Genomic DNA, 106,230 nt, shown 5'->3' with positions numbered 1-106,230 from the left:
CGAAGCGCTTCAACGCCTGCGCACGGTCCGCCTCGGCGATGCCGGCGCCGCGATCCTCGACCTGGATCGCGATCTCATGCGTATGGACGACGAGGCGCAGCGTCAGCACCCCGCCGCTCGCCGCATGTTTCAGCGCATTGTCGATGAGGTTGGTGATCGCCTGGCTCAGCAGCTCGCGGTGCAGCGACATCGGCGGGGCGGAAGGATCGATCGCCAGCGTGAAGTCGAGCCCCGCCTCCTCGGCGACGGGCTCGTAGAGTTCGGCGATCTCCTCGACCAGATCGGCGGGTTCGACCAGGATGAAGCGGTCGCGCGATACCGATTCGGAGCGACTGATCTCGATCACCATGGTCAGCATCCGCATCACGAGATCTGTCTCGGCGAGCAGGCCGCCCAGTGCGGCCTCGCGCGCGTGCGGGTCGGCGATCAGCACCGCCTGCTCGGTCTTGGTGCGCAGCCGCGTCAGGGGCGAGCGCAGGTCGTGGGCGAGGCTGTCGGTGACGAGGCGCAGTTCGACCATGACGCGCTCGAGCTTGGCGAGCATCAGGTTGAGCTGGTCGGCGAGCCGGTCGAAGGCATCGCGGCGCGTCGGGGCGACCGGCACGCGGCGTGACAGGTCGCCCTCCCCCGCTGCGGCGATCACCGCCGCGATCCGGTTGAGCCGCACGCCGACATAGCGCGCCAGCACCAGGCCGGCGCCGATGCCGAGCACCAGCGACAGGAGGATGGCGACAGCCAGCGCGCCTTCGATCGCGTGCCGTTCCGCCTCGACCAGATCGAGCCGCCGCCCGGTGAGCAGCCAGTGGCTGCCGATCGGCCGCAGCGTGAAGCCGATGTCGCTGGTCGCCTCCGAACCATCGATATCGGCGATGCGGAACGGGCTGGGGGCAAGCGGCACGCCGAGCGCATCGGGCGCGAAGCCGGCGATGCGGCGTCCGCGCGCATCGAACACCGCGAGCAGCAGCGAGGTATCCCCCGCGGCGCGGGCATGGCCGATCGCCTCCACCACGTCGGGCAGGCCGCCGGCCTCGTAGATCTCGACCATCGCGTCGGCCTGTTCGATCGTCTCGCGGCGGACGGTGCCGATCACCGCGGCGTCGGTCCGCTTCCAGACGAAGCCGACCAGCACCAGGTTCGACACCAGCGCCAGGGCGATCGACAGCAGGGCGATACGGGCGGTGACGGACAGGCGCATGGCCCATCCTATCCCGTTCCCCCGGCCATGCGAACGGAATTGCGGCAGATCAGACCGGCTCGGCCGCGAGCCGATATCCCGCGCCGCGGACGGTGTGGAGGATCGGCGACGGGAAGCCATCCTCCAGCTTGCGACGAAGGCGGCCGATGTGGACGTCGACGACGTTGCTGCCGGGATCGAAATGGTAGTTCCAGATCTTTTCCAGCATCATCGTGCGGGTGACGACCTGGCCGGCATGGCGGGCGAGGAATTCCAGCAGGTTGAATTCGCGCGCGCCGAGCGGAATGGCGCGACCCGCGCGGGTGACGGCGCGGGCGAGCAGATCGATCTCCAGATCGCCGACCGACAGCTTGGTCTTGGCCGGCTCCGTCGCGGCGCGATCGGAGCGACGAACCAGTGCCTCGATCCGGGCGGAGAGTTCGGCGAAGGAAAAGGGCTTGCAGAGGTAATCGTCCGCCCCCGCCTTCAGCCCGTCGACGCGGTCGTCGACGGCGGCGAGCGCGGAGAGCACGAGGACCGGCGTGGCGATGCCCGCGGCGCGGATCGCGCTGACCATCGACAGGCCGTCGAGGCCGGGGAGCATGCGATCGGCGATCACGAGGTCGAAGATGCCCTCGCTCGCCAGGAACAGGCCGTCGCGGCCGTCGCGCGCCGATTCCACGGCATAGCCCGCTTCCGACAGGCCCTTGGCGAGATAGGCGGCGGTGGAACTGTCGTCCTCGACGATCAGGATCTTGCGGCTCACGATTCCTTCCTCACGGATCCCGCCATTACAGGAAAGGCCGGCGGAAAGCATCCCTTCCGCCGGCCCCTACGGCACCCCCGGGAGTGTCGGGTACCGATCTCGTCGAACCTGCCGACCCCATCGAGGTCGTGCATCGGTTCTACGTGAGGAGGAATAGCGGCGCGATGACCCGGACATGACAAACGCGTCATGGTTGTAACAGGTTATGCCGAAAGGATAATTCCTCCCCGGCACGGCAGGGCTATCGCATATGGGCTGTTTGATACGGGGGCGGCGTTCTTCAATCCTCCGTCATGCCGGACTTGGTCCGGCATCCACCGTGCCGCATACCCATACGCTATTGGTTTTGCGGCATGGTGGACCCCGGAACGAGTCCGGGGTGACGGGAAATATCGGGATGGGATGCCCCTTAACCCGAGCCCGGCAGCCGTCCCAGCCATATGCGATAGCTCTCCCTGGCACGGGGAGGTGACAGTGCGCGGCGCTGACGAAGGGCGCGTTCGGCAGGCGATGCCGCTCGTGGAGAGCCCCCTCCACCACCGGCTTCGCCGGCGGTCCCCCTCCCCGTCCCGGGGAGGATTTCGTCAGCCGTCGAGGATCTGGCCGATCGCCTGGCTGACGTGATCGATGTCGGCCATGCCGTTGACCTTCTGCACCAGCCCGCGGACCTGGTAGATCGGCAGAATCGGCGCGGTCTTGGCGCGATATTCGTTCATGCGGGTGCGCACGGTTTCCGCATTGTCGTCGGGCCGCCGCTTGAATTCGGTCGAGCCGCAGACGTCGCATACGCCGGGAACGGCGGGTTCCTTGAAGCGGTCGTGATAGCCCTCGCCGCACTTGGCGCAGGTGTAGCGGCCCTCGACGCGCTCGATTAGCGCCGCCTCGTCCACCTCCAGCTCGATCACATGATCGAGCGTAAGGCCGCGCGCCTCCAGCAGTTCGTCGAGCGAGGCGGCCTGCGCCGCGGTGCGCGGATAGCCGTCGAAGATCGCGCCGCCACCGATGCCCTGGTCGAGCCGCTCGCCGATCAGCGCCGAGACGATGGCGTCCGACACCAGCTCGCCGGCGTCCATCACCGCCTTCGCCTGCAGGCCGACGGGCGAGCCCGCCTTCACCGCCGCGCGCAGCATGTCGCCGGTCGACAGCTGCACCATGCCGCGCGTGGCCATCAGCCGCTGCGCCTGGGTACCCTTGCCCGCCCCCGGCGGTCCGAGAAGGATGATGTTCACCGGCGCACTCCCTTTACCGCGCGTGGATCAGCTTAACGCAGGCGCCCGCCCTTCAGCTTCGCCTTCTTGATGAGGTCGCCATATTGATGCGCCAGCAGGTGGCTCTGGATCTGCGTCACCGTGTCCATGGTCACGTTGACGACGATCAGCAGGCTGGTGCCGCCCAGGTAGAAGGGGATCGACAGCGCCGACACCAGATATTCGGGCAACAGGCAGATCACGGTCAGATAGGCCGCGCCGATCACGGTGATGCGGGTCAGCACGTAATCGAAATAGGTTTCGGTATTCTTGCCCGGACGGATGCCGGGGATGAACCCGCCATAACGCTTCAGGTTGTCCGCGGTCTCTTCCGGATTGAAGACGACGGCGGTGTAGAAGAACGAGAAGAAGATGATGCCGGCGGCGTAGAGCGCCATGTACACCGGCTGCCCGTGCGCCAGATACTGGTTGAGGGTGATGATGAAATCGCCCCACTTCGATTCGCCCGCGACGCGCTGGCCGGCGAACTGCGAGATGGTGAGCGGCATCAGCAGCAGCGACGAGGCGAAGATCGGCGGGATCACGCCCGCGGTGTTGATCTTGAGCGGCAGGTGGCTGCGATCCGCCTGCATGCCGCGCTGCGTCTGGCGCTTGGGGTACTGGATCAGGATGCGGCGCTGCGCCCGCTCCATGAAGCAGATGAACAGGATCAGCGCGACGACGGCGATGACGATACCGATCAGGCGCACCGCGTCGATCGATCCCGAGCGCCCGCCCTCCAGCAGGTTGACCAGCGTGGTCGGCAGATGCGCGACGATGCCCGCCATGATGATGAGCGACACGCCATTGCCGATGCCGCGGCTGGTGATCTGCTCACCCAGCCACATCAGGAACATGGTGCCGCCGATCAGGCTGATGACCGCGGCGATGCGGAAGGTCATGCCCGGCTCGATCACCGCCTGCACGCCGTTGGTCGCGGCCAGCGCCTCCAGCCCGACGGCGATGAAATAGCCCTGGATCGCGGTCAGCGCGACGGTGCCGTAGCGGGTATATTGGTTGAGCTTCTTGCGGCCCGATTCGCCTTCCTTCTTGATCGCGGCGAGCTGCGGGCTGAGCGAGGTCGCGAGCTGCACGACGATCGATGCCGTGATGTACGGCATCACGCCGAGCGCGATCAGCGACATGCGGCTCAAGGAACCGCCCGAGAAGGTGTTGAAGAAATCCAGCACGCCGCCCGTGGTGCGCTGCGACAGCAGGTTGAGCGCGGTCGGGTCGATGCCTGGCAGCGGCACGTAGCTGAGCAGGCGGAAGACGATCAGCGCGCCGATCGTGAACCACAGCCGCTTCTTGAGGTCGGTCGCCTGCGCGAATTTCGCGAGGCTGATGCTTTGCGCCATCTGGTCGGCTACGGATGCCATGCGTGTCGGTGTCCTGGAAACGGGTTCCCACGAAAGTCATACTTCCATGGGTGCGAAACAAAAACGGCGGGATGCGTTTTTACCGCCCCGCCGCTCATATAGGCGCTCAGCACGCCTTGTCTAATCGCGACGCACCTCGTGTCTCATCCCGACGTCACCCCGGACGTGTTCCGGGGCCCACGCGTCCTCTGGCGCCAGCGCCCGGGGATGAGTGGATGCCGGAACGCGTCCGGCATGACGGAAGATGATGGGAGAGCGGCTTACGCCTTGAACGACGCCTTCTTTTCCTGACGCGCCTTGTAGGCGACGCCCTTCTTGGCGGCGGCCTTTTCGGCGGCGGGAACGATCGTCGGGATATCGAGCGAGCCACCGGCCTTTTCGATCATCTCGCGCGCACCGGCCGAGACGCCGGCGACGTGGAAGCTCAGCTTCGCGGTCAGCTCGCCCTTGCCGAGCACGCGCACGCCGTCCTTGCCGCCGCGCACCAGGCCGGCCGCCTTCAGCGCCGCCTGGTCGATCGTGCCCTCTGCCGACAGCTTGCCCGAATCGATCGCCTTTTGGATCGCGCCCGTGTTCACCTCGGCATAATCCTTGGCGAAGATGTTGTTGAAGCCGCGCTTCGGCAGACGCATGTGGAGCGGCATCTGGCCGCCTTCGAAGCCGGCGATGCTGACGCCCTCGCGGCTCTTCTGGCCCTTGACGCCGCGGCCGCCGGTCTTGCCCTTGCCCGAGCCGATGCCGCGTCCGACGCGGATCTTGGACTTGCGGGCGCCCTGGTTGTCGCGGAGTTCGTTCAGTTTCATGGATTGCACTCGCTTTCGCTTTGGTCGCGCTGATGGATAGGAAGCGCGGGCGCATAGCGGCATCACCCGCCGATGTCACGCGCTTTTCCGTGCCGTCAGGACGCCGGCGCGCGTGGCAGCAGCCGCGGCAGCCACCGTTCGACCACCCAGGCGAGCGCCACGAGCAGCACCGCCGCAAGGCACAGGCCGGCAGGGCTTTGCGCCAGCCGCCAATCGACCAGCAACGGCATGTGCAGGACGTAGAGGCCGTAGGACACGCTGGCGATACCCGCCCACAGCCGCGGGGTTGCGGCGGCGACCCGCGACAGCATGTGCCCTAACGGCCCGAACAGGCACACCACCATGATCGCGGCGCTGGCGAAATGGCGCAGCGGCAGCATCGGATAGCGCCCGAAGCCGTCATAGCCGCGCCACGCCACCACCGCAGCCGCCGCCAGGCCCAACAGCAGCAGCCAGAGCAGCGGCACGGCGATGCCGCGCAGCCGGCGGGCGCCGTCCAGATAGGCCGCAGCGGCCATCGCCCCGCTCCACCAGACGAGAAAATAGGCGACGACGAGCGCGATATGGTTCGGCAGCACGGCGTAGACCCCATAGGCGAGACAGCAGGCGAGGCCGATCGCATGGTTCGCGCTGCGCGGCGCCGCGGTCCACCAGCGCAGCGCGAACGGGAAAATCAGGTAGAAGGCGATCTCATACGACAAGGACCAGAGCGGATCGTTGCCGAGATAGGGGTCGGCCCAGACGCCGGGCTTCAGCGCCGCGATATCCTGTACCGCGAGCAGCGTGCCCGCCAGCTGGCCGGCATCGAAGCGCTGAGAGAGATCGCCGTTGCTCCAGGCGACGAGGGTCGAGACGCCGAGCGCGGCGATCAGCGGCGGATAGATGCGCCGCGCCCGCCGCCAGCCGTAGCCAAGCGGATGGAGCGCCCTCCGCCGCTCGTTGGCGAAGATCACGAAGCCGCTGAGCAGGAAGAACACCAGCACCGCTTCCTGCCCGAAGCGCAGGGCGTAACCCGGCAGGTCGGCAAGCGCATGCGCCTTGGCGACGTGATGCGCGACGACATACAGCGCGGCGCAGGCACGGGCGGCATCGAGCAGCGCGCGGGCTGCCGGGCTCAGGCCTGCGTGCGGAGGGGTCGTGTTGGCGTCTGCGGGTTCTGCACCGATCCTCATCGCGCGGGCTTCTAGCAGCGTACCGGTAAACCGATCATGCTACGCGTGGAGGCGCATGGGGCGTTCATGCAACCCGCCGTTCACCGCCGTGGACGAGCCTGTGCGTATCGATGATCGAAGCGCTATTACCGCGCCCCCCTCCGTCACACCGGACGCGTTCCCAAATCCTCGGTTCGGCAGGAGCCCCAAGCCCCGTGACTCTGGCGCGGTGGCCCCCGGAACACGTCCGGGGTGACGGAGGATAAGAGGCAGGCGTTCGCCCGCCCCCGCTCTGGCCGATCGCCCGCACGAAAAAGGGGGCCGGCGAACCGACCCCCTTTCCTGTTTCAGCGAAATGCCGGGCGATCAGCCCTGCACTTCGACCATGTGCTGGACCTTGCGGATCATGCCGCGCACTTCGGGGCTGTCTTCCAGCTCCGACACCTTGTGCATCTTGTTGAGGCCAAGGCCGACCAGCGTCGCGCGCTGGTCCTTCGTGCGGCGGATCGGCGAACCGGTCTGCTTGATCTTGATCGTCGCCATGTCGCGTTACTCCGTGACGGCCGCAGCATCCGCCTCGGCGGTCTGCGAACCACCGCGGCCGAGCAGGTCGGCGATCTTCTTGCCACGACGCTGCGCCACCGCCTTCGGAGAGGTCTGGTCGCCCAGCGCTTCGAACGTGGCGCGGATCATGTTGTAGGGGTTGGACGTGCCGATCGACTTGGTCACCACGTCGGCGACGCCGAGCGATTCGAAGATCGCGCGCATCGGACCGCCGGCGATGATGCCGGTGCCCTGCGGCGCCGAACGCACGGTCACGCGACCGGCACCGAAGTGGCCGTTGCCGTCGTGATGCAGCGTGCGGCCGTCCTTCAGCGGAACGCGAACCATCGCCTTCTTGGCCGAAGCGGTCGCCTTCGAAATGGCTTCCGGCACTTCGCGTGCCTTGCCATGACCGAAGCCGACGCGGCCCTTCCCGTCGCCCACGACGACCAGCGCCGCGAAGCCGAAGCGCTTGCCGCCCTTCACCGTCTTCGAGACGCGGTTGATGTGGACCAGCTTCTCGATCAGCTCTTCGCCGCCATCGTCCTGACCGCCACGGCGATCGTCGCGACGGCCACCACGGCCGCCGTCACGGCCGCCGCGGTTGCCACCCGGACCGCCGGGACCACGGCCACCGCCGCCACCACGGCCGCCGCGCGGACCACCACGTCCACCGCCGAAGCCGCCCTGCTGGCCGCCCTGCGGCGCCGAAGCGTCCTGCGGTGCGCCCTCAGCCGCTGCCGGCTGCACGTTGTTCTCGTCAGCCATTCTTAGAACTCCAATCCGGCTTCACGCGCGGCTTCCGCCAGCGCCTTGACACGGCCGTGGAACAGGAAGCCGCCGCGATCGAACACGACCTGCGTCACGCCCGCCGCCTTGGCCGCTTCCGCCACGCGGGTGCCGACCGCGGTCGCTGCCGCGATGTTGGCGCCCGAGGTGCCGCGCACGTCCTTTTCCAGGGTCGATGCCGACGCGACGGTCCTGCCGGCGACGTCGTCGATGACCTGGGCATAGATGTGCTTGCCCGAACGATGCACCGACAGACGCGGGCGGGTGCCCGAACGCGCCTTCAGCGCGGTGCGATTGCGCCGACGGCGCTTCTGGAACAGAGAAAGACCCTTGGTCATTACTTCTTCTTCCCTTCCTTGCGGAAGATGAACTCGCCGTCGTACTTGATGCCCTTGCCCTTGTACGGCTCGGGCTTGCGCCACTGACGGATCTCGGCGGCCAGCTGACCGACCTTCTGCTTGTCGGAGCCGCTGATCTCGACCGTGGTCGCGTCAGGCGTCTTCACCTCGATGCCTTCCGGCACGTCGATGTTGACGTCGTGGCTGTAGCCGAGCTGCAGCTTCAGGGTCTTGCCCTGCGCGGCAGCACGATAGCCGACGCCGGTGATGAGCAGCTTCTTGGTGAAGCCCTCGGTCACGCCGGTGACCAGGTTCTGCACCATGGTGCGCTGCATGCCCCAGAAGGCGCGCGCGCGCTTGGTGTCGTTGGCCGGCTGCACCGAAATGCCGCCGTCTTCGACGGTGTAGCTGATTTCGTCGCGCATCGGCATGGTCAGGGTGCCCTTGGGGCCCTTCACGCTGATGACGCCGTTGCTGATCGTCGGGGTCACACCCGCCGGTACGGTGACCGGCTTCTTACCGATGCGGCTCATCAGAAGACCTCCGCGAGCACTTCGCCACCGACGTTCTGCTCACGCGCTTCCGCGTCGGAGAGAACGCCACGCGGCGTCGAGACGATGGTGATGCCGAGGCCGTTGCGGACGCGCGGCAATTCCTGCGAACCGGAATAGACGCGGCGGCCGGGCTTCGAAACGCGCGCGACGTGCTTGATCGCCGGCTGGCCCTCGAAATACTTCAGCTCGATGCGGACGCCGGCGGCCGGGCCCATCTGTTCGTCGCTGTAGCCACGGATATAGCCTTCGCGCTGCAGCACGTCGAGGACGCGGATGCGCAGCTTCGACGCGGGCGAGAGGACGCTGTCCTTCTTCGCGCGCTGGCCGTTGCGGATGCGGGTGAGCAGGTCACCCAGGGGATCGGTCACTGCCATTTTCGTGATCCTTACCAGCTCGACTTGGTGAGACCGGGGATCAGGCCCTTGTTGGCCAGATCGCGGAGCATCACGCGTGCGAGACGGAACTTGCGATAGTAAGCGCGCGGACGGCCGGTGATCTCGCAACGGTTGCGGATCCGGGTCGGGTTCGCGTTGCGCGGCAGCTCGGCCATCTTGAGACGGGCGATCAGGCGCTCGTTCTCGTCGAGGCTCTGGTCGTTCGCCTGCGCCTTCAGCTTCGCAAGCTTGGGAGCATATTGCTTCACGAGCTTCTTGCGACGCTCGTTCTTGTTGATGGAACTCAGTTTCGCCATGGACTTAAGCTCTCTTCCTTAGTTCAGGGAAGCAAGACCGCTCACGCGGCCTGCTTCTGCTGCTCAGCCTCGGGCTGAGGGAACGGGAAGCCGAACAGACGCAGCAGCTCGCGCGCCTCGTCGTCGGTCTTCGCCGTGGTGGTGACGATCACGTCCATCCCGCGCACCTTGTCGATGCGATCGTAGTTGATCTCCGGGAAGATGATCTGTTCCTTGATGCCGCAGGCATAGTTGCCGCGACCATCGAAGCTCTTGGGGTTCAGGCCACGGAAGTCGCGCACGCGGGGCAGCGCGATCGTGATGAAGCGGTCGAGGAACTCGTACATGCGCTCGCGACGCAGCGTCACCTTGACGCCGATCGGCATGCCTTCACGCAGTTTGAACTGCGCGATCGACTTCTTCGCCTTGGTGATGACCGGCTTCTGACCGGCGATCAGCTCCATTTCCGACGCGGCCTGATCGACGCGCTTCTTGTCCTGGGTCGCCTCGCCGACGCCCATGTTCAGCACGATCTTCTCGATCCGCGGGATCTCGTTGACGTTCTTGTAGCCGAACTTCTCGACCATCGCCTTGATGATCGTGTCTTCGTAGATGCCCTTCATCCGGGGCTTGTAGGCATCAGCCATCGATCTTCTCCCCGGACTTCACGGCCACGCGGACCTTCTTGCCGTCCTGCGTCTCGAAACGGACGCGGGTGGGCTTGCCGTCGGCGGTCACGTGCGCGACCTTCGAGATGTGCAGCGGCGCTTCGGTGCGCTCCAGGCCGCCCTGCGGGTTCGCCTGGGTCGGCTTGCGGTGACGGGTCGCGACGTTGACGCCCTCGACCACGACCTTGCCGTCCTTCGGCATGGCGATGGTGACGGTGCCGGTCTTGCCCTTGTCCTTGCCGGACAGGACGATGACGCGATCGCCCTTCTTGATCTTCGCGGCGGCCATTACAGCACCTCCGGCGCCAGAGAGATGATCTTCATGTGCTTCTTGCCACGCAGCTCGCGCACGACCGGGCCGAAGATACGGGTGCCGATCGGCTCCTCGTTCTTGTTGACCAGGACAGCAGCGTTGCCGTCGAAGCGGATGGTCGAACCATCGGCACGATGGATGTCCTTGGCGGTGCGAACGATGACGGCGCGATGCACGTCGCCCTTCTTCACCTTGCCGCGGGGCTGTGCTTCCTTGATGCTGACGACGATGATGTCGCCGACCGATGCCGTGCGACGCTTCGAGCCGCCCAGCACCTTGATGCACTGCACCCGCTTCGCGCCGCTGTTGTCAGCGACGTCGAGATTGGATTGCATCTGGATCATTGATCCATTTCCTTCTCGTCTATGGGGTGGATACCGACCCAACCCCGCCTAAAACAATGACCCCGGCGCAGCGAACTGCACCGGGGGAGCGGCCCTGTAACCACTCCGCTGGCAGGAGGCAAGCCCCCTGCCCTTCACCCGCCGGCCGCAGCCGGCGCGTGCTTATGCGTCGACGTCGACCCGCTCGGGCGTCGCATGGGTGTTTACCCGATCGACGACCTTCCAGGTCTTCAGCTTGGAGATCGGCGCAGTCTCTTCGATGCGCACGGTCTCGCCCTGCTTGTACTCGTTCGCCTCGTCATGGGCGTGGTACTTCTTCGAACGACGGATGATCTTGCCGTAGAGCGGGTGTTTGACCTTGCGCTCCACGTTCACGACCACCGTCTTGTCGCCCTTGTCGGACACGATCAGTCCGGTCAGCACGCGCTTCGGCATGAAACGTATCCTTACTTGGCAGCCGCGGCGCTGGTGCGCTGCGCCTGGAGGGTCTTGATCCGCGCGATGTCGCGACGGACTTCCTTCACGCGGCTCGACTTTTCGAGCTGGTTCGTCGCCGCCTGGAAGCGGAGGTTGAACTGCTCACGCTTCAGCTGGCCGAGGCTCTCGCTCAGCTGGTCGTCGCTCTGGCCGTTGAAATCGGTCGTCTGAGCCATGGTTACTCGCCTCCGAGGTGGCTGGTGTCGCCCAGGCGGGCAACGACCTTGGTCTTGATCGGGAGCTTCATCGCGGCGCGCTCGAACGCCTCCGCGGCGATCTTGCCCTCGACGCCGTCCAGCTCGAACAGGATCCGACCCGGCTTGACGCGGGCGGCCCAGAATTCGGGCGAACCCTTGCCCGAGCCCATGCGGACTTCGGCGGGCTTCGACGAAACCGGCACGTCCGGGAACACGCGGATCCACAACCGGCCCTGACGGCGGATGTGGCGGGTGATCGCGCGGCGGGCCGCCTCGATCTGGCGGGCGGTGATCCGCTCCGGCTCCATCGCCTTCAGGCCGTACGACCCGAAGTTGAGGCTGGTGCCACCCTTGGCATCGCCATGGATGCGGCCCTTGAAGGCCTTGCGGAATTTGGTGCGCTTTGGCTGCAGCATGTCGTGTCAGTCCTTAACGACGGTCGTCGCGGGCCGGACGGACGCCGGAGGTCTGAGCCTCCATCATCAGCCGGTCCTGCGCCATCGGGTCATGGCCGAGGATCTCGCCCTTGAAGACCCAGACCTTCACGCCGCACACGCCATAGGACGTGTGGGCTTCGGCCTCGGCATAGTCGATGTTCGCGCGCAGCGTGTGCAGCGGAACGCGACCTTCGCGATAGCTCTCGGAACGGGCGATCTCGGCGCCGCCCAGGCGGCCGCCGCAGGCGACGCGGATGCCGTCGGCACCCAGGCGCATCGCCGACTGCACCGCACGCTTCATGGCGCGGCGGAAGGCGATACGACGCTCCAGCTGGTCGGCGATACCCTGCGCGACGAGCTTGGCGTCGATCTCCGGCTTGCGGATCTCGACGATGTTCAGCGACACGTCCGACTTGGTCATCGTGCCGAGCGTCTTGCGCAGCTTCTCGATGTCCGAGCCCTTCTTGCCGATGATGACGCCGGGGCGCGCGGCGAAGATCGAGATGCGGCACAGCTTGGCCGGACGCTCGATCACCACCTTGGAGATCGCCGCCTGCGGCAGCGTCTTCACGATATACTGGCGGATCTTCAGATCCTCCAGCAGCAGCTGGCCATAGTCATGGCCCTCGGCGAACCAGCGGCTGTCCCAGGTCCGGTTGATCTGGAGCCGCATGCCGATCGGGTTGCTCTTGTGACCCATTATGCTTCTTCCTGCTCGCGCACGACGATGCGCAGACGGCTGAACGGCTTCAGGATGCGGGTGGACTTGCCACGGCCACGGGTCGCGAAGCGCTTCATGGTGATCGACTTGCCGACCGACGCCTCGGCGACGACGAGCGCGTCGACGTCGAGGTTGTGGTTGTTCTCGGCATTGGCGATGGCGGACGCCAGCACCTTGCGCGCGTCGACCGCCATCGCCTTCTTCGAGAAGGCGAGGATGTTCATCGCGTCACCGACCGGCTTGTTGCGGATCAGCGCCGCGACCAGGTTCAGCTTCTGCGCCGAGCCGCGGATCTGGGTGCCGACCGACAAGGCTTCCTTGTCGCCGACCTTGCGGGGGGATGCAGGCTTGCTCATCAGCGCTTGCCCTTCTTGTCGGCGGCGTGACCCGGGAAGTAGCGCGTCGGCGCGAACTCACCCAGCTTCATGCCGACCATGTCCTCATTGACCGACACCGGCACGAACTTGCGGCCGTTGTAGACGTTGAACGTAAGGCCGACGAACGACGGCAGGATGGTGGAGCGACGCGACCAGGTCTTGATCGGCGCGCGGCCACCGGCGTCCTGCGCGGTTTCCGCCTTCTTCAGAAGGCTCAGTTCGACGAACGGGCCCTTCCAGACTGAACGAGCCATGGCTTAGCCCTTCCTCTTGGTCGAATGACGCGACCGGATGATCATCTTGTCGGTCGACTTGTTGTGACGGGTGCGCGCACCCTTCGTCGGCTTGCCCCACGGCGTGACCGGATGACGGCCACCCGAGGTCCGGCCTTCACCACCGCCGTGCGGGTGGTCGACCGGGTTCTTGGCGACGCCGCGGGTCAGCGGACGCTTGCCCATCCAGCGCGAACGCCCGGCCTTGCCGAGGTTCTGGTTCTGGTTGTCCGGGTTCGACACCGCACCGACCGTCGCCATGCACTCGCCACGGATGTAGCGCTGCTCGCCCGAGTTCAGGCGAACGATCACCATGCCGCGATCACGGCCGACGACCTGCACATAGGTACCGGCCGAACGGGCGATCTGACCGCCCTTGCCCGGCTTCATCTCCACGTTGTGGACGATGGTGCCGACGGGGACCTGGCCGATCTCCATCGCGTTGCCCGGCTTGGTGTCGGTCTTCTTGGCCGCAAGGACCTTGTCGCCCGGCGCCAGACGCTGCGGCGCGATGATGTAGGCCAGCTCTTCGTCGGCATACTTCACCAGCGCGATGAACGCGGTGCGGTTGGGATCATATTCCAGCCGCTCGACGGTGCCCTCGACGTCCCACTTGCGACGCTTGAAGTCGACGTAGCGGTACTTCTGCTTGTGGCCACCCGCGATGCCGCGGCTGGTCACATGGCCCTTGTTGTTGCGGCCACCGGTCTTGCGCTTGCCTTCGGTCAGCGCCTTGACGGGCTTGCCCTTGTACAGCTGCGACTTGTCGACGAGGATCAGGCCGCGGCGGGCCGGGCTCGTCGGGTTATAATGCTTGAGTGCCACTTACTTGGCCCCCTCGGTTACGTCGATCGACTGGCCGTCCTTCAGGGTGACAATGGCCTTCTTCATGTCGGAGCGCTGGTAGGGAGCGCCCTTCCACTTCTTGGTCTTGCCCTTCTGGACGATCGTGTTCACGCCGGTCACGGTGACGTCGAAGATCGCTTCGACGGCAGCCTTGATCTGCGGCTTGGTCGCGTCGTTGGCGACCTTGAACACGACGGCGTTATGCTCGGAGAGCACGGTCGCCTTTTCGGTGATGTGCGGCGCGACGATCACGTCATAGTGACGGTTGTCGACGGCCTTCTGCTGCTTAGCCATTGAACCGAGCCTCCAGCTTCTCGACCGCCGCGCGGGTCAGCACCAGCGTGTCAGCCTTCAGGATGTCGTAGACGTTGGCACCGGCCGACGGCAGGACGTTGATGCCGTGCAGGTTGCCGGCAGCCAGCGCGAAGCTCGTCTCGACCGCATCGCCGTCGATGACCAGCGCCGACTTGCCGAAGCCCAGCTTGGCGAGGTCGCCGACCAGCGTCTTGGTCTTGTTGTTCTCGACCGCGATGCTGTCCATGACGATCAGCGAGCCGGCCTTGGCATGGCTGCTCAGCGCCATCTTGAGGCCCAGGGCGCGGATCTTCTTGTTCAGCGACGGATTGAAGTCGCGAACGCGGGCGCCGTGAGCCTTACCACCGCCGATGAAGACGGGGGCGCGGCGATCGCCGTGACGGGCGGTACCGCCGCCCTTCTGGCGACCGAACTTCTTGCCCGAGCGGGCGACATCGGCGCGCTCACGCGTGCCGCGAGCCGTCTCACGACGCTTCTCGAGCTGCCAGGTGACGACGCGGTGCAGGATGTCGGCGCGCGGATCGAGGCCGAAGACCTCGTCGTTGAGCTCGACGTCCGCGCCAGCGGCCCCGGCGAAGGATTGAACCTTGACCTTCACGTTCAGCCCTCCTGGCCGTCGGTCGCTTCCGGCGCGCTCGTCTCAGCGGGCGTGTCGGCGGCGGTGTTGCTATTGGCAGCCTGCTTCAGGCTGGCGGGATACGGGGCGTCGGCATGCGCCTTCACCTTCACGGCGTCCTTGACGAACAGCCAGCCGCCCTTCGAGCCGGGCACCGAGCCCTTGACGAAGATCAGGCCGCGCTCGACGTCGGTGCCGACGATCTCGAGGTTCTGCTGGGTGCGGTTCTTGTCGCCCATGTGGCCGGCCATCTTCTTGTTCTTGAAGACGCGACCCGGATCCTGGCGGTTACCGGTCGAACCGTGCGAACGGTGGCTGACCGACACGCCGTGCGTGGCGCGCAGACCGCCGAAGTTCCAGCGCTTCATCGCGCCGGCAAAACCCTTACCCTGGGTACGACCCTGGATATCGACCAGCTGGCCGGCGACATAGTGATCGGCCGACAGTTCGGCGCCGACGTCGAGGAGGTTGTCCTCGGTCACGCGGAATTCGGCGACCACCGCCTTGGGCTCGACCTCGGCCTTGCCGAAGTGGCCGCGCTGCGGCTTGGCGACATTCTTGGCCTTGGCGACGCCGGCACCAAGCTGGACGGCGGTATAGCCGTCCCGATCCATTTCGCGACGGGCGACGACCTGAACGCCTTCGAGCTGCAGGACGGTGACCGGCACGTGGCGGCCGTCGTCCTGGAACAGGCGGGTCATCCCCATTTTCTTCGCGATCACGCCAGTACGCATGATCCTGCACTCCTTTTACAGAGGCACGCCCGGGACCATTCCCGCACGTGCGTGCGACACCCCCGAAGGCGTGTCATCCAACCCGGATGTAACTGCGTCGGCCCCGTCCCGGGCTGGTTGCTCCCGTTGCCGGGAGCGTGACGGGAGACGCTGGCCCGGCTCGCAAGGAGCCGGCGGTATCTCGTGTCTGTCAGGGGCCCGCCAGGCGGGTTCCCAACCGGCTGTCGCCGCATAACGCGGAAAACAGCAAACCCGCGGGACTCACGTCAACCGCGGGGATGCGCGCCATTACGCCAGCTTGATCTCGACGTCAACGCCGGCGGCGAGGTCGAGCTTCATCAGCGCATCGACCGTCTGCGGGGTCGGCTGCACGATGTCGAGCATGCGCTTGTAGGTGCGCACCTCGAACTGCTCGCGCGACTTCTTGTCGATGTGCGGACCGCGGTTCACCGTGAACTTCTCGATGCGGGTCGGCAGCGGAATCGGGCCACGGATGAGCGCGCCGGTGCGGCGTGCGGTGTCGGCGATGTCGCCGGTCGCCTGGTCGAGCACGCGATGGTCGAATGCCTTGAGGCGAATACGGATGTTGCTGTCCATGATCCCTACCGATGCGAAGGAGCACGACCCCGGCCGTCTCCCCCGCCGTAGCGAAGGACTCGTGCCGCTGGTGCTGGACCGGCGGGATGAGATCGCGTCGCCCGTTCATTGGGCATCCGCGACGACGAGAAAGAGCCGCAACTCAGTAAAACTGGAGGGGCGCCCTTAAAGGAGCCCTCATAAAAAGGCAACGGCCCGACTCTCCTTTTTTGGAGAGCCGGGCCGCTGTTCCTGTGGTCGGCGCCGGAGGGCGCCGATCACGCGACTTACTTGTCGATCGCGCTCACGACGCCCGCGCCGACGGTACGACCGCCCTCACGGATGGTGAAGCGCTGGCCGACGTCCATGGCGATCGGCGCGATCAGCTTGATGCCGAGGGCGATGTTGTCGCCCGGCATCACCATCTCGGTGCCCTCGGGCAGCTCGACGGTGCCGGTCACGTCCGTGGTGCGGAAGTAGAACTGCGGACGATAGTTGGCGAAGAACGGCGTGTGACGGCCACCCTCTTCCTTCGACAGCACGTACACTTCCGACTTGAAGTCGGTGTGCGGCTTGATCGAGCCCGGCTTGCAGAGCACCTGGCCACGCTCGACTTCGTCGCGAGCGACGCCGCGGATCAGCGCACCGACGTTGTCGCCGGCCTGGCCCTGGTCGAGCAGCTTGCGGAACATCTCGACGCCGGTGACGGTGGTCTTGCGGACGGTCGGGTGGATACCGACGATCTCGACTTCCTCACCGACCTTGACGATGCCGGTCTCGACGCGGCCGGTCACCACGGTGCCACGGCCCGAGATCGAGAACACGTCTTCGATCGGCATCATGAACGGCTTGTCGAGCGGACGCTCGGGCTGCGGGATGTAGTCGTCGACCGCCTTCATCAGCTCCAGGACCGACTCCTGGCCGAGCTTGGTGTCGCTGCCGTCGAGCGCCTTGACCGCCGAACCCTTGATGATGGGGATGTCATCGCCCGGGAATTCGTACGAGCTCAGCAGCTCGCGGATTTCCAGCTCGACCAGCTCGAGGATTTCCTCGTCGTCGACCAGATCGACCTTGTTCATGAACACGACCATCGCCGGCACGCCGACCTGACGGGCGAGCAGGATGTGCTCGCGGGTCTGCGGCATCGGGCCGTCGGTGGCCGAGACGACCAGGATCGCGCCGTCCATCTGGGCGGCACCGGTGATCATGTTCTTGACGTAGTCGGCGTGGCCCGGGCAGTCGACGTGCGCATAGTGGCGGTTCGTCGTCTCATACTCGACGTGGGCGGTCGAGATGGTGATGCCGCGCTCGCGCTCTTCCGGAGCCTTGTCGATGTTCGCGAAGTCGACGGCGACGCCGCCCGAGGTCTCTGCGAGAACCTTGGTGATCGCTGCGGTCAGCGAGGTCTTGCCGTGGTCGACGTGACCGATGGTGCCGATGTTGAGGTGCGGCTTGGTCCGCTCGAATTTTGCCTTAGCCATTTTCCTACCTTCTGATTCGAATTCGGTGCCGCCGGGGCCACGCGAACGCGGCCCTGTAGCGGGAGTTTGTGGGTAATGCCAGCCCCTGTGCGGCGGGGCCGACTATGTCGCCCCGCCACGCAGGCCGGCCTTCGGCATCCCGGGGCTAAGTCGCCTTAGCCCCGTGCGCCTTAGGCGAGCTTCGCCTTCACTTCGTCCGCGACGTTCTGCGGCACTTCGTCATAGTGCGAGAACTGCATGCTGTACTGCGCGCGGCCCTGGGTGAACGAGCGGAGCGCGTTCACATAGCCGAACATGTTGGCCAGCGGGACCATCGCCTCGACGGTCTGCGCGTTGCCGCGGCTGTCCGTACCCTGGATCTGGCCGCGACGGCTGTTCATGTCGCCGATGACGTCGCCCAGGTAATCCTCCGGGGTGACGACCTCGACCTTCATCACCGGCTCGAGCAGCGTGATGCCCGACTTCTGGGCCGCTTCGCGCATCGCGCCGCGGGCACAGATCTCGAACGCCAGCGCCGACGAGTCGACGTCGTGGTACGCGCCGTCGTACAGGTTGACCTCGAAGTCGATGATCGGGAAGCCGACCAGCGAACCGGTTTCCGCCGTTTCGCGGAAGCCTTTTTCGATCGCGGGGATATATTCCTTCGGAATATTACCACCCTTCACCTCGTCCTTGAACACGAAGCCGCTGCCACGCTCGCCCGGCGTCAACTTCACCTTCACGCGGCCGAACTGGCCGGTACCACCCGACTGCTTCTTGTGCGTGTAGTCGATGTCGACCGGCTTCTTGAGGTATTCGCGATACGCCACCTGCGGCGCACCGACGTTCGCCTCGACCTTGAACTCGCGCTTCATGCGGTCGACCAGGATCTCGAGGTGGAGCTCGCCCATCCCCTTGATGATGGTCTGGCCCGATTCGGCGTCCGAGGTCACGCGGAACGAGGGATCCTCGCGGGCGAGGCGATTGAGCGCGACGCCCATCTTCTCCTGGTCCGCCTTGGTCTTCGGCTCCACCGACAGCTCGATCACGGGCTCGGGGAATTCCATCCGCTCGAGGATGATCGGGGCGTTCTGCGCGCAGAGCGTGTCGCCGGTGGTGGTGTCCTTGAGACCCGCCAGCGCGACGATGTCGCCGGCATAGGCTTCCTGGATGTCCTCACGGCTGTTCGCATGCATCAGCAGCATGCGACCGACCTTTTCCTTCTTGTCCTTGACCGAGTTCATCACCTGCGACGCGGTTTCCAGCTTGCCGGAATAGATGCGCGCGAAGGTCAGCGTGCCGACGAAGGGATCGTTCATGATCTTGAACGCCAGCGCCGCGAACGGCTCGGTGTCCGACGACGGACGCTCGTCCGGCGTTTCGCCGTCGAGCTTGACGCCCTTGATCGCCGGCACGTCGAGCGGGCTCGGCAGATAGTCGACCACCGCGTCGAGCAGCGGCTGCACGCCCTTGTTCTTGAACGCCGAGCCGCAGACGATCGGCACGAACGCCATTTCGAGCGTGCCCTTGCGGATCAGCATCTTGAGGTCGGCGACCGAGGGCTCGTTGCCTTCGAGATACGCTTCCATCAGCGCATCGTCCTGCTCAACGGCCATCTCGATCAGGTCGCTGCGATACTTCGCGGCCTTTTCCTTCAGGTCGTCGGGAATGTCCTGATATTCGAACTTCGCGCCCAGGCTCTCTTCCAGCCAGATGATCGCGCGGTTGTTCACCAGGTCGACGAGGCCCTTGAAGCCGCCCTCGATGCCGATCGGCAGATACAGCACGGCCGGACGCGCGCCGAGGCGCTCGATGATCGAATCGACGCAGAAGTAGAAGTCGGCACCGGTGCGATCGAGCTTGTTGACGAAGCACATGCGCGGCACGCCGTACTTGTCGGCCTGACGCCACACGGTTTCCGACTGCGGCTCAACGCCGGCGACGCCGTCGAAACAGGCAACCGCACCGTCGAGCACGCGCAGCGAACGCTCGACTTCGATGGTGAAGTCGACGTGGCCGGGGGTGTCGATGATGTTGATGCGATGCTCAGGGCCCTTGCCCTCGTCGGCGGACCAGAAGCAGGTCGTCGCAGCCGACGTGATCGTGATCCCGCGCTCCTGCTCCTGCTCCATCCAGTCCATCGTCGCGGTGCCTTCGTGCACTTCGCCGATCTTGTACGACTTGCCGGTGTAATAGAGGATGCGCTCGGTCGTGGTCGTCTTGCCGGCGTCGATGTGCGCCATGATGCCGATGTTGCGATAGCGCTCGAGCGGATGGCTGCGGGCCATGATCGTGGTTTCCTTAGAGATATGGGGAGCGCAGCTTCCGCCGGCTCCCCATGATATAGGTCAAAAGCGGAAAGCTTCCAAGCCTTACCAGCGGTAGTGCGAGAACGCCCGGTTGGCTTCGGCCATGCGGTGCGTGTCTTCCCGCTTCTTCACCGCGTTGCCGCGGTTGTTGGCGGCGTCCATCAGCTCGCCCGACAGGCGCGCCGACATCGTGTTCTCCGAGCGGGCGCGGGCCGCGGCGATCAGCCAGCGGATCGCGAGCGCCTGGGCACGCTCCGGACGCACCTCGACGGGGACCTGGTAGGTCGCACCGCCGACGCGGCGGCTGCGGACCTCGATGCCCGGCTTGATGTTGTTCAGCGCATCGTGGAACACGCCGATCGGCTCGCGCTTCGCGCGGGTCTCGACGGTTTCGAGCGCACCATAGACGATGAGTTCGGCGACGGACTTCTTGCCGTCCAGCATCACCGAATTCATGAACTTCGACAGAACCTCATCCCCGAACTTGGGATCAGGCAGGATGACCCGCTTTTCGGGACGACGACGACGTGCCATTTCAAAAACCTTTCAAACTTCAGCCTGATGGATGATCCCCACACGGGGACATCCGGCTTACTTCGGACGCTTGGCGCCGTACTTGGAGCGGGACTGGCGGCGATCCTTGACGCCCTGCGTGTCGAGCACGCCGCGCAGCACGTGGTAGCGCACGCCGGGAAGGTCGCGCACACGGCCGCCGCGGATCAGGACCACCGAGTGCTCCTGAAGGTTGTGGCCTTCGCCCGGGATGTAGCTGATGACTTCGCGGCTGTTGGTCAGGCGGACCTTGGCCACCTTGCGCAGCGCCGAGTTCGGCTTCTTCGGGGTCGTCGTGTAGACGCGGGTGCAGACGCCGCGCTTCTGCGGGTTCTGCTCCATCGCAGGGACCTTGGACTTGGCCTTCTGCGGGTCGCGGCCCTTGCGGACCAGCTGGTTGATCGTCGGCATGAAGCCTTCACCTCTGTAAAAGGGTTACTTTGCTGGAGCCATCACAGCACTTCGGAATACAAAAAGGGACACACAAGCGACGCGCACGTCACCAGGGGCCCCACACATTTGCATCCAGCAATGTTCAAGCTTGCCCGTCGGATCGCTCCGGCGAGCGCGCGGGCCTATACGCAGAGTCGGGCTTGCGGTCAACATCGCCGCCCTTAACCGGCTCGCAACCGCCGCGCGCGTACGGCACCGGCATGCCGGCCTCTTTCCCTGCCTTGCGGCTGAAGTCGCCCCCTGCCCTGCCTTCGACCTCGGTCGCGGCACTGGCGCTGATGGCGGCATTTGCGGCCGTGCTGCCGGGCGGCGGCTGGAGCGATGCGACGGCCTTGCTGGCGCTGGTCGCGGCTTTGGTCGCGGCGCATGACCGGCGGTACCGCGCCATGCTGGCGGCGGCCGGCCTCGCCGCAGGCCTGTCGTCGGCGGGGTTGCTGCTGGCGCCACTCCTTGTCGGTTGGCCGATCGCCCGCGGTGCAGCGCGCCACCTGCCCATCGCCGCCCTGACGGCGGCAGCGGCGTGGCTTGCGTCGCCGTGGCACGCGCCATCGGCCGACCTGCCGAACGTTGCGGCCATCCTCCTTCCGCACAGCGTCGCGCTGGTCGCCGCACTGGGCGCGGGCAGCGCGGCGTGGCTGGCCGCGCGCGCAGCCGCGTCGGCGCCGGCGGACCTGATGCGCGAAGCACGACTCGGTGCGCTCGTCCTCGCCGCCGTGCTGCCGCTACCGGCGGGAGCATTCGGCTTCGTCGCCGCACTGGCGCTGCTGCCGCTCGCCGCCGTGCCCGCGCGGATCGCCGCCAACGACAATCTGCCGGTGCGCCGCGTGACGATCCGCCTCGCCGCCTAGCGCCGCTGCGCCAGCGTCTGGAGCAACAGCTTTTCGAATCGGGCCGGATCCTCGACCTGCGGCGAATGGCCGAGCCCATCCAGTCGGACCAGCGCCGCGTTCGGCATCCGCTTCACCGCCTCGCCCGCGATCGCGGGGATCGCCTGCAGGAACTGCCGCAGGTCGGGCGGCATCTGCGCGCGGCCGAACGCCGTCTTGTCGAGCGTGCCGACGATCAGCGTGGTGGGCGGCTTGATGCGGTAAAGCTCGTGCGCGACCGGCTGCGTCTTGATCATCTCGCTGGTCTTGGCCTGCGCCAGAGCCACCGTGTCGCGCCCCTGCCCCGCGTACATGCCCGCCAGCATCCACACCCAGCGGTCATAGGCCGGCTTCCAGGTGCCGTGGTAGTAGTTCTGCTGCTGATACGCCTTGATGGTCGCGTAGCTGGTCTTGCGCTCGCCCGCCCACAATGTGTCGATATCGACGTACGGCAGCCCTTCCTCGGACCGGTCCTTCAACCCCAGCGGGTTCACCAGCACCAGCCGGTCGACCGCGTCGGGGTACATGATCGCAAAGCGCATCGCGAGCATGCCGCCCATCGAATGACCGACGATCGCCGCACGGGCGATGCCGCGCGACTGCATCAGCCGGCGGGTAAAGGCGGCCAGCATCTCGAAGCTATATTGCGCGCTGCGCGGCTTGGACGATTTGCAGAAGCCGATCTGATCGGGAACGAGCACGCGATAGCCCGCGCCGCTCAGCGCCCTTGCCGTACTTTCCCAGGTGGCGCCGCAGAAGTTCTTGCCATGCAACAGCACCACGCTCGCGCCGTTGGGCCGCGCCGGCGCGATGTCCATGAACGCCATGGTCGCAGGCTGGCCGATCACGTCCACCGTCATCGTCTGCACCGGCCAGGGATAGGTGAAGCGCTCCAGGTTGGCGCCGAAGTCCGGCGCCGCAGTCTGCTCCGCCCCGCCGGCAACCGGCATCATCGCCGCCACCATCGCCGTGCACGCCGCAAAAATCCTGGCCAAAACCCTGCGCTCCTTTCCGCGACACCGAGCGGCGCCTTATAAGGCGCCGGTTCGCGGCGTCATCCGCTCTGCGGCGAATCGTCACGGACGATGCAGGATCGGCTTGCCCTTTGGCCGCGATGGCGATAGGGCGCACCGCGCTGCAGGAGTGTAGCTCAGTTGGTAGAGCATCGGTCTCCAAAACCGAGGGCCCACGGTTCGAGTCCGTGCACTCCTGCCAGTCCTTCGCCGCGCGGCGAAGCAGTGGCCCACAGCCAATCCGTTGACGTAGATGATGAATTTTTTGTCATTTCGAACGGTGACGCCCGCGCCCGGCCTGCTATACCGCAGGCATGGATGAGGCGACGCGATATACCCTTGTACTGGTCATCATCGGCACGTTGCTGCTGATCGGCGTTCCGACGCTTGTCGTCTACTTGCGGAAACGCAAACGCGACAAGCTGCGCCGTCGCGGCATCAAGCGTTACGGCCACTGATCCCATCGTGCGGGGCGGCCGGCCTGCCTCCACGCTCGCTCTTGCGCTGACGCGCCCAGGGGGCTATCTGCGCAGGCCATCCGACAGCCAGGACGGGCCGCGCCGGTTTCCCATCAAGGGGAAAGCGGCGGAGCCGCCATGGCCGCAGCTGTCCGGATCATCGTGATTCCAGCGGGCTTCGAGAGACAAGAGTGGCGAAGACGACCCCCATCGAGTTCATCCGTCAGGTGCAGGCAGAGACCAAGAAGGTCGTCTGGCCGACCGGGCGCGAGACGATCATGACGGGCGTCATGGTCGTCATCATGACGACCATCCTCGCGCTGTTCTTCCTGGGCGTCGACACGTTCTTCAACGCGGTCGTCCAGGCGCTGCTCAAGCTCGCGAAGTAAGGGTTTCCATAATGGCGCGCTGGTACATCATTCACGCCTATTCGGGCTTCGAGGGCAAGGTCCGCGACGCGATCATGTCGGAGGCGACCCGCCTCGGCCTCGAACAACTGGTCGAGCAGATCGAGGTGCCGACCGAGACGGTGACGGAGGCACGCCGCGGCAAGAAGATCGCGGTCGAGCGCAAGTTCATGCCCGGCTACGTCCTCGCCAAGCTCAACATGAACGACGACGTCTACCATCTGGTCAAGAACACGCCCAAGGTGACCGGCTTCCTCGGATCGATGGGCAAGCCGCAGGCGATCAGCGAGGCCGAGGCCGCGCGGATGCTCAACAGCAAGGAAGAGGCCGCCGCCGCCCCCAAGACCAAGGTCAAGGTGGATTACGAGATCGGCGATGCGGTGAAGGTGCTGGAAGGCCCGTTCGCCAGCTTCAACGGCATCGTCGAGGAACTCGATTTCGACAAGTCCAAGGTCAAGGTCAGCGTCTCGATCTTCGGCCGCGCGACGCCGGTCGAGCTCGACTTCGAGCAGGTCGAACGCAGCAAGTAAGGCGCAGGCCGCGCGCCTGTGCGTGCGGCCGAGCCCGGCCGGCGGGTCGCACAGCGAACCCGTCCGACGACGCGGGATTCACTCCTGTGTCGGGTGAGGCAGCGCATCACGCGTTGGTCCGGCTCACCCCTTCCCGGCTAGAAACGCGGGCCGTGCCAGCAGCGCCCGCATCCTTCCCCAGCAGAAACCTTTTCTCACGATCCGTTCGCGCAACCAAGCGGCGCCTGCGCCATTGATAGGGTACGCCGCCACGGCGCAAGGTGTCACCGGCCAGCATGCGCCGGGACCCACAAGGAGAGAGCCGGTCATGACCTGTCTACGCTTCGTCGGCCTGGGTTTGGCAGCCGTTCTTGGTATCGCGGCGGCGCCCAATCCCGGTGACCCCATCGGCACCGATCACGCCGTTCGCATCGATCATCGCATCGGCCCCGTCGACGCCCGCTACCGTGGCGATCTGCGCGTCGATCACCGCCAGATCGGTGCCGTCGCGCCGGCCGGCCGCCCGTCGACCTTGCGCTGCCACTGGAACGCGCGGATCGACGTCTCCCGCCACGCCGTCACCCCCGGCGGCCACCGCCTGCACCGCAGCTTCGTCAGCGAACCGGTGGCGACCGGCAGCCGCAACGGCTGGTGCAGTGGCCAGCAGCAGGCGATCGCCCGCGACGTCGCGGCACAGGCCGGCGATCTCGACCGTCACCTCCAGGCTGTGGCGCGTGAAGACCATGAGGTGCTGCGCGACGAACTCGATCGGCTGCACGGCACGGTCAGCGTTGGATGAAGCCAGCACTATATGCCCTCGGCGCCGGAATCGCGTTGCTGGCCGGCCCGGCCGCGGCGCAGCTGAGCACCTCCGCCGGTGTCGAGGCGGCAAGTGACGAAAACCGCCGCGGCCTCAGCTGGAGCGACGGACGGGCGGTGGCATCGGCGGACGCCCGCATCGCCAGCGGCGCACTGGATGCTTCCGCGCGCATCGTCACTACGCGCGGCTCCGATCGCCATGCCGGGGCCGATGCCGTCGCCGATCTCACCGTCGGCTCAGGCTGGGACGTGGGCGCGGTACGGCTGCGCGCGCAGGCGACCGGCCACCTGTTCGCCGGTGCGCGCGGGCGGATGGACTATGTCGAGGTCGGCGGCTTTGCCGGCTATGGCTATGGACCTCTCTACCTGACCGGCGGCGCCAGCTATGCGCCGGCGCAGCGCGCGATCGGTGGCAGCAACCTCTATCTGTATGCCAACGCCAGCGCCGGTATCCCCGGTACGCCGCTGACCGTGCTCGCCGATCTCGGCCATTCCTCCGGCGCGGTGGACGATTCCGTCCGCGCCCAGCGGCTGCGCCCCGGCGGCGATTACACCGACTGGCGGCTGGGAGTGGAGCATCGCCGCGACCGGCTGACGTTCGGCCTGGATTACGTCGGCACCGACGTATCGCGCGCCGCCGCGTTCGGCCCGTTCGCCGATGCGCGCCATGCCGGCGATCGCATCGTCGGCCGGGCACGCCTGGATTTCTGACCTTTCTCCTCCCTCCCGACCCCGCTACGCCGCGCCGATGACCAGACTTGCCGTATTCGACTGCGACGGAACGCTCGTCGACAGCCAGGCCAATATCTGCCGGGCGATGGAGGAGGCATTCCTGCTCGCCGACATGCCGGCGCCGCCGCGTGCCGCGATCCGGCGGATCGTCGGCCTCAGCCTGGTGGAGGCGCTCGCCGCGCTGCTGCCGCAGGCCGATACCGCGCTGCACCGACGCATGGCGGCGGATTACAAGGACGCGTTCTTCCGCCTGCGCACCAGCGGCGCGATGGCGGAGGAGCCCTTGTTCGAGGGCATCGACATCGTCCTGCAAACGCTGACGGACGACGGCTGGCTGCTCGGCGTCGCGACCGGCAAGTCCGACCGCGGCCTGGCGCATATCCTCGGCCATCACGGCCTCGCCCACCGGTTCGTCACTCTACAGACCGCCGACCGCCACCCGTCCAAACCCGATCCGGCGATGCTGCTCGCCGCCATGGCGGAGGCAGGCGCGGCGCCCCATATGACTGCGATGATCGGTGACACCAGTTTCGACATGGCGATGGCCAAGGCGGCGGGCGCCCGCGCGATCGGCGTCGCCTGGGGCTATCACGACCTCCACGATCTGGTGGACGCCGGGGCCGACGTCGTCGCCGAGCGCGTCGCCGCCCTGCCGGGGCTGCTCGCATGAGCGGCGATACCGCGCGGCGGCGCTGGCTGGCCATGGTCGGCAGCCGGCTTGCCGGCAGCATCGGCGCGATCTTCGGCCTCGTCCTCGCGGCGCGTGCGCATGACTGGCCGACCAAGGCGCTGGGCGTTGCGATCACGCTGTCGGCGCTGGCGGTGATCGCGATCGTGCCGGCGAGCCTCGCACAGCGCTGGCGGACGCCGCCACAGCCATGAAGCGCTTCTGGACCGATGTGGCCATCGATGCCGACCGCGTGGTGACGCTGGACGGCAGGCCGGTGCGCACGCCCGGCCGCACGCCCCTGGCGCTGCCGACGCCCGCGCTGGCCGACGCGGTGGCGGCCGAATGGCGCGCCGTGCCCGACACGCTCGATCCGCGGACGATGCCGCTCACCGGCCTTGCCAACGCCGCCATCGACCGCATCGCGCCCGATCCCGCCGCCTTCGCCGCCGGCCTTGCCGCCTATGGCGAAAGCGACCTGCTCTATTACCGCGCCGATTCGCCCGACGATCTGGTCGCCCGCCAGCGCGACGCCTGGGATCCGTGGCTCACCTGGGCGCGTACCCGCTACGACGTGCATTTCGAGCCGACCTCCGGCGTCATGCATCGACCGCAGCCGGCGGCGACGCTGACCCGGCTGAGCGACGCCGTGAGCGCCCTCGATCCCTTCCACCTCGCCGGGCTGTCACCGATCGTGACGATCACCGGATCGCTGGTCTTGGCACTGGCGCTGCTGGAACACGCGGCCAATCCCGATACGGCGTGGATGGCCGCGCATGTCGACGAGGATTGGCAGGCGGACCTGTGGGGCACCGACGCCCTGGCCATTCAGGCGCGCGACAATCGCCGCCGCGACTACGATGCCGCCATCACCTTCCTGCACGCGCTGGATTGACGGGTGACGGCCCGTGGGACGGCACCGTGCAAAATCGCAAAGTTAGGATGGGCTCGCGCAGAGGCGCGGAGGTCTTGCGCCGGCAGTGTGTGCCGCTCCCATCACGCTATAGCGCCGCGCTTTAGACTCGAACCGTTTGCCCTGAGCCTGTCGAAGGGCAGCGCCGCAAGCGTATCGTCCGTTGCAGCCCGCCCTTCGACAAGCTCAGGGCAAACGGGATACAGGGTGAAGGGGGCTACCGCTCGATGCCCTGGATGATGATGGAAGAGCATTGAGCCGCGTCTCACCTACGCGCGAACCACCTCATCTTCGGCTTTACGCCGATCCCGCCACGCGGGTTAGCTTGCGGATGAAGCCGATCAGCCCGGTCTGCCGCGACCGCTTCAGCCGTTCGGCGGCGAGGATCGTCTTCACCCCCTTGAAACACTGCTCGACGTCGTCGTTGACCAGGACATAGTCATAGCCGTCCCAGTGGCTCACCTCATTGGCGGCCCGCGCCATGCGCGCCTCGATCACCTCGGCCGAATCGGTGTTGCGATTGGTGAGCCGGGCGCGCAGTTCCTCCATCGACGGCGGAAAGATGAACACACGGACCACGTCGCCGCCGGCGATCTGGAAGAGCTGCTGCGCGCCCTGCCAGTCGATATCGAACAGCACGTCCTTGCCCGCCGCCAGCATCGCCTCGACCTGCGCACGCGGCGTGCCGTAGCGCTGGCCGAAGACGTGCGCCCATTCCAGGAACTCGTCCTCCGCCACCATGCGGCGGAATTCCTCGAGATCGACGAAATGATAGTCCTTGCCGTCCACTTCGCCCGGCCGCATCGGCCGCGTCGTCGCCGACACCGACATGCCGAGTTCCGGCTCGTCCGCCAGCAGCTTGCGCGCGATCGTCGATTTGCCCGCGCCGGATGGCGATGACAGGACGAACAGGACGCCGCGGCGCTTGAAATGGTGCGGGTCGTGGGGCTGGGTCGTCGGCATGCGCGCTAGTGGCGTCTGCCCGCCCCGCGCGTCAAGCACCTGCTGCAAAAACGCAAAGGGTCAGGCCGCTCCCGTGAGGGAGCGGCCGCGACGTTCACAGCCCGCGCTTCGCCTCGCGTCGGCGATCATACGCCTTCTTCGCGACATAGCCGCCGCCGAGCAACAGCCCGAGCGGCCCCATGCGCCGCATCGCGCCGACCGAGAGCGCGCCGATCGCCGCGCCCTTGAGGCCCCCCGACCCATCGCGGCGGTCCATTTCGCGCCCGACGAGCGCACCGATAATCCTGCCGATCATGCTTCCACCTTTCCGAATACCGTGTCCTTCAGCTGCTCCGCACCGCGCAGCACCGCCCAGCCGACCGCATAGGTGACCGCCAGCGGCAGCACGACCTTCAGCACATTGGCCGTGACCGCGCCGATGATCGCGCCGTCCGCAACGCCGTCGTCGTCGCCGGAGAGCGAATCGATCGCCGCGCCGATCAGCGCGCCCGTTGTCGTGGTGCTCACCTGTCGTCCTTTGTTTGCCTGGCCCGATGAAGCGCGCGAACGATGCGCGAAGTTCCGTAACGGTCCCGTTCCGGCGTCATCGCCCGATCATCGTCTCCGGGCGGACCAGCCGATCGAACGTCGCCTCGTCGACCAGCCCCAGTTCCAGCCCCGCCTGCTTCAGCGTCTGGCCATGCTGGTGCGCGTGCTTGGCGATCTTGGCGGCATTGTCATAGCCGACCTCGGGCGCCAGCGCGGTGACCAGCATCAGCGATCGCTCGACCAGCTCGCCGATCCGCCCGGCATTTGCCTGTAGCCCGTCGACCGTCCGTTCGGCGAAGCTCGTCATGCCGACGCTGAGCAGCGCGATCGACCGCAGCACATTGGCGCCGATCAACGGCTTGAAGACGTTGAGTTCCAGATGCCCCTGCAATCCGCCGACGGTGACCGCGACATTGTTGCCCATCACCTGTGCGGCGACCATCGTCAGCATCTCGGCCTGCGTCGGGTTGACCTTGCCCGGCATGATCGAGCTGCCCGGTTCGTTGGCCGGCAGATCGAGCTCGCCGAGGCCCGACCGCGGACCCGATCCGAGCAGCCGGATGTCGTTGGCGATCTTGGTCAGCGCCACGGCCAGCACGTTGAGCGCGCCATGCAGGTCGACGAGGCCGTCGTTGCTCGCCAGCGCCTCGAACTTGTTGGGCGCGGTGACGAAGGGGAGATCGGTCAACGCCGCGATCTCCGCCGCCACGTCCTCGGCGAAACCAGCCGGCGCGTTGAGCCCGGTGCCGACCGCGGTTCCGCCCTGCGCCAGCGGCATGATGTTGCGGGCGAGCGTGCCCTCGATCCGGTCGCGCGCATTGACGAGCTGCTGGACGTAGCCCGAAAATTCCTGGCCTAACGTCAACGGCGTCGCGTCCTGCAAATGGGTCCGGCCGATCTTGACGAGGTCGTCCCATTCCGCCGCCCGCGCCGCCAGCGCATCGCGCAGCCGGTCAAGCGCCGGGTACAGCTGCCGCGTCACTGCCAGCGCCGCGGCGACGTGCAGCGCGGTTGGGAAACTGTCGTTGGACGATTGACCGCGGTTGACGTCGTCGTTGGGATGCACCGGCGTCTTGCCGCCACGCGTGCCGGTCAGCGCCTCGTTGGCGCGGCCGGCGATCACCTCGTTGACGTTCATGTTCGACTGGGTGCCGCTGCCCGTCTGCCAGATGACGAGCGGAAACTGGTCGTCCATCGCGCCATCCGCGATTCGCGCTGCGGCCGCCTCGATCGCATCCGCCTTTTCGGGCAGCAGCCCGTGCCGGCGGTTCACGCGCGCCGCCGCGCGCTTCACGATCGCGAGGGCATGGACGATCTCCACCGGCATCCGCTCGCGCGGGCCGAAGGGGAAATTCTCGAGGCTGCGCTCGGTCTGCGCGCCCCAATAGGCGTCGGCGGGGACCTCGATCGGGCCGATCGAATCGGTTTCGGTGCGGGTGGTCATGCGGTGGTGAACCGGCGGCGGCGATGATGGTTGCGGCGCAATGGCCTCGAACGTCGCGATCGTTGTCGCCGACGACGCCTGTTCCACCCTTCTCCTCCGTCATCACGACGTGCGCGGAATGACGATCGGGTGAGGCGTCAAGACACTCACCCACGCCCGTCACGGGAGTAAATCCCGTGACGTCGAAGCTCGGCTAAGCCGAGCCCGGCCGGGCGTTCGCGTCGCTTGCGCGACCGCTACACCGCTCGCTTCGCCTCACTTCTTGCGCTTGAAATCCACGCTGACGACGTTGGAGCCGTCCTCGGCCGGCGTCACGGTCGGGCCGTCGTTTTCCGCCTCGTCGTGCGGTTCCGGGCCGTCGCCCGGCCCTTCGGTCGCCTGGAAGCGCAGTTCGAAATTCACCGCCGGATCGTGGAAACCGGTGATCGCCGAATAGGGGATGACCAGCTTGGAGGGCACCTGGTTGAAGCTCAGCCCCACCGAAAACCGCCGCTCGTCCACCGTCAGGTCCCAATAGCGGTTCTGCAGCACGATCGTCATCTCGTCCGGAAAGCGCTCCATCAGGCGCTGCGGGATGTCGACGCCGGGCGCCTGCGTCTTGAAGGTGATGTAGAAATGATGCTCGCCGGGCAGCCCGCCCGATTCGGCCACCGAGCCGAGCACGCGGCCGACGACGGCGCGCAGCGCCTCCTGGACGATTTCATCATACGGGATAAGGCTATCGGGCAGGCCGTCGGTCATTCCCCTTGGGTAGCGCACTGGCGGGGCCGGTCAAGATTGTGTGTGCCGTAACACCCACGTATGGGGCGGGCCGACATGCGCACCGCGACCATCAACCGCTCCACCGCCGAGACGCGGATCGACGTCACCGTCAATCTCGACGGCACCGGCACCTATGCGATCAGGACGGGCATCGGCTTCCTCGACCATATGGTCGAGCAGCTCTCGCGCCACGGCCTGATCGACATCGAGCTGAAGGTGGACGGCGATCTGCATATCGACGGGCACCACACCGTCGAGGATTCGGCGCTGGCGCTCGGCCAGGCGGTGGCGCAGGCGCTGGGCGACAAGCGCGGCATCCGCCGCTACGGCGATGCGCTCTCGCCGATGGACGAGACGCTGACCCGCGTGGCGCTCGACATTTCCGGCCGGCCGTGGCTGGTGTGGAAATCGGGCTTCACCGTCGCGCGCCTCGGCGAACTCGACACCGAGCTGATCGAACACTGGTTCCACAGCTTCGCACAGACCGCCGGCATCACCCTGCACGTCGAGACGCTGTACGGCAGCAACAACCACCATATCGTCGAAAGCGCCTTCAAGGGGCTCGCCCGCGCCCTGCGCGCGGCCGTCGAGATCGACCCGCGCAAGGCGGACGCGATCCCCTCGACCAAAGGCGTATTGTGAGCGCGCTCGCCCTCATCGACTACGGCGCTGGTAACCTCCATTCGGTCGAGAATGCGTTGCGGGCAGCGGGTGCCACCGACCTCGCCGTCACCGCCGATCCCGACGTTGTGGCGAAGGCCGATCGCATCGTCCTGCCCGGCGTCGGCGCCTTCGGTGCCTGCGCGGCGGCGCTGCGCGCGGTGCCCGGCATGGTAGAGGCGATGGAACGGCGGGTCCGGCAGGACGGCACCCCCTTCCTCGGCGTCTGCGTCGGCATGCAGCTGATGGCGGACGTCGGCGAAGAGCTGGGGCAGCACCGCGGCCTTGGCTGGATGCGGGGCCGCGTGCGCCGGCTGGAGCCCGGCACCATGGACGCCAAGGTTCCGCACATGGGCTGGAACGACGTGGTGCCGTCGGGCGACCACCCGCTGGTGCCGGCGGGCGAGGCCTATTTCCTGCACAGCTACGCCTATGAGGGCGAAGACGTGATCGCGACCAGCGACCATGCCGGCCGGGTCACCGCCGCGATCGCCCGCGACACGATGCTCGGCGTGCAATTCCATCCCGAAAAGAGCCAGCGCTACGGCCTGGCGATGCTCGAAAGGTTTCTCGCATGGCGGCCGTAACGCCTTCTGATCCTCCCCAAGCTCGCTTGGGGAGGGGGACCGCCGACCGCAGGTCGGTGGTGGAGGGGGCCGCCGTGCAACGGCGGCTACGCCGCCGCCCCTCCACCATCGCGATGCGATGGTCCCCCTCCCCGAGCGAGGTCGGGGAGGAATGTGCGGCATGACCCTCATCGTCTTCCCCGCCATCGACCTCAAGCGCGGCCAGGTCGTCCGCCTTGCAGAGGGCGATATGGATCGTGCCACCGTTTATGGTGACGATCCCGCGGCGCAGGCGCTGCGCTTCGCCGACGCCGGCGCGCAGCACCTGCACGTCGTCGACCTCGACGGCGCCTTTGCCGGCGAATCGGTCAACGGCGAGGCGGTACGCGCCATCGTTTCCGCCTTTCCCGGCCACGTCCAGCTCGGCGGCGGCATCCGCAACCGTGCCAGCGTCGAACGCTGGTTCGACCTCGGCGTATCGCGCGTCGTGATCGGCACCGCGGCGCTGGAGGACCCCGATTTCGTCCGCGCCGCGGCGCGCGACTTCCCCGGCGGCATCGTCGTCGCGGTCGACGCCAGGGACGGCATGGTCGCCACCAAGGGCTGGGCGGATGTCTCGACCACCAGCGTCGTCGAACTCGCCCGCCGCTTTGAGGATGCCGGCGTCGCCGCGCTGCTGTTCACCGACGTGGGCCGCGACGGCCTGCTCAAGGGGTGCAACGTCGATGCGACCGTCGACCTCGCCCGTGCGGTGTCGATCCCGGTGATCGCCAGCGGCGGCGTCAAGGGCATCGACGACATCCACATGCTGTCGATCCACGCAGGCGACGGCATCGAAGGCGTCATCACCGGCCGCGCGCTGTACGACGGCCGCCTCGACCTCGCCGCCGCGCTCGCCGTGGCGCAGGCGGCGTGATGGTGTTCGCGCAGATATCGACACGCTGTAAGCCCCTCCCCTTCAGGGGAGGGGTCGGGGGTGGGGCGTGTCTCATGGAGACCGGCCCCCGCGTCCTCCACCCCAACCCTTCCTCTGAAGAGGAGGGGCTACAAGGATGACCGTTCGCGCGCGCGTGATCCCGTGTCTCGACGTGGCGAACGGCCGCGTCGTGAAGGGCGTCAATTTCGTCGAGCTGCGCGATGCCGGCGATCCGGTCGAGCAGGCGCGCGCCTATGACGCTGCGGGGGCGGACGAGCTCTGCTTCCTCGACATCACCGCCAGCCACGAGGATCGCGGCACCATCCTCGACGTGGTCCGTCGCACCGCCGCGGTCTGCTTCATGCCGCTGACCGTCGGCGGCGGCGTGCGCACCGCCGACGATGCCCGCGCGCTGCTGCTCGCCGGCGCGGACAAGGTCGCGGTCAATTCCGCCGCCGTCGCCCGGCCGGAGGTGGTCGCCGACATCGCCGAACGCTTCGGCAGCCAATGCTGCGTCGCCTCGGTCGACGCGCGCCGCGTCGGCGAGGGATGGGAGGTGTTCACCCACGGCGGCCGCCGCCCGACCGGGATCGATGCGATCGCGCATGCGCTCCACCTGGCCGAACTCGGCGCCGGCGAACTGCTCGTCACCTCGATGGACCGCGACGGCACCCGGTCGGGCTACGATCTCGACCTTGTCCGCGCCATCGCCGACCGGGTCAGCGTGCCGGTGGTGGCGAGCGGCGGCGTCGGCGGGCTTCCCGACCTCGTCGCCGGCATCCGCGACGGTCACGCCAGCGCGGTCCTCGCCGCCTCGATCTTCCACTTCGGCGAGGCGAGCGTCGCCGACGCCCACGCCGCGCTGGCCGCGGCGGGCATCCCGGTACGCAGGCCCATCGCGGCCGCTTAGCGCTTCGCTAAGGCTTTGCCGGCAAACCGGCGCGATGTACCGCATCCACTTCCGCCACGACCTGAACCTCGTCGACATCCGGTGGACCGGCCTGTTCGACGGGCCGAGCGTCGATGCCTATGCCGACGAACTGATCCGCCGCTTCCGCGAAGAAGGCTTCGCGCCCGGCTATCGCCTGCTGATGGACATGAGCGGCTGCAGCGTGCAGCCCGCCGAAGCGGCATCGGCGATCAACCGTCGCCTCGGCAGCTTCCACCGCGCCAGCCGCATCGCGATCGTCACCGCCAGTGCGATCACGCGGTTGCAGGTGCGGCGGTTCATGACGCAATCCTACCTGCGCATCTTCGCCTGCCCGGACGAGGCGCGCGACTGGCTGGCGGCGGAATGATGTTGCCGCTGCTGTCGGTCGCCGGCGGGCATTCCGGCGTGGTCCATCGCCGGACGGGGCCCGAACTGTCCGACTTCGCGCTGTTCCTCGTCGCCGCGGCCGGCCTGTGGCTGGTGCGGCGCGCGATGCGCCGCCGATTCGGGCCGGCGCCGACGAACAAGGATTGACCCCTCCCCGCCTCCCGCGCCAAGCGGTGTCCATGGACCCGCTCGACCGCCTGGAAGCCACCATCCGCGCCCGCCGCGACGCCGCCGAACCCGGCCGCTCCTATGTCGCGAGCCTCTTCGCCAAGGGCCGCCCGAAGATCGCGCAAAAGGTCGGCGAGGAAGCGACCGAGACGGTGATCGCCGCCCTCGCCGCGCCGGAGACGCTCGCCTCGGAAGCCGCCGACCTCTTCTTCCACCTGCTGGTGCTGCTCGCCGATGCCGGGCTGGGTCTCGACGATGTGCGCGCCGAACTCGCCCGGCGCGAGGGCGTGTCCGGCCATGACGAAAAAGCCGCGCGCTGACAGGAGCCTGCCGCATGCCAATCGACGCCACCCTGCCCTATGACGACCAGAACGTCTTTGCGAAGATCCTGCGCGGCGAGATCCCGTCGCGCCGCGTCTATGAGGACGACTACGCCGTCGCGTTCCACGACATCGCCCCCGCCGCCCCGGTCCACATCCTCGTGATCCCGCGCGGCGCCTATGTATCCTGGGACGATTTCAGCGCCCGCGCATCCGATGCGGAGATCGCCGGCTTCATCCGCGCGATCGGCCATGTCGCGCGCGAGCACGGCCTCGTCGCCCCCGGTTACCGCCTGCTCGCCAACATCGGCGGCGACGCGGGGCAGGAGGTGCCGCATCTCCACGTCCATCTCTTCGGCGGCCGGCCGCTGGGGCCGATGCTCGCCGCATGATCGCCGTGCTGGCGCTTGCCGGGCTCGCCTTCGCGGCGGCGCCTGCGGACCGACAGGATCGGATGGCGCGCTGCAAGGCGGTGCGGGCCGGGCTCGCCGCTGCCCGCGATGACGGCCCGCGCCTGCCCGCTTTCGATACGGTGGAGGTCGCGGTCACCCTTTCGGCGGTGCCCTCGTTCTGCCTCGGCTATACCGTGGTGACGGTCATGACCGTGCAGGCGAACGGATGGACCGACACGCCGCGGTGGATCGCCCGGCGTGTCAGGCTCGCATCGGGGAGCCGCCGGGCGACGACCGAATGGCTCGATGCGCAGGCCTGCCCCGCCCTTCCCCGCGCGCTCGCCGCCCTGACCCGGCTTTCCATCGGCTTTGGCGTTCCCGGGCTCGCCGATGCCGCAGGATCGGAGCAGTCGACCAGCATCGTCCTCGACGGAACCGACTACACCGTCGCCGGCGACGCCATCCAACCCGGCGGACACACAGCGCGCCTGTCGCTCGCCGGCAATTCCGGCCCGGTCGCCGACTGGAGCCAGCACACGCTCGCCGCTTTGGAGCCCTGCTGGTCGGCCACACCACCGGTCCCGCAACGGTCGCATACGCGATAAGGGGATTGCCACCGTCTCATTTGAGACTAGCATCGCGCGCTTCACCATGCGGCGGCGCGTAGAGGCCGTGCGCATCCGGGGGGATACGCTACATGATATTCGGGCGCGTCAAACCACTCGACGCCATTCTCGCCACGGCCGAAAAACGCGGCCTGCACCGCTCGCTGGGCGCGTTCCAGCTCACCATGCTCGGCATCGGGGCCGTGATCGGCACCGGCATCTTCGTGCTGACGTCCGAAGCCGCGCAAAAGGCGGGGCCGGGCATGATGATCTCGTTCATCATCGCCGGCTTCGTCTGCGCGGTCGCGGCACTGTGCTATTCGGAACTCGCCTCGATGGTCCCGGTGGCGGGATCGGCCTATACCTACACCTATGCGGTGATGGGCGAATTGCTCGCCTGGATGGTCGGCTGGGCACTGATCCTGGAATATGCCGTCGGCGCATCCGCCGTGGCGGTCGGCTGGTCGGGCTATGTCGTCGGACAGATCAGGAACCTGCTCGGCATCGAGGTGCCGATGGAATGGGTCAACGGGCCGTCGGCTGGCGGCTACATCAACCTGCCTGCGGTCTTCATCTCGCTGCTCGTCACCTGGCTGCTGGTGATCGGCACCACGGAAAGCGCGCGGGTCAACGCGATCCTCGTGTGTATCAAGGTCGCCGCGCTGACGCTGTTCATCGCGCTGTCGCTGCCGGTGATGGACATGCAGCATTTCGAACCCTTGATGCCGACCGGTTTCGCCGGCGTCGCCGGGGCCGCCGCCTCGATCTTCTTCGCCTATGTCGGCTTCGACGCGGTTTCGACGGCTGCCGAGGAGACCAAGAACCCGCAACGCAACGTGCCGATCGGCCTGATCGCGTCGCTCGGCTTCTGCACCATCTTCTACCTGTTGGTGTCGGCCGGGGCGATCGGTTCGCCGCTGGGCGCGCAGCCGGTGCGCAGCGCGGCGGGCACCCTGCTGTCGCCGGGCACGTCGGAGCTCGCCGATCGCTGCCGCGCGATCGTCGCCGGCGGGGCGCTGGAGCCGCTCTCCTGCTCGCGTGAGGCGCTGGCACACGTGCTGCGCACCATCGGCTGGGTGCAGATCGGCAATCTGATCGGCCTCGCCGCCACGCTGGCGCTGCCGTCGGTGGTGCTGATGATGATGTTCGGCCAGACCCGCGTGTTCTTCACCATGGCGCGCGACGGCCTGCTGCCGACCCGCCTCGCCGCGGTCCACCCGAAATATCGCACGCCGCACGTCGTGACGATCGTCACCGGCATCGCCGCCACGCTCGCCGCCGCCTTCCTGCCCGTCGGAAAGCTCGCCGATTATTCCAATTCGGGAACGCTGTTCGCCTTCCTGATGGTGGCAGTATCGGTGCTGGTGCTGCGCAAGGTCGATCCCACCCGCAAGCGGCCGTTCCGCACGCCGCTGGTCTGGCTGGTCGCGCCGGCCGCGATCCTCGGCTGCCTGTACCTCTATTTCTCGCTGCCGCTGCTCGCCATCCTGGTGCTGCCGGGCTGGGGGCTGATCGGGCTGGTGATCTACTTCGGCTACAGCCGCAGCCGGTCCTATGTCGGGCGCGGCATCACCGACGTGGTGGACGATCCGGCGATGCAGCCGGAGATCGCCAAGCCGCTGCACTGATCCGCCGCGGTCGAGACGACGAAAAAGGGCCGGGGGAGCGATCCCCCGGCCCTTCCTGTATCGGCACCCGTGACGCGGTGGATCAGCCGAGCTTCGCCGCCGCCAGCGCCTTCATGTCGACGTTCGGCCGCGCGCCGAAGTGGCTGATGATCTCGGCGGCGCAGATCGCGCCGAGCTTCAGCGAGGCGTCCAGCCCCTTGCCCTGCGCCTGGCCGTGGAGGAAGCCCGCCGCGAACAGGTCGCCCGCACCCGTGGTGTCGACCACCTGCGCGATCGGCTCCGCCTGCACCTCGGCCCGCGTGCCGTTCTGGATCGCGCACGCACCCGACGCGCCGCGCGTCACCACCAGCGTTGGCACCTGCGCCGCAAGCGCCGCGACGGCCGCCTCGAAATCCTCCGTCTCGGCGAGAGCGGTCAGCTCCGCCTCGTTGGCGAACAGGATGTCGATCAGCCCATCGGCGATCAGCTTGCGGAAATCGCCGCCATGGCGCCCGATGCAGAACACGTCGGACAGGGTGAAGGCGACCTTGCGCCCCGCCTTGCGCGCCGCCTCGATCGCGGCGCGCATCGCCGCGCGCGGCTCCTCCGGGTCCCACAGATAGCCTTCGAGATAGAGGATCGCCGCATCCTCGATCACCGACAGGTCGAGCGCCCCTTCCGGCAGGAACTGCGAGGCGCCGAGATAGGTGTTCATCGTCCGCTGTCCGTCAGGCGTGACGAAGATGAGGCAGCGCGCCGTGGTCGGCTGGCCCGCCCGCACCGCGGTGGCGAAATCGACGCCGGCGGCGCGGATGTCGTGCGCGAAGACCTCGCCCAGCTGGTCGTCGGCGACCTGACCGATGAAGGCGGTGCGTCCGCCCAGTGCGGCGATGCCGGCGACGGTGTTCGCCGCCGATCCGCCCGACACCTCGCGCCCCGGCCCCATCCGCGCATACAGCGCATCGGCGTCCTCAGGCGAGAACATCAGCTGCATCGACCCCTTGGCGACGCCGATCGATTCGATGAAGGCGTCATCCGCCTGCGCGAGGATGTCGACGATCGCATTGCCGATCGCGACGACGTCATAGGTAGGCTGGGACAAGAAACAGGCTCCGGAAAATCAGCAAACGCCGTCCCCTAGAGGCGCCGCCTTCCCCGCGCAACGCGGGCGGTTGACGCCGCTGCCGCAAGCCGCCACCCCCGCGGGCGATGCTGCGTGCGCTCGCCCTGTCCATCGGCCAACTCGGCGACCCCGCGATCCTGCGCGTGGCGGGCAAGTCGCTGCTGGTGACGCTGGCGATCTTCGCCGCGCTGGCCGTCGGCGTGTTCGAGGTGTTGCGCCGCTGGCTCGCCGGTTTCGCCGGCGGCTACGACGATGGCCTCGCCGGCGTGGTCGCGGTGGTCGTCTTCGTCCTCGCCGCCTGGCTGCTGTTCCGCGTCATCGCCATCGCGGTGCTCGGCGTCTTCGCCGACGATGTGGTCGCCGCCGTGGAGGCGCGCCACTACCCCGCCGCCCATGCCGCCGCCCGCCCGGCGGGGCTCGGCCGTTCGCTGCGCATGGGGCTTGGCTCGGCGGGGCGGGCGATCGCGGTCAACCTGCTGATGCTTCCCGTGTATCTGGCGCTGCTGTTCACCGCGATCGGGCCGGCCATCGCCTTCTTCCTGGTCAATGCGTGGCTGCTCGGCCGCGACCTCGGCGACATGGTGGCGAGCCGCCACATGGACGATGCGACGATGCGGGGCTGGCGCAAGGCGACGCGGGGGCGCCGCTTCGCGACGGGGCTTGCCGGCACCGGCCTGTTCGTGGTTCCGCTCGTCAACCTGCTGGCGCCGATCCTGGGCGCGCAGCTGGCGACGCACCTGTTCCATGCCTCACGCGGGGCGACGGGTGCGAAGGGGGTAGGCACGTGAAGGCATCGGCGATTCTCCTGTTGGCCCTGGGGTTGAGCGCCTGCGCCGCTCCCGGCGTCGTCGCGCCCCCGGTGGCGCGGCCGGTGGTCACCTACACCAGCGCCGGCCTCGAACGCGTCATCGGCCAGGACGCCGCCGGCCTCGTCACCCTGTTCGGCCAGCCCGATGCCGACGTCCGCGAAGGCACCGCGCGCAAGCTCCAGTTCGCCGGCCCGATCTGCGTCCTCGACGCCTATCTCTACCCCAAGGGCTCGGAACCCGCCCGCGTCACCTATCTCGACGCCCGCGAACCCGACGGCAGCACCATCGACCGCGCCAGCTGCGTCGCCGCCCTGACCCGCCGGGATGGGGGGAAGTAGACGCAGGAGGCCCTCAGTGTGCCGGCGACGTCAAGCGGCGGTCGACACTCTCGCGATCAGTCCCCGATATTCGTCCAGCGCAAGCCCCGCAGCACCACCGCCTCGGCCGCAGCAAACCAGCGCAACGCGTCATGTTCGTCGCCGAGCATGACCGGCTCGCCACCATCCCATGCGTCGACGAGGAAGAGGTGGTAGGTCGCGCCGCAAGCGGCATCGTCGATCGCGCCCGGCGGCCGGCACCGCACCGGCGTCACCCCCGTCTCCTCCCGCACCTCGCGGATCAGCGCTTGCTCCAGTGTTTCGCCGGGTTCGACGTGGCCGCCGACGAAATCCCAGCATCCGGCATAGGTCCGCTTGTGCGCCGCCCGCTTCGCCAGCAGCACCGCCCCATCACGCAGGAAGATTGCGCAGACGGTGTGTCGCATCGAGACTATCGTCCATCAGGCAAGTCGGCCGACCCGAGATCTTCCATACGCACAATGCGGTCTGCCAGCACCAGCTTCTCGAACACCCCCATATGCCCATAGCCGAGGAGCATTCTCTTCTGTTTGAGATTGGGCGCCCGCCAACCGATCAACGTCACGCGATAGGCGTGGCCATATTCGCGCCGGAAGTCGCGCGGCACCTTCGTCTTGTCGTCGATCTCGAACCACGGCGCATTGTTGCGGTCGCGCGTGTCGCTGACGCGTTGCGCGCCTTCGATGAAGATCGATCCTTCGAAATAGTTGATCCAGACACCACTGATCTGCTGCGGGGGGTTCTTCGCGAGGCAGATACGCTCCCCTTGTCGCTCAGGCGTCTGGCAACCCGCAACGTCAGGCTGCACTGTCTGTGCCAGTAACGCGAAGACAATCATCATAGTCCCCTTCCCCGCCGGACAGCCTTGCCAACGCCCAGCGGGCGGCATCCTGCACGACGGCATCCTCGTCGCGCAATAGCCGCTCCAACACCGGCACCAGTGCTCGCGCGCCGCTGTTCCCCGCCGCGATCGCCGCGTTGCGCACCATCCGGTTGCGGCCGATCCGCTTGATCGGCGATCCGGCGAACACCTGCCGGAACCCCGCATCGTCGAGCGCCAGCAGGTCGGCGAGCGCCGGAGCGGTGAGTTCGGCGCGCGGCTGGAAGGCGAGGTTCGCCGCGGCCGCGGCGGCGAACTTGTTCCAGGGGCACACCGCCAGGCAATCGTCGCAGCCATAGATGCGGTTGCCGATCGCTTCCCGGAATTCGATCGGGATCGGCCCGGCATGCTCGATCGTCAGGTAGGAGATGCAGCGCCGCGCATCGAGGCGGTAGGGCGCAGGAAACGCCTCGGTCGGGCAGGCTTGCTGGCAGGCATCGCACGAGCCGCAGCTGTCGCGCCCCGCCGTTTCGGGCGAGAGGTCCAGCGTCGTGTATACCGCGCCCAGGAACAGCCAGCTGCCATGGGCGCGACTGACCAGATTGGTGTGCTTGCCCTGCCACCCCAGTCCCGCCGCCTCGGCGAGCGGCTTCTCCATCACCGGCGCGGTGTCGACGAACACCTTGAGGTCGCCGCCGCCCTCCTGCGCCAGCCAGCGGCCGAGCGCCTTCAGCGCCTTCTTGACCACATCGTGATAATCCTGCCCCTGCGCGTAGACGGAGATGCGGCCGCGCTCGGCCTCGGTCGCCAGGCGCAGCGGGTCTGCGGCCGGGGCATAGCTCATGCCGAGCGCGATCACGCTGCGCACGTCCGGCCACAATCCGGCCGGCGAGCCGCGGTGATGCTCGCGCTCCGCCATCCAGATCATGTCGCCGTGGCGCCCCTCGCCCAGCCATTGGCGCAGACGCTCGGCGGTGCGCGGCGCGGCATCGGCGCGCGCAATGCCGCAGGCGACGAAGCCCAGCTCCGCCGCCTTTGCCCTGATCCGCGCCTCGATCGGCAAGAGGATAGGCTTGTCATGCGCCACACGCGCCCGCTACCACAATCCGGCCGCAGGCACAGGCCTGCCGTTCGTGCCGAGCCTGTCGAAGCACGGTTGAGACTCATGCCCTTCGACAAGCTCAGGGCGAACGGGGGCTACGTGGGCGACGGTCGAGGGCAGGGTTCAAGCGAGTTGGCGGTCTTCGCCGAGCATCTGGTGAAGCGCTTCGGCGACCGGCGCGTGGTCGACGGCGTCGACCTCGCCGTTCCGCGCGGCGCGATCTACGGTGTGCTCGGCCCCAATGGCGCCGGCAAGACGACGACGCTGCGCACCCTGCTCGGCATCCTCGAACCCGACGAGGGCCGCCGTGCGATCCTCGGCCACGATGCCCCGCGCGAGGCGAGCGACCGCGTCGGCTATCTGCCCGAGGAGCGCGGCCTCTATCCGTCGATGAAGGCGCGCGACGCCATCGCCTTCATGGGCGCGCTGCGCGGGCTCGACCGCCGGACCGGCCGCGCCCGCGCCGCCGAGATGATGAAGGCGGCCGGCCTCGGCCACGCCGTGGACGAGAAGATCAAGAAATTGTCCAAGGGCATGGCACAGCTCGTCCAGTTGCTGGGATCGGTGGTGCACCGCCCCGACCTGCTGGTGCTCGACGAACCCTTCTCCGGGCTCGACCCGGTCAATCAGGAAAAGCTCGAATCGCTGATCCTCGCCGAGCGGGATCGCGGCGCCACCGTGCTCTTCTCGACCCACATCATGGCGCATGCCGAGCGGGTGTGTGACCGGCTGGCGATCATCGCCGGCGGCAAGCGCCGCTTCGAAGGGACGGTGGACGATGCGCGCGGCACCTTGCCGAGCCGGGTCCGCTATCTGCCGGTCCGCCCCGACCCCACTATCGCCGACGTGCTGCCGCACGATGCCGTGGCGGACGGCGACGGCTGGCGCTTCCAATTGCCGCGCGAGGGGATCGAGGGGTTGCTGGTGACGCTGATCGAGCGCGGCCACGGGATCGGCGGGCTGTCGATCGAGCGACCCGGTTTGCACGACGCCTTCGTCCGCATCGTCGGCCAGGATGCCGCCGCTCGGGGAGACGCGGCATGAGCCTCGCCCGCACGCTGCGCCAGGCGCTCACCATCGCGCGGCGCGATTTCATCGCCACCGTGTTCACGCCGATCTTCCTCCTCTTCCTGTTCGCGCCGGTCATCATGGGATCGTTCGGTGCGGTCGGCGGCATGGGGGCGGCCAGCGTCGCCGACGGGCGCGCCGACAAGACGCGGATCGTCGCGATCGTGCCGGATCGCGATGCGCGGACGATCGCAGAGGCGGACACGCGGCTGCGCGCCGTCTTCCGCCGCGACGACGAGGCGCCGCCGGCGCTCACCACGCTGCGCCCCGACGCCGATCCGGCCGCGCAGGCGCGCGCCGCCTTCCAGGCGAAGGATTACGAGGCGAGCGCGGTGCTCTACGGGCCACTCGCCAGTCCGCAGGTGCTTTACGGCCCCCGTGGCAAGCGCGCCGCCGATTACCTCGGCGTTCTCGCTGCGGAGACGATCGCGGCGGATCGGCTGAACGGCGACGTGCCGCGCGTCACCGCCGTCACCACCCCGATGGAGCGGTCCGGCGGATCGGCGGGCAACCGCCGCCAGTCCGCGTCGTTCGCGGTCTTCGGCGTGTTCCTGCTCAACCTGTTCCTTGCGAGCCAGGTGGTCGGCACCATGGCGGAAGAGCGCAACAACAAGGTGATCGAGGTGCTCGCCGCCGCCGTGCCGCTGGAAAGCGTGTTCCTCGGCAAGCTGCTCGGCATGTTCGGCGTCGCCATCCTGTTCGTCTGTTTTTGGGGCACGATCATCGCCAAGCTGGGGTCGCTGCTGCCGCCGGAGGTCGCATCGGCGCTGGCGATCCAGGCGGCGGTCGGCATGCCGGCCTTCGTCGCCTTGTTCGTCACCTATTTCACCATGGCCTATCTGCTGCTCGGCTCCGCCTTCCTGGTGGTCGGGGCGCAGGCCTCCACCCCGCGCGAAATCCAGATGCTCGCGCTGCCGATCTCGGTCCTGCAGATGGGCATGCTCGCCCTCGCGCTCGCCGGGACGGCGCGGCCGGACAGCTGGGTCGCCACCGCCGCGCAGCTGTTTCCCCTCTCCTCGCCCTTCGCCATGGCGGGCCGCGCCGCGACGTCGCCGGAGCTGTGGCCGCATATCGCCGCCATTGCCTGGCAATTGCTATGGGTGACGCTGTTCATCACGCTCGGCGCCCGCCTGTTCCGCCGCGGCGTGCTGCAATCGGGCAGCGCCAAGCCATTCTGGAAGCGGGCGCGAGGCTAGAGCACCGGGCTGACCTTTCCCAGTTTCCCCTGAACTTGTCGAAGGGCGCGGCGCCGCGGGCAACCTGCCAGCGGATAGCCACCCTTCGACGAGCGCAGGGCAAATGGATGATGCTTGACGCTCGACGTCCGTTTCCACGAGAGCAATTGACATAAGTGTCAGCGAGGTATCTCCTGTCGCAAAACGACAGGAGAGGAATGATGGCGACCCTGATGCAGGCGGCCGAGCCGTCCGTCGATCCGCTCGACGTGAGCCGGCCGGAGCTGTACCGCGACGACACCTGGCATGCGCCCTTCGCGCGGCTGCGCGCCGAGGCGCCGGTCTACCGCTGCGACCATAGCGATTACGGCCCCTATTGGTCGGTGGCCGCCTACAAGCCGATCGTCGAGGTCGAATCGCTGCCCGACCTCTATTCCTCGGAAGCCGGCGGCATCACGCTCGCCGATTTCATCCCGGACAGCGACGTGCGCATGCCGATGTTCATCGCGCGCGATCGGCCGGTGCATACCGGCCAGCGCCGCACCGTCGCGCCTGCCTTCACGCCCTCCGAGATGGTGCGGATGAGCGAGGATATCCGCCACCGCACCGCCGATCTGCTCGACACGCTGCCATGGAACACGCGGTTCGACTGGGTCGACACCGTGTCGATCGAACTCACCACGCAGATGCTGGCGATCCTGTTTGACTTCCCGTGGGAGGACCGGCGCAAGCTCACCTTCTGGTCCGACTGGGCCGGCGATATCGAACTGGTCAAGAACGAGGCAACGCGCAAGCAGCGGCTCGGCTACATGTATGAATGCGGCGCCTATTTTCAGGGCCTGTGGAACGCCAAGGTCGGCAAGGAGCAGACACCCGACCTCATCAGCATGATGATCCATTCGGATGCGATGAGCCACATGGACCATTTCGAATTCATCGGAAACCTGATCCTGCTGATCGTCGGCGGCAACGACACGACGCGCAATTCCATGTCGGCGCTCGCCTATGGCCTCGACCGCTTCCCCGAGGAACGCGCCAAGCTGGAGGCGGACCCCGCGCTGATCGCCAATGCGACGCAGGAGATCATCCGCTGGCAGACGCCGCTCGCCCATATGCGCCGCACCGCGACGCGCGACACCGAATTGATGGGGCAGACGATCCGCGCGGGCGACAAGCTGGCGCTCTGGTATCTCTCGGCCAACCGTGACGAGAGCGTGTTCGGGGCCGACGCGGACCGCATCGTCGTCGATCGTCCCAATGCGCGCCGCCACCTCGCCTTCGGCCACGGCATCCATCGCTGCGTCGGCGCCCGCCTCGCCGAACTGCAGATCGGCATCCTGCTGGAAGAGATGGCGAAGCGGCGCATGCGCGTGAACGTGCTCGCCGAACCGACCCGCGTCGCCGCCTGTTTCGTCCACGGCTATCGCCAGTTGCCGGTGGAGATCACGCGCTACTGATCGTCCCGAAACGGGCGTAGATGACGCGAATGTCATCGGCGATACGCCCCGGCGTCATCCCATGCGGCGTACCCCCCGTCCCGACAGGGTTGGGAGGACCGTTAGATGCGCAAGGTCGGGATCGCGATGTTGGCCGCAGCCGTGCTGACCATGGGTGTGGCCGAGCCGCGCCCGGTCATGGCCATCGAGGCCACCGCCCCCCATGCCGTGCCGGCGAGCGGCCCGATCCGCATCCTGTCCTACAATGTCGAAGGGCTGCCCTGGCCGCTGACGCACGGCCGGGCGCAGGCCGCGGCCTCGATCGCCGCCGACCTGCGCGCCCTGCACGCCCGCGGCGAGGGGCCGCAGGTGGTCGCCGTGCAGGAGGCGTTCGGCGACGCGCAAAAGGATATCGGCCGCGCCGCCGGCTATCGCTACGCCGCCTTCGGGCCGAGCGCCGATCTCGCCGCCGCGCCCGCGACCACGGCGGCGGAACGCGCCTATCTGGATGCGGCGAGCTTCTGGCATGGCGAGACGGAGGCGCCGCGCGAGGATAGCGGCCTCGCCATCTTCTCCGACTATCCGATCCTCGCGGTACGGCGCATCGCCTTCCCGCGCTTCGCCTGTGCCGGCTACGATTGCCTCGCCAACAAGGGCATGCTCGCCGTCGCCCTGCGCATCCCCGGCCGCGCGACGCCGCTGATCGTGCTCGACACGCATCTCAACGCCCGTTCGGCATCGGGCGTCGCCGACGCGCGCAGCTTCACCGCCTACCAGCGGCAGGTCGATGCGCTGCACGGCTTCGTCGGCGCGCTCACCGCCGCCAAGGCGCCGCTGGTGCTCGCCGGTGACTTCAACGTCGGCAACGATCCGGCCCGCCAGCATTATCTGGCCGATGCGCTGATCGACGGCCGCGATATGACCATTGCCGCATCGGAATCGGCGTGCGGCCCGGAGTGCCGGACGATCGCGTCCACCCCGACGCTCGCCCGCGCCAAGACGATCCTGGCGTTCCGCGGCGCCGTGTCGGCAGAGGGCAGCACGATCGGCTTCGGCACGCTCGCGGATGGCAGCCGCCTGTCCGATCACGTCGGCGTCATGCGCAGCTTCGCGTTGGGCGCCTGAGGCGCCCCGCGCTCAGTTCGGCTTCCCGATTTCGGCCGCGATCGGCTCGGCCGCGCCCGAACACTCGCCCTGTTCGCGCGCAGCCACGGCGGCCGGCTTCTTCCGACCCATCGTCCAGTTCGCCTGCATCCGCACGCGCGGATTGGGCGCGCACCAGATCTCGCCGGTGTCGTTGATCGCGGTGACCCAGATCAGATTATGCTCCTGGCCATAGTCGATGACGGCAAAGGCAAAGCCGGCGCCCTTGTCGAGCACGTGAACGGGTAACGGGGGATCGAGCTGTTGGAAGGACATGGGATCGGTTCGCCTCTCGGGGCTGCAAGCGCTCGATACGGACACATTGTTCCAACCTGGGTTATTGGGTTCGGTCAACGGGATGCGGAACGAACGCCGGCTTCCTATATCGGTCGCATGTCCGAACCGACCGATCGCCGCTCGCTCCTGTCGCTCGCCGTCGCCGGGATCGCCGGCGCCGCCCTATGGGGTTGCCGCAGCGCCCCCGCCGCCGCCGCGGAGACCTTCCCGGTGCACATGAGCGATGCCGCATGGCGCAAGAAACTGGGCGATGCTGCCTGGGCGGTGCTGCGCCACGAGAGCACGGAACGCCCCTTCACCAGCCCGCTCAACGACGAGCATCGCGCCGGCACCTTCGCCTGCAAGGGCTGCGCGCAGCCGCTGTTTTCCTCGAAGACCAAGTTCGACAGCGGCACCGGCTGGCCGAGCTTCTACGCCCCCCTGCCCCGCGCGGTGGCGACGCGCAGCGACCGTTCCATGCTGATGGAACGCGTCGAGGTGCATTGCCGCCGATGCGGCGGGCATCTCGGCCACGTCTTCGACGACGGGCCGAAGCCGACAGGCAAGCGCTATTGCATGAATGGCGTCGCGATGACCTTCAAGGCGGCGTAACGCGCCGCCCGCTCGCCCGGCTTACTCGCCGGCGACCGGGATCACCGGCACGGCGGCGGCGGTGGCGATGATCGTCGTATCGACAACAGGCGCCGCCTCGACGACCGGGGCACGGCCCGAATAGATGAAGCCGTTGGTCGGGTAGCTCGACGTGCCGAGGCCGCCGGTCGGGCCGTACCACACCTTCACCTCGCTCCAGTCGCCCGCGGCGGATACGTCGATCGCGCGAACGTCGCGTTCGACCGCGCCGGGGCGCGACCAGTTGGCGTGGGTGAGCAGCACCTCGCGGTCGCTCACCACCTTCGACACCATCGCGACATGGCCGACGCGCATGCGGCGGGTGGACTGGAAGGCGAGCACCGCGCCGACCTTGGGCGCATGGCCACGCTCGTAGCGGCCGGCGGCCTGGCCCCACCAGGTGTTGGCGTTGCCGTGGATGTCGATGCCGGAGATCTCACGGGCATAAGGCGCGCACTGCCAGAACTGCGCCATGGCCGGGGTGGCCATCATCAGGCCGCACGAAACCACCAGCGCAAAACGCGCTGCCAACGCCTTCAAAGTCATCTGCTGACCCCCCGGTCAAAACCCGTTCGTCGAGGATGTCGCTACCCTGCGATTCGGCGTTCTCCAATGGTCGCGGGAACCATAAGCGGCGAACGGTGTTTGCGCGCCGACGAGACGACGAAGCGTCGCCGCGGCATCATCCTTTCACCTGGGTGAACGCCGGGATCTAGCGAGAATCAGACAGTTTTATTGCCCCAAGCCGGGCAAGCCGCGCCTCGTGCTCGGCGCGCCCGAACGGAAAGCGGGTGAAACAGAACGCCGCCAGCCCCGCGATCGTCAGATAGACCAGGCCATAGGTCAGCGTCAGCCGGTCGATCGTCGCCACCGCCACCTGCCCGGGCACGGCCTTGTCGGGGAAGCCTGCGCCGGCCAGGATCACCCCTGCCAGGAAGATGCCGATCCCCGAGGTGCATTTCTGCACGAAGAACGATCCCGCGAAGAACACCCCCTCGGACCGGCGGCCGGTGCGCGCCTCCGAATCCTCCACCACATCCGCCATCATCGAGGCGCCGAGGATGAAGGCGGTGACGTTGCACGCCGTCGCCGCGATGAAGAAGCCGAGCAGGATGGGCAGCAGCGTCGGCGTCCCCACCTCGGGCAGCAGGCCGAGCAGCCGCAGGCCGTAAGGCAAGATGTTACAGCTCGCCCCCAGCGCCACCGCCGATGCCGCCGCGCCGGGCTTGCTCACCCGCCGCCCGATCCGCGGTGCCGCGACGAAGGCGATCAGCACGCCGCCGAACAGCGCCAGCGTCGCATAGACGAAGATCACGCCGCGGAACCCCCAGACATAGGTGTAGAGATAGGTCGACATCGCGTAGCTGATCCCCTGCACCGTATAGGCGCACAGCCCGGCGAGCATCAGGATCGCAAACGCGCGGTTGCGCACCGTCTGCGCCAGTTCGCGAAAGCCGGCGGCGATCGGCTGGCGCACGATCGGCGGGTTGGGCAGGTTGGGGATCTCGCGATGCGTACCCCAGGCGGAAACCAGGATCGCGGCGCCCATCAGCATTGCGCCGAGCAGCGCGAACCCGGCATAGCCCGCCCGGTTGAGCAGGCCGTTGGCATGGTCCGGCGTCGGCGCCAGGAAATAGAGATAGGCGCTCACCAGCATCGCCAGGCCGCCCGCCCAGCCGAACAGGTAACGCCAGGCCATGATCCGCGTGCGCTCGTCGTAATCCGACGACAGTTCCGGCGTCAGCGCGACCGAGGGCACCTCATAGCAACTGACCGCGGTACGCACGCCGACCGCCGCGACGAACAGCCAGGCGAGCGTCGCCGGCTGCGACAGCGACGACGGCGGGTTCCACAGCAGCACCCAGCCGACCATGATCGGCAGCGCCGACCCGTACATCCACGGGTGGCGCCGCCCCCAGCGGGTCCGCGTCCGATCGGAGAGGAAGCCGACCGCCGGATCGACCAGCGCGTCGATCAGCAATGCCAGCATCACCACCAGGCCGACGGTGGCGGAGGGCAAGCCGACGACCTGGTTGTAGAACAGCAGCAGGAAGGTGCCGAACCCCGCGTCCTTCACGCCATAGGCGACGGCGCCGAAGGCATAGGCACCCATCGTCCCCTGGCCGAGCCGGCGCGCAGGGGGGACGACGGCGGCGGAGCCGGCGGTTTCTCCTGCAACCTGCATCCTCGCTCCTCATCTTTTTCCGCAAGCATAGTATGGGGTTAGCTGCCGTCAATCATGCCATTTCGAATTTCGGGTTTGCAGGCGGCGGTCCGCCGTTCTAGCAAGAGGCGGCAATCAACCGCGCCTGCCGCAGGCGCCAGGGGCAGGTGACATGGCTCTCGATCCCGAAACCTTCGATGCGCTGATCGACACCGTTCGCCGGTTCGTCGCCGAGCGGCTGCGCCCGCTGGAGGCGGAGGTGGAGGCCGCCGATGCGATCCCCGACGCGGTGGTCGCGGAGATGAAGGACATGGGCCTGTTCGGCCTGTCGATCGCCGAGGATTATGGCGGGCTCGGCCTGACCATGGTTGAGGAATGCCGCGTCGCGATCGAGATGGGGCGGACGACACCCGCTTTCCGTTCGACGTTCGGCACCAATGTCGGCATCGGCAGCCAGGGCCTCGTCATGGCCGGCACCCCCGAACAAAAGGCCGAGTGGCTGCCGCGCATCGCGAGCGGCGCGATCGTCACCAGCTTCGCGCTGACCGAGCCCGACGTCGGCTCCGATTCGGGATCGGTGAAGACGCGGGCGGTCAAAGACGGCGACGTCTATCGCCTGTCCGGCACCAAGCGCTACATCACCAATGCCGACAAGGCGCAGCTGTTCACCGTGATGGCCCGCACCGGCGAGGAAAAGGGTGGCCGCGGCGTCTCTGCCTTCCTGGTGCCCAAGGACTTGCCCGGCATCACCATCGGCGAACCCGAAAAGAAGATGGGGCAAAAGGGCGCCAAGGTCGCCGACGTCCATTTCGACGACGTGCCCGTACCCGCCGCGAACCGGCTGGGTGCGGAAGGCGAAGGCTTCAAGATCGCGATGCGCGTGCTCGATCGCGGGCGGCTGCATATCAGCGCGGTCTGCGTCGGCGTCGCCGAACGGCTGATCGCCGACAGCGTCGCCTATGCCGGCAGCCGCAACCAGTTCGGCCAGCCGATCGCCGCGCACCAGCTGATCCAGGGCATGATCGCCGATATGAAGACCGAGGCGCTGGTCGCCCGCGCGATGGTGATGGAGACGGCCGCGGCCAAGGATCGCGGGGAAGACGTGGTGCTCGAATCCGCCGCCGCCAAATATTTTGCCAGCGAGATGGTCGGCCGCGTCGCCGACAAGGCGGTGCAGATCTACGGCGGCGCCGGCTATATCGCCGACTATGGCATCGAACGGCTGTACCGCGACGTACGCCTGTTCCGCATCTACGAAGGCACCAGCCAGATCCAGCAGGTCATCATCGCCCGCGAAACGATGAAACGCGGGGGGTAGGTCGTAGCGGATCAGCGACGCTGATCCGCGGCTCGAACGGCCTACCGCGGCCAGCGGGTCGCGGCACGCGAACCCGACTGACGACGCGGCTTTGCCGCGGCGTGACATCAGGAGATTGACATGGACACCACCACGCTATTCCGCCTCGACGGCAAGGTCGCCCTCGTCACCGGCGGCAGCCGCGGCATCGGCAAGATGATCGCCGCGGGCTTCATCGCCCAAGGCGCCAAAGTCTATATCTCGTCGCGCAAGGCCGCCGCCTGCGAGGAAGCCGCCGCAGAGCTCGGCCCGAACTGCATCCCCCTGCCCCAGGACGTCAGCACCGTCGCCGGCTGCAAGGCGCTCGCCGAGCAACTCGCGGCCTGCGAAGAGCGGCTCGACATCCTCGTCAACAATGCCGGCGCCGCCTGGGGCGTGCCGTTCGAGGAGTTTCCCGAAAGCGGCTGGGACAAGGTGATGGACCTCAACGTCAAATCGCCTTTCTTCCTGACGCAGGCGCTGCACGGCCTGTTGAAGGCGGCGGGTTCGGCGGAGCGCCCGGCCAAGGTCATCAACATCACCTCGATCGACGGCCAGCGGCTGAACCCGTGGGAGACGTACAGCTATCACGCCTCCAAATCGGCGCTGATCTACCTCACCAAGCGGCTGGCGGCGCGGCTGGTGCGCGACCGGATCAACGTCACCTCGATCGCGCCCGGCGCCTTCCCCAGCGAGATGAACCGCGCCGCACGCGACCACGGCGACACCATCGCCCGCGGCATCCCGGCGGGCCGCATCGGCACGGACGAAGACATGGCCGGCGCCGCCATCTACCTCGCCAGCCGCGCCGGCGATTACGTGATCGGCGAGACGATCACCGTCGACGGCGGCCTGGTCCACGCGGCCTTAGGGACCAGCATCGACGCGTAGAGGCGACCGGACCCGATCGCCCGCCATCTCCATCCGTCATCCCGGCGAATGCCGGGATGACGGTCAAATTCAGGCGCCCGCCAGCGCCTTCGCATGCGCGCGGATCACCGCCTGCGTGCCCGCATCGCTGTCGAACACGCCATACCAGCCCTGCGGCTCGTGCGGGGGATCGCCCATATAGGCCAGGTCGCCGCGCACGAAGCGGTGGTCGGCGTGGCGGCTGCGCGCCTCGCCGTTCCACGCCCAGAAGTTCGAGCCCGCGAGCGGGCCGCCCGCCGCGACATCCGCCTCCACCGCCGCATAGATCTGCCGGTAGAATCTGTCCTTGAACGTCGTCGGGATGCGCGGATCGTAAGCCGTCGCGCCGTCGCGCGGATAGCCGAACTCCTCGATCACCAGCGGCTTGCCCAGCTGCCGCGCCAGCCGGACGTGCGTCGCGATATAATCGGCGACCTTGGCCGCACCGGCATCATAGGTCGCGGCGAGGTTGCCCGCATCCATCCAGCTCCAGTTGTTGGGCCAGATATGCGTCGTCATGTAATCGATCGCGGGCGAACGATGCGCATCCAGCACTACGTCCTCGCGCTCGATCGATCCCTTCAGCCCCTCCGATCCGGTGGTCACCAGATGATGGGGATCGAGCGCCTTGATGTAACGCGCCGTCGTGTCGATCCAGCGATAGAAATGCGGCAGGTTCGGCACCGCGACCGCATCCGATCCGCCCGGCCGCGGTTCGTTGGCGAGCTGCCACGCCATGATCGTCGGATCGTCGGCATAGCGGCAACCGGTCACGCTGTTGGTGCGCGTCACCACCGCCTTGATATAGTCGCGCAGCAGCGCCTGCGCGCGCGGATTGCTGTAGAAGGCCGCGTTCCAGTCCGGAAATTCCGGCCAGGGATGCGCGGGATCGTTCATGTTGATGTATTTGCTGCCGTTGACCCAGGAGAGATAAGTCATCATCCCGCCCGACCATTCCCAGAAATTGGCGAGATAGACGACGGCGGTCATGTCGCGCTTCGCCAGTTCGGCGAGCGTCCAGTCGAGCCCCTTCAGCAGATCCTCGTTATAGGTGCTCCCCGACCCGCGGAAACCGGGGGTGATCGAATTCCTGAGCGGCGATTCCTCCGCCGAGCCGATGATGCGCAGGTTGCGGATGCCGAGCGCCTGCAACCGGTCGAGCTCGCGCGCCAGCCGGGCGCGGTCGCCATAAGCGGTGTCGGCGCCCAGCCACGCGCCGTACCACAGATTGGCGCCCGCATAGCGATAGGGCTTGCCGTCGCGGCGGAAGTGCAATCCGTCGACGGTCACGAAGCGCGACGGCGCCGCCCCCACCCCCGCCCCCGCGCTCGCCACCCCGGACGGGGCGCCCGTCGCACAGCCGGCGACGAGCGTCGCGCCTCCCACGATGATCGAACGCCGGCTATACATGGTCACTCCTGTGATAAACGCGAAGAGGCGGGGCGGGGCGCGGGCGTCAGCCCGCCTGCCCCATGTCGAGCACGAACACCGGCCCCAGTTCCAGCAACGCCTTTTCGGCGGCGAGATGCAGCGTCACCTGTACCGTCCCCGCCGCGGCATCGGCAGGCGCCACGCCGGTCACCTGCTGCAATGTCCACGCGCGCCCGACGGTCACCGGTCCGCCGATCACCTGCGCGAAGGGAGCGGCGGTGCCGGTGATGCCGGCAAAGGCGATCGGCGTCGTGGCATCGCCGGCAAGCTTCGGCGCCCGCGCCCAGAAGGCGAGGACGATCCTGTCGCCCCTGGCGATCCCCTTGGCGATCGGCGAGCTCGCGCCGACCGTCCAGGCGTTGGCGCCCTTGGCCTGCACGTCGATCTGCATCGCCTGCCCGCCCGGCACCTCGGCCTTGACCACCTTGGTCTTCTGCGCCGGCCCGTAGACGGCGTAGGCGATCGACGGCGTGTTGATCGCCTTTTGCAGGATGTCGCCATTCTGCGCCGACACGCCGGCCCCGGCCGCTAGCATCGCTCCGCCCGCACATAGCGCGGCGAACAGCATCCCCTTCATCGGCTTTCCCCTCCGTTTTCCGCGGTTTCGACGCCGCGATCACATATGGAAAGCAATTTTCTTTATTGTGCAAGAGGGCTGTTGCGGGCCCCCCGGCCACGCCTTTTGCCGGCTCCGGGCAAGCATCCGGAAAGAGGCGCTATTTGCCGCCGTTGACCCCATTGACGATGGCATTGACCACCGCCGGATCGATCGCTTGCGCGTTGGCCGCACGGTCGGCTGCGGCATCGGCCGCCGCCTGTTCCGCCGCGCGCTGCGCCTGCATCAGCTGGGCGAGCGCCTGCGCATCGATCGATTCCGGATCGACGTCGTTGCGCCCGACCCGGCGCACCTCCGCCACCACGCCGCCGCGCTCGCCCTGCACATAGCGTTCGGCGAGCAGGCGCTGTTCGGGCGACAGCTGCGGCGGTTCGTTGGCGAAACTGTCCGCCCGCGTCTCGATGACGTTGCGGCAGGCGCTGTTCCCGGCCCCGGCCGCCTGCGGATCGCAGCGGTCGGCGCCGGCGAGGCGGGGGGTGGCGACGTTGCGGCTGTCGCTCGGCCTGGACAGGGGCAGGCTCGCCTGCGTCGCCCGGTCGCGCTCGCCGGTGCGTGGCACGACGGGAACACGGTTCTCGCGTGGCGACAGCTGCGCGGTGGCGGCGGTGGCGGCATCCGGTGCCGCGATCTGGCCGAGCGGCGGCTGCGGCGCGGCATCCTGCGCGCCGGAAAGCTGGCCGATCGCCGACGACGGCCGTTCGCGGGCCGGATCGATCTGCTCGCTCGCCACGGCGGCCCGGTCCTGCGGCATCGACGGCGCGGCAAGCGCCGCCACGCACCACCCGGCCGCCAGCAGCACCGCCCCGACACGCAAGCCAGCGCAGGGGCCAAACCGCAGCGCGCCGGCAGGCAGCGGCCGCCGCATCACTGCCGGATGGTGGCGGAGGCGCCGTTCGCTTGCTGGACCTTGATCCCCGCCACGTTGTTGCCCTGCTGCTGCCAGTCGAGGACATTGCGGTCGCCGATCTGGGTGGCGTCCATCGTATTGCCGTTGCCGCTCTGCATCAGCCTGGCCTCGTTGTCGGTGCCGGTCTGGGTCAGCGTCATCGTGTTGAATTCGCCGGCCTGCACCATCAGCGCGCTGTTGGTGCCGCCGCTGCCGGTCTGCTGCGCCGTGGCATTGTTATAGGCGCCGCGCTGGATGATCGCCAGCGACACATCGCCCTCGCCCGTCTGGCGCACCATGGCTTCGTTGCCGCGCCCGCGCTGGTCGACCAGCGCATCGGTCCGCGCCGTTCCGCCGGTGGTCACGCTCGCCCGATTGCCCCTGCCGGACTGGCGGATGACGCTCTGGCTCTCGGCCGCATTCTGGCGGATCGAGGCGTTCTGACCATCGCCGACCTGGGCGATGAAGGCGACGGAGGACACGCCGGCGTTTTCCACGCGCTGCTGCGCCCCGACCGGCATCGCAACGGTGCCGATCAGTGCGGCAGACACCGCATAGTGCCCTATCCTGCCCGTCATGGGACCGTCCTTCCGCCGATAGCGTCGTGAGTAAACAGAAAAAAGGCGCGCCCGCATCGCTGCGGGCGCGCCCCGATCATTAGCGCTGAAGGGTGTTGGCGAAGTTGCCGTTGCCGCTCTGCAACACGGCCGAAACGTCGCTGGTGCCATTCTGCACGGTCAACGCCGTGTTGTTGTTTCCGGCCTGACCGACGTACGAATAGTTGTCGTTTCCGCTACCGCCGACCAGCGCATAGTTTTCGTTGCCCTGCTGCGCGATGAACGAATAGTTCCGGTCGCCGGACAGCGCAACGCCGGCCTCGTTGTTCTTGCCGGTCTGGTTGATGAACGAACGGTTACCGTCCGCACTGCCAGCGGTGTAGGTGACCGAGACGTTCCGGAAACCCTTCTGGTTGATTTCGCTGGTGTTCCCGGTGCCGTTGATCTCCACCGTCGCGCCGTTCTCTGCGGCTCCCGACGTCTTTGCTTCCTGCTGCACCAGCGACTTGTTGCCCGAACCGGTGATATCGACGAACGCGACGTTGGCGTTGTTGACCTGCAATACGGTCGAGTCGTTACGGGTGCCGTAATTTGCGTTGGACATCGTGACGTTGGCGAAGTTGCCGTTACCAGCGGCAGAAACGACCGAGTAGTTGCGATCTTCCGACTGCTCGACGTTGGCAGTGTTCGAATCGCCGATCTGCGCGATGTAAGACAGGTTCGAATTGCCGTTCGTGGTCGGATTTTCCACGGCCGTCGGCGCAATGGTCTGAGCGAAGGCGGGCGAAGCGATCGCGAGGAGCGAGGCCGAAGCGAGGACGAGAATCTTCATGGTTGTCATTCCTTCATGTTTAAGGTGATAACCATGCCGCCTTGCCGGGTAACCGGCCTGGTGCATGATCGTTGTTTTTCCACGGCAACGTTCCTTCACGGCGGGGTTGCAGCCCCGTCGTGAAGACCCCCTGTATCAATCGTATGCCGCGGGGGTACGGCCATTCGGTCGATCGTCACGCCTGTTGGGGCGCGCCTTTCAACCCGAATGTCTTGTCATGGCGACCCGGTCTTTCCCTTGTTGGGACCGCCTGCGTCCTGCAGTCGGTCGTGGGTCGCCACTATCTTGAGCGGCGGTGCGGCATCGGCTGCCTTCATCGCCGTCTGGATCTTTTCGGGCGCGAACTTGCCGTCGCGCTCCGCTGTATAGGCATTCACCAGCGCGGCGCCCGCGCCCGGCATCTTGAATTCCCACAGCTTCAATTCGACGCCTTCGAGCACCAGGCCGTACACCGCCTTTTCGATCGCCTGGCGCAGCGCCAGCTGATCGGGCTCGTTGGTGGTGACGCCCATCTCCGCCTCCAGCAGCTCCTTGAACGCGACGTAGCGGAAGGTGCTGGCATTGAGCGACCGCGAGGCGATCGTCTTGGACGCGGTCACCGTCGTCAGCACCTCACCGGTCCGCACCGACACGGCCCGCAGATACACGGTCACCGTGTCCTGCCGGTATTGCGTGCTGGCGCCGAGGCCCAGGAACGCCGCGCCGGCACCGCCGGTCACGGTATTGGTGTCGTAGCCGATCACGCCGCCTTCCAGCAGCACCCCGGCGAACAGCAGCGATGGCAGCGCCTGCGCATTCACCGCGGTTTCGCCGAGATAGCGTTCCCGCATTTCGCGGATCACCTGCCGCTCGCTCAACAGGTTCTTGAACTGCTCGCGCTCGACGACGGTGAACCATTGGCGATTGCCGGCATCCTGCAACGCCTTCATCAGGATCGATCCGGCGCCCTGCGTCACCGCCCGCGACAGCGTCTGCCCCTGTTCGCTCGGCTTGAACTGCCCGGTCTGGTCGCCGAAGCCGTAGACGGCGACCGCGACGGGGCGCGCCGGCGGCGGCAGCTGGTTCAACCGCACCTCGGTAGGCGTCTTGGCGGGGATGAAGGCCGCCGAGCCGACGTGCGACGGACCGTATTCGTACGGCGTACACGCCGCCAGGCTCATCAGGCCCGCCAGAAGAAGACACGACCGGCGCATCTCAGCTCGCCTTCACCAGCGTGGGGATCGTGATGGTCGTGACCTTGCCCGTGGTGGTGTCGGTGATCTGCAACTGCACGCTGTCCAGCCCGCGATCGAAGCGGACCGTCTGCCCGCCGAACTGGAGCACGCCGTTCTGCTGCGGGTTGGGACCGAAGATCGCGTTGACCACCTGCGAGGACAGCGCCGACAGCAGCTGCGATTGCAACTGGCGGGCGAAGATATCCGCCTGCGATTCGTTGGCGGCGTCGGCGGGATCCTTGTACTTGTTCTGGGCGTTTGCCTCGGCAAGCAGGTGGTTCGAATTGAACGGATTGCCGCCGAAGCGCGGATTGATCGGCTGGTAGGACAGGTCCTGCGCCCCCGCCGCCGACGATGCCAGCAGCGCGCCGCCGCATAGCATCATCCTGAAACCCCCTGCTTTCACCGTTGCCCCCATCCGCTGTGCGTTAATGCGTTGGCAACCCTCTACCCCCGAGTCGGCCCCAAGCCAAATATTACTTGGGGGTTAACAAATACGAGTTTGTCCCATTTCGACTTATCCCAATTCAACGCGATGATAATTCAGCATTTTTTTGTGCAATTGTAATTCACTCCGAATTGGTAATTGCGCATTACGATCGGCGCGACGGCAAAGCCCGTCATTGGCCTAGCCCTGATTTTCGATTTATTTACAATAGGTTAAGGCAACGAATCGCCCATCGGAACTTTTTTCCGGGTTCGAGAGTCGAGGCCGTGCATGCCGCCACCGGCAAGGACTTCGGGCAATGTTGCCTGCGGCTGACACTTGAGTCCTATTACGGCGAGGCGACCGCTTCATTATCAACGGGATATCGTGACACGCTGACAATGCCCGGCACGTTCCGGCGGTCGGCGCGTCCGAATTCACGCAAAAAAAAGCGGCCCGCCGGCAGGCGGGCCGCGTCATTTTCGACTCAGCAAGGGGCCGTTCGTCCGTCGTCCGGACGCGCGGCGATCAGCGTGCGATGCCGCCCGCCGCCAGCACCGCCAGCGTCACCAGCTCGCTGGCGGTGGAGGTCATCGGCGCGATCTGCACCGGCTTTTCCATGCCGATCAGCATCGGCCCGATGACGTTGTCGCCGCCCAGCTCGCGCAGCAGCTTGGCCGAGATATGCGCCGATTGCAGGCCGGGCATGATGAGGATGTTGGCCGGGCCGGAGAGGCGGGCGAACGGATAGTTCGCCAGCTGGCGCCGGTTGAGCGCCACGTCGGGCGGCATCTCGCCTTCATATTCGAAGCCGACGTTGCGCGAATCGAGCACCGACACCGCGTCGCGGATATTGTCGACCCAGGCGCCCTTGGGATTGCCGAAGGTCGAATAGCTCAGCATCGCGACGCGCGGCTCATGCCCCATGCGGCGCGCGACCTGCGCGGTCTGTTCGGCGAAGTCGGCCAGCTGTTCGCCGGTCGGCCGCTCGTTCACCGTGGTGTCGGCGATGAACACGGTGTGGCTCTGCCCGACCAGCACGTGGATGCCGAAGGGGGTGCGCCCCGCCTCGGGGTCGATCACGCGCTTCACCTGGCGCATCGATTCGGCCCAGGTGCGGGTGATGCCGGTAATCATCGCATCGGCTTCGCCCAGTTGCAGCAGCGCCGCGCCGAACACGTTGCGGTCCTGGTTGATCATCCGCTCGACATCGCGGCGCAGGTAGCCGCGGCGCTGGAGGCGGCCGTAGACGAAGTCGACCATCCTGGGGACCAGCGGCGAATGGCGGCTGTTGTGGACTTCATATTCCTGCGGATTGGCGACGCCCAGCGCCGCCAGCCGGTCGTAGACGTCGTCGCGCCCGACCAGCACCGGCGTGCCATAGCCACCTTCCTTGAAGGCGATGGCGGCGCGCAGCACCACCTCTTCCTCGCCCTCGGCGAACAGCACGCGCTTGGGCCGCGCCCGCGCGCCCTCATAGGCGAGGCTGAGCACCGACGTCGTCGGGTTGAGCCGCGCGCGCAGCTTCTGGCGATAGGCCTCCATGTCGAGGATCGGCTTGGTGGCGACGCCCGAGTCCATCGCCGCCTTGGCGACCGCTGAGGGGACGAGCTCCATCAGCCGCGGGTCGAACGGCGCCGGGATGATGTAGTCCGGCCCGAAGCTGTGCTGCACGCCATAGGCGATCGCCACCTCCTCCGGCACGCGTTCGCGGGCGAGTTCGGCGATGGCGCGGGCGGCGGCGATCTTCATCGCATCGTTGATCCCCGTCGCCCGCACGTCGAGCGCGCCGCGGAAGATGAAGGGGAAGCCGATGACGTTGTTGACCTGGTTCGGATAGTCCGACCGGCCGGTGGCGATGATCGCATCGGGTCGCGCCGCCTTGGCGAGTTCGGGCCGGATCTCGGGCTCCGGGTTGGCCATGGCGAAGATGATCGGCGCCTTGGCCATGTGGGTGACCATCTCGGGCTTCAGCGCGCCGGCGGCGGAGAGGCCGAGGAACACGTCCGCCCCCTCCAGCGCCTCGGTCAGCGTACGGCGGTCGGTGACCGCGGCATGCGCCGACTGCCACTGGTTCACGTCCTCGCGCCCCTGGTAGATCACGCCGGTGCGGTCGCACATGATGACGTGGTCGGCGCGCACGCCCATCGCCTTCATCAGCTCGGTGCAGGCGATCGCCGCCGCGCCCGCGCCGTTGACGACGATCTTGACCTCGTCCAGCCGCCGGCCGGTCAGCAGGCAGGCGTTGATGAGCCCCGCCGCGCAGATGATCGCGGTGCCGTGCTGGTCGTCGTGGAAGACGGGGATGTTCATCCGCTCGCGCAGCGTCTGCTCGATGATGAAGCATTCGGGCGCCTTGATGTCCTCAAGGTTGATGCCGCCGAAGGTCGGCTCCATCAGCTCGACCGCATCGATGAAGCGGTCGACGTCCTCGGTCTTCAGCTCGATATCGATCGAATCGACGTCGGCGAAGCGCTTGAACAGCACCGCCTTGCCCTCCATCACCGGCTTGGAGGCGAGCGCGCCCAGATTGCCCATGCCGAGGATCGCCGTGCCGTTCGAAATGACGGCGACGAGATTCCCCTTGGCGGTGTAATCGTAGGCGGTGGCGGGATCGTCCGCGATCGCCTGCACCGGCACCGCGACGCCGGGCGAATAGGCGAGCGCCAGGTCGCGCTGCGTCGCCATCGGCTTGGAGGCGATGATCTCGATCTTGCCCGGCCGCCCCTCCGAATGGAACAGCAGCGCCTCGCGCTCGGAGAATTGGACGGACGCTTCGTCGGACATGGGACCTCGCTGCCAGGGCTGACGTTACGGCTCTTGGCCAATTCGGACGGGGCTTTCAACCCGCGGCGAGCGCAGGTATGATCGCGGCATGAAGCACGAGGCCGGCTTATCCTCTCCCAAGATCCCCTTGCCGACCGCCGAGGATTTTGCGCGCGCCCGGGAAGGTTATGCGTCCGGCCGCGGCGTCGACCATATCGTGGTGCGCCAATGGCTTCGCACGTGGGGAGAACCGGGCCAGGTGCCATTCGAGGACTGGCTCGCCGCCCAGAATGGCTAGCGTCCTCTGGAGCAGGCAAGCACTGACCGACCTCAATGCGATCACGGCCTATATCCAGCAGTTCGATCCCGCTGCCGCCTTGCGCACCAGGGCCCGGCTGTCGGATCTGGGCGACAGCCTTATCGCTTTTCCGCATCGCGGCCGGCCGCGGGATGATGGCCGGCGCCAGCTGACGACGGCGCCGCCGCACATCATCACCTACGCCGTCGACGGGGACGAGGTGACGATCCTCTCCGTTCACCACGGCGCCCGCAACATAGACTGACGCACATGACCAATCCCACTCCCATGATGGCGCAGTACCTCGGCCTGAAGGCGGAGGCGGAGGATTGCCTGCTGTTCTACCGCATGGGCGATTTCTTCGAACTGTTCTTCGACGATGCCCGCATCGCCGCTCAGGTGCTCGATATCGCGCTGACCGCGCGCGGCGAGCATGACGGCGAGAAGATCCCGATGTGCGGCGTGCCGGTGCATGCCGCCACCGCCTATCTCCAGCGGCTCATCAAGGCCGGCCACCGCGTCGCCATCGCCGAACAGACCGAAACGCCCGCCGAGGCCAAGGCACGCGGCGGGTCGAAAGCCCTCGTCGCGCGCGGCATCGTCCGCGTCGTCACCGCCGGCACGCTGACCGAGGAAGCGCTGCTCGACGCGCGCGCCGACAATTGGTGCGTCGCGATCGGCGAGGCGGGCGGCGCCGTCGCCCTCGCCGCCGCCGACGTTTCGACCGGCCGCTTCGAGGTGATCGACTGCTCCGCGGACGCGCTCGGCGCCGAACTCGCCCGCCTCGCCGCGGCGGAGGTCGTCGCGGCGGAGACGAGCGACCACGCGCCCGCCGCCACCAGCCTGCGCCCACGCGCCGCGTTCGACAGCCACGCCGGCGAAGCGCGGCTGAAGGACCTGTTCGGCGTCGCCACGCTCGACGGCTTCGGCCAGTTCAGCCGCGCCGGCCTCGCCGCGGCGGGCGGCCTTGTCGCCTATCTCGATCATACCGCCAAGGGCGCCCTCCCCTTCCTCCGCCCGCCGCGCCTCGCCCGCGCCGCGGAGACGATGGCGATCGACGCGGCGACGCGCGAAAGCCTGGAGCTCACCTGCACCACCGGCGGCCAGCGCAAGGGCAGCCTGCTCGACTGCATCGACCGGACGGTGACGGGCGCCGGTGCCCGCGCGCTCGCCGGCGATCTCGGCGCGCCGTTGATGGACAAGGCGGCGATCGACGCGCGGCTCGACCTCGTCCAGCATTTCCACGACACGCCGGGCCAGCGCGAACAGGTCCGCGCCGCCCTGCGTGCGCTCCCCGACATCGGCCGCGCGCTGGGCCGCCTCGCGGCAGGGCGCGGAAGCCCGCGCGATCTCGGCCAGCTCCGTGACGGCCTCGACGGCGCCTGGCACCTCGGCGAGCGGCTGGCGCAGATCGACACGCCGCTGGCGCTGCTCAATCGCATCGCGCCGCGGCTGCGAGGCCATGGCGCGCTGATCGACCTGCTCAAGCGCGCCCTCGTGCCCGCGCCGCCGATCGACGCCGGCGACGGCGGCTATATCGCCGCCGGCTACGACCTCGCGTTGGACGACCTGCGCGATGCCGGTGCCGGCGGCCGCCGCGCCATCGCCGCGCTGGAAGCGGAGATGAAGACGGCGACCGGCATCGCGACGCTGAAGGTCCGCCACAACAACGTCCTCGGCTATCACGTCGAGGTGCCGGCACGCGCCGCCGACCCGCTGATGAAGCCCGACAGCGGCTTCACCCATCGCCAGACCCTGGCCGGCGTCGTCCGCTTCAACACCCCCGCACTGCACGAGGTCGCCGCCCGCGTCGCCCAGTCCGGCGCCCACGCCCTCGCCGCCGAGGCCGCGCACCTGGAGGAACTCACCGCCGCCGCGCTCGCCCAGCGCGAAGGGATCGCCGCCACCGCCGACGCGCTTGCCCGCATCGACGTCGCCGCCGCGCTCGCCGAACGCGCCGCGGAGGGGCAATGGGCGCGCCCCAGCCTCGCCGACCACGCCTGTTTCGACGTCGTCGGCGGCCGCCACCCGGTGGTCGAGGCGGCGGTGGCGCGCGCGGGCGACCGCTTCGTCGCCAACGACTGCACGCTGTCGCCCGACTCCCGCCTGTGGCTGGTCACCGGCCCCAACATGGGCGGCAAGTCGACCTTCCTGCGCCAGAACGCGCTGATCGCGGTGCTGGCGCAGGCGGGCAGCTACGTGCCCGCGACCAGCGCGACCTTGGGCCTCGTCGACCGCCTGTTCAGCCGCGTCGGCGCCTCCGACAATCTTGCCCGCGGCCGCTCGACCTTCATGGTCGAGATGGTGGAGACCGCCGCGATCCTCGCGCAGGCGACACCGCAGAGCTTCGTCATCCTCGACGAGGTCGGGCGCGGCACCTCGACCTATGACGGGCTCGCCATCGCCTGGGCGGTGGTGGAGGCGATCCATGAGGACAATCGCTGCCGCTGCCTGTTCGCGACGCACTACCACGAGCTCACCCGCCTCGCCGAACGTTGCGACGCGCTGACGCTCCACCACGTCCGCGCCCGCGAATGGAAGGGCGAGCTGGTGCTGCTCCACGAGCTGGGGCAAGGCCCGGCGGACCGCAGCTACGGCCTCGCCGTCGCCCGCCTCGCCGGCATGCCGCCCGCCACGGTCGCCCGCGCCAAGGCGGTGCTCGCCAAGCTGGAGGCAGGCCGCGCCAAGACGGGCGGCCTGGCCGCGGGCCTCGACGACCTGCCGCTCTTCGCCGCCGCCGCACAGGTGGAGGAGGAAACCTGCGACGCGATCCGCACCGAGGTGGAGGCGATCGACGTCGACGCCCTCACCCCGCGCGAGGCGCTGGATACCCTGTACCGGCTGAAGGCGCTGGCGCGGGAGGGGTGAACGGTGACCCTGCGGGACAAGCAGTGCGCAGGACGCTTGGGGAAACGCCCCCTCCACCACGCCCTGCGGGCGCGGTCCCCCTCCCCCGCTGAAGCTAGGGAGGACTTCCTCTCAGTCCTCCCCGCCAGGGCAATGCGGTGTCTGATCCGCGGCGGTGTTCTTTAATCCTCCGTCTTGCCGGACTTGGTCCGGCATCCACCGTCCCGCACACCCATACGCTATCGGTTTGCGGCGCGGTGGACCCCGGAACACGTCCGGGGTGACGGAGAATATGCGGATGGCATGCCCCTTCACCCGAAGCCGGCAGCCATCATCGCCATATGTGATAGCCCTCCCCCGCCAGGGGGAGGTGGCGCCGCGAAGCGGTGACGGAGGGGGAGGTCGGCGACGCACTCCGCGAAGATCCGGCACCGCAGCTGAAGCCGCCGATCGACATCCCCCCCTGTCCTACACACCAGCCTTCCGCTAAACTCCCATCCGTCATGCCGGCCCACCACCCCGCCCGCGACGCCGCCCTCTTCCTCGACGCCACCCGCAAACCCCCATTTCGAACGGGACGTAGTGGCAACTTCGCCAACTTCCGCGCCGCGAAGCAGGCGACTCGCCCATCTCCAGCGGCTATCCCGGTGCCATGAACAGCCGCTTCGATCACCTCCCCAACCGTCGCGCGATCGTCGATCGCCGGGCGCTCGCCGAACGGATCGCCGCCATCGATGCCAGCGACGCCCCCTTGCGCGCGCAGGCGACCGCGATCCTCAAGCAGGCGCTCGCCGATGGCCGGGCGGAGATCCAGCGCCGCCTCGCCGCCCACCCCTCGCGCGGGCTGGAGGCGTCCAATGCCCAGGCCTATCTCGTCGACCAGCTGCTGCGCGTGCTGTTCGATCTCGCCACGCAGCGGCTGCATCCGCTCCACAATCCGACCGCCGGCGAACGGCTGACGCTGATCGCGGTCGGCGGCTACGGCCGCGCGGAGATGGCGCCCTATTCGGATGTCGATATCGGATTCATCACCCCCGGCAAGCAGACGCCGTGGGCGGAGCAGGTCATCGAATCCATGCTCTATGCGTTGTGGGACACGGGGCTGAAGGTCGGCCATTCCAGCCGCTCGGTCGACGAGATGGTCCGCCAGTCGAAGGGCGACGTCACCATCCGCACCGCGCTGCTGGAGGCGCGCTACGTCACCGGCGACCAGCCGCTGTACGAAGAGGCGGCACGCCGCTTCAAGGCGGAGGTGCAGCACGGCACCGAACGCCAGTTCATCGCCGACAAGCTCGCCGAGCGCGACGCCCGCCACCGCAAGATGGGCGACACCCGCTATGTCGTCGAACCCAACGTCAAGGAGGGCAAGGGCGGCCTGCGCGACCTGCATGCGCTCTTCTGGATCGGCAAATACATCTACGACGTGCAGCGCGGCGCCGATCTGGTCGATGTCGGCCTGCTGACGGCGGAGGAATACAAGCTGTTCCACCGCGCCGACAATTTCCTGCAGGCGGTGCGTTGCCACCTGCACAGCGTCACCCGCCGCGCCGAAGATCGCCTGACCTTCGACGTGCAGCGGGAGATCGCGACCCGCATGCGCTTCTCCGACCGGCCGGGCAAACCCGCGGTCGAACGCTTCATGCAATATTACTTCCTCCAGGCGCGCACCGTCGGCGACCTCACCGGCGTGTTCCTGGCGCATCTCGACGAACGGTTCGCGGCGCGCGGGCGGCGTTTCGGCCTGCCGACGATCCGGCGCCGGCCGGGCAAGCTGCACGGCTTCGTGCTCGACCGCGGCCGGCTGGCGTTGCCGCGCGACAGCTTCTTCGCCGAAGACCCGGTGCGCCTGATCGAGATCTTCCAGCTCGCCGACCTGCACGGGGTCGAGATCCATCCGCTGGCGATGCGGGCCGCCAATCGCGATGCACGGCTGATCGCCGCCCATCGCCGCGATCCCCGCGCCAACGCGCTGTTCCTCGACGTGCTGACCAGCCCGCGCGATCCCGAACTGGTGCTGCGCTGGATGAACGAGGCCGGGGTCTTCGGCCGCTTCGTGCCCGATTTCGGCCGTGTCGTCGCGCAGATGCAGTTCGACATGTACCACCATTACACCGTCGACGAACACACCATCCGCGCGATCGGCCTGCTCGCCCGGATCGACAAGGGCGCGCTGAAGGAGGACCATCCCCTGTCCTCCGCCATCATCAAGCACATCGTCTCGCGCCGGGTGCTCTATGTCGCGGTGCTGCTCCACGACATCGCCAAGGGGCGCGGCGGCGACCATTCCATCCTGGGGGCGGAGGTTGCCGAGCGGCTGTGTCCGCGCTTCGGCCTGTCTCCTGCCGAAACGGAGACGGTCGCATGGCTGGTCCGCTGGCACCTGCTCATGTCGGCGACGGCGTTCAAGCGCGACCTGTCGGATTTCAAGACGATCCTCGATTTCTGCGAGGTGGTGCAGAGCCCGGAGCGGCTGCGGCTGCTGCTGGTTCTCACCATCGTCGATATCCGGGCGGTCGGGCCGGGGACGTGGAACGGCTGGAAGCGCCAGCTGCTCGCCGACCTGTTCGAGGCGGCGGAAGAGGTGCTGCGCCTCGGCCACAAGCAGCGCGGCCGGACGGAGCGGATCGCGACGCGGCAGGCGACGCTGCAAACGGCGCTGGGTTGGGACGATGCCCGCTTCGCCGGCTTCGTCCGCCGCTTTCCGGAGGCCTATTGGATCGCCGAGCCCGACGACGTGCTGGCGCACAATGCCCGCCTCATCGACGCCGCGGGCGATGCCCAGCTGTCGATCGATGCGCAGGTCTATACCATGCGCGGCGCAACTTTGGTCACCATCTATGCCGCCGATCACCCAGGCCTGTTCTACCGCATCGCCGGTGCGATCCATGTCGCGGGCGGCAACATCATCGATGCGCGCATCCACACGACGCGTGACGGCATGGCGATCGACAATTTCCTGGTGCAGGACCCGTTCGGCCGCCCGTTCGACGATCCAGGCCAGCTTGCCCGCCTGAGGACCGCGATCGAGGATGCGCTCGCCAATCGCGGCAAGCTCGCCGACCGGCTGGTCGCCAAGCCCGCGCCGCGCACCCGCGCCGACGCCTTCGAGATCGTGCCCAACGTGCTGATCGACAATCGCGCCTCGAACCGCTTCACCGTGATCGAGGTCAACGCCCGCGACCGGCCGGCGCTGCTCAACCAGCTGGCGCATGCGCTGTTCCAGTCCAAGGTGACGCTCCATTCCGCGCACGTCGCCACCTACGGCGAACGCGCGGTCGACACCTTCTACGTCACCGACCTGACCGGCGACCGGATCGAGGCGCCCGTCCGCCTCAAGGCGCTGGAAAAGCGGCTGCGCACCGCCGCGGCCGGCGAGACGATGGAGGTCGCGGCCTGAACGCCAAAAGAAAGGGCCGGTCCGCATCGCTGCGGCCGGCCCAGGTGGTCGTTGCCTGTTGAAAGATCAGAAGCGTGCGCGGATCGTCGCGCCGTAGGTCCGCGGCTCGGCCAGATATTGCGAGAACAGCTGCCGCCCGCCGGGATATTGCGGATCCTGGAACGCGGCGGTGGCGGCGCCTTCCTGGAACGGCGAATTGAAGGCGACCTGGGCATAATCGACATTGGTCAGGTTCTGCGCCCAGAATTCCAGGCTGAACTTCTCGTCCGGGGTCCTGAGGCCGATACGGGCGTTGACGATCGCATAGCCATCCTGCGCCTTCTGCGGGAACAGGTCGGACCCGGTGTTATAGTCGCTGGTCATGCGCGTATCGACGTAGAACAGCGCCGAATAACCGCCGCCGATCTGCGGCGTCCACGACGCCGACGACGTCGCGACGATGTCCGCCGAGTTCGACAGGTTGCGCCCCGGCAGCAGGCGCAGCGCCTGGTCGAGCGGCGCGCCCGCCGAAGTACCGACCAGCTGGTTGCGATAACCGGTATCGGTCAGCGTCAGGCCCATGGTGACGCGGAAATCACGCGCCGGCACCAGCGAGGCTTCCAGCTCGACACCCTTCGAGCGCACGCCATAGCCGACATCGCCCGCCGGGCAGGCGCCAGTGGTGCTCGCCGCGGCATTGTAGTTGCTGGCGCCGGTGAACTTGCTCTGGTCGCGATCGCCGCCGTTGAGGCTCGAGGAGCAGCCGTTGATGTTCTGGACCAGGAAAACGGTGCCGTTGAAGGTATTCAGCTGGAAGTTGCTGAAATCCTGGATGAACGCCGCCGCCGACAGGCTGAACGGACCGGTCGCGTACTTGGCGCCGATTTCATAGGCGTTGACCGTTTCCGGCGCGAATTGCAGCGCGTTGGCAAGCGCCTGCGCGCCACCCGATGCCGAGAAGGGCAGGATCGGCGATTTCAGCGCCGAACGATCGAGGTTGAAGCCGCCCGCCTTGTAGCCGCGCGAATAGCTGCCGTAGAGGAGCAGGTCGTCGATCGGCTTCCACGACAGGATCGCGGTGCCGGTGAACTTGTCTTCCTTGCGCCGGCTGTTGATCGTGACGCCGTTCAGTTCGGCGGTCGAATTGCCCTGGCACGACAGCCCGATGATGCCGCCCGCCGTCGCGGCGAGGCCGGCGTTGGACAGGAACGGCAGCAGCGCACGCTGGTTGGCGACGCAGCCGACGTTGTCGTTGGTGAAGCTGGCGTCGAACCGCTTGCGCTCGTTGGTGTAGCGCACGCCCAGCGTCAGATCGACGGTGCTGGTGACGTGGAAGATGTTGTGCGTGAACAGCGCCCAGTTGCGGCTGTTCTGGTTGTAGACGTCGCGGGTCGAGCCCTTGTCGTTGATCGCGTCGAGCGTGTCGATCGCGCCGACGATGGTCGCGCCCGCAGCGCCGAACGGCGATGCGACGCCCGGCACCGCGCCACTCAGCACCGCGCGGCCCGTCGCGCTCAGGCACCCGGCGTTGCCAGGCGCATAGAATTGCGCCAGGGCGCTGCCCGAAACCAGGCGGCACGTCGCAAACCGCCCGTATTGTGTGCCGAAGCGCAGGTTGTCGAGCACGCGCAGGTCTTCGTTGGCGAAGAATCCGCCGACCAGCCAGTCGAGCTTTTCGTCGAACAGCGAGCCGTTCAGGCGCAGTTCCTGGGTAAAGGTCCTGAAGCGGCGGGCGGAATTGCCGTTGGCGGCACGATAGAGGATGTCGACGCGGCTATAGTCCGTGTCCGATCCCTGGCTCGAATCATAGTCGCGATAGGCGGTGATCGACGTCAGCTTGGTGGTGCCGAAGGTCCAGTCGAGTTGCCCCGACACACCCCAATCCTTGGTGATGCCGGCGAAGCTGCGACCCGGGCTCACCGACACCTCGCGGCTGTAGCCGGCGTTGTTGACCAGGCCGAGCGGCTGGCCGAGATCGCGGATGACGTTGACGATGTTGTTGCCGGCGTTGCCAGCGGCGAGCCCGGCGTTCACCGATGCGACCGGATCGTTGAGGTTGCCGACCGCGGGATTGACGCTGCGATCGACATAGGTCGCAGCGCAGCACTTCTCGTCGCGATGCGTATAGTCGCCGATCAGGCGGAAGCTGATGTCGCTGCTCGGTTCGAACAACAGCTGGCCGCGCACGAAGTAGCGGTTCCGATCGTTGACGTCGGTGTTGTTGGTATAATCATGGTAGAAGCCGTCGCGCTTCACGTAGACACCGTCGACACGCGCGGCGATCGTTTCGCTGAGTGGGAGGTTCAGGTTGCCGGCGACGCGGTAGAAATTATAGTTGCCATAGGTCGCTTCGGCACCGCCGCTGAACCCGGCGAAGGATGGCGCCTTGCTGATGATGCTGATGAGGCCCGCCGAGGAATTGCGGCCGCCCAGCGTGCCTTGCGGGCCGCGCAGCACCTCGACCCGGTCGATCTCGCCCAGTTCGGTCAGGCCGATGCCCGAGCGCGAGCGATAGACGCCGTCGATGAACACCGCGACCGAGCTTTCGAGGCCGGGATTGTCGCCGACCGTGCCGATGCCGCGGATGCGCGCGGAGCCATTGGCTTCCGAACCGGTGGACGACACCAGCAGCGACGGGGCGAGCTGGTTGAGCTGACGGATGTCGTTGGCACCCGAATTCTGCAGCGTTTCCGCCGAGATGGCGGACACGGCCACCGGCACGTCGGCAAGCGCCTGCGCACGGCCTTGCGCGGTGACGACGATATCGGCCTGGTTGGTGTCGTCCTGCGTCACCGCGCCGGCTGCGGTCGGGGACGTGGTCTGCGTCGCCGGGCTGGACGGCTCCGGCGAATTGTTCTGCGCCAGGGCGGGCGTCGCCACGGCGATGGTGGCAGCCGACAGCAGGTACGCGGCAAGACGCATGGGCTCTCTCTCCTGAACGATTTCGCTTTTTCGAATATCGGGTTTTCTTTTGAAGCTAGGGTCGCCGAGGGGCGAACGTCTAGCTTTTTATAACCCGGTATCCGCAATTTCGAACGGAGTGTCGCCAAAGCGCAACACCGGGCCCGTTGCCGGACCCGGTGTTCGAAATGACCTGACGTTACGGAAAGTCACAAAGGTCGCGCCGAAGCGCAGTGTTTTACTTGGGCGCGAGGACCATCAGCATCTGACGGCCTTCCATCCGCGGATAGGCCTCCACCTTGGCGACCTCGGCGACCTGCTCCGCGACGCGCTGGAGCACGGCCATGCCGAGCTGCCCGTGGCTGAGCTCACGACCGCGGAAGCGCATGGTGACCTTCACCTTGTCGCCTTCCTCGATGAACTCGGCGACCTTCTTCATCTTGGTGTCGTAATCGTGGTCGTCGATGTTCGGACGCATCTTGATCTCCTTGATCTCCTGCGTCTTCTGCGACTTGCGGGCGAGATTCGCCTTTTTCTGCGCCTCGTACTTGAACTTGCCGACGTCGAGGAACTTGGCGACGGGCGGATCGGCGTTGGGCGACACCTCGACCAGATCGAGGCCGACCTCCTGCGCCTGCGCCATCGCCTCGCGCGTGTACATCACGCCAAGATTCTCGCCCTCATGGTCGATGACGCGGACCTTGGGGCTCTGGATCCACTCGTTGAAACGGGGACCATTCATCGGCGGCGCCTGGTTCGGCCGGCGCATCATGGGAGGACGTATGGGTATTGCTCCTGTGGTGGTTTGCCGCCTGATATAGGCGATCGGCACCGATTTTGAAAGAGCACCGCCTCTCCCATTTGTTGGGAAAGGCGGGTTGCGTCACCGCAGGTCGGGCGGTGTCGCCTCGTCGCGCAGCATAGCGACCGCTTCGTCCATGGTCACGATCTGCTGCGCCTGGCTGCCCAGGCGGCGGATGGCGACCTTCCCTTCCTCCGCCTCGCGTTTGCCGACGACGAGCAGCACCGGCACCTTGGCGACTGAATGCTCACGGACCTTGTAGTTGATCTTCTCGTTGCGAAGATCGGTTTCGACGCGGATGCCGGCCTTGCGCAGCGTCGCCGCCACCTCCTCGGCATAGCCATCGGCGTCGGACACGATCGTCGCCACCACCGCCTGCACCGGCGACAGCCATAGCGGGAAGCGGCCGGCGTGGTGTTCGATCAGGATGCCGATGAACCGTTCGAAGGTGCCGAGGATCGCGCGGTGCAGCATGACGGGGCGGTGGCGGTTGCCGTCTTCGCCGACATAGCTCGCGTCGAGCCGTTCGGGCAGCACGCGGTCGGACTGGATGGTGCCCACCTGCCAGGTGCGGCCGATGGCGTCGGTGAGATGGAATTCGAGCTTGGGAGCGTAGAAGGCGCCTTCGCCCTCCAGTTCCTCGAATTTCGCCTTGATCGAATCGGACAGGCCGGACGCCAGCACCGCCTCGCGCAGCTCCGCCTCCGCCTTGTCCCACATCGCATCGTCGCCGAAGCGCTTTTCGGGGCGCAGCGCCAGCTTCACGGCGTAATCCTCGAAGCCGAGATCCCGATAGACGCTGTCCAGCAGCTCGCAGAACTTGCGCACCTCCTCGACCAGCTGGTCCTCGCGCACGAAGATATGTGCGTCGTCCTGCGTGAACTGGCGGACGCGCATGATGCCGTGCAACGCGCCATGCGGCTCGTTGCGGTGGCAGCAGCCGAATTCGGCCATGCGGATGGGCAGGTCGCGGTACGATTTGATGCCCTGCTTGAAGATCAGCACATGCGCCGGGCAGTTCATCGGCTTGAGGGCCATCAGGTCGCCTTCGCCGGACAGCACCGCACCCTCGTCCTCGGTGTTGGGCACCTCGTCGGGCACGACGAACATGTTCTCGCGATACTTGCCCCAGTGGCCGGACTGTTCCCACTGGCGCGCATCCATCAGCTGCGGCGTCTTGACCTCGGCATAGTCGGCGGCGTCGAGGCGGCGGCGCATATAGGCTTCCATCTGCCGCCACAGCACGAAGCCCTTGGGGTGCCAGAACACCGACCCTTGCGCCTCCGACTGGAGGTGGAACAGGTCCATCTCCTGCCCGATCTTGCGATGGTCGCGCTTGGCCGCCTCTTCCAGCATGAACAGGTGCTGGTCCAGCTGCTTCTTGTTGAGCCAGCCGGTGCCGTAGATGCGGCTGAGCATCGCGTTCTTCTGGTCGCCGCGCCAATAGGCGCCCGACACGCGCGTCAGCTTGAAGGCATTCGGGTCGAGCTTGCCGGTCGACACCATGTGCGGGCCGCGGCACATGTCGAGCCACTCGCCCTGGCGATAGATCGTCAGCTCCTCGCCCTCGGGCAATTCGGCAGCCCATTCGGCCTTGAACGTCTCGCCCTGCTGCGTCCAGGTGTCGATCAGCTGTTCGCGGCTCCACACCTCGCGCGTGAAGGGTTCGTTCTTCGCGATGATGCGGCGCATCTCCGCCTCGATCGCGGGCAGGTCGTCCTCGGTGAAGGGGCGATCCTTGGGCGCAAAATCATAATAAAAGCCGTCGTCGGTCGCGGGGCCGAAGGTGATCTGCGTACCGGGGAACAGGTGCTGCACCGCCTCCGCCATGACGTGGGCGAGATCGTGACGGACGAGTTCCAGCGCGTCCGCCTCGTCCTTTGCGGTGACGAGCGCGAGCTGCGTGTCGCCGTCGAACGGGCGATTGAGGTCGCGGACCTGCCCGTCGATGCGCGCGGCCAGTGCCGCCTTGGCGAGGCCCGGCCCGATCGCGGCGGCCACGTCCGCGGGGGTAGTCCCGGGCGCAACCTCGCGGACGGAACCGTCGGGCAGCGTGATGCGGAACATGGCGGACATGGGAGACTTTCGATTTGGGAAGCGCGCGAAATATCCCCCCGATAGCATATTTGCAAATCCTCCCCGGCACGGGGAGGTGGCGCCGCGAAGCGGTGACGGAGGGGGCTTCCACCAGGGGTGTCCTATGTGGATGCCCCCCTGCACCACCCGCCTTCGGCGGGCGGTCCCCAGCGGCGGGTCGGATCGTCCCCCGAACGATCCTCGACCACGCGGGGCGTGGTCGACCCGCCGCTCCGTACCGGGGAAGATTTAGGTGAGGCCGAACGGCACCACGTGGTTGCCTTGCGTGTGGCCGATCTCCGCGCGGCCTAGGTACGGCACGCCCAGATCCCGGCACCAGCGGCGGATCATATACTCCAGCGTCTCGCCCCATTCGGGTTCGTTGGGCTGGATCGCGGTGACGCCGCCCAATCGCACGCCGGCGATGCCCTTCAGCTGGGTCGCGTGGCCCATGTGGAAGAGCAGCCGGTCGATATTGTACATCGGTTCGGACACCTCCTCGATCAGCAGCACGTGATCGGCAAGGTCGGGCAGATAGGGCGTGCCGATCAGCGCGCCGAGGATCGACAGGTTGAACGCCGCCGCAGGACGCCCGTCGAGCCCCGGCTCCAGCCCCGTCCGATCGCCGCGCGCGAGCCAGCCGAGCGAGCGGGCGATCGTCTGGTCGCCGTGCTGGCGGCGAATATCGCTCGCCATCGGGCCGTGCGCCGGGCGGCCGATCCGCGCCGCGTAGAGCGCGCCGAGCAGGAAGCCCATGTCCGAATAGCCGAGGTAGCTCTTGTGCCGCGCCGCCGGCCCCAGCTGCGGCATCACCAGCGGCAGGATGCGGTTGGAGCCATAGCCGCCGCGCAGGAACCAGATCGCATCGAAGCCGGGATCGTTGGCGAATTCGAGGAAGGCGGCGGCGCGGCGCGCATCGTCGCCGGCGAAATGGCCGGCGACCTCCCAGCATTGCGGATGCACGACCAGCTCGACCTCGGGATAGGCGAGCGCGGCGAAGGCGATGAACGGCGCCTCGGCATCCTTGTTGCCGATGCTGGCCGGCGCCACCACTCCAATCCGCATCGCGATCCCGCCCCGTCTCGTCGGCAGAGCCTTGCCCCTGCCGGACGGCGTCGATAGCGCAGCGCCATGATCGACGGCAATCTTTCCGGCTCGCTCGCCAACCGGCGCTTCTTTCTCGTCGGGATCGGCGGATCGGGGATGCTGCCGCTGGCGACCATCCTCGCCGGGCGCGGAGCGATGGTCGCCGGATCCGACCGCGGGCTCGACCAGGGGCGCGTACCGGCGAAGTTCGATGCGTTGCGCGCACGGGGCGTCGCCCTGTTTCCGCAGGACGGCAGCGGCATCACCGCGCCCGACCAGATCGTCGTCGCCTCGGCCGCGGTCGAGGAGACGGTTGCCGACATCGTCGCGGCGAACCGCCTCGGCGCGGCGCGGGCGAGCCGGGCCGAGCTGCTGAGCGCGCTGTTCAACGCCAGCGACCTGCCGATCGGCGTCGCCGGCACCAGCGGCAAGTCGACGGTCACCGGCATGATCGGCTGGATCCTGCACGCCGCGGGGCGTGACCCGACGGTGATGAACGGCGCGGTGATGAAGAACTTCGCCGCGGCCGACGCGCCCTTCGCCAGCGCGCTGGTCGGAGCGGGCGACGCCTTCGTCAGCGAGGTGGACGAGAGCGACGGGTCAATCGCGCGCTATCGGCCGCGGATCGCGGTGCTCAACAACGTCAGCCTCGATCACAAGGGGCTGGACGAATTGCGCGGGCTGTTCGCCGACTTCATCGCCAAGGCGGAGACGGCGATCGTCAACCTGGACAATGACGAGGCCGCCGCGCTCGCCGCCGCGCTGCCGCCGACGCATGTCGCGACCTTCGGCCTGGAACGCGACGCCGACTTCGCCGCGCATGGCATCGTCGAGGCGCCGTTCTCCGTCCGCTTCGACCTCGTCGCTGGCGGCGGGGCGGCGATGCCGGTGGTGTTGCAGGTGCCGGGGCGGCACAACGTGTCCAACGCATTGGCGGCGATCGCGGCGGCGGTGGCGGCGGGCGTGCCGCTGGGCACCGCGGCGGCGGCGATCGGCGGCTTCACCGGCCTGCGGCGCCGGTTCGATCTGGTCGGCGAGGGACGCGGCGTCGCGGTGATCGACGATTTCGGCCACAACCCCGACAAGATCGCCGCGACGCTCGACACGCTGCACGCCTTTCCCGGCCGGCTGCTGATCCTGTTCCAGCCGCACGGCTATGGCCCGCTGAAGGTGATGCGCCGCGAGCTGGTCGACAGCCTGGCGGAGCGGCTGGCACCGGGCGACGTGCTGGTGCTGCCCGATCCCGTCTATTTCGGCGGCACGGTCGCCCGCGAGGTGACCAGCGCCGACATCGTCGACGACCTGCGCGGCCGCGGCCGCGACGCGCGCCACGTTGCGGACCGCGGCGCGGCGGCGGCGATGCTGGTCGCGGAAGCGGAGGCCGGCGATCGCATCGTCGTGATGGGAGCACGCGACGACACGTTGAGCCTGCTCGCCGCCGACATGCTGGCAACATTGCAGGCTGACGGCTAGTTTACCCCATCAGGAGGTATCCGGCGATGAACCCGTTCACCGAACACCCGTCCTCGGTCGGCGAAAGCTATGGCCAGCATTTCGGCGTCGCCAGCCGGTTCGGGTTGCGCATGATCGGCGGCGGCGTCGCCGCGCTGATCCACGGCGTGCTGCCCTTCCTGTTCACCACCACCGGCAGCCGCACGATCGAGGCGCTGCACGGCGAGGTCGTCGCCAAGCGCGCCGACGAGATCCAGAAGCGGTCGATCGAATTCATCATCTGATGGAAAGCTAGCTTGACGTAAAGCTTGCTTTCCATGTAAAGCTTCCTTCACATCGAGTCGAAGGAGGTTGCCGATGCGTTTCTCTCCCGCCCAGCGCCGCTACAACCAGCGGGTCCTGCTGCTCAGCGTCGTGTATGCGGCGCTGCTGTTCCTCGCCGTCTATCTCATCAGCCGCCACCTCGTCGCAGGGCCGCTCGCCTATGTCGTGGGCGTGCTCCCCGCGCTCGCGGTGTCCGGGTTCTTCTGGCTGATGGGCCGCTACCTGATCGAGGAAAGCGACGAATATCTGCGGATGCTGCAGATCCGCCAGCTGCTGATCGCCACCGCCATCGCGCTCACCGCGGCGACGATCTGGGGCTTCCTTGAAGGGTTCGGGCTGGTCCGCCACGTCGTCGGCTACGCCTGGCCGGTCGTCTATTTCGCCGGCCTCGGCATCGGCGCGCTGGTCAACCGGATCATCGAGCGGAGGGCGGCATGAACAACCACCTGCGCGACCTTCGGGCGACGCGGGGCTGGAGCCAGCAGCATCTTGCCGAGCAGCTGGAGGTCAGCCGCCAGAGCGTCAACGCCATCGAGACGGGACGCTACGACCCGTCGCTCCCCCTCGCCTTCCGCATCGCCGAACTGTTCGGCCTGGCCATCGAAGACGTGTTCGTCAGCCCGTCCAAGGAGAATTGACATGATCCGCCATCTCGGTCTTCGTCTCGCCGCCTCCGCCCTGACCCTGGGCGTCGTGCTGCATCCCGCCGCCGCCCACGCCGCCGCGCCGGCGCCCGTCACGCGGATGGCGCACATCTCCGTCACCGCGACCGGCAAGGGCACGCCGGTGATCCTGATCCCCGGCCTGTCCAGCCCGGGCGCGGTGTGGGACGGCGTGGTGCCGGACCTCGCGCGCAGCCACCGCGTCTATGTGGTGCAGGTCAACGGCTTCGGCGGCGATGCGCCGGGGGCGAACCTGTCGCCCGGCATCCTCGACGGTGTGGTCACCGACCTGCATGCGCTGATCGGCAAGGACAAGATCGGCGGCACGGCGATCGTCGGGCATTCGATGGGCGGGCTGGTCGCGCTGATGCTGGCCAAGGCGCATCCGGGCGATGCGGGCAAGCTGATGATCGTCGATTCGCTGCCGTTCATCGGCACGCTCTTCGCGCCGGCCGCCACCGTCGCGATGGTCGAGCCGCGCGCCAGGCAGATGCGCGATGCGCAGGTGGCAAGCTACGGCAAACCCGCCGATGCCGCCGGGGCGCGCGCGGTGGCCGACCGGCTGGCGCTGAAGCCCGCCTCGCGCGCCAAGGTGACGGCGTGGGCCGAGGCCGCCGACCCGCGCGTGTCGGGCCAGGCGATGTACGAGGACATGACCACCGACCTGCGCCCGGCGATGAAGGGGATCGCGACGCCGATCACGCTCGTTTACCCCTGGAACGCCGCCGGGCCGGACAAGCCGCAGGCCGATGCGCTCTACACGGCGGCCTATGCCGACGCGCCGCACGTGACCTTCGTCGACATCGGCGATGCCGCGCATTTCGTGATGCTGGATCAACCCGACGCGTTCCGCACCGCCCTCACGACGTTCCTGGCGAAGTAGCGGCCGGGATGACGGATGCGGCGCGGCGCGGTACAGCCGCCCGATGACAGCGCCCCGCCCCCGCCTCGCCTACCACCACACCGCCGGCACCGGTCCGACGATCGTCTTCCTGCCGGGCTATGCCTCCGACATGAACGGCAGCAAGGCGGTGGCGCTGGAGGCCTGGGCGGCGGCGCAGGGCCGCGCCTTCCTCCGCTTCGATTACGGCGGCTGCGGGCAAAGCGAGGGGGCGTTCGAGGAGCAGACGCTGGCCGGCTGGCGCGACGACGTGCTGGCGATGCTGGACCAGGTCGCGACCGGGCCGGTGGTGCTGGTCGGATCGTCGATGGGCGGGTGGCTGATGCTGCTGGTCGCCAAGGCGCGCGCCGGGCAGGTCGTCGGGCTGGTCGGGATCGCGCCTGCCCCCGACTTCACCGACTGGGGCTTCACCATGGACGAGAAGATGGCGATCCTGAACCAGGGTCGGCTGGAGCGCCCCAATCCCTACGGCCCCGAACCGACCGTCTATACCCGTGCCTTCTTCCAGTCGGGCGAGGCCAATCGGCTGATGTTCGGCACCATCCCGTTCGACGGACCGGTGCGGATGGTGCAGGGCATGGCCGATCCCGACGTGCCGTGGCACCGTACCGTGCGGCTGGGCGAGATGATCCGTTCAGCGGATGTGCAGACGCTGCTGGTCAAGGACGGCGAGCACCGCCTGTCGCGCGACACGGATATCGCGCTGGTCCTGCGGGCGGTGGAGGACGTGCTGGCCCGCTTATGATCCCGATCCTCGCCATGCTGCTGCAGGCCGCCGCGCCTGCGCCCGTCGCCAAGCCGGCCGACCCGCGCGAGGCGCGCTACGATCGCTGCGTGACGCTGGCGCGCGACGATCCGGCGGCGGCACGGGCGGAGGCGGTGCGCTGGGCGGCGAGCGGCGGCGCCTGGTTCGCACGGCAATGCGCCGGCCTCGCCTATACGCAGGAGCAGAATTTCGCCGGGGCGGCCGGCGAGTTCGAAGCTGCGGCCAAGGCGGCGGAGCTCGCGCACGATCGGCGCGCCGCCATCTATTGGGCGCAGGCGGGCAATGCGCGGCTGGCGGCGGGCGATGCGCCACGCGCGCGCACCGCGCTCGACAGCGCGCTGGTCGCCGGCACGCTGGAGGGGCTGGCGCTCGGCGAGGCGCAGCTCGACCATGCGCGGGTGATGGTGGCGAGCGGCGACGATGCCGCGGCGCGGCGCGACATCGACCTGGCGCTCACCAACGCCGGCGACGATCCGCTCGCCTGGCTGCTGTCCGCCACGCTCGCCCGACGCGACGGCGATATCCCGCGTGCGCGCAAGGATATCGGCGAGGCGCTGAAGCGCGCGGCGGACGATGCCTCCGTCCAGCTGGAGGCGGGCAACATCGCCGCGCTCGCCCGTGACGAGGCCGGCGCGCGCGCGGCCTGGGCGGAAGCGACGCGGCTCGCCCCCAATGCCCCCGCCGGCCGCAACGCGCGCGCGGCGCTTGCGCAGTTCGGCGACAAGCCGGCGACGGTTCCGGCCGGACGCTGACGGACCGGGGGTTCGGGCGACGCTGCGACGGCGCCAGGTGAGACGCATGGAACTCGGGCTGGTGGCCTGCGCGTTGGGGGCGTAACGGCGTGCCGTCGCAACCCATGCAGGACCCCTTATGCACTACCTCCACACCATGATCCGCGTCACCGATCCGGACGCAACCATCCGCTTCTTCGAACTGCTCGGGCTGAAGGAGGTCCGGCGCATGGAGAATGAGAAGGGTCGCTTCACGCTGATCTTCCTCGCCGCGGACGAGGACATGAACGCGCCGGGCGAACGCGCCAAGGCCGAGGTCGAGCTGACCTACAATTGGGATCCGGAAGAGTATGGCGGCGGCCGCAACTTCGGCCATCTCGCCTATCGCGTCGACAATATCTACGACACCTGCCAGCGGCTGATGGACGGCGGCGTGACGATCAATCGCCCGCCGCGCGACGGCCACATGGCGTTCGTCAAGACGCCGGACGGCATCTCGATCGAACTGCTGCAGAACGGCGTGCTCGACCCCGCAGAGCCCTGGGCATCGATGCCGAACACCGGAAGCTGGTGACATGACGCCGGAGATCGTCCGCATACCCGTGCTCGCCGACAATTACGCCTGGCTGCTCCACGACCCCGTGTCCGGCGAGACGGTGGCGATCGATCCCGGCGAGGCGGCACCGGTGCAGCAGGCCGCGGCCGAGCGGGGCTGGACGATCGGCCAGGTCTGGACGACCCACTGGCATCCCGATCACACCGGCGGCAATGCGACCCTGCGCGCCGCCGGTGCCCGCGTCACCGGCCCTGCGGCGGAGGCGGCGAAGATCCCGACGCTGGACGTGACGGTGCGGGAGGGCGACACGGTGCGCATCGGCGCCTGCGAGGCGCGGGTGCTGGAAGTGCCGGGCCATACCGCCGGGCACATCGCCTTCCACCTCGCCGAAGCGGGTGCGATCTTCACCGGCGACACGCTGTTCGCGATGGGCTGCGGCCGCCTGTTCGAAGGGACGGCGGCGCAGATGTTCGCCAACATGCAGCGCTATGCCGCGCTGCCCGACGCCACCGATGTCTATTGCGGGCATGAATATACGCAGAGCAACGGCCGCTTCGCGCTGACCGCCGAGCCGGACAATGCGGCGCTGGCGGCACGGATGGCCGAGGTGGATGCGTTGCGCGCCAAGGGCGAACCGACGATCCCGACGCGTATCGGGCTTGAGCGCGCGACCAATCCGTTCCTGCGTGCCAGCGATGCCGAGACGCTCGGACGGCTGCGTGCCGCCAAGGATAGTTTCAGCGGCTGATCCGTTGTGCTGATCGGATCGGAGGACGAGGACGATGATCGGACGGTCGTTGGTGATCGCGAGCGCCGCACTGATGGCGGCGGGATGCACGCAGAGCCCGCAGCAGCGGCTGGCCGCACAACAGGCGGATGCCGCGGCGGCTGATGTGCTCGGCAAGGATCTGGCGGGGCTGACGCCGGGCCAATCCTCCAGCTGCATGCCGCGCTTTCCCAGTGCGCAGGTCAAGGGCTACGGGCCGACCCTGGTCTACACCGTCAACCGCGGACTGAAGTATCGCACCGACACGGCGGGCGGATGCGAGCGGGTCGGCCGCGGCGACATCCTCATCACCCGCTCGCCGCAGAGCCAGCTGTGCCAGGGCGATATCGCGACCACGGTCGATTCGGCGTCGCGGACGTTCAGCGGCAGCTGCTCGTTCGGCCCGTTCATCCGCTACACACGGGGCAAGTGACGCCATGAAGACGCTCGCGCTCGCCGCCCTCGCCCTGCCGCTGCTCGCCGCCAAGGCCGACCCGCTTGCCGGCCGCGTCGCCGGCGCGCCGCAGAACTGCATCACGCTGTCGCAGACCAACGGCCCGTCGATCGTCGATGCGCATACCATCCTCTATACCGAGGGCGCCGGGCGGCGGGTGTGGAAGACGGGGCCGGTCGGCGCCTGCTCGTCGCTGGAACCGCTCAACACGCTGATCGTCGAGGTCTATGGCGGGCAGCTGTGCCGCAACGACCGGTTCCGGGTGTTGACGCCGGGGACGACCATCCCGTCGGCTTACTGCCGGTTCACCGAGTTCACGCCGTACACGCGGGTGAAGAAATAGGGCTGATTGCCCATTCCCCGACAGGAGTCGGGGCCGCGGACCTTGCGCTTGGGGAGACGCCCCCTCCACCACGCCCTGCGGGCGCGGTCCCCCTCCCCCGCTGCGCGAGGGAGGACTTTTACCTAACCCAATCCGGCCTCGACGCACCTTACAGCACGAAGCGGCTGAGATCCGTGTTGCGGGCGATGCCGGCGAGCTGCTTCTCGACGTAGGCGGCGTCCACCGTCACCGGATCGCTGCGGTCCTCGGCATCGAAGCTCACCTCCTCCAGCAGCTTTTCCATCACCGTCTGCAGGCGGCGGGCGCCGATGTTCTCGACCTGGCCGTTCACCTCGGCGGCGATGCGGGCGATGGCGGCGATGCCGTCGTCGGTGAAGGTCACCTCGACGCCCTCGGTGGCGATCAGCGCCTGGTACTGCGTGGGCAGCGATGCCTTGGTGTCCGACAGGATGGCGATGAAATCTTCCTCGGTCAGGCCCTTCAGCTCGACGCGGATCGGCAGGCGGCCCTGCAATTCGGGCAACAGGTCGGACGGCTTGGCGACGTGGAAGGCGCCGCTGGCGATGAAGAGGATATGGTCGGTCTTCATCGGGCCATATTTGGTCGAGACGGTGGTGCCCTCGATCAGCGGCAGCAGGTCGCGCTGCACGCCTTCGCGGCTGACCGAGCCGCCGCGCACGTCGCTGACCGCGATCTTGTCGATCTCGTCGAGGAAGACGATGCCGTTCGCCTCGGCGTCGGCGAGCGCGGTGCGGCTCACCTCGTCCTGGTCGAGGCGCTTGTCGGCCTCTTCCTCGACCAGCTTGTCCCAGGCGGCGCGGACGGTCAGCTTGCGGCGCTTCAACTGCTGGCCGCCGCCGAACGACTTCATCATCTCGCTGAGGTTGATCATCTGCGGGCCGGCACCCGGCACCTCGAAGGGCATGGCGGGTGCCTGTTCCAGCTCGATCTCGATCTCGGTTTGGTCGAGGTGGCCGTCGGCGAAGCGCTGCTTAAAGCTTTCGCGCGTCGCCTGGCTGCTGTCCTTGCCGACCAGCGCGTCGAGCAGGCGCTTCATCGCCGCCTCCTCCGCCTTGTCCTTCACGGCGAGGCGGCGGCGCTCCTTCTCCAGCCGGATCGCCTCCTCGACGAGGTCGCGGGCGATCTGTTCGACGTCGCGGCCGACATAGCCGACCTCAGTGAACTTGGTCGCCTCCACCTTGACGAAGGGGGCATCGGCGAGTTTCGCCAGGCGGCGGCTGATCTCGGTCTTGCCGCAGCCGGTCGGCCCGATCATCAGGATGTTCTTGGGCGTCACCTCGTCGCGCAGGTCGGCGGAGAGCTGCTGACGGCGCCAGCGATTGCGCAGCGCGACGGCGACGGCGCGCTTGGCGTCGCGCTGGCCGATGATGTGCGCGTCGAGCGCGGCGACGATCGTCTTGGGGGTAAGATTCTGGTTCATTATCTGCCTGTTCGCCCGGATCGGACGATCTGAAAGGTCACAAAAGTCGCACGGACGCGGGTGTCGTCAGCTGACGCTGTGGAGCGTCTCGATGGTGGTGCGGTCGTTGGTGTAGACGCAGACCTCGGCGGCGATGGCCATCGCCTTGCGGCAGATCGCCTCCGCATCGCCTTCGTAATCGACCAGCGCGCGTGCCGCGGCGAGCGCGTAATTGCCGCCCGATCCGATCGCAGCGACGCCGTTCTCAGGCTCCAGCACGTCGCCGTTGCCGGTGAGGATCAGCGTCACCTCCTTGTCGGCGACGATCATCATCGCCTCCAGGTTGCGCAGGTATTTGTCGGTGCGCCAGTCCTTGGCGAGCTCGACCGCGGCGCGCATCAGCTGGCCCTGGTGCCGCTCCAGCTTCGCCTCCAGCCGCTCGAACAGGGTGAAGGCGTCGGCGGTCGCACCGGCGAACCCGCCGATCACCTGCCCTTCCGCGCCGAGTCGGCGGACTTTCCGCGCATTGGGCTTCATCACGGTCTGGCCCATCGAGACCTGGCCGTCGCCGATGACGACGACCTTGCCGTTGCGCCTGACCGACAGAATGGTGGTGCCATGCCAGACCGGCATGGAATGTGGATCGTTCCCGCTCATGCGCCGCGATGTAGGATCGCAGGCGGGAGGTGCAAAGGGTGCGCGTGACGCCGGAGTCCGATCCACTGCGTGGAAGCCTAACGCTCCACCCCCTTCGCCTTCCCCCAGGCGCGCGCGGCGGTGTAGCCGAGATAGCCGGTGCCGAAGAGCGCGTAGAGCGGTTCGGGGATCGCCGCCAGATAGGCGCCGACGCCGCGCGCCATGGCGGCAGCGGTCGCGGGGCTGATCGCGGCGACGAGGCTCATCGGGATCGACCACAGCAGCAGCGCGTACATGACATAGAGGAAGGCGGGCCGCGCGCGCGCGACCCACGGATCGCGGGGTTCGGTCATCCGATCCGCTCCGCCAGCCAGCCGTAGAGGAAGGCTTCGTTGGCCGGACGGCGTTCGGCGATGGCGAGGTAGCGTTCGCCCTGCAAGGCGTCCACCGCCCTGGTCAGCACCGCCGCGCCCTCGTGCCCCCGGCGGGCGAGGAAGGCGTCGAGCGCGGCCAATGTGCGCGGCCCGATCGCCTGGTCGATGGCGAGGTCGGGATAATCGTTCGCGCCGCGGTTCAGCGCGTTGAGCGCGCGTTGCAGGAACCCGGCCGCGACGCCCGTCCCCATGTTGACCGCGGTGTCGAACAGTTCGGCGGCGAGGCGCGGCGCGCGGGCCGCGACGCGGTCCAGCCCGGGGCCGCGCCAATAGATCGCTTCATAGATCGCCGCCGCTACGCCGCGCGGCAGGTCGCGCATCGGCCCATGATAGCCGTTGGCGCGGGCCACCGCGGTGGTGATCCCCCAGCGCGTCGCGCCGCCGCGGTCGGCGGGATGGTCGACGTAGCCGCCCTCGCGCGCGATGACCTGGTCGATGAGCGTGGCGATGGTCATGGATCGTTCCCCCTGTGGTTGCGGCGGGGGACGGATCAGGGATTCTCCAAATAGGACAGCGGAATGTGCGCGCGGGGGGATTGGGGTGCGCGGTCAGCGGGTTGCGGCGGGCGTGATGGCGGCGAGGTCCATTGGCCCATTCCCCATTCCGTCGTTCCCGCACAGGCGGGCTCTCTGCGTAACATTGCCCTCATGCCCGACTTGTGCCGGCATCCACTGCGCCACATGCTCCCAGGCCGTTGACTATGCCGAACGGTGGACCCCGGACCACGTCCGGGGTGACGGAGGGGTTGAGGACGCCGCAGCGGCTTTCACAGGCGTCTTGCCGCGCCCTACAGGTCCAGCGCCCAGCCGTCGCGGCCCTTGGGGTCGAACGGCGCGGTCGGGACGTAGCGCGTGTCGCCGGCGCGCAGGCGCAGCACGGTCCAGTCGCCGCGGCGGTCGATCGCCTCCAGCGTGCAGCCGCAGGCGACATAGGCGGCGACCACCGTCTCGCGCTGCGTCTCCAGCAGGCCGGCGAGGACGATCGTCGCGCCCCGGTCCGCGATCGCGGCGAGTTCGGGCGCCATCGACACCAACGGCCCGGCGAGGATGTTGGCGATGACGAGGTCGAACGGCGCCGCCGCGTCGATCTGCGGGTGGCGCGCGCCGTCAGCGACGAACAGCGCGACCGCGCCGGCGCCCCCACCTTCGCCGGCGCCCGCCGCGATCCCGTTGCTGCGCGCATTGTCGGCGCTGACCGCGACGGCGACCGGATCGATATCGGTCGCGACCACCGCCGCCTGCGGCCACAGCTCCACCGCGGCGAAGGCGAGCAGGCCCGTGCCGGTGCCGACGTCGATGACCTTGGCGAAGGACCGTCCGGCGCTCGCCAGCCCGTCGAGCATGGCGAGGCAGCCGCTGGTCGTGCCATGATGACCGGTGCCGAACGCCTGGCCGGCATCGATCAGGAAGGCGCGGCCACCCGGCGGCGCGGCGACGGGATGCGCGCTGGTGTGGACGACGAAGCGGCCCTCGCGGATCGGTTCCAGGCCCGCCTGGCTCATCGCCACCCAATCCTCATCGGTCAGTTCGGTGACGACGGGGTCGCAGGCGCTGGCGCTCGGCACCAACGCGTGGATCGTCGCCAGCATCGCCGCATCGGGGCGATGCTCGACATAGGCGTCGAGCCGCCAGCGCTCGACATCGTCCTCCACCTCTTCGGTGGTCATCAGCACCGCGTCGATCGCGAGGTCCGAGGCGCTGTCGATCGCCTCCGCCTCGGCGCGGGTGCAGGGCAAGCTGATCTTCCAGCTGGTGTCAGCGGACATAGCTCGCCCCGTTCACGTCGAGGACGGCGCCGGTCATCGAGGCGGGAGCCTCCAGCGCGCAGAAACGGGCGACCGCGGCGACCTCTTCGGGATCGGCGACCTTGCCGAGCGGAATGTCGGCGAGCAGCGTGTCGCCGCCGCGGCTGGCGAGATAATCGTCGGCCATGCCGGTCATGGTGAAGCCGGGGCAGATCGCGAAGGCGAAGATGCCCTCGCGCGCATAGCCGCGCGCGATCGTCTTGGTCATCGCGACCATGCCGGCCTTGGCGGCGGCATAATGCCAGTGCGCCGGGCTGTCGCCGCGATAGGCGGCGCGGCTGGCGACGTTGACGATGCGACCGCCGGTTCCCCGGTGCTGCCAGTGGCGCACGGCGAGCCGGCAGAGTTCGGCGGCGGCGGTCAGGTTGACGCGCATCGTCCGTTCCCAGTCGGCGACCCAGTCGTCATGGTCGCGGTCGAGCGGATTGGCTTCGAACACGCCGGCATTGTTGACCAGCACGTCGATGGCGCCGCCCGCCTGTTCGAGCGCGGCGCCCCACAAGGCCTGCGGGGCGGCGGGATCGGCGAAGTCGGCGGCGATGCCGCTGCGCGTGCCGTGGCCGATGACGGTGGCACCCGCCGCGGTGAGCGATCGCTGGATCGCGGCGCCGATACCGCGGCTCGACCCGGTGAGAAGAATGGTCATGGGGGCGGCTTTAGGCCGCGGCACGACGATTGGGAATGGGCGGCGGGAGCCGGGCGGGACCTGCCCCCCTACCCCACGCTTGCCGAGAAGCTGTCGGCCGATTGGCGCAGCTGCCCCAGCCGGTCGCCGACGTCGCCGAAGCCGGCACCGAGGCTGTCGATCTCCGACGCCACCGTCTCGGTGTCCGCGCGGATCGCGGCGATGGTGCTCGACATGGAATCGGCCGCGAGGGCGGTTTCGTCGACGGCGGCGGTGATCGCGGTCACCGTCTGCGCCTGCGCCTCCATCGCCACGCGGATGCGGTCGGCGCTGTCCTGCACCTCGGTGACGGTGGTGCGGATGCTGGCGTTGGTTTCCACCGTGGAGCGGGTCGCGGACTGGATGGCGGCGATCTTGGCGGCGATATCGTCGGTGGCGCGCGCGGTCTGGTTGGCGAGGCTCTTCACCTCCTGCGCCACCACGGCGAAGCCGCGGCCGGCATCGCCCGCCCGCGCCGCCTCGATCGTCGCGTTCAATGCGAGCAGGTTGGTCTGTCCGGCGATATCGCGGATCAGGCCCAGGATCGATTCGATCGACTTGGCATGATCGGACAGCAGGTGGCTCGCCCGCACCGCGTCGCCGGCATGTTCGCTCGCCCGGTGGGCGATACCCGCCGCGGCATCCACTTCGCCGCGCGCGTCCTCGATCGCGCGGATGAGGCCCGCCGCGGTCTGCGCCGCCTCGCGCATCGCCACCGCCGATTGCTCCGCCGCCGCCGCGACCTCGCTCGCCTTGCCCAGCACCTGGCGGGTGGAAGCGGAGGCGGCGCTCGCCTGCACGCGGATGCGGGCGCCCAGCGTCGCCGCGCCCTCGATCGAGCTGGCGATGCTTTCGCGGAACGCCGCCGATCGGGCGATCCGTTCCTGCCGCGCCTCCGCGCTGCGCAGGGCATCGAGGTGACCGGTCATCACGTCCGATTCGACTAGCGAGATGCGCTGCACCGCATCGCACAGGCGCAGCAGCCGGGTGGTGTCTCCGGTGCAATGCTGTTCGAGGATGCGCACGGTGTCGCTGTGCGAACGGGCGAGGATCGCCTGCAACGTCGGCAGCGGCACGCCGGAGGCGACCGCCTGTTCGGCATGCCGGCGTGCGATCACCACCCAGGCCTCGTCGAAGGGGCTGCCGTATTTGACGCGCGCATAGTCCGCGCTCTCGCGGACCCGGCGGGCGAGCCGCTCGCCGGCCAGCAGGTGGCGGATCGGCTGCGCCGCGGGCAGCGCGAGATAATGGTCCCAGAACCGCCCGGCTATCTCCTCATAGTCCCTGGGCTGGAGCAAGGCACAGATCTGACGGCAACCGTCCGCGATCGAACCGTCCCAGTCATATTCGCCGAGATGCTCGACGATGTTGCGTGGCGGAGTCGCCAAGCCCGTCGTCACGCCGCCCGGCGCCGTCCGCGTTGCCATGTCTGCATCCTCTCCGGCCTCACGCAGCGACCTTGGCGACGAATTCGCCGGCGCTGTTCTTGAGGGTGTTCAGGCGTCCGTCGAGCCGGTCGAAGCCGCGGCCGACGCCGTCGATCTCGGTTGCCACCGTCTCGGTATCCTCGCGGATCGCGGCGATGGTGTTGGACATGGAATCGGCCGCGAGCGCGGTTTCGTCCACCGCCGCGGTGATCGCGGTCACGGTCTGCGCCTGCGCCTCCATGGCGAAGCGGATGCGGTCGGCGCTCTCCTGCACCTCGGTGACCGTGGTGCGGATGCTGGCGTTGGTTTCCACCGTGGAGCGGGTCGCGGACTGGATGGAGGCGATCTTGGCGGCGATGTCGTCGGTGGCGCGTGCGGTCTGGTTGGCGAGGCTCTTCACCTCCTGCGCCACCACGGCGAAGCCGCGACCGGCGTCCCCGGCGCGTGCCGCCTCGATCGTCGCGTTGAGGGCGAGCAGGTTGGTCTGGCCGGCGATGTCGCGGATCAGGCCGAGGATCGATTCGATCGACTTGGCATGGTCCGACAAAGCCTCCGACATGCCGACCGCGTTGCTCGCCTGCACGCTGGCGCGGGCGGCGATCTCGGCCGCGGCCTCCACCTCGGTACGGGCATCCTCGATCGCGCGGATCAGGCCGGCGGCGGTCTGTGCCGCCTCGCGCATCGCCACCGCGGACTGTTCCGCCGCGGCCGCGACCTCGCTCGCCTTGCCCAGCATGCCACGCGCCGAGCCCGAGCTGCGCACCGTCTGTTCGCGCAGCGCATGGCCCTCGTCGGTCGCCGTTTCCACCGCCGTCGCGATGCCTTCGCGGAATTCCGCCGCCAGCCGGTCGCGCGCGACGCGCGCATTGTAATCGGTGAAGCCGGCGAACAGCTCGACGGTGAGCTCCGTCTCCATGCCGAACAGGCGCATCAGCGCATCGATCATCACGGCTTGGCGGGGGTCGTCGCCCGGCATGCGCCGCATGACGACGTTGAGCGCGGCGCGGTCGCTGGCGCAGGACATGGCCAGCACCTCCATCGTCGACACGCCGGCGGAATAGGCCGCGGCGACCGAGCGTTCGAGCGATTCGACCCAGGCCTGCCCATCGAGGTGGCAGCACCGGTTGCGCAGATAGGTGACGCCAGCGGCGATGCGGCGTTCGGTTTCCAGCGGCGTCCATTCCGCGCTGCCGGGATTGGCCAGGCGCCAATGCGCCCAATAGGCCTCGACGATCTCCGCCGCATCGGGTTCGATGATCGCCCAGAGATCCCGCGCCCGCGCGAGCAGGGTGTTCTCACCACCGTCGAAGGCCGTGATGCGGCTCTTGAGATCCACGGCGGCGGCGATGCTGGCCGGCGGGGGAAGGGCGATGTCGGACAAGGGGTTCTCCGGGACGGAAGACTGGCGTATCCACGCGGTCTAACCTCCAGTGGTTAATGGGGGGTTAGAGTCGCACCGGGCGGGCGCATGGGTTGCATCGCAGGACCGGCGGCCTAATAGGCAATCCATTCGTCTTGGCTTGAGGACCGTTCATGGCATCCCGCACTCCGCCGCGGCCGCGCAGCCCGCACCTGTTTTCGGGCTTCCTGAAGCTGCACTACAGCTGGGGGCCGCACATGCTGGTCTCCATCCTCCACCGCGCGACCGGATCGGGGATGGCGACGGTCGGCACCGCGCTGCTGGTCTGGTGGCTGGCGGCGATCGCCGGCGGTGCCGAAAGCTATGCGACGTTCCGCGACGTGTTCACCACCGATGCCGGCAACCTCAACATCCTCGGCTGGATCATCGGCGTCGGCATCACCTGGGCGTTCTTCACCCACATGCTGAACGGCGTGCGCCACCTGGTGATGGACGCCGGCGCCGCGTTCGAGCTGAAGCGCAACAAGACGTTCAGCCTCATCGTCATCATCGGCGGCGTCGTGCTGACCGCCGCCTTCTGGCTCTACCTGGGGATCAAGTAATGGGTTCGGGCACCAGCATCGGCCGCGTCCGCGGCCTCGGCAGCGCCAAGGAAGGCGCGCATCACTGGTGGCGCCAGCGCGTCACCGCGGGTTCCAACCTGTTGCTCATGCTGTGGTTCGTCTTTTCGATCCTGCGCATGCCGGCCTATGATTTCGCGGCGGTGCACAGCTGGCTGCGCAATGGCTGGGCGGCGATCCCGATGATCCTGCTCATCGTCTCGGTCTTCTACCACTTCCGCCTCGGACTGCAGGTGGTGATCGAGGATTACCAGCATGACGAGCGCCGCGTCGCCGCCATCCTCCTCCTCAACTTCTTCACGGTCGCGACCGCCGCGATCGCCATCTTCGCGATCCTCAAGGTCGCCTTCGGAGCCGCCGCATAATGTCGGATGCCTATAAGATCATCGATCACACCTATGACGCCGTCGTCGTCGGCGCGGGCGGATCGGGGCTGCGCGCCGTGATGGAATGCGCGCAGAACGGCCTGAAGACCGCCTGCATCACCAAGGTGTTCCCGACGCGGTCGCATACCGTCGCGGCGCAGGGCGGCATCGCCGCATCCCTCGGCAACATGGGCCCCGATCACTGGACCTGGCACATGTTCGACACCGTCAAGGGATCGGACTGGCTGGGCGACCAGGACGCGATCGAATATATGGTGCGCGAGGCGCCGGCCGCGGTCTACGAGCTGGAACATGCCGGCATGCCGTTCAGCCGCACGGACGAGGGCCGCATCTACCAGCGCCCGTTCGGCGGCATGATGCAGAACATGGGCGAAGGGCCGCCGGCGCAGCGCACCTGCGCCGCCGCGGACCGTACGGGGCATGCGATGCTCCACACGCTCTACCAGCAGAGCCTGCGCTACGACGCCGACTTCTACGTCGAATATTTCGCGCTCGACCTCATCATGGAGAACGGCGTCTGCCGCGGCGTCGTCGCCCTGTGCATGGAAGACGGCAGCATCCACCGCTTCCGCAGCCACAACACGGTGCTGGCGACGGGCGGCTACGGCCGCTGCTATTTCTCGGCGACCTCGGCGCATACCTGCACCGGCGACGGCGGCGGCATGGTGCTGCGCGCCGGCCTGCCCTTGCAGGACATGGAGTTCGTGCAGTTCCACCCGACCGGCATCTATGGCGCGGGCGTGCTCATCACCGAGGGCGCGCGCGGTGAAGGCGGCTACCTGACCAATTCGGAGGGCGAGCGCTTCATGGAGCGCTATGCCCCGTCGGCCAAGGACCTCGCCAGCCGCGACGTCGTCAGCCGCTCGATGGCGATGGAGATGCGCGAAGGCCGCGGCGTCGGCAAGAACGGCGACCACATCTTCCTGCACCTCGACCATATCGATCCCAAGGTGCTGCACGAGCGGCTGCCGGGGATCACCGAGACGGGCAAGATCTTCGCCGGCGTCGACCTGACGCGCCAGCCGCTCCCCGTCACGCCGACCGTCCACTACAACATGGGCGGCATTCCGACCAACTTCCACGGCGAGGTCGTCCACCTGAAGGACGGCAACCCCGACACCGTCGTCCCCGGCCTGTTCGCGGTCGGCGAGGCGGCGTGCGTCAGCGTCCACGGCGCCAACCGCCTGGGCTCGAACAGCCTGATCGACCTCGTCGTGTTCGGCCGCGCGACCGGCAAGCGCATCGCCGAGATCACCAAGCCGAACACCGTGCACAATCCGCTGCCCAAGGGGTCGGAGGAGCTGTCGCTCACCCGCCTCGACCGCTTCCGCAACGCCGCCGGCGGCACGCCGACCGCGACGATCCGCGGCGAGATGCAGCGCACGATGCAAAAGCATTGCGCGGTGTTCCGCGACAATGCGCTGCTCACCGAGGGGCAGGCGCTGATGAAGGGCATCTATGCCAAGATGCAGGACGTGGCGATCGCCGACCGCAGCCTGATCTGGAACACCGACCTGATCGAGACGCTGGAGCTCGACAACCTCGTCGCCCAAGCGGTGGTGACGATCGATTCGGCGGCCAACCGCAAAGAATCGCGCGGCGCCCACGTCAACGAGGATCACCCCGATCGCGACGACGGCGAGTGGATGAAGCACACCATCACCACCTTCACCGGCTGGGGCGGCGTCGGCGGCGCGACCGCCATCGATTACCGCCCGGTGCACGACTATACGCTGACCGACGACGTGGACTACATCAAGCCGAAGAAGCGGGTGTATTGATCCGCTACGGGGGGTAGCAGCGCGAGCCTTACCTCCCGCGACCCGTCATCCCCGCGCAGGCGGGGATCCATACTGGCTTCCGTCTCGGCTCTTAGCGGCCACGGCAGTGATTATGGATCCCCGCCTGCGCGGGGATGACGTGTATTTGAACGGGATACGTCACCCGGCCTTTCCCAGCGCATAGGCCTGCGTTCCCCGCGTCAGCACGTCATCCCCCTCGACGATCGCCGCCACCGGAATATCCTCCTGCGCCTTCAACTGCTCATAGAGCGGCGCGAAATCCGTCTCCACCGTGATCCGCAACAGCTCCTCGAAGCTGGGGATGACGAAATAGTTCTGCTGGAAATCGTCGATCCGATATTCGGTGCGCATCACCCGCGCGATGTCGAAGCCGATGCGGTTGGGGCTGGGATCGTCGAGCGCGAAGCGGCTTTCGGCGAAGCTCGAGACGATGCCCGATCCGTAGATGCGTAAGCCCTCATCCTCGCGGATCAGCCCGAATTCCACCGTGTACCAGTAGAGCCGGCCGAGATACTTCAACGCATCGAGCCCGAGCGCCCGCTGCCCGCCGCGGCCATAGGCCTCCAGATAGTCGGCGAACACCGGGTCGGCGAGCATCGGCACATGCCCGAACACGTCGTGGAAGACGTCGGGTTCCTGGAGATAGTCGAGCTGGTCGGGGCGGCGGATGAAATTGCCGGCGACGAAACGGCGGTTGGCCATGTGATCGAAGAACACATCGTCCGGCACCAGCCCCGGCACCGCCACCACCTGCCACCCGGTCAGCTTCATCAGCCGTTCGGAGAGTTCGGCGAAATCGGGAATGCCGGGCTTCGATAGCTTGAGCACGTCGAGCCCGCGCAGATAGGCGTCGGAGGCGCGGCCGGGCAACAGCTTGCTCTGCCGCGCGAACAGCGTGTCCCAGGTGGCATGCTCCTCCGCCGTGTAATGCTGCCAGTCCTGGTCCACCGTCCAATCGGCGGCGGCGCCGGCGGGAGGGGTATCGAAAGCGTGCGAGTCATCTGCCATGGTGACGGCCTAGCATAAGGTTTCGAATGTTACGACATAGCGCGCCAGTGATGATGCTGTTCCGCTGGCTGGGCCGGGCGGCGATGCTGCTGGTGCTGCTGCTCGCCGGTTATGCCGCCGCCGGGCTGGTCGGCGGCGCGATCCCGGCCAATGCGGGCTGGCGGCCGCCGGCGGAGGGGGTGCGCATCTATGTCGAATCGAACGGCGTGCACGTCGGGCTGGTGGTGCCCAAGGTCGCGGCCGGGGTGGATTGGCGCGGCGTCGCGCCGGGAGCGGACCTCGCCGACCCGCGTTATGCCGGCTATGACCATCTGGCGATCGGCTGGGGCGAGCGCGCCTTCTACCTGGAAACGGCGACCTGGGCCGACGTCAAGCTGCGCACGATCCTGGCTGCGGCGCGCGGCAGCGATGCGACGCTGATGCACGTCGAACACGTCCCCGCCCCGACCCCGTCGCGCGATGTGCGCAGCGTGCTGCTGCGGCCGGAGGAATATAGGCGCCTTGCCGCCGTCATCCGGGCGAGCTTCGCGGTACGACGAGAGGCGTTCCGCGGCTATGATCGCAACGACGTCTTCTACGCGGCGCGCGGCCGGTACAGCGCCGGGCGGACCTGCAATGCCTGGGCGGGCGATGCGTTGCGCCAGGCCGGCGTGCGCGTCGGGCGTTGGACGCCGTTTCCGGTGACGGTGCTGGGATGGTTCTGAGCCGGTTGCAGACCGGGCTGGCGCGCTGGCGCAGCGAGCCGCCGCCGCATGCCCGGTTCGGCACCGGCTTCCTCGCGCCGCCGCCCCCACCCAAGGTGCTGGCGGCGAGCGAGGTGCCGCGCGTCGCATGGATGCTGGCGACGCGCTGGCGCCATGCCGCAGCGCTCGCGGCGGTGCCGGCGGGCCGCGGCGGTGCGGTGATGGTGCTGCCGGGCCTGTTCGATGCCGACGGATCGAGCCTGGTGCTGCGCCGCTTCCTGCGGCGGCTGGGCTATCGTGCCGAGGGCTGGGGCCTGGGCCGCAATCTCGGCGTCAAGAGCGTCGGCGTGGAGGCCGAGCGGCTGATCGCGCGAGTGGCGGCGCTGCATGCCGAGGCGGGGCCGGTGACGCTGGTCGGGATCAGCCTGGGCGGGATCATGGCGCGGCTGGTGGCGCATCGCCGGCCCGACCTGGTCGCGCGGGTGGTGACGGTCAGTTCGCCCTATGCCGGCGGCGGCCGCGCGACCAACGTCTGGCGCGCGTTCGAATGGGCGACCGGCGAGCGCGTCGACGATCCGGCGGTGATCGCGCGCAGCGAGGCGATCGCCGCGCCGCTGCCCGTGCCCTGCACCGCGATCTGGAGCCCGCGCGACGGCTTCGTCAACGGCTTCATCTGCCGCGATCCCAGCGCCGAGGCGGTGGAGGTGACCAGCGGGCATCTGGGCGTGCACATCCATCCCGAAGTGCTGATCGCCATCGCCGGCGCGCTGGCGGGGGATGCGGTGGCGCAGGACCGGTAGGGCTCAAGCGTCCTGCCGTAGGCCGCAGCTCCCGACATCTCTATGCGTCATCCCGGCGAACGCCGGGACCCATGGACAGGATGACCGTCGTTGTCTGGCCCTGCCACCGACCGCGTGCATCCATGGGTCCCCGCGTTCGCCGGGATGACGATCACGGGTGATTGGAACATGATGGCGGCACACGGAACCGTTCGCACTGAGCCTGTCGAAGCACCGATGCGGCTCATGCCCGCAGGCAGGCTCAATACCCCGCGCGGTAGCCCGAGTAGCGGCAGGCGTCCTGATCATCCGGATGCTTGCGGCAGCGTTCCGCCGCCTTCTTGCGCTCGCGGCCTTCCTTGGCCTCCTGCTTGCGCATCTTGCGGCCATAGTTGCGGTCGGCCTCTTCCTGGCTCGTCGTTGTCCAGTCGACCGCCTTGCCGGCGACCTGGAACGGGGCCTTCACGATCGATGTGGCGGTGCTGATGCAACCGCCGGTGGCGAGGATGACGGGCAGGAGCAGGATGGAGGCGCTACGCATTTACGGATGATCCCTGGGGCCGTGGAGGGTCTCCACGCCGACTAACGGATAGTCGGTGAAGAATCCGTCGATTCCAAGGCCGAGGGCGGACCGGATTTCGCCCGCCAAGTCGCCATGCGCAGCGGGATCGTCTCCCCGGCGGAAGCGGCCGGGCAGGAAGGCGTTTTCCGCGCGATAGGTCCAGGGGTGGACGCGCAGGCCGGCGGCATGGGCGTCGGCGACCAGCGTCGTCGGCGCATCCCCGCGCCACAGCTGCGCCTTGTCCGGCCCGATGCCATAGGCATAGGTCGCCACCTGTCGCAGCCCCGCCGGCGTCAGCATCGCCGCATAGGACGGCGCGGCGCCATCCGCCGGCGCCCCCTCCCCCGCCACCAGCTGGATCAGCCGCACCTTGGTCAGCGCGTGGATGCGCTGCAGGTTCGCCACCTCGAACGACTGGATGAACACCGGCGCATCGGCGCTGTCCCATCCGGCCCGCCGCAGCTCGGCGACGAGGCGCGCGTCGGTCGGGTGACCGATGCCGGCGAAATAGGTCGGGTGCTTGGTTTCGGGGTAGATGCCGATCGTCCGCCCGGTCTGCTGCGAGCGGCGCTTGGCGAGCGCGATGATCTCGGCGAGCGTCGGAATGTCGAAGCGGCCGTCATAGGCGGCGTTGCCGGCGCGCAAGCGGGGCAGGCGCTCGCGGGCACGCAGCGTCTTCAACTCGGCGAGCGTGAAATCCTCGACGAACCAGCCGGTGATCGTGTGGCCGTCGATCGTCCGGGTGGTGCGACGGTCGGCGAATTCCGGATGTGCGGCGACGTCGGTCGTCTCGTCGATCGCATTCTCGTGCCGGGCGACCAAAACGTCGTCCTTCGTCGGCACCAGGTCCGGCTCGATGAAGTCCGCGCCCTGGTCGATCGCGAGGTCGTAGGCGGCCAGCGTGTGTTCGGGGCGCGAACCGCTTGCGCCGCGATGGGCGATGACGATCGGCGGCGACGACAGGGGTTGGGCGGTCATGGCGCGATCCTGCGCGATTGCGGGGGCGGGCGCCAGAGTCAGGGAAAGGACGACGAGCAGCGGCGGCATGGCCGACGCGCTACACCGCCGATGCTACATCCCCGGGGCTATTCGTGCCGCAAGGCGTCGATCGGATTGAGCGCCGCCGCCCGCCGTGCCGGGAAATAGCCGAACACCACGCCGATCAGCGCCGATATGCCGAATGCGATCAAGTTGATCTCCGGCACGAACAGGAACGGCAGCCCGCCCGCCGCGGACAGCGCGCCGATCGCCAGCTGCGCGACCAGCAGGCCGATGACGCCGCCGAGCATCGACAGCGCGATCGCCTCCACCAGGAACTGGGTCAGCACTTCGCGGGCGACGGCACCGATGGCAAGGCGGATGCCGATCTCTCGCGTCCGCTCGGTCACCGACACCAGCATGATGTTCATGATGCCGATGCCGCCGACGACCAGGCTGATCCCCGCCACCGCGGTGACGATCCGCGTCAAGAGCGTCGTCGTGCTGGAGAGCGTGTCGCTGATCTGCTTGGTGTCGAAGATGAAGAAATTGTCGTCCTGCCCCGGTTGCAGGTGCCTCAACTCGCGCATCAGTCCGGTCAGCGAAGCCTGGACCTGCGTCGTGTCATAGGCCTGGTCGACGCCGACGAGGATCGCCGACAGCTTGTTGTCGCCGGTCAGGCGGCGCTGCACCGTCTTCATCGGCATCAGCACCACATCGTCCTGGTCGCCGCCGAAGCCCGCCTGCCCGCGCACGCTGAGCGTGCCGATCACCATGCACGAGATGTCGGCGACGCGGATCCGCTGCCCCACGGCCGTGCCGCCGTTGGGGAACAGGTTCTTCACCACGGTATTGCCGAGGATGCACACCGCCTTGCCCGCCTGTTCCTCGTCCGGTGAAAAATCGCGGCCCGCGGTCAGCGGCCAGGCCTGTACCGTGAAATAGGCGTTGGTGGTGCCATAGACGCTCGTCGACCAATTCGCGCCGGCATAGATCGCCGTGGCGCTGCGCTGCACCGCCGGCGCGACGGCGGTGACGCCGGTGATCTGCTGGCGGATCGGTCGCAGGTAATCGTCGGTCAGCGGCGGCGGCGGGGGCCCGCCACCCCCGCGCCCGAAGCCCTGGCCGGGGCGGATCTGCAGGATGTTGGTGCCGAGCGACGAGATGCTCTTCTGCACCTGCGCCGTCGTCGCCTTGCCCAGCGTCACCATGGTGACGACGGCGGCAACGCCGATGATGATGCCGAGCGTCGTCAGGAACGAGCGCAGCAGGTGGCGGCGGATCGAGCGCAGCGCGAGGACGAGCGTGGTGCCGAGCATCAGTCGAGCGCCGGAACCACGCCGGGGCGGTGATTCGCCTCGATCCGTTCGACCAGCCCGTCCTTGAAGTGGATGACGGTGCGGGCGAAGGCGGCCATGTCGGGTTCGTGGGTGACCATCAGCACGGTGATGCCGCTGGTGCGGTTGAGATCGGTCAGCAATTCCATGATCTCCACCGACCGTTCCGAATCGAGGTTGCCGGTCGGCTCGTCGGCGAGCAGCACGTCGGGCTGGGTGACGATCGCGCGGGCGATGGCGACGCGCTGCTGCTGGCCGCCGGACAGTTCGGCCGGCGTATGGTCCCACCAGCGGTCGAGCCCGACCTTTTCCAGCGCCGCCATCGCGGTGTCGCGCCGCGCGCGCTTCTCGTCGCCGCGATAGAGCAACGGCAGCTCGACATTCTCGAGCGCGCTGGTGCGGCTCAGGAGGTTGAAGCCCTGGAACACAAAGCCGAGATACTTGCGCCGCAGCAGCGCGCGCTGGTCGCGATCGAGCGCCTCGACATGCACGCCGCGAAACAGGAAGGCGCCGCCGCTCGGCACGTCGAGGCAGCCGAGGATGTTCATCGTCGTCGACTTGCCCGACCCCGACGGCCCCATCACCGCGACGAAATCGCCGCCGGCGATGTCGAGGTCGACACCCTTCAGCGCCTGGAACTGCGTCGCCCCGGCACCGTAGACCTTGGTGACGTTGCGCAACGAGATGAGGGGGTCGGTCATGCCCGCCCCTCCCCCGTCACCGCGGACGGATGCGCCGGGTCACTGCCCACCGGCCGCACCTCCGCGGCGCTGGCCCCCGCCGGCACCGCCGGCACCGCTGCCGCCACGGCGTCCGCCGCCGCTGCTGCCGTCCTCGCTCGCCAGCTGGCCGGTGATGACCTGCTGCCCCGGCTTCAGGTTGCCGCCCAGCACCTCGGTCATCGTGCCGTTGGTGTCGCCGGTGGTGACCTGCACCGGCTGCGGCGTGCCGTCGGCGCCCTTGACGTAGACCGTCTGCTGGCCGCCGCGCCCGATCGTCGCCGAGCGTTCGCGCTGCTGGCCGCGGCGCGGACGGAAGGTGAGCGATCCGGCGATGCCGCCGCCCTGGTCGCCCTTGTCGGCGCTGGTCGGCTTGAAGCGCAGCGCGGCATTGGGAACGAGCAGCACGTTCTGCTTGTCGGACGTGATGATATCCGCGGTCGCGGTCATGCCGGGGCGCAGTTGCAGCGTCGGATTGGAGACGCTGAGATCGGCGGCGTAGGACACCACCTGCCCCGTCGTCGTCGCGGTCGACGTGGTACTGGTCGAACTCGCCGAACTCACCGTCAGGTTCGATCCCAGGTCGACGCGGGTGATCTGCGCCGGAAAGGTGCGGCCGGGAAAGGCATCGACGGTGAAGGTCGCCTTCTGCCCCACCTTCACCTCGCCCACGTCGGCCTCGTCGATCGCCACCTCCAGCTTCATCTTGCTGAGGTCTTCGGCGATAACGAACAGCGTCGGCGTGTTGAACGAGGCCGCGACGGTCGCGCCCGGATCGATCTGGCGCGCCAGCACGACGCCGTTGACCGGCGAGCGGATGATCGCGCGCTGCCGCTGCGTCTGGCTCTGGGCGAGCAGTGCCTGCGAGGCGGAGACATTGGCCTGCGCCGTCTTCAGCGCGGCGATCGCGCGCTGATAGTCCGCGCGGCCGCTCTGCAATTCGGTGCCCGACGGCACGCGGCCGTTCGACAGCTTGTACACCTCTTCCAGCCGTGCAAGCTGCGCCCGGCTCTCGGCGACGGTCGCCTGCGCCTGATTGACCTGCGCCTGGTTGGCGGCGATCTGCGCGCGCTGCTGGCGGATCTGGTCGTCGATCTGCTGCGGATCGATCAGCGCCAGCGGCTGGCCGGCGGTGACGCGATCGTTGACGTCGACCACCACCTTGGTGACGAGGCCCGACAGCTGCGAGCCGACCGTCACCTGGTTGGTCGGGGCAAGCTTGCCGGTCGCCGACACGGTGACCGTCAGGTCGCCGCGTTCGACCGCCTGCACCGCATAGCCGGCCTCCGCCTTGGGGCCGAAGCAGCTCTTGAGCAGCAGCGCGAGCAGCACCACGCCGATCGCGACCAGCACCCATTTGAGGTAGCGGCGCCACACCGGCACCGGCTTCACGCCCAGGAATTCATCGATCTGTTGGTCGGCCATCAGCGGGTTCCCGGCAGGGTCGTGGGCGCGCCGCGGGGCGGCGCTTCGGGCGTAACGCTCGCATCCCAGCCGCCGCCGAGCGCGTTGTAGAGCGCGATCAGCGCGGTCGCCTGATCCGACCGCGCCTGGACGAGGCCGTTCTGCGCGGACAGCAGCGCCGCCTCCTGCTGGTTGAGCGTCGTGAAATCGGTGAGGCCGCTGCGATACTGGCTGCGCGCCAGCACCGCCGAGGCATTGGCGGCATCATAGGCTATGCGGAACTGCGTCTCGCGCTGGCGGGCGGCATCGAGCGCGACGATCGCATTCTCGATATCCTCGAGCGCGGTCAGCACCGTGCCGCGATAGGCGGCGAAGGCGGCGTCCGCCGCCGCCTCGTTCGATCGCACCTGCGCGCGCAGCCGGCCGCCGTTGAAGATCGCCTGCGTCAGGCCGGCGAACAGGCCGCCGGTGATCGCATCGCCCAGGCTGCCGATGCTGGTGGAATTGGTGTTGATGTTGCCGGTGATCGCCAGCGCCGGATACAGCTGCGCCTTGGCGACACCGATCTGCGCGGTGGCCGCGGCAAGGCTGCGTTCGGCGGCGCGCACGTCGGGGCGGCGGCGCAGCGCATCGGCGGGGATGCCGACGCCGACGGTCGCCGGCCCGCGCGGGATCGGCCTGGTCGCCGCCAGCGCCTGACGCAACGCGCCCGGCGCCTGTCCGGTCAGCACGCCCAGCCGGGCGACGGCGGCGGCATATTGCTGCTCGATCTGCGGCACGGTCGCCGCGGTCTGCGCCCGCTGGCTGCGCGCCTGCTCGGCATCGACCGACGAGACGAGGCCCGCCTGGACGCGAAAACCCGCGATCTCCAGATTGTCGTCCTGGATGGCGAGGCTGGCGCGCGCATTGGCAAGTTGCGCCTGATAGGCGCGGGCCAGCACGTAATTGGTCGCGACCTCGCTCTCGACGGTCAGCAGCACGGTCGCATAGTTGAAGCCGCTGGCGGCATATTGCGCGCGGCTCGCCTCCACCGTGCGGCGGATCTCGCCGAACAGGCCGACCTGATAGCTGGCCGACAGGCCCGCCGAGAAGCTGTTGGTGCCGCCCCCGCCGGTGTCGACCACGGTGCCGTCGGGCAGGGTGAACGATCGCCCGCCGCCGCGCAGATTCTCGTTGCGCTGGTAGCCGGCCGATCCCGACAGCGTCGGCAACAGCGACGCCCGGCTCTGCACCAGCGCCTCGCGCGCCTGCCGCAGCCGCGCGATCGCCTGCGTGATGTCGGTATTGGCGCCGCGCGCCTGCTCGACCAGCTGCCCGAGCACCGGATCGTCGAAGTTCGACCACCAGCGCGTCAGGTCCTCCGGCGTCTGCTGCGCGGGCACCGAGAAGCCGTCCGGCACGCCAAGGTCGGCGGCGCTGGTCGGGTGATAATCGGGTCCGACGGTGCAACCGGCGAGCGCCGCAGTCGCGAGCAGGAGGGCAAGGCTACGAACCATGGCGTGCTGTGTGGCCAGCACACCCGGCCGCGTCCAGCAATTTTCTGTCGCAAGATGTGCCGCGCGCGTGTCGGCGCGGACACATCACGGCTAACGGCCGGTGAAATCGGGCTTTCGCTTTTGCAGGAAGGCGAGCCCGCCCTCCATCGAATCCGCCGAACCGCGCGCGGCGCGCTGCGCCTCGGCCTCTGCCTGCAAGGCCGCGGCATAATCGCTCTCCAGCGCCCGCCCCAATGCCCGCCGCATCAGCCCCAGCGCCACCGTCGGCCCGGCGGCGAGCCGCGTCGCCAGCGCCAGCGCCTCCGCCTCCAGCGCATCGTCCGCCACCACGCGGTGGATCATGCCCCAGTCCAGCGCCCTGGCCGCCGCGATCCGTTCGCCCAGCATCATCATCTCGGCGGCGCGGGCACGGCCGATCAGGCGCGGCAGCATCCAGGTCGCCCCGCCATCGGGGATCAGGCCTATGTTGACGAACGCCTGGAGGAAATAGGCGCCCTCCGCCGCCACGCAGAAATCGGCGGCGAGCGCCAGGCTGCAGCCGATGCCGGCCGCCGGTCCGCGCACCGCGCTGACGACCGGCACGCCGAGGTCGGCGATGGCGGCGATCGTCGGATTGTAATGTCCGGTCAGCGCCGCGAACGTCGCCTGCCCCGGATCGTCGCTGCCCAGCGCGCCGCCCGCGACGTCGGCACCCGAGCAGAAGCCGCGCCCCGCCCCCGCGATCAGCACCGCCCGCGCGCCGCCCAGATCGGCCAGCGCATCGCGCAGCTCGTCGAACATCGCCGGCGGCGCCGCGTTCAGCCGATCCGGCCGGTTCAGCGTCAACACGGCCACATCACCGCGCCGCTCCGCCAGAATATGCTGATACGTCATCGCACTGTCCTCCCGTCGGCGCCTTCGTGCACCAGCCGGGCAGCGATGGGAAGTGGTGCCGCTTACAGGACTCGAACCTGTGACCCCCGCATTACGAATAATCAGCTACTTAGCGAATGCTGCCTACACCAATTGTACGGTTAGTTTTTATCAGTCTCGTAGGCTAGGCGCTAGCCAACATTTGGCGTGGCTCGAATCCCCCCAATCGTACCTTTCACAATCTAACCGGGGATAAGCCACCACGCGCTCCGGCTTGGAACCGCAATGAGCTAATCCTTGCCTCGACCTCTACGTAAAGACGGGCGGGAACCCCACAGCGAAGGACGACGCTGCGGTGGAGGCGTTGTCATTCATCCTAAATAAGATGCACCGGCTAAACGGCGATGGCGGGAGCGATACGCTTCGAAACCGCAACGGCGTGTACCTAAAGGTCATGAACTTCCGTTCGTCCGATCCGGCGTACCTGGATCAAGGCAAGGTGGGTATGCAGCGCGGAAACCGGCTAGAAGGCGTGCTGTGGGCTGAATACGAAGGTCGGCTAGCTGATCTAGCTACAGACGCGGAAGCGATCAAACAGGCCGTTATAGGGGCTGACGAGGGACTGGTAGCGAAGCTCCCGCCGGTAGAGCCTTACGAAGGTGAAGAAGGTGGCGTCATCATGCGCCTTCACAAGCGTTATGAGCGCAATTCAAAGCTGGTGAGGGAAAAGCGCAAGGCGGCAGCGGCAGCGGGATCATTGGCGTGCGATGTGTGCGGGTTCGACTTCGAAGAAGCGTATGGTGAGCTAGGTGCCGGTCACATTGAGGTACACCACACCAAGCCGGTACATACGCTTGAACCCGGAACTAAGACGAAGCTAGTCGACCTCGCTCTTTTATGCGCCAACTGCCATCGGATGACACACAGGCAGGGCTTCCCGTTGTCTATGAACGATCTGAAAAATCTTGTTGGTCGCTCCGCTGCAACAAGCGGGTAGCATTCGGAGAAAAAGGATTAAGTATCAGGCTGGTCAACTTCAGCTATTGACTGATTCGCGTCTGGCCTTTTCATCATTTTAGGCGCTTGCACGTATATACGATCTGTCAGGTAATGCAATCCGCGTATGGTAGTAAGCGCCATATGACCTATAGGCACTGCGACTACAAAGATACTGATGGAACGAATGAGCGCCGTTGTTGATGCCTTATCATAATCAAATCTTGTTATGAACAAGTCATATAAACCAATTCTTCCGAATGATAATGATACGAGCGTTATCGCGACTACTGACAACATGAGTGACAAGAAGGATAGGTAACCGAACATCGCGCACACGTACTGCCTTCGCGTTAGTTGCCTCGCTTTCGACTGTTTCTTTTCACGAAAAAACGCAGGTCCATTTGTTATGACACCATCTAGATCAGTCTGCCCGGACGGAACACTGGCAACCGCAATCAGGGCGGCGACGTAAAACCCGGTAAGCACCCCAGCAAATGAAGCGAACTTATCTAGAAAACCATCTTTCGCAAAAAACAGGGAACCCTGCGTGGTGACGAACGGCAGGGTTATCATTGCAGCTACTAAAATTGTTGTCGGCAAATCACGAGCATACGTCGGCCATCCGCGCTCGCTGCGAAGGTTTAAGTACGCGAAAGGAATAGCAATAAATCGCATTTCCTCTACTGAAATCCACCGATTTTCGCTATGGCCTGATCTACAAAATCATAACGTATAGCTGATGTGCAAACGTCCATTGCGACCTTTATGCCAACCTGCTCCGACTTTATAAACAGAACTTCTTTTGCGTCTTGCTCTCTCCCTACTGGCACTTGACGTGATCGATCGTTGCCAAGATCGATATCAACCTTAAACTCTTCCCAACCGTCTTGTTTTGCGCTTTCAATAAGCCCCTCGAACATATTAAGCCAATCCACACCCTTGGTGCCGGCTTTAATCTTTATTCTAAGCTTCTCGTCTTCCGGTTCGAGTCTATCATCATCATCGATGTAATTAGCTTTGTAGGGACGCACCAGCGTCAGGAACTTCATTTTTCCACTAGCGAGAGCATCTTTAACAGACTCTGATTTCACGCCGGTGGCTTTGGTGACGCAATAGGTTTCCTGTGCCTCGCCGTTCTTATCCTCGTACTGATAAGGATATTCAGAGAGCGCTTGGCCTATGATCGGCTGGATAACGCCCATGCTTAGGCCAGGTATTTCTTCTAGTACGGCGCTGTAAATGCCAGGCTTATTTGGTTTTATAGAGATAAGAAGATGAGCGGAAACCGACTGCTCTTCGTCATCTTCTTTATGACCAAGCCTTAGTTTGATTTCATCTTTTTCCCATCGTCGATACGTTGGGTCGGCTGCGTCTGGGCTGCCACGGTGAAAAAGAAGCACAACTGCTTTGCGGGCCGCGTCGACTTCGACTTTTACAAGCTCAATAATGTCGTTATTAGCCATCTTAACGAAGGCCTTCTTGTTGACCATCCGCTTTCTCAACGCATGGACAACGCTGAAATCATCTTTATCGGCGGTGAGGGGCATGAACGCAGCGAGGCCGTGACGGGGCGAAAACCTGAATTCATACTGTCGGACAAAGCGCGAGTGCTTTTCTAAAAACACGTTTAAGCCTTTTTTGAACGGTTAAGCTCACTCTACCAACGCTTAACAGCTTGTCTACGAACAAGATCGTTCGCCCTTGCCTAAAACGGTTCACGTTGGCATCCACAACTCGCAGCAAGGCATAATCCGGGCTGTGGGGCGTAGGAACCTCCGAGAGAAACCAGCCGGTCACGTTTCGTGGCCGGGTGGCATGTGCGTATGTCCAACCGGCAACGGTAAAGGCACATGCGCCTGTGGGGTTTCTCCGGGTTCCTAACACCCGGCTCGCCGCCGGGCCTGCCTCCAAACAAAGGGAGGCTTCATGCTAGCGATCATTGGTATCACGCTTGGCGCGGGGATCGCGATCTTATTCGCGCTGGCGCTATGCACAAATCGGGTTGCTGATCGCAACGCCGCGTCGATTGCTGCCGCCAAAGATCACTTGCTCGGTCAGTTTGGTGAGGGCGATTACCATTTGGCGATGCCCGGTCCTGCCTGTCTAGGCATAGTGTGGGATAGCAACCGGCTTATCATCGGCGATGCTTCTGCGCCGCGCAGCATTCCATTGGCTGACTTGCGGGAAGCCAACGTCGAGATTGATGGCGTAAACGTCACGAACTCCCGGACCGTCACAAAGACGAACAGGGGATCACAGCTAGCAGGAGGCTTGGTCGGTGGCGTGCTGTTAGGTCCTGTGGGGCTGCTTGCAGGAGGGCTATCCGGCAGTTCCACCGCGACAGGTAAAGCCGTGGAGAAGCGTAAAATCAAATCGGTGAAGCTGGTGGTCCGGATCGCTGACCGCACCGCGCCGCTGCACACCTTCACCTTCTGCGATCACAGCTATTGCGATGGTTTCGAGGCGAACAGTCCGATCATTGCGCCAGCTATGGAGCGGGCAGCCCACTACCACGCACTCTTGCAGCAGATCGTTGAAGAACGTCCATCACAAGATCGTTCCGCCGCAGGCGCTCCGGCATCCCCGGGCATCGCCGGTAACCTAGCTGTAATGACGTTCCTCTTCGCGTGCATGTCGTTGGCGCTCCCCACGTCCGCTCATGCTTACGACTTAGGGAAGACAATGACTGGGAAGCCGGAAGTGCAATTAGCGTCGACCAAGCCCCTGATCGATATCGAGCGGTGCGTTGTGATGGGGGACCTCCCTGCACCGCCTGTGGTCTATCGGTCACCGAATGCAGACCGCTCGATCATCCATGGGGGCCGCAGTCAGCCCATCTTCGCATTCGAGTTGACGAAGACCGCGAACGGAGCCGACGTGGCCATATGGCAGGGCAAGGGCTTCCAAGCCAAGGTACAGCACTGCCTCTGATCGCATCGACCAGCGTCTAACCGGGTATACCCATCGGAGACGAACACCGGAGACACCTATGGCGTCTCAATAAGGTTGACTCCGATTCAATGAGACGTATGACTCGCTTCATCTAGAGGCTATTGAGACGGAGTCGGAACATGCTGGTCGGTTATGCGAGGGTGTCGTCGGCGGGGCAGTCACTAGAGGTCCAAACTGATGCCCTTCGTGCCGCCGGTTGCGAAAAGCTCTTCAAGGAAAAGGAAAGCGGCACTTCCACCGACAACCGCAGGGCGCTTGCCGATGCGCTCGAATTCATCCGGGAAGGCGATTGCTTCATTGTGACCCGGATCGATCGCCTTGCGAGGTCGGTAGGCGACTTGGAGAAGATCGTCGCCAAGGTGAAAGCTAAGGGGGCGTTCCTCAAAGCCGTTGAACAGCCCATCGATACGTCATCGCCTGCCGGTGTCGCCTTTCTGCAAATGCTAGGGGTATTTGCGCAGTTCGAAACGGCAATCCGCAAAGAGCGACAGATGGAAGGAATCGCCAAGGCGAAGAGCGAAGGCCGTTATAAGGGACGCAAACCAACCGTCAGCGTCGAACAGGTGAAGGCAATGAAGGCGGAAGGTATGCGCCCGGTAGATATTGCCAGTATGCTTAAGATCGCGCGTGCAAGCGTTTACCGCGCTTTGGCCGCCTAGGGTCAGGACTCGTTGATCACAGCCAGAAGATGACGGTGGCAGCGAGGGCAATAGCGGAGAGGAAGGCGGTCGGGCATCGATCGTAGCGGGTAGCAACCCGGCGCCAGTCTTTGAGGCG

At 67.5% G+C, this 106,230-nt stretch carries 124 protein-coding genes, 1 tRNA gene and 1 pseudogene (1 of these 126 only partly in view); 52 read left to right on the top strand and 74 right to left on the bottom strand.

All coding sequences use genetic code 11. The features are described 5' to 3' along the window. The 30 genes from AC4GY7_RS08070 to rpsL all read right to left on the bottom strand — a co-directional run. Positions 1–1,195 carry the 5' portion of a sensor histidine kinase gene (locus AC4GY7_RS08070; RefSeq protein ID WP_491112908.1) on the bottom strand. Its footprint begins 143 nt before the window's first position, so the window shows 1,195 of its 1,338 coding nt (coding positions 1–1,195); its start codon is at positions 1,193–1,195; its stop codon lies beyond the left edge, outside the window. A 49-nt stretch (positions 1,196–1,244) separates the two neighbouring features. Further along, positions 1,245–1,940 (bottom strand): winged helix-turn-helix domain-containing protein, encoded by a 696-nt coding sequence (locus AC4GY7_RS08065; RefSeq protein WP_443583917.1) that lies wholly within the window; start codon positions 1,938–1,940, stop codon positions 1,245–1,247. 584 nt (positions 1,941–2,524) lie between these two features. Next, on the bottom strand, positions 2,525–3,169 hold the full coding sequence (locus AC4GY7_RS08060; protein ID WP_443583918.1) for an adenylate kinase: 645 nt from the start codon (positions 3,167–3,169) through the stop codon (positions 2,525–2,527). A gap of 32 nt (positions 3,170–3,201) precedes the next feature. After that, complete coding sequence (gene secY / locus AC4GY7_RS08055; protein ID WP_491112907.1) at positions 3,202–4,566, bottom strand: preprotein translocase subunit SecY; 1,365 nt, start codon at positions 4,564–4,566, stop codon at positions 3,202–3,204. Positions 4,567–4,826: 260 nt separating this feature from the next. Continuing rightward, on the bottom strand, positions 4,827–5,369 hold the full coding sequence (gene rplO / locus AC4GY7_RS08050) for a 50S ribosomal protein L15 (RefSeq protein ID WP_443583920.1): 543 nt from the start codon (positions 5,367–5,369) through the stop codon (positions 4,827–4,829). A gap of 95 nt (positions 5,370–5,464) precedes the next feature. Then, complete coding sequence (locus tag AC4GY7_RS08045) at positions 5,465–6,541, bottom strand: acyltransferase family protein (protein WP_491112906.1); 1,077 nt, start codon at positions 6,539–6,541, stop codon at positions 5,465–5,467. A gap of 345 nt (positions 6,542–6,886) precedes the next feature. Beyond that, entirely contained in the window at positions 6,887–7,063 is a 177-nt protein-coding gene (rpmD, locus tag AC4GY7_RS08040; protein WP_443583922.1) for a 50S ribosomal protein L30, read from the bottom strand. Positions 7,064–7,069: 6 nt separating this feature from the next. Continuing rightward, a complete protein-coding gene (gene rpsE, locus AC4GY7_RS08035) occupies positions 7,070–7,831 on the bottom strand; it encodes a 30S ribosomal protein S5 (protein WP_443583923.1) in 762 nt (253 codons plus the stop codon). A 2-nt stretch (positions 7,832–7,833) separates the two neighbouring features. Then, a complete protein-coding gene (rplR, locus tag AC4GY7_RS08030) occupies positions 7,834–8,190 on the bottom strand; it encodes a 50S ribosomal protein L18 (protein ID WP_443583924.1) in 357 nt (118 codons plus the stop codon). Continuing rightward, positions 8,190–8,723, bottom strand: coding sequence for a 50S ribosomal protein L6 (rplF, locus tag AC4GY7_RS08025; RefSeq protein WP_443583925.1), 534 nt, complete (start codon positions 8,721–8,723; stop codon positions 8,190–8,192). Before rplF ends, rplR begins: the two co-directional genes overlap by 1 nt. After that, positions 8,723–9,118: a 30S ribosomal protein S8 gene (gene rpsH / locus AC4GY7_RS08020; RefSeq protein ID WP_037534152.1), complete on the bottom strand. Its 396-nt coding sequence runs from the start codon at positions 9,116–9,118 to the stop codon at positions 8,723–8,725. Before rpsH ends, rplF begins: the two co-directional genes overlap by 1 nt. Before the next feature lie 11 nt (positions 9,119–9,129). Further along, positions 9,130–9,435, bottom strand: coding sequence for a 30S ribosomal protein S14 (rpsN, locus tag AC4GY7_RS08015; protein ID WP_443583926.1), 306 nt, complete (start codon positions 9,433–9,435; stop codon positions 9,130–9,132). A gap of 41 nt (positions 9,436–9,476) precedes the next feature. Then, a complete protein-coding gene (gene rplE, locus AC4GY7_RS08010) occupies positions 9,477–10,061 on the bottom strand; it encodes a 50S ribosomal protein L5 (RefSeq protein ID WP_017979482.1) in 585 nt (194 codons plus the stop codon). Beyond that, complete coding sequence (gene rplX, locus AC4GY7_RS08005; RefSeq protein WP_491112905.1) at positions 10,054–10,371, bottom strand: 50S ribosomal protein L24; 318 nt, start codon at positions 10,369–10,371, stop codon at positions 10,054–10,056. The genes rplE and rplX overlap by 8 nt, the downstream gene beginning before the upstream one ends. Further along, the gene (gene rplN / locus AC4GY7_RS08000; protein ID WP_017979484.1) at positions 10,371–10,739 is read right to left on the bottom strand and encodes a 50S ribosomal protein L14; all 369 of its coding nucleotides are present in this window, start codon (positions 10,737–10,739) and stop codon (positions 10,371–10,373) included. Before rplN ends, rplX begins: the two co-directional genes overlap by 1 nt. A gap of 162 nt (positions 10,740–10,901) precedes the next feature. Then, positions 10,902–11,174 (bottom strand): 30S ribosomal protein S17, encoded by a 273-nt coding sequence (rpsQ, locus tag AC4GY7_RS07995; RefSeq protein WP_037534161.1) that lies wholly within the window; start codon positions 11,172–11,174, stop codon positions 10,902–10,904. A gap of 11 nt (positions 11,175–11,185) precedes the next feature. Next, positions 11,186–11,392, bottom strand: coding sequence for a 50S ribosomal protein L29 (gene rpmC / locus AC4GY7_RS07990; protein WP_491112904.1), 207 nt, complete (start codon positions 11,390–11,392; stop codon positions 11,186–11,188). Between the two features lie 2 nt (positions 11,393–11,394). After that, entirely contained in the window at positions 11,395–11,829 is a 435-nt protein-coding gene (gene rplP, locus AC4GY7_RS07985; protein ID WP_491112903.1) for a 50S ribosomal protein L16, read from the bottom strand. Positions 11,830–11,842: 13 nt separating this feature from the next. After that, a complete protein-coding gene (gene rpsC, locus AC4GY7_RS07980) occupies positions 11,843–12,550 on the bottom strand; it encodes a 30S ribosomal protein S3 (RefSeq protein WP_443583930.1) in 708 nt (235 codons plus the stop codon). After that, entirely contained in the window at positions 12,550–12,927 is a 378-nt protein-coding gene (gene rplV / locus AC4GY7_RS07975) for a 50S ribosomal protein L22 (RefSeq protein ID WP_443583931.1), read from the bottom strand. The genes rpsC and rplV overlap by 1 nt, the downstream gene beginning before the upstream one ends. Beyond that, positions 12,927–13,202 carry a 30S ribosomal protein S19 gene (rpsS, locus tag AC4GY7_RS07970; protein ID WP_017979490.1) on the bottom strand — a complete coding sequence of 92 codons (276 nt, stop codon included), beginning with the start codon at positions 13,200–13,202 and terminating at the stop codon, positions 12,927–12,929. The genes rplV and rpsS overlap by 1 nt, the downstream gene beginning before the upstream one ends. Positions 13,203–13,205: 3 nt before the next feature. Further along, positions 13,206–14,045 carry a 50S ribosomal protein L2 gene (gene rplB, locus AC4GY7_RS07965; protein ID WP_443583932.1) on the bottom strand — a complete coding sequence of 280 codons (840 nt, stop codon included), beginning with the start codon at positions 14,043–14,045 and terminating at the stop codon, positions 13,206–13,208. Beyond that, positions 14,046–14,360 (bottom strand): 50S ribosomal protein L23, encoded by a 315-nt coding sequence (locus AC4GY7_RS07960; protein WP_443583933.1) that lies wholly within the window; start codon positions 14,358–14,360, stop codon positions 14,046–14,048. After that, positions 14,353–14,979 (bottom strand): 50S ribosomal protein L4, encoded by a 627-nt coding sequence (rplD, locus tag AC4GY7_RS07955; protein WP_491112902.1) that lies wholly within the window; start codon positions 14,977–14,979, stop codon positions 14,353–14,355. Before rplD ends, AC4GY7_RS07960 begins: the two co-directional genes overlap by 8 nt. 2 nt (positions 14,980–14,981) lie before the next feature. Beyond that, the gene (rplC, locus tag AC4GY7_RS07950; protein ID WP_443583935.1) at positions 14,982–15,731 is read right to left on the bottom strand and encodes a 50S ribosomal protein L3; all 750 of its coding nucleotides are present in this window, start codon (positions 15,729–15,731) and stop codon (positions 14,982–14,984) included. Positions 15,732–16,019: 288 nt separating this feature from the next. Further along, the gene (rpsJ, locus tag AC4GY7_RS07945) at positions 16,020–16,328 is read right to left on the bottom strand and encodes a 30S ribosomal protein S10 (RefSeq protein WP_007406109.1); all 309 of its coding nucleotides are present in this window, start codon (positions 16,326–16,328) and stop codon (positions 16,020–16,022) included. Between the two features lie 266 nt (positions 16,329–16,594). Continuing rightward, positions 16,595–17,788, bottom strand: a complete 1,194-nt coding sequence (gene tuf / locus AC4GY7_RS07940) for an elongation factor Tu (protein WP_443583936.1) — start codon at positions 17,786–17,788, stop codon at positions 16,595–16,597. Between the two features lie 170 nt (positions 17,789–17,958). Then, positions 17,959–20,055, bottom strand: coding sequence for an elongation factor G (fusA, locus tag AC4GY7_RS07935; protein ID WP_491112901.1), 2,097 nt, complete (start codon positions 20,053–20,055; stop codon positions 17,959–17,961). Positions 20,056–20,139: 84 nt separating this feature from the next. After that, positions 20,140–20,610, bottom strand: a complete 471-nt coding sequence (gene rpsG, locus AC4GY7_RS07930) for a 30S ribosomal protein S7 (protein ID WP_443583938.1) — start codon at positions 20,608–20,610, stop codon at positions 20,140–20,142. A 57-nt stretch (positions 20,611–20,667) separates the two neighbouring features. Beyond that, the gene (gene rpsL, locus AC4GY7_RS07925; RefSeq protein WP_010185487.1) at positions 20,668–21,039 is read right to left on the bottom strand and encodes a 30S ribosomal protein S12; all 372 of its coding nucleotides are present in this window, start codon (positions 21,037–21,039) and stop codon (positions 20,668–20,670) included. 242 nt (positions 21,040–21,281) lie between these two features. Here rpsL and AC4GY7_RS07920 point away from each other — a divergent pair, with 242 nt between their 5' ends. Then, the gene (locus AC4GY7_RS07920) at positions 21,282–21,929 is read left to right on the top strand and encodes a hypothetical protein (RefSeq protein WP_491112900.1); all 648 of its coding nucleotides are present in this window, start codon (positions 21,282–21,284) and stop codon (positions 21,927–21,929) included. Here AC4GY7_RS07920 and AC4GY7_RS07915 read toward each other — a convergent pair. Then, positions 21,926–22,942, bottom strand: a complete 1,017-nt coding sequence (locus AC4GY7_RS07915; protein ID WP_491112899.1) for an alpha/beta fold hydrolase — start codon at positions 22,940–22,942, stop codon at positions 21,926–21,928. The two genes, AC4GY7_RS07920 and AC4GY7_RS07915, sit on opposite strands and share 4 nt — an antisense overlap. A gap of 144 nt (positions 22,943–23,086) precedes the next feature. Here AC4GY7_RS07915 and AC4GY7_RS07910 point away from each other — a divergent pair. The 9 genes from AC4GY7_RS07910 (at position 23,087) to AC4GY7_RS07870 (ending at position 27,447) form a co-directional block, all read left to right on the top strand. Continuing rightward, positions 23,087–23,162 (top strand) — tRNA-Trp (locus AC4GY7_RS07910). Between the two features lie 112 nt (positions 23,163–23,274). Next, positions 23,275–23,418, top strand: a complete 144-nt coding sequence (locus tag AC4GY7_RS07905; protein WP_491112898.1) for a hypothetical protein — start codon at positions 23,275–23,277, stop codon at positions 23,416–23,418. Between the two features lie 191 nt (positions 23,419–23,609). Next, positions 23,610–23,807 carry a preprotein translocase subunit SecE gene (secE, locus tag AC4GY7_RS07900; RefSeq protein ID WP_443583942.1) on the top strand — a complete coding sequence of 66 codons (198 nt, stop codon included), beginning with the start codon at positions 23,610–23,612 and terminating at the stop codon, positions 23,805–23,807. Positions 23,808–23,818: 11 nt separating this feature from the next. After that, positions 23,819–24,355 carry a transcription termination/antitermination protein NusG gene (gene nusG, locus AC4GY7_RS07895; protein WP_443583943.1) on the top strand — a complete coding sequence of 179 codons (537 nt, stop codon included), beginning with the start codon at positions 23,819–23,821 and terminating at the stop codon, positions 24,353–24,355. Between the two features lie 307 nt (positions 24,356–24,662). Next, complete coding sequence (locus AC4GY7_RS07890) at positions 24,663–25,133, top strand: hypothetical protein (protein WP_491112897.1); 471 nt, start codon at positions 24,663–24,665, stop codon at positions 25,131–25,133. Next, positions 25,130–25,864 (top strand): TorF family putative porin, encoded by a 735-nt coding sequence (locus tag AC4GY7_RS07885; RefSeq protein ID WP_491112896.1) that lies wholly within the window; start codon positions 25,130–25,132, stop codon positions 25,862–25,864. Before AC4GY7_RS07890 ends, AC4GY7_RS07885 begins: the two co-directional genes overlap by 4 nt. Positions 25,865–25,901: 37 nt before the next feature. Continuing rightward, on the top strand, positions 25,902–26,555 hold the full coding sequence (locus AC4GY7_RS07880) for an HAD-IA family hydrolase (RefSeq protein ID WP_491112895.1): 654 nt from the start codon (positions 25,902–25,904) through the stop codon (positions 26,553–26,555). Next, on the top strand, positions 26,552–26,767 hold the full coding sequence (locus AC4GY7_RS07875) for a hypothetical protein (RefSeq protein ID WP_491112894.1): 216 nt from the start codon (positions 26,552–26,554) through the stop codon (positions 26,765–26,767). The genes AC4GY7_RS07880 and AC4GY7_RS07875 overlap by 4 nt, the downstream gene beginning before the upstream one ends. Further along, positions 26,764–27,447, top strand: a complete 684-nt coding sequence (locus tag AC4GY7_RS07870; RefSeq protein WP_491112893.1) for an ATP12 family chaperone protein — start codon at positions 26,764–26,766, stop codon at positions 27,445–27,447. Before AC4GY7_RS07875 ends, AC4GY7_RS07870 begins: the two co-directional genes overlap by 4 nt. Positions 27,448–27,762: 315 nt before the next feature. Here the strand turns inward: AC4GY7_RS07870 and gmk are convergent, their stop codons facing one another. From gmk to AC4GY7_RS07845, 5 genes are all read right to left on the bottom strand, one after another. Continuing rightward, positions 27,763–28,428, bottom strand: coding sequence for a guanylate kinase (gmk, locus tag AC4GY7_RS07865; protein ID WP_443583949.1), 666 nt, complete (start codon positions 28,426–28,428; stop codon positions 27,763–27,765). A gap of 94 nt (positions 28,429–28,522) precedes the next feature. Further along, the gene (locus AC4GY7_RS07860; protein ID WP_443583950.1) at positions 28,523–28,723 is read right to left on the bottom strand and encodes a hypothetical protein; all 201 of its coding nucleotides are present in this window, start codon (positions 28,721–28,723) and stop codon (positions 28,523–28,525) included. After that, positions 28,720–28,935 carry a hypothetical protein gene (locus tag AC4GY7_RS07855; protein WP_443583951.1) on the bottom strand — a complete coding sequence of 72 codons (216 nt, stop codon included), beginning with the start codon at positions 28,933–28,935 and terminating at the stop codon, positions 28,720–28,722. The genes AC4GY7_RS07860 and AC4GY7_RS07855 overlap by 4 nt, the downstream gene beginning before the upstream one ends. A 76-nt stretch (positions 28,936–29,011) precedes the next feature. Then, positions 29,012–30,400, bottom strand: coding sequence for a class II fumarate hydratase (gene fumC, locus AC4GY7_RS07850; RefSeq protein WP_491112892.1), 1,389 nt, complete (start codon positions 30,398–30,400; stop codon positions 29,012–29,014). Positions 30,401–30,655: 255 nt separating this feature from the next. Continuing rightward, positions 30,656–31,141 (bottom strand): SspB family protein, encoded by a 486-nt coding sequence (locus AC4GY7_RS07845; protein ID WP_491112891.1) that lies wholly within the window; start codon positions 31,139–31,141, stop codon positions 30,656–30,658. A 75-nt stretch (positions 31,142–31,216) separates the two neighbouring features. Between AC4GY7_RS07845 and hisB the strand changes: the two genes are divergently transcribed. The 10 genes from hisB (at position 31,217) to AC4GY7_RS07795 (ending at position 37,735) form a co-directional block, all read left to right on the top strand. Beyond that, positions 31,217–31,804, top strand: coding sequence for an imidazoleglycerol-phosphate dehydratase HisB (gene hisB / locus AC4GY7_RS07840; RefSeq protein WP_491112890.1), 588 nt, complete (start codon positions 31,217–31,219; stop codon positions 31,802–31,804). After that, a complete protein-coding gene (gene hisH, locus AC4GY7_RS07835; RefSeq protein WP_491112889.1) occupies positions 31,801–32,409 on the top strand; it encodes an imidazole glycerol phosphate synthase subunit HisH in 609 nt (202 codons plus the stop codon). The genes hisB and hisH overlap by 4 nt, the downstream gene beginning before the upstream one ends. 160 nt (positions 32,410–32,569) lie before the next feature. After that, positions 32,570–33,304 (top strand): 1-(5-phosphoribosyl)-5-[(5-phosphoribosylamino)methylideneamino]imidazole-4-carboxamide isomerase, encoded by a 735-nt coding sequence (gene hisA, locus AC4GY7_RS07830; protein ID WP_491112888.1) that lies wholly within the window; start codon positions 32,570–32,572, stop codon positions 33,302–33,304. A 136-nt stretch (positions 33,305–33,440) separates the two neighbouring features. Further along, complete coding sequence (gene hisF / locus AC4GY7_RS07825) at positions 33,441–34,214, top strand: imidazole glycerol phosphate synthase subunit HisF (protein ID WP_491112887.1); 774 nt, start codon at positions 33,441–33,443, stop codon at positions 34,212–34,214. A gap of 34 nt (positions 34,215–34,248) precedes the next feature. Then, positions 34,249–34,602 carry a SpoIIAA family protein gene (locus AC4GY7_RS07820; protein ID WP_491112886.1) on the top strand — a complete coding sequence of 118 codons (354 nt, stop codon included), beginning with the start codon at positions 34,249–34,251 and terminating at the stop codon, positions 34,600–34,602. After that, positions 34,599–34,769: a hypothetical protein gene (locus tag AC4GY7_RS07815; RefSeq protein ID WP_443583959.1), complete on the top strand. Its 171-nt coding sequence runs from the start codon at positions 34,599–34,601 to the stop codon at positions 34,767–34,769. Before AC4GY7_RS07820 ends, AC4GY7_RS07815 begins: the two co-directional genes overlap by 4 nt. Before the next feature lie 32 nt (positions 34,770–34,801). Continuing rightward, positions 34,802–35,110 (top strand): phosphoribosyl-ATP diphosphatase, encoded by a 309-nt coding sequence (locus tag AC4GY7_RS07810; protein WP_491112885.1) that lies wholly within the window; start codon positions 34,802–34,804, stop codon positions 35,108–35,110. A gap of 14 nt (positions 35,111–35,124) precedes the next feature. Continuing rightward, positions 35,125–35,502 (top strand): histidine triad nucleotide-binding protein, encoded by a 378-nt coding sequence (locus AC4GY7_RS07805; protein WP_491112884.1) that lies wholly within the window; start codon positions 35,125–35,127, stop codon positions 35,500–35,502. Then, complete coding sequence (locus AC4GY7_RS07800; RefSeq protein WP_491112883.1) at positions 35,499–36,107, top strand: hypothetical protein; 609 nt, start codon at positions 35,499–35,501, stop codon at positions 36,105–36,107. The genes AC4GY7_RS07805 and AC4GY7_RS07800 overlap by 4 nt, the downstream gene beginning before the upstream one ends. Positions 36,108–36,199: 92 nt before the next feature. Continuing rightward, the gene (locus AC4GY7_RS07795; RefSeq protein ID WP_443583962.1) at positions 36,200–37,735 is read left to right on the top strand and encodes an amino acid permease; all 1,536 of its coding nucleotides are present in this window, start codon (positions 36,200–36,202) and stop codon (positions 37,733–37,735) included. 82 nt (positions 37,736–37,817) lie between these two features. Here the strand turns inward: AC4GY7_RS07795 and AC4GY7_RS07790 are convergent, their stop codons facing one another. Further along, a complete protein-coding gene (locus AC4GY7_RS07790) occupies positions 37,818–38,816 on the bottom strand; it encodes an adenosine kinase (RefSeq protein WP_491112882.1) in 999 nt (332 codons plus the stop codon). 107 nt (positions 38,817–38,923) lie between these two features. On the opposite strand from AC4GY7_RS07790, the gene AC4GY7_RS07785 reads away from it, so the two are divergent. Together AC4GY7_RS07785 and AC4GY7_RS07780 are read left to right on the top strand one after the other, a co-directional pair. After that, positions 38,924–39,625, top strand: coding sequence for an EI24 domain-containing protein (locus tag AC4GY7_RS07785; protein WP_491112881.1), 702 nt, complete (start codon positions 38,924–38,926; stop codon positions 39,623–39,625). After that, positions 39,622–39,984 carry a hypothetical protein gene (locus AC4GY7_RS07780; RefSeq protein ID WP_443583965.1) on the top strand — a complete coding sequence of 121 codons (363 nt, stop codon included), beginning with the start codon at positions 39,622–39,624 and terminating at the stop codon, positions 39,982–39,984. Before AC4GY7_RS07785 ends, AC4GY7_RS07780 begins: the two co-directional genes overlap by 4 nt. Positions 39,985–40,040: 56 nt before the next feature. Here AC4GY7_RS07780 and AC4GY7_RS07775 read toward each other — a convergent pair whose 3' ends face one another. The 3 genes from AC4GY7_RS07775 to queG are packed head-to-tail and all read right to left on the bottom strand — an operon-like array spanning position 40,041 to position 41,909. Further along, on the bottom strand, positions 40,041–40,409 hold the full coding sequence (locus tag AC4GY7_RS07775; RefSeq protein ID WP_491112880.1) for an NUDIX domain-containing protein: 369 nt from the start codon (positions 40,407–40,409) through the stop codon (positions 40,041–40,043). A 5-nt stretch (positions 40,410–40,414) separates the two neighbouring features. Further along, positions 40,415–40,840, bottom strand: a complete 426-nt coding sequence (locus tag AC4GY7_RS07770) for a hypothetical protein (protein WP_491112879.1) — start codon at positions 40,838–40,840, stop codon at positions 40,415–40,417. Beyond that, positions 40,800–41,909 carry a tRNA epoxyqueuosine(34) reductase QueG gene (gene queG, locus AC4GY7_RS07765; protein WP_491112878.1) on the bottom strand — a complete coding sequence of 370 codons (1,110 nt, stop codon included), beginning with the start codon at positions 41,907–41,909 and terminating at the stop codon, positions 40,800–40,802. Before queG ends, AC4GY7_RS07770 begins: the two co-directional genes overlap by 41 nt. Positions 41,910–41,987: 78 nt before the next feature. On the opposite strand from queG, the gene AC4GY7_RS07760 reads away from it, so the two are divergent. From AC4GY7_RS07760 to AC4GY7_RS07745, 4 genes are all read left to right on the top strand, one after another. After that, on the top strand, positions 41,988–42,968 hold the full coding sequence (locus AC4GY7_RS07760) for an ABC transporter ATP-binding protein (RefSeq protein WP_491112877.1): 981 nt from the start codon (positions 41,988–41,990) through the stop codon (positions 42,966–42,968). Further along, entirely contained in the window at positions 42,965–44,188 is a 1,224-nt protein-coding gene (locus AC4GY7_RS07755; RefSeq protein ID WP_491112876.1) for an ABC transporter permease, read from the top strand. The genes AC4GY7_RS07760 and AC4GY7_RS07755 overlap by 4 nt, the downstream gene beginning before the upstream one ends. 200 nt (positions 44,189–44,388) lie before the next feature. Next, a complete protein-coding gene (locus tag AC4GY7_RS07750) occupies positions 44,389–45,624 on the top strand; it encodes a cytochrome P450 (RefSeq protein WP_491112875.1) in 1,236 nt (411 codons plus the stop codon). Positions 45,625–45,729: 105 nt separating this feature from the next. Continuing rightward, positions 45,730–46,728, top strand: a complete 999-nt coding sequence (locus AC4GY7_RS07745) for an endonuclease/exonuclease/phosphatase family protein (protein WP_491112874.1) — start codon at positions 45,730–45,732, stop codon at positions 46,726–46,728. 12 nt (positions 46,729–46,740) lie between these two features. Here the strand turns inward: AC4GY7_RS07745 and AC4GY7_RS07740 are convergent, their stop codons facing one another. Further along, a complete protein-coding gene (locus AC4GY7_RS07740) occupies positions 46,741–47,022 on the bottom strand; it encodes a hypothetical protein (protein ID WP_491112873.1) in 282 nt (93 codons plus the stop codon). A 117-nt stretch (positions 47,023–47,139) separates the two neighbouring features. Here AC4GY7_RS07740 and msrB point away from each other — a divergent pair, with 117 nt between their 5' ends. Continuing rightward, positions 47,140–47,634: a peptide-methionine (R)-S-oxide reductase MsrB gene (gene msrB, locus AC4GY7_RS07735; protein WP_491112872.1), complete on the top strand. Its 495-nt coding sequence runs from the start codon at positions 47,140–47,142 to the stop codon at positions 47,632–47,634. 21 nt (positions 47,635–47,655) lie between these two features. Here the strand turns inward: msrB and AC4GY7_RS07730 are convergent, their stop codons facing one another. After that, positions 47,656–48,198 (bottom strand): CHAP domain-containing protein, encoded by a 543-nt coding sequence (locus AC4GY7_RS07730; protein ID WP_491112871.1) that lies wholly within the window; start codon positions 48,196–48,198, stop codon positions 47,656–47,658. A 166-nt stretch (positions 48,199–48,364) separates the two neighbouring features. Then, positions 48,365–49,765, bottom strand: a complete 1,401-nt coding sequence (locus AC4GY7_RS07725) for an MFS transporter (protein WP_491113706.1) — start codon at positions 49,763–49,765, stop codon at positions 48,365–48,367. Between the two features lie 223 nt (positions 49,766–49,988). Between AC4GY7_RS07725 and AC4GY7_RS07720 the strand changes: the two genes are divergently transcribed. Both AC4GY7_RS07720 and AC4GY7_RS07715 read left to right on the top strand, forming a co-directional pair. Further along, positions 49,989–51,134 carry an acyl-CoA dehydrogenase family protein gene (locus tag AC4GY7_RS07720; protein ID WP_491112870.1) on the top strand — a complete coding sequence of 382 codons (1,146 nt, stop codon included), beginning with the start codon at positions 49,989–49,991 and terminating at the stop codon, positions 51,132–51,134. A 120-nt stretch (positions 51,135–51,254) separates the two neighbouring features. Beyond that, positions 51,255–52,043, top strand: coding sequence for an SDR family oxidoreductase (locus AC4GY7_RS07715; protein ID WP_491112869.1), 789 nt, complete (start codon positions 51,255–51,257; stop codon positions 52,041–52,043). A gap of 69 nt (positions 52,044–52,112) precedes the next feature. On the opposite strand, the gene AC4GY7_RS07710 is transcribed toward AC4GY7_RS07715, so the two are convergent. The 8 genes from AC4GY7_RS07710 to AC4GY7_RS07675 all read right to left on the bottom strand — a co-directional run bounded on the left by AC4GY7_RS07710 (position 52,113) and on the right by AC4GY7_RS07675 (position 60,811). After that, the gene (locus AC4GY7_RS07710) at positions 52,113–53,471 is read right to left on the bottom strand and encodes a glycoside hydrolase 5 family protein (RefSeq protein WP_491112868.1); all 1,359 of its coding nucleotides are present in this window, start codon (positions 53,469–53,471) and stop codon (positions 52,113–52,115) included. Positions 53,472–53,517: 46 nt separating this feature from the next. Further along, positions 53,518–54,069, bottom strand: coding sequence for a hypothetical protein (locus tag AC4GY7_RS07705; RefSeq protein ID WP_491112867.1), 552 nt, complete (start codon positions 54,067–54,069; stop codon positions 53,518–53,520). Positions 54,070–54,208: 139 nt separating this feature from the next. Continuing rightward, a complete protein-coding gene (locus AC4GY7_RS07700; protein ID WP_491112866.1) occupies positions 54,209–54,973 on the bottom strand; it encodes a hypothetical protein in 765 nt (254 codons plus the stop codon). Continuing rightward, a complete protein-coding gene (locus AC4GY7_RS07695; protein ID WP_491112865.1) occupies positions 54,973–55,572 on the bottom strand; it encodes a hypothetical protein in 600 nt (199 codons plus the stop codon). The genes AC4GY7_RS07700 and AC4GY7_RS07695 overlap by 1 nt, the downstream gene beginning before the upstream one ends. 79 nt (positions 55,573–55,651) lie before the next feature. Next, complete coding sequence (locus AC4GY7_RS07690; protein ID WP_491112864.1) at positions 55,652–56,383, bottom strand: hypothetical protein; 732 nt, start codon at positions 56,381–56,383, stop codon at positions 55,652–55,654. A gap of 215 nt (positions 56,384–56,598) precedes the next feature. Then, entirely contained in the window at positions 56,599–57,543 is a 945-nt protein-coding gene (locus AC4GY7_RS07685; protein WP_491112863.1) for a CsgG/HfaB family protein, read from the bottom strand. 34 nt (positions 57,544–57,577) lie between these two features. Next, positions 57,578–57,982 carry a curli assembly protein CsgF gene (locus AC4GY7_RS07680; protein ID WP_491112862.1) on the bottom strand — a complete coding sequence of 135 codons (405 nt, stop codon included), beginning with the start codon at positions 57,980–57,982 and terminating at the stop codon, positions 57,578–57,580. A gap of 570 nt (positions 57,983–58,552) precedes the next feature. Then, the gene (locus tag AC4GY7_RS07675) at positions 58,553–60,811 is read right to left on the bottom strand and encodes an NADP-dependent malic enzyme (RefSeq protein WP_491112861.1); all 2,259 of its coding nucleotides are present in this window, start codon (positions 60,809–60,811) and stop codon (positions 58,553–58,555) included. 88 nt (positions 60,812–60,899) lie between these two features. Between AC4GY7_RS07675 and AC4GY7_RS07670 the strand changes: the two genes are divergently transcribed. The 4 genes from AC4GY7_RS07670 to AC4GY7_RS07655 all read left to right on the top strand — a co-directional run bounded on the left by AC4GY7_RS07670 (position 60,900) and on the right by AC4GY7_RS07655 (position 67,332). Next, the gene (locus tag AC4GY7_RS07670; protein ID WP_443583984.1) at positions 60,900–61,088 is read left to right on the top strand and encodes a hypothetical protein; all 189 of its coding nucleotides are present in this window, start codon (positions 60,900–60,902) and stop codon (positions 61,086–61,088) included. Then, the gene (locus tag AC4GY7_RS07665; protein ID WP_491112860.1) at positions 61,081–61,353 is read left to right on the top strand and encodes a type II toxin-antitoxin system RelE/ParE family toxin; all 273 of its coding nucleotides are present in this window, start codon (positions 61,081–61,083) and stop codon (positions 61,351–61,353) included. Before AC4GY7_RS07670 ends, AC4GY7_RS07665 begins: the two co-directional genes overlap by 8 nt. Before the next feature lie 23 nt (positions 61,354–61,376). Continuing rightward, positions 61,377–63,956: a DNA mismatch repair protein MutS gene (mutS, locus tag AC4GY7_RS07660; protein WP_491113704.1), complete on the top strand. Its 2,580-nt coding sequence runs from the start codon at positions 61,377–61,379 to the stop codon at positions 63,954–63,956. Positions 63,957–64,587: 631 nt separating this feature from the next. Further along, positions 64,588–67,332, top strand: coding sequence for a [protein-PII] uridylyltransferase (locus tag AC4GY7_RS07655; protein WP_491112859.1), 2,745 nt, complete (start codon positions 64,588–64,590; stop codon positions 67,330–67,332). 66 nt (positions 67,333–67,398) lie between these two features. On the opposite strand, the gene AC4GY7_RS07650 is transcribed toward AC4GY7_RS07655, so the two are convergent. The 4 genes from AC4GY7_RS07650 to AC4GY7_RS07635 all read right to left on the bottom strand — a co-directional run bounded on the left by AC4GY7_RS07650 (position 67,399) and on the right by AC4GY7_RS07635 (position 74,155). Next, positions 67,399–70,233 carry a TonB-dependent receptor gene (locus tag AC4GY7_RS07650; RefSeq protein WP_491112858.1) on the bottom strand — a complete coding sequence of 945 codons (2,835 nt, stop codon included), beginning with the start codon at positions 70,231–70,233 and terminating at the stop codon, positions 67,399–67,401. 217 nt (positions 70,234–70,450) lie between these two features. Then, a complete protein-coding gene (gene infC, locus AC4GY7_RS07645) occupies positions 70,451–70,984 on the bottom strand; it encodes a translation initiation factor IF-3 (protein WP_443583988.1) in 534 nt (177 codons plus the stop codon). Positions 70,985–71,095: 111 nt separating this feature from the next. Continuing rightward, positions 71,096–73,090, bottom strand: coding sequence for a threonine--tRNA ligase (gene thrS, locus AC4GY7_RS07640; protein WP_491112857.1), 1,995 nt, complete (start codon positions 73,088–73,090; stop codon positions 71,096–71,098). A gap of 249 nt (positions 73,091–73,339) precedes the next feature. Continuing rightward, positions 73,340–74,155, bottom strand: a complete 816-nt coding sequence (locus AC4GY7_RS07635) for an LD-carboxypeptidase (RefSeq protein ID WP_491112856.1) — start codon at positions 74,153–74,155, stop codon at positions 73,340–73,342. A gap of 66 nt (positions 74,156–74,221) precedes the next feature. Between AC4GY7_RS07635 and AC4GY7_RS07630 the strand changes: the two genes are divergently transcribed. The 11 genes from AC4GY7_RS07630 to AC4GY7_RS07580 all read left to right on the top strand — a co-directional run bounded on the left by AC4GY7_RS07630 (position 74,222) and on the right by AC4GY7_RS07580 (position 81,131). Further along, positions 74,222–75,649, top strand: coding sequence for a glutamate ligase domain-containing protein (locus AC4GY7_RS07630; protein WP_491112855.1), 1,428 nt, complete (start codon positions 74,222–74,224; stop codon positions 75,647–75,649). A 26-nt stretch (positions 75,650–75,675) separates the two neighbouring features. Continuing rightward, on the top strand, positions 75,676–75,912 hold the full coding sequence (locus AC4GY7_RS07625; RefSeq protein WP_443583992.1) for a DUF6356 family protein: 237 nt from the start codon (positions 75,676–75,678) through the stop codon (positions 75,910–75,912). A 73-nt stretch (positions 75,913–75,985) separates the two neighbouring features. Further along, entirely contained in the window at positions 75,986–76,390 is a 405-nt protein-coding gene (locus AC4GY7_RS07620; protein WP_491112854.1) for a hypothetical protein, read from the top strand. Beyond that, entirely contained in the window at positions 76,387–76,590 is a 204-nt protein-coding gene (locus AC4GY7_RS07615) for a helix-turn-helix transcriptional regulator (RefSeq protein WP_491112853.1), read from the top strand. The genes AC4GY7_RS07620 and AC4GY7_RS07615 overlap by 4 nt, the downstream gene beginning before the upstream one ends. Before the next feature lies 1 nt (position 76,591). After that, a complete protein-coding gene (locus tag AC4GY7_RS07610; protein ID WP_491112852.1) occupies positions 76,592–77,497 on the top strand; it encodes an alpha/beta fold hydrolase in 906 nt (301 codons plus the stop codon). 43 nt (positions 77,498–77,540) lie between these two features. After that, positions 77,541–78,260 (top strand): alpha/beta hydrolase, encoded by a 720-nt coding sequence (locus tag AC4GY7_RS07605; protein WP_491112851.1) that lies wholly within the window; start codon positions 77,541–77,543, stop codon positions 78,258–78,260. After that, positions 78,257–79,033: a tetratricopeptide repeat protein gene (locus AC4GY7_RS07600; protein WP_491112850.1), complete on the top strand. Its 777-nt coding sequence runs from the start codon at positions 78,257–78,259 to the stop codon at positions 79,031–79,033. The genes AC4GY7_RS07605 and AC4GY7_RS07600 overlap by 4 nt, the downstream gene beginning before the upstream one ends. A 118-nt stretch (positions 79,034–79,151) precedes the next feature. After that, positions 79,152–79,586 carry a VOC family protein gene (locus AC4GY7_RS07595; protein WP_491112849.1) on the top strand — a complete coding sequence of 145 codons (435 nt, stop codon included), beginning with the start codon at positions 79,152–79,154 and terminating at the stop codon, positions 79,584–79,586. Position 79,587: 1 nt separating this feature from the next. Continuing rightward, complete coding sequence (gene gloB / locus AC4GY7_RS07590) at positions 79,588–80,316, top strand: hydroxyacylglutathione hydrolase (protein WP_491112848.1); 729 nt, start codon at positions 79,588–79,590, stop codon at positions 80,314–80,316. Positions 80,317–80,350: 34 nt separating this feature from the next. After that, a complete protein-coding gene (locus AC4GY7_RS07585) occupies positions 80,351–80,767 on the top strand; it encodes a hypothetical protein (RefSeq protein WP_491112847.1) in 417 nt (138 codons plus the stop codon). A gap of 4 nt (positions 80,768–80,771) precedes the next feature. Continuing rightward, positions 80,772–81,131, top strand: coding sequence for a hypothetical protein (locus AC4GY7_RS07580; protein ID WP_491112846.1), 360 nt, complete (start codon positions 80,772–80,774; stop codon positions 81,129–81,131). Positions 81,132–81,279: 148 nt separating this feature from the next. Here AC4GY7_RS07580 and hslU read toward each other — a convergent pair whose 3' ends face one another. From hslU to AC4GY7_RS07540, 8 genes are all read right to left on the bottom strand, one after another. Next, complete coding sequence (gene hslU / locus AC4GY7_RS07575) at positions 81,280–82,572, bottom strand: ATP-dependent protease ATPase subunit HslU (RefSeq protein ID WP_491112845.1); 1,293 nt, start codon at positions 82,570–82,572, stop codon at positions 81,280–81,282. A 66-nt stretch (positions 82,573–82,638) separates the two neighbouring features. Further along, entirely contained in the window at positions 82,639–83,184 is a 546-nt protein-coding gene (hslV, locus tag AC4GY7_RS07570; protein WP_491112844.1) for an ATP-dependent protease subunit HslV, read from the bottom strand. A gap of 101 nt (positions 83,185–83,285) precedes the next feature. After that, on the bottom strand, positions 83,286–83,540 hold the full coding sequence (locus AC4GY7_RS07565; protein WP_491112843.1) for a 3TM-type holin: 255 nt from the start codon (positions 83,538–83,540) through the stop codon (positions 83,286–83,288). Then, a complete protein-coding gene (locus AC4GY7_RS07560) occupies positions 83,537–84,076 on the bottom strand; it encodes a glycoside hydrolase family 108 protein (RefSeq protein WP_491112842.1) in 540 nt (179 codons plus the stop codon). Before AC4GY7_RS07560 ends, AC4GY7_RS07565 begins: the two co-directional genes overlap by 4 nt. 332 nt (positions 84,077–84,408) lie before the next feature. After that, positions 84,409–85,386: a 50S ribosomal protein L11 methyltransferase gene (locus AC4GY7_RS07555; protein ID WP_491112841.1), complete on the bottom strand. Its 978-nt coding sequence runs from the start codon at positions 85,384–85,386 to the stop codon at positions 84,409–84,411. Then, positions 85,376–86,071: an SDR family NAD(P)-dependent oxidoreductase gene (locus tag AC4GY7_RS07550; RefSeq protein ID WP_491112840.1), complete on the bottom strand. Its 696-nt coding sequence runs from the start codon at positions 86,069–86,071 to the stop codon at positions 85,376–85,378. The genes AC4GY7_RS07555 and AC4GY7_RS07550 overlap by 11 nt, the downstream gene beginning before the upstream one ends. A gap of 68 nt (positions 86,072–86,139) precedes the next feature. Beyond that, positions 86,140–87,516: a methyl-accepting chemotaxis protein gene (locus AC4GY7_RS07545; protein WP_491112839.1), complete on the bottom strand. Its 1,377-nt coding sequence runs from the start codon at positions 87,514–87,516 to the stop codon at positions 86,140–86,142. Positions 87,517–87,535: 19 nt separating this feature from the next. After that, positions 87,536–88,897: a methyl-accepting chemotaxis protein gene (locus AC4GY7_RS07540; protein ID WP_491112838.1), complete on the bottom strand. Its 1,362-nt coding sequence runs from the start codon at positions 88,895–88,897 to the stop codon at positions 87,536–87,538. Between the two features lie 152 nt (positions 88,898–89,049). On the opposite strand from AC4GY7_RS07540, the gene sdhC reads away from it, so the two are divergent. From sdhC to sdhA, 3 genes are read left to right on the top strand one after another with little or no spacing between them, the layout of a single operon-like run. Then, positions 89,050–89,478: a succinate dehydrogenase, cytochrome b556 subunit gene (gene sdhC, locus AC4GY7_RS07535; protein ID WP_491112837.1), complete on the top strand. Its 429-nt coding sequence runs from the start codon at positions 89,050–89,052 to the stop codon at positions 89,476–89,478. Then, entirely contained in the window at positions 89,478–89,861 is a 384-nt protein-coding gene (sdhD, locus tag AC4GY7_RS07530; RefSeq protein ID WP_443584011.1) for a succinate dehydrogenase, hydrophobic membrane anchor protein, read from the top strand. Before sdhC ends, sdhD begins: the two co-directional genes overlap by 1 nt. Beyond that, complete coding sequence (sdhA, locus tag AC4GY7_RS07525; RefSeq protein ID WP_443584012.1) at positions 89,861–91,663, top strand: succinate dehydrogenase flavoprotein subunit; 1,803 nt, start codon at positions 89,861–89,863, stop codon at positions 91,661–91,663. The genes sdhD and sdhA overlap by 1 nt, the downstream gene beginning before the upstream one ends. 159 nt (positions 91,664–91,822) lie before the next feature. Here the strand turns inward: sdhA and phhA are convergent, their stop codons facing one another. Beyond that, the gene (phhA, locus tag AC4GY7_RS07520) at positions 91,823–92,692 is read right to left on the bottom strand and encodes a phenylalanine 4-monooxygenase (RefSeq protein ID WP_491112836.1); all 870 of its coding nucleotides are present in this window, start codon (positions 92,690–92,692) and stop codon (positions 91,823–91,825) included. A gap of 50 nt (positions 92,693–92,742) precedes the next feature. On the opposite strand from phhA, the gene AC4GY7_RS07515 reads away from it, so the two are divergent. Both AC4GY7_RS07515 and AC4GY7_RS07510 read left to right on the top strand, forming a co-directional pair. After that, complete coding sequence (locus AC4GY7_RS07515) at positions 92,743–93,396, top strand: TIGR02117 family protein (protein WP_491112835.1); 654 nt, start codon at positions 92,743–92,745, stop codon at positions 93,394–93,396. Continuing rightward, entirely contained in the window at positions 93,387–94,175 is a 789-nt protein-coding gene (locus AC4GY7_RS07510) for an alpha/beta fold hydrolase (protein WP_491112834.1), read from the top strand. Before AC4GY7_RS07515 ends, AC4GY7_RS07510 begins: the two co-directional genes overlap by 10 nt. A 241-nt stretch (positions 94,176–94,416) precedes the next feature. On the opposite strand, the gene AC4GY7_RS07505 is transcribed toward AC4GY7_RS07510, so the two are convergent. From AC4GY7_RS07505 to AC4GY7_RS07475, 7 genes are all read right to left on the bottom strand, one after another. Then, positions 94,417–94,695 (bottom strand): hypothetical protein, encoded by a 279-nt coding sequence (locus AC4GY7_RS07505; protein ID WP_443584016.1) that lies wholly within the window; start codon positions 94,693–94,695, stop codon positions 94,417–94,419. Next, the gene (locus tag AC4GY7_RS07500; RefSeq protein ID WP_491112833.1) at positions 94,696–95,694 is read right to left on the bottom strand and encodes a glycerophosphodiester phosphodiesterase; all 999 of its coding nucleotides are present in this window, start codon (positions 95,692–95,694) and stop codon (positions 94,696–94,698) included. A 107-nt stretch (positions 95,695–95,801) separates the two neighbouring features. Beyond that, the gene (locus AC4GY7_RS07495; protein ID WP_491112832.1) at positions 95,802–97,013 is read right to left on the bottom strand and encodes an ABC transporter permease; all 1,212 of its coding nucleotides are present in this window, start codon (positions 97,011–97,013) and stop codon (positions 95,802–95,804) included. Continuing rightward, the gene (locus AC4GY7_RS07490) at positions 97,013–97,732 is read right to left on the bottom strand and encodes an ABC transporter ATP-binding protein (RefSeq protein WP_443584019.1); all 720 of its coding nucleotides are present in this window, start codon (positions 97,730–97,732) and stop codon (positions 97,013–97,015) included. Before AC4GY7_RS07490 ends, AC4GY7_RS07495 begins: the two co-directional genes overlap by 1 nt. 39 nt (positions 97,733–97,771) lie before the next feature. Continuing rightward, the gene (locus tag AC4GY7_RS07485) at positions 97,772–99,175 is read right to left on the bottom strand and encodes an efflux RND transporter periplasmic adaptor subunit (protein WP_491112831.1); all 1,404 of its coding nucleotides are present in this window, start codon (positions 99,173–99,175) and stop codon (positions 97,772–97,774) included. Continuing rightward, on the bottom strand, positions 99,175–100,650 hold the full coding sequence (locus AC4GY7_RS07480; RefSeq protein WP_491112830.1) for an efflux transporter outer membrane subunit: 1,476 nt from the start codon (positions 100,648–100,650) through the stop codon (positions 99,175–99,177). The genes AC4GY7_RS07485 and AC4GY7_RS07480 overlap by 1 nt, the downstream gene beginning before the upstream one ends. A 90-nt stretch (positions 100,651–100,740) precedes the next feature. Beyond that, the gene (locus tag AC4GY7_RS07475; protein WP_491112829.1) at positions 100,741–101,523 is read right to left on the bottom strand and encodes an enoyl-CoA hydratase-related protein; all 783 of its coding nucleotides are present in this window, start codon (positions 101,521–101,523) and stop codon (positions 100,741–100,743) included. 334 nt (positions 101,524–101,857) lie between these two features. Here AC4GY7_RS07475 and AC4GY7_RS07470 point away from each other — a divergent pair, with 334 nt between their 5' ends. Next, complete coding sequence (locus AC4GY7_RS07470; RefSeq protein WP_491112828.1) at positions 101,858–102,499, top strand: HNH endonuclease; 642 nt, start codon at positions 101,858–101,860, stop codon at positions 102,497–102,499. A 17-nt stretch (positions 102,500–102,516) separates the two neighbouring features. Here the strand turns inward: AC4GY7_RS07470 and AC4GY7_RS07465 are convergent, their stop codons facing one another. Both AC4GY7_RS07465 and AC4GY7_RS07460 read right to left on the bottom strand, forming a co-directional pair. Continuing rightward, positions 102,517–103,074 carry a hypothetical protein gene (locus AC4GY7_RS07465; protein WP_491112827.1) on the bottom strand — a complete coding sequence of 186 codons (558 nt, stop codon included), beginning with the start codon at positions 103,072–103,074 and terminating at the stop codon, positions 102,517–102,519. A 107-nt stretch (positions 103,075–103,181) separates the two neighbouring features. Next, a complete protein-coding gene (locus tag AC4GY7_RS07460) occupies positions 103,182–104,126 on the bottom strand; it encodes a hypothetical protein (RefSeq protein ID WP_491112826.1) in 945 nt (314 codons plus the stop codon). Between the two features lie 301 nt (positions 104,127–104,427). Between AC4GY7_RS07460 and AC4GY7_RS07455 the strand changes: the two genes are divergently transcribed. Continuing rightward, positions 104,428–105,432 (top strand): hypothetical protein, encoded by a 1,005-nt coding sequence (locus AC4GY7_RS07455; protein WP_491112825.1) that lies wholly within the window; start codon positions 104,428–104,430, stop codon positions 105,430–105,432. A 140-nt stretch (positions 105,433–105,572) separates the two neighbouring features. Next, entirely contained in the window at positions 105,573–106,112 is a 540-nt protein-coding gene (locus AC4GY7_RS07450; RefSeq protein ID WP_491112824.1) for a recombinase family protein, read from the top strand. A 16-nt stretch (positions 106,113–106,128) separates the two neighbouring features. On the opposite strand, the pseudogene AC4GY7_RS07445 reads toward AC4GY7_RS07450, so the two are convergent. Further along, positions 106,129–106,230, bottom strand: a pseudogene (locus AC4GY7_RS07445) (IS5/IS1182 family transposase); the annotation flags it as partial.

The sequence above is a fragment of the Sphingomonas sp. SP5 genome (assembly GCF_058313455.1).
The sequence above is the reverse complement of the archived record's forward strand: the minus strand, read 5'-3'. Positions and strand labels throughout refer to the sequence as shown.

What these genes read in the sequence shown, in the direction of transcription:
- AC4GY7_RS07745 (WP_491112874.1), top strand. Translation starts at nt 45,730, where the DNA reads ATGCGCAAGGTCGGGATCGCGATGTTGGCCGCAGCCGTGCTGACCATG.
- AC4GY7_RS07620 (WP_491112854.1), top strand. Translation starts at nt 75,986, where the DNA reads ATGCGTTTCTCTCCCGCCCAGCGCCGCTACAACCAGCGGGTCCTGCTG.
- AC4GY7_RS07615 (WP_491112853.1), top strand. Translation starts at nt 76,387, where the DNA reads ATGAACAACCACCTGCGCGACCTTCGGGCGACGCGGGGCTGGAGCCAG.
- AC4GY7_RS07545 (WP_491112839.1), bottom strand. Translation starts at nt 87,516, where the DNA reads ATGGCAACGCGGACGGCGCCGGGCGGCGTGACGACGGGCTTGGCGACT.
- AC4GY7_RS07670 (WP_443583984.1), top strand. Translation starts at nt 60,900, where the DNA reads ATGAAGCACGAGGCCGGCTTATCCTCTCCCAAGATCCCCTTGCCGACC.
- AC4GY7_RS08045 (WP_491112906.1), bottom strand. Translation starts at nt 6,541, where the DNA reads ATGAGGATCGGTGCAGAACCCGCAGACGCCAACACGACCCCTCCGCAC.
- AC4GY7_RS07815 (WP_443583959.1), top strand. Translation starts at nt 34,599, where the DNA reads ATGATGTTGCCGCTGCTGTCGGTCGCCGGCGGGCATTCCGGCGTGGTC.
- AC4GY7_RS07750 (WP_491112875.1), top strand. Translation starts at nt 44,389, where the DNA reads ATGGCGACCCTGATGCAGGCGGCCGAGCCGTCCGTCGATCCGCTCGAC.
- rplE (WP_017979482.1), bottom strand. Translation starts at nt 10,061, where the DNA reads ATGGCTGATGCCTACAAGCCCCGGATGAAGGGCATCTACGAAGACACG.
- rpsJ (WP_007406109.1), bottom strand. Translation starts at nt 16,328, where the DNA reads ATGGACAGCAACATCCGTATTCGCCTCAAGGCATTCGACCATCGCGTG.
- tuf (WP_443583936.1), bottom strand. Translation starts at nt 17,788, where the DNA reads ATGGCTAAGGCAAAATTCGAGCGGACCAAGCCGCACCTCAACATCGGC.
- thrS (WP_491112857.1), bottom strand. Translation starts at nt 73,090, where the DNA reads ATGTCCGCCATGTTCCGCATCACGCTGCCCGACGGTTCCGTCCGCGAG.
- AC4GY7_RS07675 (WP_491112861.1), bottom strand. Translation starts at nt 60,811, where the DNA reads ATGTCCGACGAAGCGTCCGTCCAATTCTCCGAGCGCGAGGCGCTGCTG.
- rpmD (WP_443583922.1), bottom strand. Translation starts at nt 7,063, where the DNA reads ATGGCGACGATCAAGATCAAGCAGACCGGTTCGCCGATCCGCCGCACG.
- AC4GY7_RS07555 (WP_491112841.1), bottom strand. Translation starts at nt 85,386, where the DNA reads ATGTCCGCTGACACCAGCTGGAAGATCAGCTTGCCCTGCACCCGCGCC.
- AC4GY7_RS07740 (WP_491112873.1), bottom strand. Translation starts at nt 47,022, where the DNA reads ATGTCCTTCCAACAGCTCGATCCCCCGTTACCCGTTCACGTGCTCGAC.
- rplO (WP_443583920.1), bottom strand. Translation starts at nt 5,369, where the DNA reads ATGAAACTGAACGAACTCCGCGACAACCAGGGCGCCCGCAAGTCCAAG.
- AC4GY7_RS07795 (WP_443583962.1), top strand. Translation starts at nt 36,200, where the DNA reads ATGATATTCGGGCGCGTCAAACCACTCGACGCCATTCTCGCCACGGCC.
- AC4GY7_RS07845 (WP_491112891.1), bottom strand. Translation starts at nt 31,141, where the DNA reads ATGACCGACGGCCTGCCCGATAGCCTTATCCCGTATGATGAAATCGTC.
- AC4GY7_RS07695 (WP_491112865.1), bottom strand. Translation starts at nt 55,572, where the DNA reads ATGACGGGCAGGATAGGGCACTATGCGGTGTCTGCCGCACTGATCGGC.
- AC4GY7_RS07485 (WP_491112831.1), bottom strand. Translation starts at nt 99,175, where the DNA reads ATGGCCGACCAACAGATCGATGAATTCCTGGGCGTGAAGCCGGTGCCG.
- AC4GY7_RS07560 (WP_491112842.1), bottom strand. Translation starts at nt 84,076, where the DNA reads ATGACCATCGCCACGCTCATCGACCAGGTCATCGCGCGCGAGGGCGGC.
- msrB (WP_491112872.1), top strand. Translation starts at nt 47,140, where the DNA reads ATGTCCGAACCGACCGATCGCCGCTCGCTCCTGTCGCTCGCCGTCGCC.
- nusG (WP_443583943.1), top strand. Translation starts at nt 23,819, where the DNA reads ATGGCGCGCTGGTACATCATTCACGCCTATTCGGGCTTCGAGGGCAAG.
- AC4GY7_RS07715 (WP_491112869.1), top strand. Translation starts at nt 51,255, where the DNA reads ATGGACACCACCACGCTATTCCGCCTCGACGGCAAGGTCGCCCTCGTC.
- AC4GY7_RS07690 (WP_491112864.1), bottom strand. Translation starts at nt 56,383, where the DNA reads ATGAAGATTCTCGTCCTCGCTTCGGCCTCGCTCCTCGCGATCGCTTCG.
- rplC (WP_443583935.1), bottom strand. Translation starts at nt 15,731, where the DNA reads ATGCGTACTGGCGTGATCGCGAAGAAAATGGGGATGACCCGCCTGTTC.
- rplP (WP_491112903.1), bottom strand. Translation starts at nt 11,829, where the DNA reads ATGCTGCAGCCAAAGCGCACCAAATTCCGCAAGGCCTTCAAGGGCCGC.
- AC4GY7_RS07870 (WP_491112893.1), top strand. Translation starts at nt 26,764, where the DNA reads ATGAAGCGCTTCTGGACCGATGTGGCCATCGATGCCGACCGCGTGGTG.
- AC4GY7_RS07785 (WP_491112881.1), top strand. Translation starts at nt 38,924, where the DNA reads ATGCTGCGTGCGCTCGCCCTGTCCATCGGCCAACTCGGCGACCCCGCG.
- AC4GY7_RS07505 (WP_443584016.1), bottom strand. Translation starts at nt 94,695, where the DNA reads ATGCGTAGCGCCTCCATCCTGCTCCTGCCCGTCATCCTCGCCACCGGC.
- AC4GY7_RS07820 (WP_491112886.1), top strand. Translation starts at nt 34,249, where the DNA reads ATGTACCGCATCCACTTCCGCCACGACCTGAACCTCGTCGACATCCGG.
- hisB (WP_491112890.1), top strand. Translation starts at nt 31,217, where the DNA reads ATGCGCACCGCGACCATCAACCGCTCCACCGCCGAGACGCGGATCGAC.
- AC4GY7_RS07700 (WP_491112866.1), bottom strand. Translation starts at nt 54,973, where the DNA reads ATGCGGCGGCCGCTGCCTGCCGGCGCGCTGCGGTTTGGCCCCTGCGCT.
- AC4GY7_RS07760 (WP_491112877.1), top strand. Translation starts at nt 41,988, where the DNA reads ATGCCCTTCGACAAGCTCAGGGCGAACGGGGGCTACGTGGGCGACGGT.
- AC4GY7_RS07565 (WP_491112843.1), bottom strand. Translation starts at nt 83,540, where the DNA reads ATGACCGAACCCCGCGATCCGTGGGTCGCGCGCGCGCGGCCCGCCTTC.
- secY (WP_491112907.1), bottom strand. Translation starts at nt 4,566, where the DNA reads ATGGCATCCGTAGCCGACCAGATGGCGCAAAGCATCAGCCTCGCGAAA.
- rplF (WP_443583925.1), bottom strand. Translation starts at nt 8,723, where the DNA reads ATGAGCCGCATCGGTAAGAAGCCGGTCACCGTACCGGCGGGTGTGACC.
- AC4GY7_RS07805 (WP_491112884.1), top strand. Translation starts at nt 35,125, where the DNA reads ATGCCAATCGACGCCACCCTGCCCTATGACGACCAGAACGTCTTTGCG.
- AC4GY7_RS07800 (WP_491112883.1), top strand. Translation starts at nt 35,499, where the DNA reads ATGATCGCCGTGCTGGCGCTTGCCGGGCTCGCCTTCGCGGCGGCGCCT.
- hisA (WP_491112888.1), top strand. Translation starts at nt 32,570, where the DNA reads ATGACCCTCATCGTCTTCCCCGCCATCGACCTCAAGCGCGGCCAGGTC.
- hslU (WP_491112845.1), bottom strand. Translation starts at nt 82,572, where the DNA reads ATGAACCAGAATCTTACCCCCAAGACGATCGTCGCCGCGCTCGACGCG.
- rpsC (WP_443583930.1), bottom strand. Translation starts at nt 12,550, where the DNA reads ATGGGTCACAAGAGCAACCCGATCGGCATGCGGCTCCAGATCAACCGG.
- AC4GY7_RS07890 (WP_491112897.1), top strand. Translation starts at nt 24,663, where the DNA reads ATGACCTGTCTACGCTTCGTCGGCCTGGGTTTGGCAGCCGTTCTTGGT.
- sdhC (WP_491112837.1), top strand. Translation starts at nt 89,050, where the DNA reads ATGGCATCCCGCACTCCGCCGCGGCCGCGCAGCCCGCACCTGTTTTCG.
- AC4GY7_RS07655 (WP_491112859.1), top strand. Translation starts at nt 64,588, where the DNA reads ATGAACAGCCGCTTCGATCACCTCCCCAACCGTCGCGCGATCGTCGAT.
- hslV (WP_491112844.1), bottom strand. Translation starts at nt 83,184, where the DNA reads ATGCCGGTCTGGCATGGCACCACCATTCTGTCGGTCAGGCGCAACGGC.
- phhA (WP_491112836.1), bottom strand. Translation starts at nt 92,692, where the DNA reads ATGGCAGATGACTCGCACGCTTTCGATACCCCTCCCGCCGGCGCCGCC.
- AC4GY7_RS07635 (WP_491112856.1), bottom strand. Translation starts at nt 74,155, where the DNA reads ATGCGGATTGGAGTGGTGGCGCCGGCCAGCATCGGCAACAAGGATGCC.
- AC4GY7_RS07630 (WP_491112855.1), top strand. Translation starts at nt 74,222, where the DNA reads ATGATCGACGGCAATCTTTCCGGCTCGCTCGCCAACCGGCGCTTCTTT.
- AC4GY7_RS07605 (WP_491112851.1), top strand. Translation starts at nt 77,541, where the DNA reads ATGACAGCGCCCCGCCCCCGCCTCGCCTACCACCACACCGCCGGCACC.
- AC4GY7_RS07885 (WP_491112896.1), top strand. Translation starts at nt 25,130, where the DNA reads ATGAAGCCAGCACTATATGCCCTCGGCGCCGGAATCGCGTTGCTGGCC.
- AC4GY7_RS07490 (WP_443584019.1), bottom strand. Translation starts at nt 97,732, where the DNA reads ATGACCGACCCCCTCATCTCGTTGCGCAACGTCACCAAGGTCTACGGT.
- AC4GY7_RS07725 (WP_491113706.1), bottom strand. Translation starts at nt 49,765, where the DNA reads ATGGGTGCCTATGCCTTCGGCGCCGTCGCCTATGGCGTGAAGGACGCG.
- rpsL (WP_010185487.1), bottom strand. Translation starts at nt 21,039, where the DNA reads ATGCCGACGATCAACCAGCTGGTCCGCAAGGGCCGCGACCCGCAGAAG.
- AC4GY7_RS07585 (WP_491112847.1), top strand. Translation starts at nt 80,351, where the DNA reads ATGATCGGACGGTCGTTGGTGATCGCGAGCGCCGCACTGATGGCGGCG.
- sdhD (WP_443584011.1), top strand. Translation starts at nt 89,478, where the DNA reads ATGGGTTCGGGCACCAGCATCGGCCGCGTCCGCGGCCTCGGCAGCGCC.
- AC4GY7_RS07500 (WP_491112833.1), bottom strand. Translation starts at nt 95,694, where the DNA reads ATGACCGCCCAACCCCTGTCGTCGCCGCCGATCGTCATCGCCCATCGC.
- rpsQ (WP_037534161.1), bottom strand. Translation starts at nt 11,174, where the DNA reads ATGCCGAAGCGCGTGCTGACCGGACTGATCGTGTCCGACAAGGGCGAC.
- AC4GY7_RS07455 (WP_491112825.1), top strand. Translation starts at nt 104,428, where the DNA reads ATGCTAGCGATCATTGGTATCACGCTTGGCGCGGGGATCGCGATCTTA.
- hisF (WP_491112887.1), top strand. Translation starts at nt 33,441, where the DNA reads ATGACCGTTCGCGCGCGCGTGATCCCGTGTCTCGACGTGGCGAACGGC.
- AC4GY7_RS07480 (WP_491112830.1), bottom strand. Translation starts at nt 100,650, where the DNA reads ATGGTTCGTAGCCTTGCCCTCCTGCTCGCGACTGCGGCGCTCGCCGGT.
- rplV (WP_443583931.1), bottom strand. Translation starts at nt 12,927, where the DNA reads ATGAGCAAGCCTGCATCCCCCCGCAAGGTCGGCGACAAGGAAGCCTTG.
- rplN (WP_017979484.1), bottom strand. Translation starts at nt 10,739, where the DNA reads ATGATCCAGATGCAATCCAATCTCGACGTCGCTGACAACAGCGGCGCG.
- AC4GY7_RS07685 (WP_491112863.1), bottom strand. Translation starts at nt 57,543, where the DNA reads ATGAGCCTGGCGGCGTGTACGCCGTACGAATACGGTCCGTCGCACGTC.
- gmk (WP_443583949.1), bottom strand. Translation starts at nt 28,428, where the DNA reads ATGCCGACGACCCAGCCCCACGACCCGCACCATTTCAAGCGCCGCGGC.
- rpsE (WP_443583923.1), bottom strand. Translation starts at nt 7,831, where the DNA reads ATGGCTGACGAGAACAACGTGCAGCCGGCAGCGGCTGAGGGCGCACCG.
- AC4GY7_RS07650 (WP_491112858.1), bottom strand. Translation starts at nt 70,233, where the DNA reads ATGCGTCTTGCCGCGTACCTGCTGTCGGCTGCCACCATCGCCGTGGCG.
- AC4GY7_RS07905 (WP_491112898.1), top strand. Translation starts at nt 23,275, where the DNA reads ATGGATGAGGCGACGCGATATACCCTTGTACTGGTCATCATCGGCACG.
- AC4GY7_RS07510 (WP_491112834.1), top strand. Translation starts at nt 93,387, where the DNA reads ATGGTTCTGAGCCGGTTGCAGACCGGGCTGGCGCGCTGGCGCAGCGAG.
- AC4GY7_RS07710 (WP_491112868.1), bottom strand. Translation starts at nt 53,471, where the DNA reads ATGTATAGCCGGCGTTCGATCATCGTGGGAGGCGCGACGCTCGTCGCC.
- AC4GY7_RS07680 (WP_491112862.1), bottom strand. Translation starts at nt 57,982, where the DNA reads ATGATGCTATGCGGCGGCGCGCTGCTGGCATCGTCGGCGGCGGGGGCG.
- infC (WP_443583988.1), bottom strand. Translation starts at nt 70,984, where the DNA reads ATGATGCGCCGGCCGAACCAGGCGCCGCCGATGAATGGTCCCCGTTTC.
- AC4GY7_RS07705 (WP_491112867.1), bottom strand. Translation starts at nt 54,069, where the DNA reads ATGAAGGGGATGCTGTTCGCCGCGCTATGTGCGGGCGGAGCGATGCTA.
- mutS (WP_491113704.1), top strand. Translation starts at nt 61,377, where the DNA reads ATGATGGCGCAGTACCTCGGCCTGAAGGCGGAGGCGGAGGATTGCCTG.
- rplR (WP_443583924.1), bottom strand. Translation starts at nt 8,190, where the DNA reads ATGACCAAGGGTCTTTCTCTGTTCCAGAAGCGCCGTCGGCGCAATCGC.
- rpsG (WP_443583938.1), bottom strand. Translation starts at nt 20,610, where the DNA reads ATGGCACGTCGTCGTCGTCCCGAAAAGCGGGTCATCCTGCCTGATCCC.
- AC4GY7_RS07550 (WP_491112840.1), bottom strand. Translation starts at nt 86,071, where the DNA reads ATGACCATTCTTCTCACCGGGTCGAGCCGCGGTATCGGCGCCGCGATC.
- AC4GY7_RS07960 (WP_443583933.1), bottom strand. Translation starts at nt 14,360, where the DNA reads ATGGCTAAGCAGCAGAAGGCCGTCGACAACCGTCACTATGACGTGATC.
- rpsN (WP_443583926.1), bottom strand. Translation starts at nt 9,435, where the DNA reads ATGGCGAAACTGAGTTCCATCAACAAGAACGAGCGTCGCAAGAAGCTC.
- AC4GY7_RS07515 (WP_491112835.1), top strand. Translation starts at nt 92,743, where the DNA reads ATGATGCTGTTCCGCTGGCTGGGCCGGGCGGCGATGCTGCTGGTGCTG.
- AC4GY7_RS07600 (WP_491112850.1), top strand. Translation starts at nt 78,257, where the DNA reads ATGATCCCGATCCTCGCCATGCTGCTGCAGGCCGCCGCGCCTGCGCCC.
- AC4GY7_RS07880 (WP_491112895.1), top strand. Translation starts at nt 25,902, where the DNA reads ATGACCAGACTTGCCGTATTCGACTGCGACGGAACGCTCGTCGACAGC.
- rplX (WP_491112905.1), bottom strand. Translation starts at nt 10,371, where the DNA reads ATGGCCGCCGCGAAGATCAAGAAGGGCGATCGCGTCATCGTCCTGTCC.
- sdhA (WP_443584012.1), top strand. Translation starts at nt 89,861, where the DNA reads ATGTCGGATGCCTATAAGATCATCGATCACACCTATGACGCCGTCGTC.
- fumC (WP_491112892.1), bottom strand. Translation starts at nt 30,400, where the DNA reads ATGACCACCCGCACCGAAACCGATTCGATCGGCCCGATCGAGGTCCCC.
- AC4GY7_RS07770 (WP_491112879.1), bottom strand. Translation starts at nt 40,840, where the DNA reads ATGATTGTCTTCGCGTTACTGGCACAGACAGTGCAGCCTGACGTTGCG.
- AC4GY7_RS07595 (WP_491112849.1), top strand. Translation starts at nt 79,152, where the DNA reads ATGCACTACCTCCACACCATGATCCGCGTCACCGATCCGGACGCAACC.
- AC4GY7_RS07755 (WP_491112876.1), top strand. Translation starts at nt 42,965, where the DNA reads ATGAGCCTCGCCCGCACGCTGCGCCAGGCGCTCACCATCGCGCGGCGC.
- AC4GY7_RS07810 (WP_491112885.1), top strand. Translation starts at nt 34,802, where the DNA reads ATGGACCCGCTCGACCGCCTGGAAGCCACCATCCGCGCCCGCCGCGAC.
- rpsH (WP_037534152.1), bottom strand. Translation starts at nt 9,118, where the DNA reads ATGGCAGTGACCGATCCCCTGGGTGACCTGCTCACCCGCATCCGCAAC.
- AC4GY7_RS07665 (WP_491112860.1), top strand. Translation starts at nt 61,081, where the DNA reads ATGGCTAGCGTCCTCTGGAGCAGGCAAGCACTGACCGACCTCAATGCG.
- AC4GY7_RS07580 (WP_491112846.1), top strand. Translation starts at nt 80,772, where the DNA reads ATGAAGACGCTCGCGCTCGCCGCCCTCGCCCTGCCGCTGCTCGCCGCC.
- AC4GY7_RS07495 (WP_491112832.1), bottom strand. Translation starts at nt 97,013, where the DNA reads ATGCTCGGCACCACGCTCGTCCTCGCGCTGCGCTCGATCCGCCGCCAC.
- gloB (WP_491112848.1), top strand. Translation starts at nt 79,588, where the DNA reads ATGACGCCGGAGATCGTCCGCATACCCGTGCTCGCCGACAATTACGCC.
- AC4GY7_RS07450 (WP_491112824.1), top strand. Translation starts at nt 105,573, where the DNA reads ATGCTGGTCGGTTATGCGAGGGTGTCGTCGGCGGGGCAGTCACTAGAG.
- rpmC (WP_491112904.1), bottom strand. Translation starts at nt 11,392, where the DNA reads ATGGCTCAGACGACCGATTTCAACGGCCAGAGCGACGACCAGCTGAGC.
- AC4GY7_RS07860 (WP_443583950.1), bottom strand. Translation starts at nt 28,723, where the DNA reads ATGATCGGCAGGATTATCGGTGCGCTCGTCGGGCGCGAAATGGACCGC.
- AC4GY7_RS07610 (WP_491112852.1), top strand. Translation starts at nt 76,592, where the DNA reads ATGATCCGCCATCTCGGTCTTCGTCTCGCCGCCTCCGCCCTGACCCTG.
- AC4GY7_RS07875 (WP_491112894.1), top strand. Translation starts at nt 26,552, where the DNA reads ATGAGCGGCGATACCGCGCGGCGGCGCTGGCTGGCCATGGTCGGCAGC.
- AC4GY7_RS07730 (WP_491112871.1), bottom strand. Translation starts at nt 48,198, where the DNA reads ATGACTTTGAAGGCGTTGGCAGCGCGTTTTGCGCTGGTGGTTTCGTGC.
- AC4GY7_RS07475 (WP_491112829.1), bottom strand. Translation starts at nt 101,523, where the DNA reads ATGACGTATCAGCATATTCTGGCGGAGCGGCGCGGTGATGTGGCCGTG.
- AC4GY7_RS07920 (WP_491112900.1), top strand. Translation starts at nt 21,282, where the DNA reads ATGCCGGCCTCTTTCCCTGCCTTGCGGCTGAAGTCGCCCCCTGCCCTG.
- AC4GY7_RS07720 (WP_491112870.1), top strand. Translation starts at nt 49,989, where the DNA reads ATGGCTCTCGATCCCGAAACCTTCGATGCGCTGATCGACACCGTTCGC.
- rpsS (WP_017979490.1), bottom strand. Translation starts at nt 13,202, where the DNA reads ATGGCTCGTTCAGTCTGGAAGGGCCCGTTCGTCGAACTGAGCCTTCTG.
- AC4GY7_RS07775 (WP_491112880.1), bottom strand. Translation starts at nt 40,409, where the DNA reads ATGCGACACACCGTCTGCGCAATCTTCCTGCGTGATGGGGCGGTGCTG.
- AC4GY7_RS07625 (WP_443583992.1), top strand. Translation starts at nt 75,676, where the DNA reads ATGAACCCGTTCACCGAACACCCGTCCTCGGTCGGCGAAAGCTATGGC.
- fusA (WP_491112901.1), bottom strand. Translation starts at nt 20,055, where the DNA reads ATGGCCCGCAGCCATCCGCTCGAGCGCTATCGCAACATCGGCATCATG.
- AC4GY7_RS07465 (WP_491112827.1), bottom strand. Translation starts at nt 103,074, where the DNA reads ATGATAACCCTGCCGTTCGTCACCACGCAGGGTTCCCTGTTTTTTGCG.